Source organism: Solwaraspora sp. WMMB762, from assembly GCF_049179115.1.
Lineage (GTDB): Bacteria > Actinomycetota > Actinomycetes > Mycobacteriales > Micromonosporaceae > Micromonospora_E.
Genome location: NZ_JBMHMD010000001.1, coordinates 6,032,454 through 6,145,406, shown reverse-complemented (window position 1 = coordinate 6,145,406; position 112,953 = coordinate 6,032,454). Strand labels below are relative to the sequence as shown.

Annotated in this window: 110 protein-coding genes, 3 pseudogenes and 1 riboswitch (2 of these 114 running past the window's edge); of the genes and pseudogenes, 61 read left to right on the top strand and 52 right to left on the bottom strand. The window is 70.5% G+C overall.

The window, feature by feature from the left end; translation table 11 throughout:
* On the bottom strand, window positions 1-651 hold the beginning of the coding sequence (locus ACN27J_RS27655) for a glycosyltransferase (RefSeq protein WP_421370698.1). It extends 651 nt beyond the left edge of the window; only the first 651 of its 1,302 coding nucleotides appear in the window; its start codon is at window positions 649-651; its stop codon lies off the left edge, out of view.
* Between the two features lie 142 nt (window positions 652-793).
* On the opposite strand from ACN27J_RS27655, the gene deoC reads away from it, so the two are divergent.
* The 4 genes from deoC (at window position 794) to ACN27J_RS27635 (ending at window position 4,539) form a co-directional block, all read left to right on the top strand.
* On the top strand, window positions 794-1,759 hold the full coding sequence (deoC, locus tag ACN27J_RS27650; RefSeq protein ID WP_421370696.1) for a deoxyribose-phosphate aldolase: 966 nt from the start codon (window positions 794-796) through the stop codon (window positions 1,757-1,759).
* A 5-nt stretch (window positions 1,760-1,764) separates the two neighbouring features.
* Window positions 1,765-3,195 (top strand): aldehyde dehydrogenase family protein, encoded by a 1,431-nt coding sequence (locus ACN27J_RS27645; protein WP_421370694.1) that lies wholly within the window; start codon window positions 1,765-1,767, stop codon window positions 3,193-3,195.
* The gene (locus ACN27J_RS27640; RefSeq protein WP_421370692.1) at window positions 3,188-4,030 is read left to right on the top strand and encodes an aldehyde dehydrogenase family protein; all 843 of its coding nucleotides are present in this window, start codon (window positions 3,188-3,190) and stop codon (window positions 4,028-4,030) included. Before ACN27J_RS27645 ends, ACN27J_RS27640 begins: the two co-directional genes overlap by 8 nt.
* Before the next feature lie 299 nt (window positions 4,031-4,329).
* On the top strand, window positions 4,330-4,539 hold the full coding sequence (locus ACN27J_RS27635; protein WP_421370690.1) for a hypothetical protein: 210 nt from the start codon (window positions 4,330-4,332) through the stop codon (window positions 4,537-4,539).
* An 87-nt stretch (window positions 4,540-4,626) separates the two neighbouring features.
* Here ACN27J_RS27635 and ACN27J_RS27630 read toward each other — a convergent pair whose 3' ends face one another.
* Window positions 4,627-5,607, bottom strand: coding sequence for a serine hydrolase domain-containing protein (locus ACN27J_RS27630; RefSeq protein ID WP_421370688.1), 981 nt, complete (start codon window positions 5,605-5,607; stop codon window positions 4,627-4,629).
* A 75-nt stretch (window positions 5,608-5,682) separates the two neighbouring features.
* Window positions 5,683-6,681 carry an NAD(P)-dependent alcohol dehydrogenase gene (locus ACN27J_RS27625; protein WP_421370686.1) on the bottom strand — a complete coding sequence of 333 codons (999 nt, stop codon included), beginning with the start codon at window positions 6,679-6,681 and terminating at the stop codon, window positions 5,683-5,685.
* 193 nt (window positions 6,682-6,874) lie between these two features.
* Between ACN27J_RS27625 and ACN27J_RS27620 the strand changes: the two genes are divergently transcribed.
* Both ACN27J_RS27620 and ACN27J_RS27615 read left to right on the top strand, forming a co-directional pair.
* Window positions 6,875-8,110: a sensor histidine kinase gene (locus tag ACN27J_RS27620; RefSeq protein WP_421370684.1), complete on the top strand. Its 1,236-nt coding sequence runs from the start codon at window positions 6,875-6,877 to the stop codon at window positions 8,108-8,110.
* Window positions 8,107-8,772 (top strand): response regulator transcription factor, encoded by a 666-nt coding sequence (locus ACN27J_RS27615; RefSeq protein WP_421370682.1) that lies wholly within the window; start codon window positions 8,107-8,109, stop codon window positions 8,770-8,772. The genes ACN27J_RS27620 and ACN27J_RS27615 overlap by 4 nt, the downstream gene beginning before the upstream one ends.
* 46 nt (window positions 8,773-8,818) lie before the next feature.
* On the opposite strand, the gene ACN27J_RS27610 is transcribed toward ACN27J_RS27615, so the two are convergent.
* The 4 genes from ACN27J_RS27610 to ACN27J_RS27595 form a co-directional block, all read right to left on the bottom strand.
* Window positions 8,819-9,103, bottom strand: coding sequence for a type II toxin-antitoxin system PemK/MazF family toxin (locus tag ACN27J_RS27610; RefSeq protein ID WP_278174353.1), 285 nt, complete (start codon window positions 9,101-9,103; stop codon window positions 8,819-8,821).
* Between the two features lie 29 nt (window positions 9,104-9,132).
* A complete protein-coding gene (locus ACN27J_RS27605) occupies window positions 9,133-9,339 on the bottom strand; it encodes a ribbon-helix-helix domain-containing protein (protein ID WP_123605452.1) in 207 nt (68 codons plus the stop codon).
* Window positions 9,340-9,475: 136 nt separating this feature from the next.
* The gene (locus ACN27J_RS27600; RefSeq protein WP_421370679.1) at window positions 9,476-9,691 is read right to left on the bottom strand and encodes a hypothetical protein; all 216 of its coding nucleotides are present in this window, start codon (window positions 9,689-9,691) and stop codon (window positions 9,476-9,478) included.
* A complete protein-coding gene (locus tag ACN27J_RS27595) occupies window positions 9,688-10,290 on the bottom strand; it encodes a hypothetical protein (RefSeq protein WP_421370678.1) in 603 nt (200 codons plus the stop codon). Before ACN27J_RS27595 ends, ACN27J_RS27600 begins: the two co-directional genes overlap by 4 nt.
* 166 nt (window positions 10,291-10,456) lie before the next feature.
* On the opposite strand from ACN27J_RS27595, the gene ACN27J_RS27590 reads away from it, so the two are divergent.
* From ACN27J_RS27590 to ACN27J_RS27560, 7 genes and pseudogenes are all read left to right on the top strand, one after another.
* Window positions 10,457-11,311, top strand: coding sequence for a helix-turn-helix domain-containing protein (locus tag ACN27J_RS27590; RefSeq protein WP_416568214.1), 855 nt, complete (start codon window positions 10,457-10,459; stop codon window positions 11,309-11,311).
* A gap of 26 nt (window positions 11,312-11,337) precedes the next feature.
* Window positions 11,338-11,535 (top strand): DUF397 domain-containing protein, encoded by a 198-nt coding sequence (locus tag ACN27J_RS27585; RefSeq protein WP_421370677.1) that lies wholly within the window; start codon window positions 11,338-11,340, stop codon window positions 11,533-11,535.
* Window positions 11,536-11,566: 31 nt separating this feature from the next.
* Entirely contained in the window at window positions 11,567-12,097 is a 531-nt protein-coding gene (locus ACN27J_RS27580) for an HAD domain-containing protein (protein WP_421370675.1), read from the top strand.
* A 264-nt stretch (window positions 12,098-12,361) separates the two neighbouring features.
* Window positions 12,362-12,607, top strand: a complete 246-nt coding sequence (locus ACN27J_RS27575; protein WP_421370673.1) for a hypothetical protein — start codon at window positions 12,362-12,364, stop codon at window positions 12,605-12,607.
* Between the two features lie 71 nt (window positions 12,608-12,678).
* Window positions 12,679-13,206 carry an ATP-grasp domain-containing protein gene (locus ACN27J_RS27570; RefSeq protein WP_421370670.1) on the top strand — a complete coding sequence of 176 codons (528 nt, stop codon included), beginning with the start codon at window positions 12,679-12,681 and terminating at the stop codon, window positions 13,204-13,206.
* A gap of 147 nt (window positions 13,207-13,353) precedes the next feature.
* The gene (locus ACN27J_RS27565) at window positions 13,354-13,566 is read left to right on the top strand and encodes a DNA-binding protein (protein WP_421370668.1); all 213 of its coding nucleotides are present in this window, start codon (window positions 13,354-13,356) and stop codon (window positions 13,564-13,566) included.
* Window positions 13,567-13,688: 122 nt separating this feature from the next.
* Window positions 13,689-13,976 (top strand): annotated as a pseudogene (locus ACN27J_RS27560) (GNAT family N-acetyltransferase); the annotation flags it as partial.
* Here ACN27J_RS27560 and ACN27J_RS27555 read toward each other — a convergent pair.
* Window positions 13,961-14,386, bottom strand: coding sequence for a hypothetical protein (locus ACN27J_RS27555; RefSeq protein WP_421370667.1), 426 nt, complete (start codon window positions 14,384-14,386; stop codon window positions 13,961-13,963). The pseudogene ACN27J_RS27560 and the gene ACN27J_RS27555 overlap by 16 nt on opposite strands.
* Before the next feature lie 72 nt (window positions 14,387-14,458).
* On the opposite strand from ACN27J_RS27555, the gene ACN27J_RS27550 reads away from it, so the two are divergent.
* The 4 genes from ACN27J_RS27550 to ACN27J_RS27535 all read left to right on the top strand — a co-directional run bounded on the left by ACN27J_RS27550 (window position 14,459) and on the right by ACN27J_RS27535 (window position 17,777).
* Window positions 14,459-15,133: a DNA polymerase beta superfamily protein gene (locus ACN27J_RS27550; RefSeq protein WP_421370665.1), complete on the top strand. Its 675-nt coding sequence runs from the start codon at window positions 14,459-14,461 to the stop codon at window positions 15,131-15,133.
* Between the two features lie 128 nt (window positions 15,134-15,261).
* Window positions 15,262-15,669, top strand: a complete 408-nt coding sequence (locus ACN27J_RS27545) for a YciI family protein (RefSeq protein WP_421370664.1) — start codon at window positions 15,262-15,264, stop codon at window positions 15,667-15,669.
* Window positions 15,666-16,811, top strand: coding sequence for an RNA polymerase sigma factor (locus ACN27J_RS27540; protein WP_421370662.1), 1,146 nt, complete (start codon window positions 15,666-15,668; stop codon window positions 16,809-16,811). The genes ACN27J_RS27545 and ACN27J_RS27540 overlap by 4 nt, the downstream gene beginning before the upstream one ends.
* Window positions 16,812-16,874: 63 nt before the next feature.
* Entirely contained in the window at window positions 16,875-17,777 is a 903-nt protein-coding gene (locus ACN27J_RS27535; protein ID WP_421370660.1) for an ADP-ribosylglycohydrolase family protein, read from the top strand.
* Between the two features lie 57 nt (window positions 17,778-17,834).
* Here the strand turns inward: ACN27J_RS27535 and ACN27J_RS27530 are convergent, their stop codons facing one another.
* Window positions 17,835-18,698 (bottom strand): bifunctional 5,10-methylenetetrahydrofolate dehydrogenase/5,10-methenyltetrahydrofolate cyclohydrolase, encoded by an 864-nt coding sequence (locus ACN27J_RS27530; protein WP_421370658.1) that lies wholly within the window; start codon window positions 18,696-18,698, stop codon window positions 17,835-17,837.
* Window positions 18,699-18,711: 13 nt separating this feature from the next.
* A riboswitch (ZMP/ZTP riboswitch) is annotated at window positions 18,712-18,791 on the bottom strand.
* A 501-nt stretch (window positions 18,792-19,292) separates the two neighbouring features.
* Between ACN27J_RS27530 and ACN27J_RS27525 the strand changes: the two are divergent.
* From ACN27J_RS27525 to katG, 3 genes and pseudogenes are all read left to right on the top strand, one after another.
* Window positions 19,293-20,399 (top strand): annotated as a pseudogene (locus ACN27J_RS27525) (endo-1,4-beta-xylanase); the annotation flags it as partial.
* 1,384 nt (window positions 20,400-21,783) lie between these two features.
* A complete protein-coding gene (locus tag ACN27J_RS27520; RefSeq protein ID WP_278174335.1) occupies window positions 21,784-22,236 on the top strand; it encodes a Fur family transcriptional regulator in 453 nt (150 codons plus the stop codon).
* Window positions 22,236-24,512, top strand: coding sequence for a catalase/peroxidase HPI (gene katG / locus ACN27J_RS27515; RefSeq protein WP_421370656.1), 2,277 nt, complete (start codon window positions 22,236-22,238; stop codon window positions 24,510-24,512). The genes ACN27J_RS27520 and katG overlap by 1 nt, the downstream gene beginning before the upstream one ends.
* Window positions 24,513-24,574: 62 nt before the next feature.
* On the opposite strand, the gene ACN27J_RS27510 is transcribed toward katG, so the two are convergent.
* The 7 genes from ACN27J_RS27510 to ACN27J_RS27480 all read right to left on the bottom strand — a co-directional run bounded on the left by ACN27J_RS27510 (window position 24,575) and on the right by ACN27J_RS27480 (window position 34,567).
* A complete protein-coding gene (locus tag ACN27J_RS27510) occupies window positions 24,575-26,287 on the bottom strand; it encodes an FAD-binding oxidoreductase (protein ID WP_421370654.1) in 1,713 nt (570 codons plus the stop codon).
* A 325-nt stretch (window positions 26,288-26,612) separates the two neighbouring features.
* Window positions 26,613-28,649: a beta-galactosidase gene (locus ACN27J_RS27505; protein ID WP_421370651.1), complete on the bottom strand. Its 2,037-nt coding sequence runs from the start codon at window positions 28,647-28,649 to the stop codon at window positions 26,613-26,615.
* A complete protein-coding gene (locus ACN27J_RS27500; RefSeq protein WP_421370649.1) occupies window positions 28,646-29,335 on the bottom strand; it encodes a hypothetical protein in 690 nt (229 codons plus the stop codon). Before ACN27J_RS27500 ends, ACN27J_RS27505 begins: the two co-directional genes overlap by 4 nt.
* Window positions 29,328-30,875, bottom strand: a complete 1,548-nt coding sequence (locus ACN27J_RS27495; RefSeq protein ID WP_421370647.1) for a GH39 family glycosyl hydrolase — start codon at window positions 30,873-30,875, stop codon at window positions 29,328-29,330. Before ACN27J_RS27495 ends, ACN27J_RS27500 begins: the two co-directional genes overlap by 8 nt.
* A 61-nt stretch (window positions 30,876-30,936) precedes the next feature.
* Window positions 30,937-32,586, bottom strand: a complete 1,650-nt coding sequence (locus ACN27J_RS27490; RefSeq protein WP_421370645.1) for an extracellular solute-binding protein — start codon at window positions 32,584-32,586, stop codon at window positions 30,937-30,939.
* A 59-nt stretch (window positions 32,587-32,645) separates the two neighbouring features.
* Window positions 32,646-33,572, bottom strand: coding sequence for a carbohydrate ABC transporter permease (locus ACN27J_RS27485; protein WP_421370643.1), 927 nt, complete (start codon window positions 33,570-33,572; stop codon window positions 32,646-32,648).
* On the bottom strand, window positions 33,569-34,567 hold the full coding sequence (locus ACN27J_RS27480) for an ABC transporter permease (RefSeq protein ID WP_278174323.1): 999 nt from the start codon (window positions 34,565-34,567) through the stop codon (window positions 33,569-33,571). Before ACN27J_RS27480 ends, ACN27J_RS27485 begins: the two co-directional genes overlap by 4 nt.
* Window positions 34,568-34,864: 297 nt before the next feature.
* Between ACN27J_RS27480 and ACN27J_RS27475 the strand changes: the two genes are divergently transcribed.
* The 4 genes from ACN27J_RS27475 (at window position 34,865) to ACN27J_RS27460 (ending at window position 40,324) form a co-directional block, all read left to right on the top strand.
* Complete coding sequence (locus tag ACN27J_RS27475; RefSeq protein ID WP_421370640.1) at window positions 34,865-35,950, top strand: LacI family DNA-binding transcriptional regulator; 1,086 nt, start codon at window positions 34,865-34,867, stop codon at window positions 35,948-35,950.
* A 39-nt stretch (window positions 35,951-35,989) separates the two neighbouring features.
* Window positions 35,990-36,982, top strand: coding sequence for an acetylxylan esterase (locus ACN27J_RS27470; RefSeq protein ID WP_421370638.1), 993 nt, complete (start codon window positions 35,990-35,992; stop codon window positions 36,980-36,982).
* Window positions 36,983-37,157: 175 nt separating this feature from the next.
* Window positions 37,158-38,735 carry a S8 family peptidase gene (locus ACN27J_RS27465; RefSeq protein ID WP_421370637.1) on the top strand — a complete coding sequence of 526 codons (1,578 nt, stop codon included), beginning with the start codon at window positions 37,158-37,160 and terminating at the stop codon, window positions 38,733-38,735.
* 185 nt (window positions 38,736-38,920) lie between these two features.
* Window positions 38,921-40,324: a glycoside hydrolase family 6 protein gene (locus ACN27J_RS27460; RefSeq protein WP_421370636.1), complete on the top strand. Its 1,404-nt coding sequence runs from the start codon at window positions 38,921-38,923 to the stop codon at window positions 40,322-40,324.
* Window positions 40,325-40,401: 77 nt separating this feature from the next.
* Here the strand turns inward: ACN27J_RS27460 and ACN27J_RS27455 are convergent, their stop codons facing one another.
* From ACN27J_RS27455 to ACN27J_RS27440, 4 genes and pseudogenes are all read right to left on the bottom strand, one after another.
* Window positions 40,402-41,499, bottom strand: a complete 1,098-nt coding sequence (locus tag ACN27J_RS27455; protein WP_421370634.1) for a GDSL-type esterase/lipase family protein — start codon at window positions 41,497-41,499, stop codon at window positions 40,402-40,404.
* Between the two features lie 144 nt (window positions 41,500-41,643).
* Complete coding sequence (locus ACN27J_RS27450; protein WP_421372530.1) at window positions 41,644-42,753, bottom strand: ATP-binding protein; 1,110 nt, start codon at window positions 42,751-42,753, stop codon at window positions 41,644-41,646.
* A 219-nt stretch (window positions 42,754-42,972) separates the two neighbouring features.
* Window positions 42,973-43,350: pseudogene (locus tag ACN27J_RS27445) on the bottom strand (helix-turn-helix domain-containing protein); the annotation flags it as partial.
* Between the two features lie 133 nt (window positions 43,351-43,483).
* Entirely contained in the window at window positions 43,484-44,176 is a 693-nt protein-coding gene (locus ACN27J_RS27440) for a SanA/YdcF family protein (RefSeq protein ID WP_278174316.1), read from the bottom strand.
* A 75-nt stretch (window positions 44,177-44,251) separates the two neighbouring features.
* Here ACN27J_RS27440 and ACN27J_RS27435 point away from each other — a divergent pair, with 75 nt between their 5' ends.
* Window positions 44,252-45,634 (top strand): PQQ-binding-like beta-propeller repeat protein, encoded by a 1,383-nt coding sequence (locus ACN27J_RS27435; protein ID WP_421372527.1) that lies wholly within the window; start codon window positions 44,252-44,254, stop codon window positions 45,632-45,634.
* Between the two features lie 81 nt (window positions 45,635-45,715).
* Here ACN27J_RS27435 and ACN27J_RS27430 read toward each other — a convergent pair whose 3' ends face one another.
* The 4 genes from ACN27J_RS27430 to ACN27J_RS27415 form a co-directional block, all read right to left on the bottom strand.
* Window positions 45,716-46,750, bottom strand: coding sequence for an iron-siderophore ABC transporter substrate-binding protein (locus ACN27J_RS27430; protein ID WP_421370631.1), 1,035 nt, complete (start codon window positions 46,748-46,750; stop codon window positions 45,716-45,718).
* A 73-nt stretch (window positions 46,751-46,823) separates the two neighbouring features.
* Window positions 46,824-47,879, bottom strand: a complete 1,056-nt coding sequence (locus ACN27J_RS27425) for a FecCD family ABC transporter permease (protein WP_421370629.1) — start codon at window positions 47,877-47,879, stop codon at window positions 46,824-46,826.
* Complete coding sequence (locus ACN27J_RS27420; protein ID WP_421370627.1) at window positions 47,876-48,877, bottom strand: FecCD family ABC transporter permease; 1,002 nt, start codon at window positions 48,875-48,877, stop codon at window positions 47,876-47,878. Before ACN27J_RS27420 ends, ACN27J_RS27425 begins: the two co-directional genes overlap by 4 nt.
* A gap of 72 nt (window positions 48,878-48,949) precedes the next feature.
* A complete protein-coding gene (locus tag ACN27J_RS27415) occupies window positions 48,950-51,169 on the bottom strand; it encodes a glycosyl hydrolase family 95 catalytic domain-containing protein (protein WP_421370624.1) in 2,220 nt (739 codons plus the stop codon).
* Window positions 51,170-51,333: 164 nt separating this feature from the next.
* Here ACN27J_RS27415 and ACN27J_RS27410 point away from each other — a divergent pair, with 164 nt between their 5' ends.
* On the top strand, window positions 51,334-52,233 hold the full coding sequence (locus ACN27J_RS27410) for a DUF3152 domain-containing protein (protein ID WP_421370622.1): 900 nt from the start codon (window positions 51,334-51,336) through the stop codon (window positions 52,231-52,233).
* Window positions 52,234-52,270: 37 nt separating this feature from the next.
* Here ACN27J_RS27410 and ACN27J_RS27405 read toward each other — a convergent pair whose 3' ends face one another.
* Window positions 52,271-53,251 carry a sulfite exporter TauE/SafE family protein gene (locus ACN27J_RS27405; RefSeq protein WP_421370620.1) on the bottom strand — a complete coding sequence of 327 codons (981 nt, stop codon included), beginning with the start codon at window positions 53,249-53,251 and terminating at the stop codon, window positions 52,271-52,273.
* 148 nt (window positions 53,252-53,399) lie between these two features.
* Complete coding sequence (locus tag ACN27J_RS27400) at window positions 53,400-54,818, bottom strand: GH1 family beta-glucosidase (RefSeq protein ID WP_278174305.1); 1,419 nt, start codon at window positions 54,816-54,818, stop codon at window positions 53,400-53,402.
* Between the two features lie 289 nt (window positions 54,819-55,107).
* Here ACN27J_RS27400 and ACN27J_RS27395 point away from each other — a divergent pair, with 289 nt between their 5' ends.
* From ACN27J_RS27395 to ACN27J_RS27385, 3 genes are all read left to right on the top strand, one after another.
* Window positions 55,108-55,476, top strand: a complete 369-nt coding sequence (locus tag ACN27J_RS27395; RefSeq protein WP_278174303.1) for an ArsR/SmtB family transcription factor — start codon at window positions 55,108-55,110, stop codon at window positions 55,474-55,476.
* A 30-nt stretch (window positions 55,477-55,506) separates the two neighbouring features.
* Window positions 55,507-56,193 carry a phosphodiesterase gene (locus ACN27J_RS27390; protein WP_421370617.1) on the top strand — a complete coding sequence of 229 codons (687 nt, stop codon included), beginning with the start codon at window positions 55,507-55,509 and terminating at the stop codon, window positions 56,191-56,193.
* A gap of 204 nt (window positions 56,194-56,397) precedes the next feature.
* Window positions 56,398-57,597 (top strand): RtcB family protein, encoded by a 1,200-nt coding sequence (locus ACN27J_RS27385; protein WP_421370615.1) that lies wholly within the window; start codon window positions 56,398-56,400, stop codon window positions 57,595-57,597.
* A gap of 112 nt (window positions 57,598-57,709) precedes the next feature.
* Here ACN27J_RS27385 and ACN27J_RS27380 read toward each other — a convergent pair whose 3' ends face one another.
* The gene (locus ACN27J_RS27380) at window positions 57,710-58,750 is read right to left on the bottom strand and encodes a glycoside hydrolase family 11 protein (protein ID WP_421370613.1); all 1,041 of its coding nucleotides are present in this window, start codon (window positions 58,748-58,750) and stop codon (window positions 57,710-57,712) included.
* A 458-nt stretch (window positions 58,751-59,208) separates the two neighbouring features.
* Between ACN27J_RS27380 and ACN27J_RS27375 the strand changes: the two genes are divergently transcribed.
* Both ACN27J_RS27375 and ACN27J_RS27370 read left to right on the top strand, forming a co-directional pair.
* On the top strand, window positions 59,209-59,334 hold the full coding sequence (locus ACN27J_RS27375) for a hypothetical protein (protein WP_421370611.1): 126 nt from the start codon (window positions 59,209-59,211) through the stop codon (window positions 59,332-59,334).
* 45 nt (window positions 59,335-59,379) lie between these two features.
* Window positions 59,380-60,405 carry an ADP-ribosylglycohydrolase family protein gene (locus tag ACN27J_RS27370; RefSeq protein ID WP_421370609.1) on the top strand — a complete coding sequence of 342 codons (1,026 nt, stop codon included), beginning with the start codon at window positions 59,380-59,382 and terminating at the stop codon, window positions 60,403-60,405.
* A gap of 36 nt (window positions 60,406-60,441) precedes the next feature.
* Here the strand turns inward: ACN27J_RS27370 and ACN27J_RS27365 are convergent, their stop codons facing one another.
* Complete coding sequence (locus tag ACN27J_RS27365) at window positions 60,442-60,984, bottom strand: hypothetical protein (protein WP_421370607.1); 543 nt, start codon at window positions 60,982-60,984, stop codon at window positions 60,442-60,444.
* A gap of 260 nt (window positions 60,985-61,244) precedes the next feature.
* On the opposite strand from ACN27J_RS27365, the gene ACN27J_RS27360 reads away from it, so the two are divergent.
* Window positions 61,245-62,132 (top strand): helix-turn-helix domain-containing protein, encoded by an 888-nt coding sequence (locus ACN27J_RS27360; RefSeq protein WP_421370605.1) that lies wholly within the window; start codon window positions 61,245-61,247, stop codon window positions 62,130-62,132.
* A 374-nt stretch (window positions 62,133-62,506) separates the two neighbouring features.
* Here ACN27J_RS27360 and ACN27J_RS27355 read toward each other — a convergent pair whose 3' ends face one another.
* A complete protein-coding gene (locus ACN27J_RS27355) occupies window positions 62,507-62,815 on the bottom strand; it encodes a hypothetical protein (RefSeq protein WP_421370602.1) in 309 nt (102 codons plus the stop codon).
* 278 nt (window positions 62,816-63,093) lie between these two features.
* Between ACN27J_RS27355 and ACN27J_RS27350 the strand changes: the two genes are divergently transcribed.
* Together ACN27J_RS27350 and ACN27J_RS27345 are read left to right on the top strand one after the other, a co-directional pair.
* A complete protein-coding gene (locus ACN27J_RS27350) occupies window positions 63,094-63,267 on the top strand; it encodes a DUF397 domain-containing protein (protein ID WP_421370601.1) in 174 nt (57 codons plus the stop codon).
* A 616-nt stretch (window positions 63,268-63,883) separates the two neighbouring features.
* Entirely contained in the window at window positions 63,884-65,596 is a 1,713-nt protein-coding gene (locus ACN27J_RS27345) for a family 43 glycosylhydrolase (protein WP_421372525.1), read from the top strand.
* Here the strand turns inward: ACN27J_RS27345 and ACN27J_RS27340 are convergent.
* From ACN27J_RS27340 to ACN27J_RS27330, 3 genes are all read right to left on the bottom strand, one after another.
* Entirely contained in the window at window positions 65,577-66,086 is a 510-nt protein-coding gene (locus ACN27J_RS27340; RefSeq protein WP_421370599.1) for a hypothetical protein, read from the bottom strand. The two genes, ACN27J_RS27345 and ACN27J_RS27340, sit on opposite strands and share 20 nt — an antisense overlap.
* 146 nt (window positions 66,087-66,232) lie before the next feature.
* Window positions 66,233-67,039, bottom strand: a complete 807-nt coding sequence (locus ACN27J_RS27335; RefSeq protein WP_421370597.1) for a ThuA domain-containing protein — start codon at window positions 67,037-67,039, stop codon at window positions 66,233-66,235.
* Entirely contained in the window at window positions 67,036-67,794 is a 759-nt protein-coding gene (locus ACN27J_RS27330; protein ID WP_421370595.1) for a helix-turn-helix domain-containing protein, read from the bottom strand. Before ACN27J_RS27330 ends, ACN27J_RS27335 begins: the two co-directional genes overlap by 4 nt.
* A gap of 171 nt (window positions 67,795-67,965) precedes the next feature.
* On the opposite strand from ACN27J_RS27330, the gene ACN27J_RS27325 reads away from it, so the two are divergent.
* Together ACN27J_RS27325 and ACN27J_RS27320 are read left to right on the top strand one after the other, a co-directional pair.
* The gene (locus tag ACN27J_RS27325; protein ID WP_421370593.1) at window positions 67,966-68,922 is read left to right on the top strand and encodes an ATP-binding cassette domain-containing protein; all 957 of its coding nucleotides are present in this window, start codon (window positions 67,966-67,968) and stop codon (window positions 68,920-68,922) included.
* A complete protein-coding gene (locus ACN27J_RS27320; RefSeq protein WP_421370592.1) occupies window positions 68,919-70,526 on the top strand; it encodes an ABC transporter permease in 1,608 nt (535 codons plus the stop codon). The genes ACN27J_RS27325 and ACN27J_RS27320 overlap by 4 nt, the downstream gene beginning before the upstream one ends.
* Window positions 70,527-70,539: 13 nt before the next feature.
* Here ACN27J_RS27320 and ACN27J_RS27315 read toward each other — a convergent pair whose 3' ends face one another.
* The 4 genes from ACN27J_RS27315 to ACN27J_RS27300 all read right to left on the bottom strand — a co-directional run bounded on the left by ACN27J_RS27315 (window position 70,540) and on the right by ACN27J_RS27300 (window position 73,439).
* Complete coding sequence (locus ACN27J_RS27315; RefSeq protein WP_421370590.1) at window positions 70,540-71,646, bottom strand: sensor histidine kinase; 1,107 nt, start codon at window positions 71,644-71,646, stop codon at window positions 70,540-70,542.
* Window positions 71,639-72,370 carry a response regulator transcription factor gene (locus ACN27J_RS27310; RefSeq protein WP_421370588.1) on the bottom strand — a complete coding sequence of 244 codons (732 nt, stop codon included), beginning with the start codon at window positions 72,368-72,370 and terminating at the stop codon, window positions 71,639-71,641. Before ACN27J_RS27310 ends, ACN27J_RS27315 begins: the two co-directional genes overlap by 8 nt.
* A gap of 5 nt (window positions 72,371-72,375) precedes the next feature.
* On the bottom strand, window positions 72,376-72,960 hold the full coding sequence (locus ACN27J_RS27305) for a DM13 domain-containing protein (RefSeq protein WP_421370585.1): 585 nt from the start codon (window positions 72,958-72,960) through the stop codon (window positions 72,376-72,378).
* A gap of 80 nt (window positions 72,961-73,040) precedes the next feature.
* Window positions 73,041-73,439 (bottom strand): hypothetical protein, encoded by a 399-nt coding sequence (locus ACN27J_RS27300; RefSeq protein WP_421370583.1) that lies wholly within the window; start codon window positions 73,437-73,439, stop codon window positions 73,041-73,043.
* A 106-nt stretch (window positions 73,440-73,545) separates the two neighbouring features.
* On the opposite strand from ACN27J_RS27300, the gene ACN27J_RS27295 reads away from it, so the two are divergent.
* The 7 genes from ACN27J_RS27295 to ACN27J_RS27265 all read left to right on the top strand — a co-directional run bounded on the left by ACN27J_RS27295 (window position 73,546) and on the right by ACN27J_RS27265 (window position 81,044).
* Entirely contained in the window at window positions 73,546-74,118 is a 573-nt protein-coding gene (locus ACN27J_RS27295; protein ID WP_421370580.1) for a TetR/AcrR family transcriptional regulator, read from the top strand.
* A gap of 68 nt (window positions 74,119-74,186) precedes the next feature.
* A complete protein-coding gene (locus tag ACN27J_RS27290) occupies window positions 74,187-75,131 on the top strand; it encodes an oxidoreductase (protein WP_421370578.1) in 945 nt (314 codons plus the stop codon).
* Window positions 75,128-75,715 carry a TetR/AcrR family transcriptional regulator gene (locus tag ACN27J_RS27285; RefSeq protein WP_421370576.1) on the top strand — a complete coding sequence of 196 codons (588 nt, stop codon included), beginning with the start codon at window positions 75,128-75,130 and terminating at the stop codon, window positions 75,713-75,715. The genes ACN27J_RS27290 and ACN27J_RS27285 overlap by 4 nt, the downstream gene beginning before the upstream one ends.
* 2 nt (window positions 75,716-75,717) lie before the next feature.
* The gene (locus ACN27J_RS27280; RefSeq protein ID WP_421370574.1) at window positions 75,718-76,629 is read left to right on the top strand and encodes an oxidoreductase; all 912 of its coding nucleotides are present in this window, start codon (window positions 75,718-75,720) and stop codon (window positions 76,627-76,629) included.
* An 89-nt stretch (window positions 76,630-76,718) separates the two neighbouring features.
* The gene (locus tag ACN27J_RS27275) at window positions 76,719-79,421 is read left to right on the top strand and encodes a LuxR C-terminal-related transcriptional regulator (RefSeq protein ID WP_421370572.1); all 2,703 of its coding nucleotides are present in this window, start codon (window positions 76,719-76,721) and stop codon (window positions 79,419-79,421) included.
* Between the two features lie 178 nt (window positions 79,422-79,599).
* Complete coding sequence (locus ACN27J_RS27270; RefSeq protein WP_421370570.1) at window positions 79,600-80,445, top strand: LPXTG cell wall anchor domain-containing protein; 846 nt, start codon at window positions 79,600-79,602, stop codon at window positions 80,443-80,445.
* Window positions 80,442-81,044, top strand: a complete 603-nt coding sequence (locus tag ACN27J_RS27265; protein WP_421370567.1) for a hypothetical protein — start codon at window positions 80,442-80,444, stop codon at window positions 81,042-81,044. The genes ACN27J_RS27270 and ACN27J_RS27265 overlap by 4 nt, the downstream gene beginning before the upstream one ends.
* Here ACN27J_RS27265 and ACN27J_RS27260 read toward each other — a convergent pair.
* Entirely contained in the window at window positions 81,009-81,938 is a 930-nt protein-coding gene (locus ACN27J_RS27260; protein ID WP_421370565.1) for an SDR family NAD(P)-dependent oxidoreductase, read from the bottom strand. The genes ACN27J_RS27265 and ACN27J_RS27260 overlap by 36 nt on opposite strands.
* 62 nt (window positions 81,939-82,000) lie before the next feature.
* Between ACN27J_RS27260 and ACN27J_RS27255 the strand changes: the two genes are divergently transcribed.
* Window positions 82,001-82,636 carry a winged helix-turn-helix transcriptional regulator gene (locus tag ACN27J_RS27255; protein ID WP_421370563.1) on the top strand — a complete coding sequence of 212 codons (636 nt, stop codon included), beginning with the start codon at window positions 82,001-82,003 and terminating at the stop codon, window positions 82,634-82,636.
* On the opposite strand, the gene ACN27J_RS27250 is transcribed toward ACN27J_RS27255, so the two are convergent.
* The 3 genes from ACN27J_RS27250 to ACN27J_RS27240 all read right to left on the bottom strand — a co-directional run bounded on the left by ACN27J_RS27250 (window position 82,626) and on the right by ACN27J_RS27240 (window position 85,779).
* Window positions 82,626-83,474 (bottom strand): carbohydrate ABC transporter permease, encoded by an 849-nt coding sequence (locus ACN27J_RS27250; RefSeq protein ID WP_421370561.1) that lies wholly within the window; start codon window positions 83,472-83,474, stop codon window positions 82,626-82,628. The two genes, ACN27J_RS27255 and ACN27J_RS27250, sit on opposite strands and share 11 nt — an antisense overlap.
* A complete protein-coding gene (locus tag ACN27J_RS27245) occupies window positions 83,471-84,424 on the bottom strand; it encodes a carbohydrate ABC transporter permease (RefSeq protein WP_421372523.1) in 954 nt (317 codons plus the stop codon). The genes ACN27J_RS27250 and ACN27J_RS27245 overlap by 4 nt, the downstream gene beginning before the upstream one ends.
* A gap of 80 nt (window positions 84,425-84,504) precedes the next feature.
* Window positions 84,505-85,779: an ABC transporter substrate-binding protein gene (locus ACN27J_RS27240; RefSeq protein ID WP_421370559.1), complete on the bottom strand. Its 1,275-nt coding sequence runs from the start codon at window positions 85,777-85,779 to the stop codon at window positions 84,505-84,507.
* A 196-nt stretch (window positions 85,780-85,975) separates the two neighbouring features.
* Between ACN27J_RS27240 and ACN27J_RS27235 the strand changes: the two genes are divergently transcribed.
* Window positions 85,976-86,620 carry a LysE family transporter gene (locus ACN27J_RS27235; protein ID WP_421370557.1) on the top strand — a complete coding sequence of 215 codons (645 nt, stop codon included), beginning with the start codon at window positions 85,976-85,978 and terminating at the stop codon, window positions 86,618-86,620.
* Between the two features lie 25 nt (window positions 86,621-86,645).
* Here the strand turns inward: ACN27J_RS27235 and ACN27J_RS27230 are convergent, their stop codons facing one another.
* From ACN27J_RS27230 to ACN27J_RS27215, 4 genes are all read right to left on the bottom strand, one after another.
* Window positions 86,646-87,578, bottom strand: coding sequence for a methylenetetrahydrofolate reductase (locus ACN27J_RS27230; RefSeq protein ID WP_289209782.1), 933 nt, complete (start codon window positions 87,576-87,578; stop codon window positions 86,646-86,648).
* Between the two features lie 396 nt (window positions 87,579-87,974).
* Entirely contained in the window at window positions 87,975-90,185 is a 2,211-nt protein-coding gene (locus ACN27J_RS27225; protein ID WP_421370555.1) for a hypothetical protein, read from the bottom strand.
* Window positions 90,182-90,460: a DivIVA domain-containing protein gene (locus ACN27J_RS27220; protein ID WP_421372521.1), complete on the bottom strand. Its 279-nt coding sequence runs from the start codon at window positions 90,458-90,460 to the stop codon at window positions 90,182-90,184. Before ACN27J_RS27220 ends, ACN27J_RS27225 begins: the two co-directional genes overlap by 4 nt.
* Window positions 90,461-90,763: 303 nt before the next feature.
* Complete coding sequence (locus ACN27J_RS27215) at window positions 90,764-90,973, bottom strand: hypothetical protein (protein ID WP_421370552.1); 210 nt, start codon at window positions 90,971-90,973, stop codon at window positions 90,764-90,766.
* A gap of 116 nt (window positions 90,974-91,089) precedes the next feature.
* Here ACN27J_RS27215 and ACN27J_RS27210 point away from each other — a divergent pair, with 116 nt between their 5' ends.
* Complete coding sequence (locus tag ACN27J_RS27210; RefSeq protein WP_281551496.1) at window positions 91,090-91,278, top strand: hypothetical protein; 189 nt, start codon at window positions 91,090-91,092, stop codon at window positions 91,276-91,278.
* Window positions 91,279-91,427: 149 nt separating this feature from the next.
* Window positions 91,428-92,789 carry a hypothetical protein gene (locus tag ACN27J_RS27205; protein WP_421370550.1) on the top strand — a complete coding sequence of 454 codons (1,362 nt, stop codon included), beginning with the start codon at window positions 91,428-91,430 and terminating at the stop codon, window positions 92,787-92,789.
* A 29-nt stretch (window positions 92,790-92,818) separates the two neighbouring features.
* Here ACN27J_RS27205 and ACN27J_RS27200 read toward each other — a convergent pair whose 3' ends face one another.
* Entirely contained in the window at window positions 92,819-93,487 is a 669-nt protein-coding gene (locus tag ACN27J_RS27200; protein ID WP_421370548.1) for an NUDIX hydrolase, read from the bottom strand.
* 211 nt (window positions 93,488-93,698) lie between these two features.
* On the opposite strand from ACN27J_RS27200, the gene ACN27J_RS27195 reads away from it, so the two are divergent.
* Entirely contained in the window at window positions 93,699-94,565 is an 867-nt protein-coding gene (locus tag ACN27J_RS27195) for a transposase family protein (protein ID WP_421362034.1), read from the top strand.
* A 175-nt stretch (window positions 94,566-94,740) separates the two neighbouring features.
* Here the strand turns inward: ACN27J_RS27195 and ACN27J_RS27190 are convergent, their stop codons facing one another.
* The gene (locus tag ACN27J_RS27190) at window positions 94,741-95,610 is read right to left on the bottom strand and encodes a hypothetical protein (RefSeq protein WP_421370545.1); all 870 of its coding nucleotides are present in this window, start codon (window positions 95,608-95,610) and stop codon (window positions 94,741-94,743) included.
* A 438-nt stretch (window positions 95,611-96,048) separates the two neighbouring features.
* Between ACN27J_RS27190 and ACN27J_RS27185 the strand changes: the two genes are divergently transcribed.
* The 6 genes from ACN27J_RS27185 to ACN27J_RS27160 all read left to right on the top strand — a co-directional run bounded on the left by ACN27J_RS27185 (window position 96,049) and on the right by ACN27J_RS27160 (window position 98,921).
* Window positions 96,049-96,684, top strand: a complete 636-nt coding sequence (locus ACN27J_RS27185) for a hypothetical protein (protein WP_421370543.1) — start codon at window positions 96,049-96,051, stop codon at window positions 96,682-96,684.
* A gap of 125 nt (window positions 96,685-96,809) precedes the next feature.
* Window positions 96,810-97,073, top strand: a complete 264-nt coding sequence (locus tag ACN27J_RS27180) for a hypothetical protein (protein WP_123603526.1) — start codon at window positions 96,810-96,812, stop codon at window positions 97,071-97,073.
* A gap of 5 nt (window positions 97,074-97,078) precedes the next feature.
* Window positions 97,079-97,339: a hypothetical protein gene (locus ACN27J_RS27175; RefSeq protein ID WP_421370541.1), complete on the top strand. Its 261-nt coding sequence runs from the start codon at window positions 97,079-97,081 to the stop codon at window positions 97,337-97,339.
* On the top strand, window positions 97,336-97,980 hold the full coding sequence (locus ACN27J_RS27170) for a hypothetical protein (protein ID WP_421370539.1): 645 nt from the start codon (window positions 97,336-97,338) through the stop codon (window positions 97,978-97,980). The genes ACN27J_RS27175 and ACN27J_RS27170 overlap by 4 nt, the downstream gene beginning before the upstream one ends.
* Before the next feature lie 2 nt (window positions 97,981-97,982).
* Window positions 97,983-98,423 (top strand): hypothetical protein, encoded by a 441-nt coding sequence (locus ACN27J_RS27165; RefSeq protein ID WP_421370537.1) that lies wholly within the window; start codon window positions 97,983-97,985, stop codon window positions 98,421-98,423.
* A 48-nt stretch (window positions 98,424-98,471) separates the two neighbouring features.
* Window positions 98,472-98,921 (top strand): hypothetical protein, encoded by a 450-nt coding sequence (locus ACN27J_RS27160; RefSeq protein WP_421370535.1) that lies wholly within the window; start codon window positions 98,472-98,474, stop codon window positions 98,919-98,921.
* 20 nt (window positions 98,922-98,941) lie between these two features.
* Here the strand turns inward: ACN27J_RS27160 and ACN27J_RS27155 are convergent, their stop codons facing one another.
* The 3 genes from ACN27J_RS27155 to ACN27J_RS27145 form a co-directional block, all read right to left on the bottom strand.
* Window positions 98,942-99,532, bottom strand: a complete 591-nt coding sequence (locus ACN27J_RS27155; protein ID WP_421370534.1) for a DUF4276 family protein — start codon at window positions 99,530-99,532, stop codon at window positions 98,942-98,944.
* A gap of 16 nt (window positions 99,533-99,548) precedes the next feature.
* Complete coding sequence (locus ACN27J_RS27150; RefSeq protein WP_421370531.1) at window positions 99,549-100,742, bottom strand: AAA family ATPase; 1,194 nt, start codon at window positions 100,740-100,742, stop codon at window positions 99,549-99,551.
* A 363-nt stretch (window positions 100,743-101,105) separates the two neighbouring features.
* Complete coding sequence (locus ACN27J_RS27145; protein ID WP_421370529.1) at window positions 101,106-102,122, bottom strand: SDR family oxidoreductase; 1,017 nt, start codon at window positions 102,120-102,122, stop codon at window positions 101,106-101,108.
* Between the two features lie 638 nt (window positions 102,123-102,760).
* Here ACN27J_RS27145 and ACN27J_RS27140 point away from each other — a divergent pair.
* Together ACN27J_RS27140 and ACN27J_RS27135 are read left to right on the top strand one after the other, a co-directional pair.
* Entirely contained in the window at window positions 102,761-104,521 is a 1,761-nt protein-coding gene (locus tag ACN27J_RS27140) for a S8 family serine peptidase (RefSeq protein ID WP_421370528.1), read from the top strand.
* A 110-nt stretch (window positions 104,522-104,631) separates the two neighbouring features.
* Window positions 104,632-105,375 carry a ZIP family metal transporter gene (locus tag ACN27J_RS27135; protein ID WP_421370526.1) on the top strand — a complete coding sequence of 248 codons (744 nt, stop codon included), beginning with the start codon at window positions 104,632-104,634 and terminating at the stop codon, window positions 105,373-105,375.
* Between the two features lie 42 nt (window positions 105,376-105,417).
* Here ACN27J_RS27135 and ACN27J_RS27130 read toward each other — a convergent pair whose 3' ends face one another.
* Window positions 105,418-106,413: a TerC family protein gene (locus ACN27J_RS27130; RefSeq protein ID WP_421370524.1), complete on the bottom strand. Its 996-nt coding sequence runs from the start codon at window positions 106,411-106,413 to the stop codon at window positions 105,418-105,420.
* A gap of 354 nt (window positions 106,414-106,767) precedes the next feature.
* Between ACN27J_RS27130 and ACN27J_RS27125 the strand changes: the two genes are divergently transcribed.
* The 4 genes from ACN27J_RS27125 to ACN27J_RS27110 all read left to right on the top strand — a co-directional run bounded on the left by ACN27J_RS27125 (window position 106,768) and on the right by ACN27J_RS27110 (window position 111,305).
* Entirely contained in the window at window positions 106,768-107,100 is a 333-nt protein-coding gene (locus tag ACN27J_RS27125; protein ID WP_421370521.1) for a helix-turn-helix transcriptional regulator, read from the top strand.
* 82 nt (window positions 107,101-107,182) lie between these two features.
* Window positions 107,183-109,288, top strand: coding sequence for a serine hydrolase domain-containing protein (locus ACN27J_RS27120; RefSeq protein ID WP_421370519.1), 2,106 nt, complete (start codon window positions 107,183-107,185; stop codon window positions 109,286-109,288).
* Window positions 109,289-109,368: 80 nt separating this feature from the next.
* Window positions 109,369-110,613: a sensor histidine kinase gene (locus tag ACN27J_RS27115; RefSeq protein ID WP_421370517.1), complete on the top strand. Its 1,245-nt coding sequence runs from the start codon at window positions 109,369-109,371 to the stop codon at window positions 110,611-110,613.
* A gap of 47 nt (window positions 110,614-110,660) precedes the next feature.
* The gene (locus tag ACN27J_RS27110; RefSeq protein ID WP_421372519.1) at window positions 110,661-111,305 is read left to right on the top strand and encodes a response regulator; all 645 of its coding nucleotides are present in this window, start codon (window positions 110,661-110,663) and stop codon (window positions 111,303-111,305) included.
* 43 nt (window positions 111,306-111,348) lie between these two features.
* On the opposite strand, the gene ACN27J_RS27105 is transcribed toward ACN27J_RS27110, so the two are convergent.
* The gene (locus tag ACN27J_RS27105; protein ID WP_421370515.1) at window positions 111,349-111,762 is read right to left on the bottom strand and encodes a RidA family protein; all 414 of its coding nucleotides are present in this window, start codon (window positions 111,760-111,762) and stop codon (window positions 111,349-111,351) included.
* Window positions 111,763-111,843: 81 nt separating this feature from the next.
* Between ACN27J_RS27105 and ACN27J_RS27100 the strand changes: the two genes are divergently transcribed.
* Complete coding sequence (locus ACN27J_RS27100) at window positions 111,844-112,227, top strand: winged helix-turn-helix transcriptional regulator (protein ID WP_278174238.1); 384 nt, start codon at window positions 111,844-111,846, stop codon at window positions 112,225-112,227.
* Between the two features lie 43 nt (window positions 112,228-112,270).
* Here the strand turns inward: ACN27J_RS27100 and ACN27J_RS27095 are convergent, their stop codons facing one another.
* Window positions 112,271-112,953, bottom strand: the 3' portion of a protein-coding gene (locus ACN27J_RS27095; RefSeq protein WP_421370513.1) for a hypothetical protein. 271 nt of this gene lie beyond the right edge of the window; only the last 683 of its 954 coding nucleotides appear in the window; its start codon lies beyond the right edge, outside the window — the gene reads right to left on this strand; the stop codon is at window positions 112,271-112,273.

Here is a 112,953-nt window from a genome sequence, read left to right as displayed (position 1 = left end):
GGTCGGCACCAGGTGCACCCGGTCGGCGGACACCGGCAGGTGGATCCGGTCCAGCACCGCCCGGGTCGGCACCACCACCGCGTCGGCGCCGCCGAGCAGCAGGGTGTTGGTGGCGTCCATGGCGGCCCGGCGGCGGGCGACCGCGCCGCTGGCCATCGGCCGGTGGTCACGGGCGTGGCCGGCCGGTGCCGCCGCCGGGCGGGGTACGCCGAGCCGGCGGGCGTACAGCCGGACGCCGGCGCTGAGCGCACGGGCCGGCACCCGGTACGCGTCGGCGTACGCGTGCAGGTCGGTGTGGTAGGTCTGGACCAGCGGCAGACCGAGCCGGCGGGCGGTGAGGACGCCGAGCAGCCCGACCGGTCCGGGGGTGTGCACGTGCACCACGTCCGGGGCGTGGGCGGCGATCTCGGCGATGGTGCCGGTGGCGGCGGCGCCGCGCAGCAGCCACGGCGACAACCGCAGGTCGGCGACTCCGCAGGGCAGCGCACGTAGCCGCAGCACGTCCGCCTCGGCCGGCTGGTCCGGATGCCGGGGCACCACGATCAGGCCGGGATGCCCGGCGGCGGCCGACGCCGCCGCGAGAGTCCGCAGCGAGGTGACCACCCCGTCGCGGCGGGGCAGGTACGTGTCGGTGAAGTGCACTGCTCGCACGTCAGGCACGGTGGGTCACCGGGGCCAACATGATGTAACGGTAGGCCAACAGCGCCGTTAAGTCTGCTCGTCCGATCAGCCGACGGCCAAGATCGTGAACTCGATGGCGACGTAGACTCGCGGGCATGACAGGACTCGCGGCATGACAGCGGTGAGCACCCCGGCACCCGCGCGCCACGATCTGGCCGAGGTGGGGCGGAACGCGGCAACCCTGCGTAGCTTCCTACACGGGCTGCCCGGCGTCGACGAGGTCGGCGCGCGGCAGCGGGCCGCGGCGCTCGGCACCCGGTCGATCAAGACGACGGCCAAGGCGTGGGCGATCGACCTGGCCGTCCGGATGGTCGATCTGACGACTCTGGAGGGCGCCGACACCCCCGGCAAGGTACGCGCGTTGTGCGCCAAGGCCCGCCGTCCCGACCCGACCGACCCCGGTTGCCCGCCGGTCGCCGCCGTCTGCGTCTACCCGTCGATGGTGCCGACCGCCGCCGAGGCGCTCACCGGTTCCGGCGTGCACCTGGCCAGCGTGGCGACCGCGTTCCCGTCCGGGCAGGCGCCGCTGGAGGTGAAGCTGGCCGACACCCGGGCGGCGGTCGCGGCCGGCGCCGACGAGATCGACATGGTGATCAACCGGGGGGCGTTCCTCGCCGGCCGCTACGAGCAGGTGTACGACGAGATCGTCGCGGTCAAGCAGGCCTGCGGCGACGCCCACCTCAAGGTCATCCTGGAGACCGGGGAGCTGGCCACCTACGACAACGTGCGCCGTGCCTCCTGGCTGGCGATGCTGGCCGGCGGTGACTTCATCAAGACCTCCACCGGCAAGGTGCCGGTCGCGGCGACGCTGCCCGTCACCCTGATCATGCTGGAGGCGGTCCGGGACTTCCACGCCGCCACCGGGCGGCGGATCGGCGTCAAACCGGCCGGCGGCATCCGCACCACCAAGGACGCGATCAAGTACCTGGTGCTGGTCAACGAGACCGCCGGCGACGAGTGGCTCACCCCCGACCTGTTCCGGTTCGGCGCTTCCACCCTGCTCAACGACCTGCTGATGCAGCGGTCGAAGCTGCACACCGGGGTCTACTCCGGTCCCGACTACGTCACCCTGGACTGATCAGCGTGTTCGACTACGCACCGGCACCCGAGTCCCGCTCGGTCGTCACCATCCGCGACTCGTACGGCCTGTTCATCGACGGCGAGTTCGTCGATCCGACGGACGGCGGGGCCCGCAAGACCGTCAACCCGGCCACCGAGGAGGTCCTCGCCGAGGTCGCCGAGGCCGGCCCTGGCGACGTGGACCGGGCGGTGGCCGCCGCGCGGGCCGCGTACCAGCGGGTCTGGGGTCCGATGCCGGGCCGCGACCGGGCCAAGTACCTGTTCCGGATCGCCCGGGCGCTCGCCGAACGCAGCCGCGAGCTGGCCGTGCTCGAATCGCTGGACAACGGCAAACCGATCCGCGAGTCCCGTGACGTCGACCTGCCGCTGGCGTCGGCGCACTTCTTCTACTACGCCGGCTGGGCCGACAAGCTGCCGTACGCCGGTTTCGGCCCGGACCCGCGCCCGCTCGGCGTCGCCGGCCAGGTCATCCCGTGGAACTTCCCGCTGCTGATGCTGGCCTGGAAGATCGCCCCGGCGCTGGCCGCCGGCAACACGGTGGTGCTCAAACCGGCCGAGACGACCCCGCTGACCGCACTGCTGTTCGCCGAGATCTGCCAGCAGGCCGACCTGCCGCCCGGTGTGGTCAACATCGTCACCGGCGCCGGCGCCACCGGGCAGGCCGTCGTCGGCCACCCGGATGTCGACAAAATCGCCTTCACCGGCTCCACCGAGGTCGGCCGGCAGATCGCCCGCGCGGTCGCCGGCAGCCGCAAGAAGCTCACCCTGGAGCTGGGCGGCAAGGCCGCCAACATCGTCTTCGACGACGCCCCGATCGATCAGGCCGTCGAAGGCATCGTCAACGGAATCTTCTTCAACCAGGGCCACGTCTGCTGCGCCGGTTCCCGGCTGCTGGTCCAGGAGTCGATCGCCGAGCCGCTACTGGAGTCGTTGAAGCGGCGGATGGCCCGGCTGCGCGTCGGCGACCCGCTGGACAAGAACACCGACGTCGGGGCGATCAACTCGGCCGCCCAGCTGGACCGGATCCGTACCCTGGCCGCAGCCGGCACCGACGAGGGCGCGCAGGCCTGGTCGCCGCCGTGTGACCTGCCCGAGCAGGGCTTCTGGTTCGCGCCGACCCTGTTCACCGGGGTCAGCCAGGCGCACCGGATCGCCCGCGAGGAGATCTTCGGCCCGGTGCTGTCCGTGCTGACCTTCCGCACCCCGGACGAGGCCATCGCCAAGGCCAACAACACACCGTACGGGCTGTCCGCCGGCATCTGGTCGGAGAAGGGTTCCCGGATCCTGTGGGCCGCCGACCGGCTGCGCGCCGGGGTGGTGTGGGCGAACACGTTCAACAAGTTCGACCCGACGTCGCCGTTCGGCGGCTACCAGGAGTCGGGCTACGGCCGCGAGGGCGGCCGGCACGGGCTGGAGGCGTACCTCGATGTCTGACAGTGGCGGCGTCGCCACCCGGGTGGCCATACGCAAGACGTACAAGCTGTTCATCGGCGGGAAGTTCCCGCGCAGCGAGTCGGGACGGACGTACCAGGTGCAGGACTCCAACGTGGCGCTCGCCTCCCGCAAGGACCTCCGCGACGCCGTCGTCGCCGCCCGGGCGGCGGTGAGAGGCTGGTCGGGCGCGACCGCGTACAACCGGGGTCAGATCCTCTACCGGGTCGCCGAGATGCTGGAGGGCCGACGCGAGCAGTTCGTCGCGCTCGGCGAGCCGGCCGGCGAGGTCGACGCGGCGATCGACCGCTGGGTCTGGTACGCCGGCTGGTCCGACAAGCTCCCCCAGGTGTACGGCGGCGTCAACCCGGTCGCCGGCCCGTACTTCAACCTGTCGACGCCGGAGCCGACCGGAGTGGTCGGGGTCGTCGCGCCGGCCGAGCCGTCGCTGCTCGGCCTGGTCAGCGTCGTCGCCCCGGTGATCGTCAGCGGCAACACGGCGGTGGTGCTGGCCTCGCCGACCCGGCCGTTGGCGGCGGTCACCTTGGCCGAGGTGCTGGCCACCAGTGACCTGCCCGGCGGGGTGGTCAACATCCTCACCGGGCACGCGGCCGAGACGGCGCCGTGGCTGGCGTCGCATCTGGACGTCGACGCGCTGGACCTGACCGGGGTGGCCGATCCGCAGTTGGCCGTAGAGTTGGAGCAGGCCGCCGCCGGCAACCTCAAGCGGGTGCTGCGGCCGGCTGTCACACCGGTCGACTGGTCCGCCGACCCGGGCACTCGGCGGATGACCACCTTCCTGGAGACCAAGACCGTCTGGCACCCGAAGGGGACGTGAACTGGTCCCCGCACGAGGCGCTCCGGGTGGTCCGGGCAGATTTGCGGACGAAACGTGTCGGATGAGTGACCGTCCGGCCGGCCAGGCCAGCGGCGGTGGTCGCCCGCCGGGCAGGCTATGCCGGTGTCCCGCGCCGCCGGTGTCCCGAACCAGCTGAGCTTCCTCCCCTTTTCCGGTAGCCGCGCCGTCGCCGCCGGTCTGCTCAGCTCGCCCGCTACCTTGACAGCCATCCGCGCTGGCCCGGCGCCCGGCAACTGCGTGAGCTGGTCGGTCTGGTCGAGCCGCTGGCCGAGTCGCCGATGGAGAGTCGACCGCGGCTGCTGCACGATGCCGGCCTGCCCCGACCGGTGCCGCAGCACAATGTCGCGGGCCCGCGGGGGCGCTTCATCGGCCGCGTCGACCTCGCCTACCCGCAGTGGCGGATCGCCCTCGAGTATGAGGGTGACCATCATCGGGGTAGGGCCACTTTCCGCCGGGATGTCCACCGCTACAACCGCGCCCAGCCCTGACGAGCCGCGCCCAGCCGCGACGAGCCGAACACCAGATACCTCATCTTCCCGCCGAAAGGTACCTGGTGTTCGGCTCGTGCCGGGTGGCTAGGTGACATCGAGCGCGGGCAGGACGACCTGCTCCAGCACGGCGACCGGGGTACGCCACTGCTCGGGGTCGTCGTAGTTGCCGGCGGTCACCACGACGACCGTGTCCAGATCGGGCAGTACGGTCAGGCGCTGGCCGCCGTTGCCCATCGCCGCCGCCGTCCGGTGACCGGCGACGGACTGCAAATACCAGTGGTAGCCGAACTCGGCGTCCCACCCGGTCGGCAGACGCGGCTCGAGCATCTCGCTGATCCAGCTGGCCGGCACCAGTCGACGGCCGGCCCAGACCCCGCCGGCCAGCACCAGCTCGCCGATCCGGGCCAGGTCGCGCGGGGTGAGCCGCAGCCCGGACGCGGGCGAGGCCACCCCGTCGTCGCCGGCCATCCAGTGAAACTGCTCGACGCCGAGCGGCGCGAACAGCTTCGCCTGGCCGTACGCCTCCAACGCCTGCCCGGTGCCGCCGGCGATCAGCTTGCCGAGCAGCGCAGTCGCACCGCCACAGTAGGACCACTGCTCGCCGGGTGGCTCCGCCACCGGCCGCTCCAGGACGTACCGGTAGCGGTCCGGGGCCAATTCCATGGCGATCTCGGCGTTGTCCAGGCTGTCGTACGGGACGTCCTCGCGCCAGTCCAAACCCAGTGACATGGTCAGCGCGTGCCCGACGGTCAGCCCGGCCCGGTCCGGGTCGGCCACCAGGTCGGGGTACTTGGGAAACTGCCGTAGCAGCGGCTGCGCCGGGTCTGGGACGAGGCGCTCGCCGAGGGCGATGCCGTACAGCAGGGCCGTCACGCTCTTGGTGACCGAGCGCAGGTCGTGCAGCGTCGCCGGGCCGAACTCGACGACCCCCAGGGAGTGCTCCCAGGAAAAGTCCTCGCCGGTGCCGTAGTGCTCCCACAGCAACTGGCCACGACGCACCACCACGACCGCGTGCAGCCCGTCGACCTGCCCGGACCGATCGGCCCCGGCCAGCAGCTCGCTCATCCGGCTCGTCATCATCGCCACCCCCGCCCGCACCAAAGATATGTCGAACCGTCGATCACCGCTGTCCGCTCCCCGTCAAATCGTGACGACTACCTTGGCGCGGGCGTGCTCGGTCTCGACGTACCGGATCGCGTCCGGCACCTCGCTCAACCGGAACGTCCGGTCGACGACCGGGGTCAACTTGCCCGCCTCGACCAGCTCCCGCAGCGCCGCCAGGTGCCCACGGCCCGCCGTCGCCGACGGCGCGACGATGCGCTGCCGGACGAACCGCCCCACCAGCGGCCCGCGCAGCAGCAGACCCAGCGGCCCGAACACGCTGCCGCCGGTGGACACGCCGCCACCGGACAGCAGCAGCGTCCCGTCCCGAGTCAGGACCCGCCGGAAGTCGGCCAACGACCGGTTGCCGACCAGGTCGAGCAGCACGTCGTAGCGACGGCCGACCCGCACCGCATCGGTACGGGTGAAGTCCTCCCGGGTGTAGTCGACGACGTGGTCCGCGCCGAGTGACCGGACCAGAGCGACGTTGCGGGTCCGGCACACCGCGGTCACCTGCGCGCCGTACTCCTTGGCCAGCTGCACCGCGAAGGTGCCGACCCCGCCGGACGCCCCGTTGATCAGGACGTGCTGCCCGGCCCGCAGAGCGGCGGCATCGCGCAGGCAGACCAGGGCGGTGGTGGCGGCCAGCGGGATCGCCGCCGCCTGCGCGAAACTCAGGTTCGCCGGTTTCGCCTCGACCAGGTTCTCGGCCACGCACAGGTACTCGGCGAACGCGCCACCGTCAGGGCCGGCCTCGCCGTACACCTCGTCACCGGGACCGAACCGGGTCACCGCCGCGCCCACCGCCTCGACCCGGCCGGCGAAGTCCTGACCGCGCACGGCCGCGCGGGGCCGCCGCAGCCCGAACGACAACCGGGCCAGGTACGGGTCGCCGCGCATCGCGTGCCAGTCGTAGGCGTTGACCGAGCTGGCATGCACCCGGACCAGCACCTCGTCGTCGCCGGGGGTCGGGGTGTCGACGTCGCGCAACCGCAGGACGTCGGGTGCGCCGTACCGGTCCTGAACCATCGCCTTCATCGTTGATTCTCCTCACTGGATCCGCTGGTGCACACAGCTTGTCGGGGCAGGCCGGGGTGCCGCGTCGGCGCGGCGGCGGCACCCCGACTGCGCCCGGCGCGGTAGCCAGGCGACGGTCTACTCCCCCGGGCGTACGCCGGACTGCCGCCGTCGGGGCTGCCGCAGTCGCCGCCGGCCGGCTTACAGTGCGGGCATGAGCCGGTCGCACCCCGACACCGACGCTGGCCCGGCCGCGCCGGACAGGCGACCAGCAGCGCCGGGCGACGAGCCGACGGGGTCGCGACGCGGGCCCGGTCTGGCGGTGCTGACTGCGATCGGGCAGCCGGTCGGCACCGCGATCGCCGCGAGCTGGCAGTCGGGCAGCGTCTCGATCATCGGGTACGCGCTGCTGGTGTTCAGCGGGCTGGCGCTGGCCGACCGGCACCGGTCCCCCCGGCGCAACTTCCTGATCGTGGTCGCCGCGACCCTGGCGTACCACCTGCTGGACCAGCCGGCCGGGGTGACCCTGCTGGCGCCGATGATCGCCGCGTCTGCGACCCGGGCCGCCGGGCACCGCTGGCTGGTCGGGGCGGCGACGATGACCGCGTACGGCATCTGGGCGCTGGTCACCGGGGCGACGCTGCGGCAGGCGGTGCTGGCGTTGGGGCTGATCGTCGTCGCCGGGCTGGTCACCGAGATCGGCACCCTGGTCGCCGACCGGGTCCGCGAGGGCGTCGCGGAGCAGCGCCGGCTCTCCGAGGAGCGGCAGCGCCGCCGGGCCACCGAGCAACGGCTCCTGATCGCCGCCGAACTGCACGACGTACTCGGTCACCACCTGTCGCTGATCAACGTACGGGCCGGGGTCGGTCTGCACCTGATGGACCGCGACCCGGAACAGGCCCGCGCGGCGCTGGAGGCGATCGCACAGTCCAGCGCGGAGGCGTTGCGTGAGGTCCGGACCGTGCTCGACACGCTCTACCCGAGCGGCGAGGCCGCGCCGCGCGCCCCGGCGCCGGGGTTGGACCGGCTCGGCGAGCTGACCGAGGACGCGGCGGTGGCGACCCGGACCGTGATCGACGGTACGGCCCGACCGCTGCCCGCCGCCGTGGACCGGGCGGCGTACCGGATCGTGCAGGAGGCGTTGACCAACGTGCGGCGGCACGCCGGTCCGGGTGCCGCCGCCACCGTCACCATCGGCTACCGGCAGGATGCAGTCGTGCTCCAGATCGACGACGACGGCGCTGGTGCGCCGGGTCCGGCTGCGCCGGGTCCGGCTGCGCCGGTGGCGCCTGCTCCGGCCGGCAACGGCATCACCGGGATGCGGGAGCGCGCCGCCGCGCTGGGCGGCGAGTTGACCGCCGGTCCGGCACCGGACGGTGGCGGCGGTTGGCGGGTACGGGCCCGCCTGCCGCTGCCCACCGACTCGCAGCCTGAGGAGACGTCGACGTGATCCGGGTGCTGCTGGTCGACGATCAGGTGCTGGTCCGGGCCGGGTTCCGGGCGCTGCTGGCTGCCGAGCCGGACATCGAGGTCGTCGGTGAGGCCGGCGACGGCGCGCAGGCGGTCCGGCTGACCGGGCAGACCCGGCCGGACGTGGTCCTGATGGACATCCGGATGCCCGGGGTGGACGGGCTGACCGCGACCCGGCAGATCGCCGCCGACCCGCGACTGTCCGAGGTACGGATCATCGTGCTGACCACGTTCGAGCTGGACGAGTACGTCGGCGAGGCGCTGCGCGCCGGGGCGGCCGGGTTCCTGGTGAAGAACACGCAGCCGGCCGAGCTGATCCAGGGGGTACGGGTGGTGGCCGCCGGGGACGGTCTGCTGTCGCCGAGCGTGACCCGGCGGGTGATCGAGCAGTTCGCCGCCCGGACGGCCACTCCGGCCGCACCCCGACGGTTGGCCGAGCTGACCGAGCGGGAACGGGAGGTGGTGGCGTTGGTCGGCACCGGGCTGTCCAACGACGAGATCGCCGCCCGGCTGGTGGTCAGCCCGGCGACGGCGAAGACGCATGTGTCGCGGGCGATGGTGAAGCTCGGTGCCCGGGACCGCGCCCAGCTGGTCGTGTTCGCGTACGAGGCCGGTCTGGTCCGCCCCGGCTGGCTACCCTGACCCGCCGCGCTGCTGACCCGCCGCGCTGCTGACCAGAGCGCGCCCGTTACAAGCCAAGAAGGCGACGAAGCCCTTGATCGACCTTGGCAGCGAGCGCGGGAGTGATCCGGCCATGCCGGTGACCGATCGCTTCGGGGTCGGCGAATCGGACCCGGGACAGATCGATCGTGCCGCCACCGGCCAGGTCGTTGGGCAGCGGCAGGAGGATGCCGGGCACGTCTCCGTCAGCGCGATCGTGGATCAACACGATCACTGGGTACCTACGGGTATAGACGTCGGCGCTCACCACCAGCACTCGGATCCGTCGGCTACCAAGGGTGTAGTCGACCACGTCACCCCGTACGGGCACGCCTGCTGTGGCTACCACGCGGCGTTGAATTCCGCGAACGCCGCAGCATCCTCGCCGGTGAGGGAGGCGTGCCAGGCAGCAGCGGCGTCGACGGCACGACGATCGAGGTATTCGCGGATCGCCTGAGCGACCAGAGCCGACCTGTTGCCACCAGCGACGGCGGCGACAAGCTCCTCGCCGAGATCGTCGTCAAGGGTGATCGAGATGCTCATGGTCATGCCGCCGACACTACCAACAATCGTGCCCGGAGCAGGATCACCGATCGCATCGGCGTGTTGGGAGTCTGCTCGATCCAAGGCTGCCGCCAGTTGATCCTGGTCGCGTACGTAGCCGGCCTGGTCCGCCCCGGGCTGGCTACTCTGACCGCCGCACGGTCCCGTGCTGTTCGGTGTACCAGGCGGGCGGTTCGGGTGCGGCGGTGGTGGCGGTGATCCCGCCCCAGAGGTCGCGGCAGACGTACGACAGGTCGGCGTGAATCCAGACGCCGTCGTTGTCGCGCAACACCGGCCGGCAGCAGTGCCGGCACGGCGTGACCCTCGGGTACGGCGGCGTGACCGGGGTGCCGGTCATGTCAGTGTGCCGTCAGCGTCGCCGGCGCCGTTGGCGTCGGCGTCGCCGTCGCCCCAGCACAACCCGCCCAGCCCGGCCGCCCGGTGGAACCCCGGGTGGTAGCGGACCTCCGCACACACCTCACCGTCCGGGCCGCGTACGCCGCAGAACAGCGGCTCGTTGACGTTCCACGCTTCAGCCCGCGACAGCAGCGGCGCGTGCTCCCCCAGCTCCGGGCACAGAATCGTCAGCCCTTCGGCGTACGCGACGGCCTGCTCGCGGGCGGTGTCGAAGTCGACGGCGGCGAACGTCAGGTGCAGCGTGTACCGGCCACGCCGGTCGTACCGCAGCCAGTCCGGCAGGTTGCCGATCCCACCCGGACCGTCGCCGCTGCCGTTGACCTGCGCCGCTGGGCGGCGACGCTCGCGCTCGTTGAGGTAGCGGTTGACCAGCGCTTCGGCGTGCCCGGCCGGACCGGCGGCGGGTCCGAGGGCATGCGCGACAGCGGCCCGCGCCGGTTCGGACAGGTCAGCCCGATCGAGTACGGCGAACAGGTCCCGGTTGCGCTGCGTCGGATCGAGGGTCGGGTCGGTCCAGCATGCTGAACGGTTGTCGGTCACGGACACCTCCAGGGCAGTGGCGACGTCGTCATCCTGCCCTCAGCATGCATCCACGTACACAAAAATACAACGTCGCAACGAACTTCCGTTAGAGAGATCTGTAGTACATACTTCGATCGAGCTCACATCGCCGCTGCCAGACCCGGATGCACCCGGAGGTGTTCTCGTGGCACAGGTTCCGAGCCCGACGATCCGCGCTCGCCGGTTACGCCGGGAGCTACGTCGGCTCCGTGACTCGGCCGGTCTGACGGCCGAGGAGGTCGCCCGCCGCTTGGGCTGGCACCGCACCAAGGTCATCCGGCTCGAACACGGCCACTCACGGATAACGCTCAAGGACACCGAGCAAATGCTGGGCCTTTACGAGGCGTCCGACGAGGACCGCGAGTCGTTGACCGCGCTCGCCAAGCAGGCCCGGCAGAAGGGCTGGTGGAGCGCGTACGGCGACGTGCTGCCCGACGACTACGTCGGCTTCGAGGCGGAGGCCACCGCGATCAGCAGCTTCCAGAGCCTGTACGTGCCAGGACTGTTGCAGACCGAGGAGTACGCCCGCGCCATCATCCACGCCGGCCGCAGCACCGCCGACGCGGACGAGATCGACCGGCGGGTCGCCGCCCGGCTCGCCCGCAAGTCGCTGCTCTCGCGGGACGTGCCGCCGAGACTCTGGATCGTCCTCGACGAGGCGGCGATCCGCCGGGTCGTCGGTGGCCCGAAGGTGATGCGCACCCAGCTCACCCGGCTCATCGATGCCTGCGCCCAGCCGTCGATCGAGCTGCAGATCGTGCCGTTCGGGGCAGGCGCGCACGCCGCCATGGCCGGCCCGTTCACCATCCTCGGCTACGCCGACCCGATCCTCGACCCGCCCATCGTCTACATCGAGAACGATGCGAACACCCTGCTGCTGGAGGAGGACACCCACGTGGCGCGATATAAACTCATGTTCGATCATCTGTGCGCCAAGGCCATGGACCCGGACGAGTCCGGCAGGTTCCTGGCTCGGGCGGCAGAGGAGCTTCCCGACTGACCCAGACCGGCCAGAGGAGACGCGGGATGACCGCATCAGACATGTCCCGCGTTCACTGGCGCAAGAGCAGCCGCAGCAGCGCCAGCGGGTCAGACTGCGTCGAGGTGGCCACGCTCGCCGGCGGCACGATCGGCGTACGCGACTCCAAGGACCCGCACGGCCCGGCGCTGCTCTTTCCCACCGGAGCTTGGACGGCGTTCCTCACCACGGTGTCCAGCCGCTGACCCGGCCGGTCCGCCTTCCACTACGACGCCCATGCCCGCCGACCGCCCGTACGTCTTCCTCGACGTCGACGGCGTACTGATCCCCTTCGCCGCTCGTGCGACCGGCCGGTCACCTTCGCCCCACGTTGCAGCTGACGGTGAGGCCATCGGGAACCCGCTGCTGGAGCGACTCGATCCGGAGGACGGACGCCGGCTGCTGGCGCTCGATTGTCAGCTGGTCTGGGCGACCACGTGGATGGCCGAGGCGAACGACGTCGTCGCGCCGCTACTCGGCCTGCCGGAGCTGCCGGTCGTCACGTGGCCGGACTCCGACGACGAGCCCCTGCGCGGCGTGCACTGGAAGACGGCGTTCCTCATCAGGTGGGCGGCCGGGCGCACCTTCGTCTGGCTCGACGACGAGATCTCCGACCGGGACCGGCACTGGGTGTCCGCGCACCACCCGGGCGAGGCCCTGCTGCACCGCGTCGACCCACATCTCGGCCTCACCGATGCCGACTTCTCCACCGTCCGCCAGTGGCTCGCAGTCAACGCCAGCAAGGCCGCCTCTCCCCCAGCACCATGATCAGTTGATGTCCTGCCAGTAGATCGCCGGCGTGTCGCCCGGCAGGACATCAACTGATCATGGTGAGTCGCTGCCGGTAGCCGCCCTGCCTGATCCCGCGAGTGCCACGCCGATGTGAGGCTCAGATACCCTACGAGCGCCTCGTAAGGTATCTGTGCCTCACATCGATGAAGCACTCCAGCCGCCCGAGACGCTCATGCCGACGGCACGCGATGGCCGATAACCGCTGGAGGCGACACCGTCGAGTCGGGCAGCATCGGACGCATGATCTTCCTCGTGCCCGGCGACCCGCTGCGGCCGACCCGCCCGGACGAGCACTTCGCGCCGGAGGCCCGAGCCGCCCGGGAAGCCGGCTACGCCGTCGCGGTGGTTGACCACGACAAGCTGGCCAGAGGCGATGACGCGGTACGGGCGGTGGCGTCGGTGGCCGGCGACGGCATGGCCATCTACCGAGGCTGGATGCTGACCGGTACGCGCGGTTCGTCGACGCACTCGCCGCGCGAGGCGTGACGCTACGTACCACCGCCGAGCAGTACCGACAGGCCCACGAGTTCCCTGGTTGGTACCCCACGCTGGCGACGGTGACTCCGCGCTCGGGCTGGACTGTCGGCGCATCCCGAACAGACTTCGACCAGGCCCGACTCGCTCTCGGCAACGGCCCTGCCGTCATCCGCGACTACGTGAAGTCGATGAAGCACTACTGGAGCGAGGCCGCCTTCATCGCGAGCGTCGAGGACGGCGACGCCGCGTGGCAGGTCGCAAGCCGCTTCCGGCAACTACGGGACGACGACTTCGTCGGTGGATTCGTGCTGCGCGAGTTCGAGCAGTTCACGGCTGCGGAGGTACGGACCTGGTGGGTGCACGGTCGATGTGTCCTGGTCGGGCCGCATCCGGACACCCCACACGATCACCCGTCGGAAGGGATCGACCTCGGCTGGCTCGCCCCACTGATCGATGCTCTGGGTCTGCCGTTCGTGACGGCCGATCTGGCGCTGCGCGCCGACGGCGTGTGGCGGGTCATCGAGGTAGGCGACGGGCAGGTCAGCGACCGACCCGTCAGCATCGATCCAGCCATGCTCATCGCGGCAGCATTCGACGAGGCTCGGTGAGCTTGAGGCAGCCGCCCAGGAGCGCTACCGCCGAGCGACAGTCACATCGAGGTGAGGGCTATCCACCTCACAAGGCACAGATGACGTGGATAGCCTCACCTCGATGCAGCGCGGCACCGGCGACGCAGGACGGACTACGGTGGGTCGATGAGCACTCGCCATCTGCCCGCCCAGGTCGGTGACCTGCCGCCGATCGGGCGGCCCGCCAACAGTGCCCTGCTCGCAGCCGGCGTCACCACGCTCGCCCAAGTCGCCACCTACCGCCGCGCCGACCTGCTGGCCATGCACGGGATCGGCCCGAAGGCCGTCGGCATCCTGGCCACCGCGCTGGCCGAACGCGGCCTCACCTTCGCCGACTGACCAGAGGGGACACCGGATGACTTCGCCTGACGGTGTCCGCCTCCCACACAGCCAGCCCGCACCGGCCCACGTACGCAAGGCCACGCTCGCCGACGTCGACCAGCTGACGGGTCGTCGGCTGCGCCGCGATGGGACCTGCCCTCGCCGGTCATGTCGACCCGGCCCACGTCGGTCAGCTGTACCAGATCCACGTGCTCCCCGACTGCTGGGGCCGAGGAATCGGTGGGCTGCTGCACGACGCCTTCATCGCGTACCTGCGCCGGACCGGTCGGACCGGCGGGGTGCTGGAGGCGTGGGAACACAACGATCGGGGCCAGCGCTTCTACGCCGCTCGGGGCTGGCGGCCCGACGGCCACAGCCGCCCCGGCCCGGGCGACACCCGCTACCGCTATTTTCAGCTCACGCTGTGACGGTCGACGATGAACTCGGCCCAGTACTCCGGCGTCTCGTGGTAGACGATGTCGGAGCCGACGATCCACACCCGTGGTGAACGCTCCCCGGGTTCGGCCTCGGACCACTGCCGGTTGACCACTGCCACCGCCGCGTCCCGCGTCGACCCGTACCGGGAGACGATCAGGTCCGCGATCTCCTCGCAGAAGGCAAGAGCCTCCGCGTCACCGGCGCACGGGAACTCGCCGTGCGGATGCAACACCGAATCGTGCACCAGATATTCGTCGTCGAAGGTCTCGCCGTCGATCCAGGACCGCGCCGGACGGGCGCGGAGCCGATCGCCCAGGCCTGCCTCGGTCAGCCCGTACTCGCACAGGAAACGGTCCAGATACGGCCGAAGGCCGACCGCCGCCCAGGACGAATCCACCATCGCCCCATCCTCGCCCGGTCGAGCAACAGTGTCCGCCCGGGGCACCACCTGGCCAGGAGTAACGTGCCGGGCGTGAGCGAGCTTGTCGAGCGGCACACCGTACTCGCCGTCGTCGTCGGATCCCGGGCGTACGGGCTGCACGGGCCGGACTCCGACTACGACCGGCGCGGCGTGTACGTGGCCCCGACCCGAGCGTTCTGGCGGCTGGACAAGCCGCCCACCCACCTCGACGGGCCTGCGCCGGAGCAGTTCTCCTGGGAGTTCGAACGCTTCTGCACCCTGGCGCTGCAGGGCAACCCGACCGTCCTGGAGGTGCTCTGGTCCCCGCTGATCGAGACGCTGCGCGAAGACGGCGAGCAGCTGGTGGCGGTCCGGCAGGCGTTCCTGTCGACCCGGCTCGCCCAGACGTACGGCGGCTACGCCCGGGACCAGCTCGACCGGGTGGCTGCCCGCCGCGAACGCACCGGCGAGACCAACCACAAGCAGGCGATGCACATGATCCGGCTGCTGACCGCCGGTACGCACGTGCTGCGGACCGGCGAGGTCCTGGTCGACGTGGGACCGTTGCGGGACCGGCTGCTCGCGGTCCGGCGCGGCGAGCTGCCGTGGCCGGCGGTCACCCGCTGGGCGGCGGACCTGCTGGCCGAGCTCGAAGACGCGGCGGCGCGCACCGTACTGCCGGACCGACCTGACCGGTCCGCCGTCGACCGGCTGCTCATCGCCGTACGGGAGAGGAACCTGGGGTGACCGGCACTCGGAGGTCGTCGATGTTGAATCTGAGAAATCTCGCGCCGGCATGTCGAGAACCTAGGAGCGGCTCCGTCCCAGGTGCGAACACGGCCACAATGGGGCCGTACCTCACCAAGGAGACCAAGATGGCCAAGTACCTGTTGCTCAAGCACTACCGGGGCGCGCCGGCGGCGGTCAACGACGCACCGATGGATCAATGGACGCCGGAGGAGGTCACGGCCCACATCCAGTACATGCGTGACTTCGCCACCCGGCTGCAGAGCACCGGCGAGTACGTCGGCGAGCAGGCGCTCTCCCCGGAGGGTACGTTCGTCCGGTACGACGGTGAGGGGCGGCCACCTGTCACCGACGGCCCGTTCGCCGAGACCAAGGACCTGGTCGCTGGATGGATGGTGATTGACGTCGAGACCTACGAGCGCGCGATCGAGCTCGCCGGTGAACTGTCCGCGGCTCCCGGCGCGGGTGGCAAGCCGATCCACGAATGGCTCGAGGTGCGACCGGCCTACGGCGAGCAGACCACGGCCACCGAGTGAACGAGTCCCAGCTGCGGGAGCTGGTCCCTGCGGTGATCGGTGTCCTCGTCCGTCGCGGAGCCGACTTCGCGACGGCCGAGGACGCCGTGCAGGACGCCCTGGTCGAGGCGGTACGCAGGTGGCCCGACGACCCACCCCTCGACCCCAAGGGCTGGCTGGTCACGGTGGCCTGGCGCAAGTTCCTCGACGCGCTACGCGCCGACACCTCCCGGCGGCGGCGGGAGGAGCTGGTCGAAGCCGAACCGATGCCCGGGCAGGGCACCGCAGTGGACGACACGCTGGCGCTGTACTTCCTGTGCGCACACCCGGCCCTGACCTCGGCCTCGGCGGTCGCGCTCACGCTGCGGGCGGTCGGCGGCCTGACCACGCGGCAGATCGCGCAGGCATACCTGGTGCCGGAGACGACCATGGCCCAGCGGATCAGCAGGGCTAAACGGACCGTCGGCGACGTCCGGTTCGATCAGCCCGGTGATGTCGCCACCGTGCTGCGCGTGCTCTACCTGGTCTTCAACGAGGGCTACTCCGGCGACGTCGACCTCGCCGCCGAGGCGATCCGGCTCACCCGCCAGCTGGCGACCATGATCGATCACGAGGAGGTCGCCGGCCTGCTGGCGCTCATGCTGCTGCACCACGCCCGGCGTCCGGCACGGACCGGCCCCGACGGCCGGCTCGTGCCGCTCGCCGAGCAGGACCGCAGCCGGTGGGACACCGCTCTGATCGCCGAGGGCATCGACGTGCTCCAGGCCGCGCTCACCCGCGACCGGCTGGGCGAGTTCCAGGCACAGGCGGCCATCGCCGCGCTGCACGCCGACGCCCGGACCGTCGAGGAGACCGACTGGGTGCAGATCGTCGAGTGGTACGACGAACTGGTGCGCCGCACCGACAGCCCGGTGGCGCGACTCAACCGGGCTGTCGCGGTCGGCGAGGCCGACGGTGCGCGAGCTGGTCTGGCTGCCCTGGCAGAACTCGATCCGTCCCTGCCCCGGCACACCGCCGTCGCGGCACATCTGCACGAGCGCGACGGTGATTTGGTGACCGCAGCGCGGCTCTACGCCAAGGCCGCCCGGTCAGCGCCCAGCCTGCCCGAGCGCGACCATCTCACCCGGCAGGCCGCCCGGCTCAACACGCAGCTGCGAAGTTGACGGTGACCCGCGGTGGCTCCGGCCTTCCGAACCACCGACGTAACTGGCAGAGTCTGCTGCAACATGACGTCGCTCGACCTCTGCTACGACAGTCTTGACGGGCTTTCCGTCGGTGATGCCCTCGGCGCCCAGTTCTTCGTCCCCGGCAGCAGCCTTGCCGCGTTGCTCGACGGGGGCCCGCCGGCCGGGCCGTGGCCGTGGACCGACGACACCGAGATGGCCTGCTCGATCGTCGCCGAGTTGCGGGAGCATGACGGCATCGACCAGGACAGCCTGGCTGCCCGGTTCGCCGAACATTTCGAGCCGTACCGTGGCTACGGAGCCGGCGCGGTGGTCCTGCTGCGCCAGGTCCGCCAGGGCGTCGGGTGGCGGGACGCGGCCGCAGCGGCGTTCGACGGCCAGGGATCGATGGGCAACGGCGCGGCGATGCGGGTGGCCCCGCTCGGCGCGTTCCACGCTGGCGACAACCGTACCGCCGCTCGGCAGGCCTGGCGGTCGGCGGAGGTCACCCACGCCCACCCGGAAGCCATCCTGGGCGCGGTCGCCGTCGCCATCGCGGCGGCGGAAGCCGGCTGGTGCCGGCTGACCCGGTCGCGGCCCGAGCCTGCCGAACTACTCGACGTGGTGCTGGCCCATCTGATCGACGGCCGACTGATGTCCGGCATCGTCCGGGCCAGGCGGTTGCTGGGGGTCGGCGTCGCCGAAGCGGCGTACGAGTTGGGCAACGGCGCGCAGGTGCTGGCCTTCGACACCGTCCCGTTCGCGCTGTGGGTCGCCGCGACCCGGCTCCACGACTACCCGGCGGCGATCCGCGCATGTGTCGAGGCCGGCGGTGACGTCGATACGACCGCGGCGATCGTCGGGGGGATCGTGGCCGCGTACACCGGCTCCGGACCGGGCGGGATACCCACAGAGTGGCTGACCCGCCGCGAGCCGCTCCCCGACGAGGTACGCCCGACCCGGTAGCACACCGCGAAGGGTCGACGACCACGGTGGAAGCTGCTCGGGGCCGGGCCGCGGCTCCTACCTGGTCGCCCGTTCGGCGCTGTGTACGGCGTTGCGGAACAGCATGGCGACGGTGGTCGGTCCGACGCCGCCGACGCGCGGGGTGATCGCGGAGGCGACCTCGGCGCAGGCCTCGTCGACGTCGGGCAGGAGGCGGCGGCCGGCGTAGCGGACACCGGCGCCGATCACCACCGCTCCGGGCCGGACGTGCTCGGGCCGGATGATGCCGGGTACGCCGGCCGCCGCGATCAGGATCTCGGCGCGCCGGGTGTAGCGGGGCCAGTCGGCGACTCCGGTGTGGACCACGGTGACGGCAGCGTTGGCGGTCGGGCGTTTCTGGGCCAGCAGCATGGCCAACGGTCGGCCGAGGGTGGCGCCCCGGCCGAGGATGACCACCTCCCGGCCGGCGATTGGGACCCGGTGGTGGGCCAGCAGCGTCTCGATCCCGGCCGGGGTGCACGGCACGGGCCCCGGCATCCCGACGGCGAGGCGACCCATGTTGAGCGGGTGCATCCCGTCGACGTCCTTGTCCGGGTCGAGGCTCTGCAGGGCGGCGTCGTAGTCGAGGTGGCCCGGGACCGGGTACTGGATCAGGACGGCGTGCACCCGACGGTCGGCGTTGAACCCGGCGATCACCTCGAGCAGGTCGTCCTGGGTGGCGTCGGCGGGCAGATGCCGGTGCGGTGAGTCGAAGCCCAACTCGGCGGCCTGGCGCTGTTTGAGGCGGATGTAACCGGCGCTGGCGTCGTCGTCGCCGACCAGAATGGTGGCCAGGCTGGGTCTGACACCGCGTTCGCGCAGGACGGCCACCCGCCGGGTGACATCGGCGAGTACGGCTTCGGCCACCGGCGCGCCGGGCAGCAGTCGAGCGGTCGTGGGCATGGGAGTCCTTTCGGACGGGAGCCCAGGCGGTCGACTCCCGTGGCCGGCTCCCCGATGGTCCACCATCCCGTGCCGCCAGTCGCACTGACTGCCGAGAATACCGCGCCGGGGGCACCCGGCTCCCTCTCTGGACCTGGTACCGAAACTCTTCCGGAAATGAACTCGCTGTCTACATCGGTCGACTAGGTTCATGGTCGTCGCCCGCCCAGGAAGCGGCAACCTTGTCAGCTCGGACAACTCAGCCATGCTGCGCTACAGCTCGTGGATGACATCGAGGTACGGCACTGAACTTTTTCCGGAAGTTTGCCGGAACTTGTTGACGCCAGAGGTGTTATCGCTCACAGTCTATGGATGCAGGGAGGGCAGGCGCCCCTGCAACCTGGTCGTCCACCAGGAGCCGGGCACCCACCGCCACGCCACCCACGCGCGCGCTAACGCTCACACGCGTGGCGTTCGACGCAGCCTCCGTCCATCCCGGGCCGCGGCTCGGTTTGACGCTGCCTGTCCAACGACGACCGGACCACGTGCACGGCCCCGAACCACGCCTCGACAGGCGTGGCCTAACTTCTGTCAGAAGGGAAGGTCATGTATCCCATGGCAAGACCCGTCGGACGCCGTCTGGCGTTCGGACTGTCGGCCGCCGCGGCCACGCTCGTCGCGGCCGTGGCCGCATTGACTGCGACCACGCCGGCACACGCCGACGAGGCCACCCTGGGGGCGGCCGCCGCCCAGTCCGGCCGCTACTTCGGCACCGCCGTCGCCGCCAACAAACTCGGCGACTCGACCTACGTGAACATCCTCAACCGGGAGTTCAACAGCGTCACCGCCGAAAACGAGATGAAACTCGACGCCACCGAACCACAACAGAACCAGTTCAACTTCACCAACGGCGACCGGATCGTCAACCACGCCATCTCCCGCGGCATGGCCGTCCGCGGCCACACCCTCGCCTGGCACTCCCAGCAACCCGGCTGGATGCAACAGATGGAAGGCAACGCCCTCCGCCAGGCCATGCTCAACCACGTCACCCGCGTCGCCTCCTACTACCGAGGCAAAATCCACACCTGGGACGTCGTCAACGAAGCCTTCGAAGACGGCAACTCCGGCGCCCGCCGCAACTCCAACCTCCAACGCACCGGCAACGACTGGATCGAAGCCGCCTTCCGCGCCGCCCGCGCCGCCGACCCCGACGCCAAACTCTGCTACAACGACTACAACATCGACAACTGGTCCTGGGCCAAGACCCAGGCCGCCTACAACCTCGTCCGCGACTTCAAACAACGCGGCGTACCCATCGACTGCGTCGGCCTGCAGTCACACTTCAACTCCCAGTCCCCCTACCCCTCGAACTACCGCACCACCCTGTCCAGCTTCGCCGCCCTCGGCGTCGACGTACAGATCACCGAACTCGACATCGAAGGCTCCGGCAGCAGCCAGGCCAACGCCTTCCGCGGCGTCGTCAACGACTGCCTCGCCATCGCCCGCTGCACCGGCATCACCGTCTGGGGCATCCGCGACAGCGACTCCTGGCGCAGCTACGGCACCCCACTACTGTTCGACAACAACGGCAACAAGAAGCAGGCGTACGACGCCACCCTCGCCGCACTCAACGCCGGCGGCACCCCGGTCAGCCCGTCGCCGTCGGTCTCGCCCACCGCCGGCCCGTCGCCCAGCACCAGCCCGTCACCCAGCCCACCGCCGGGCGACAACCCGTACCAGCGCGGCCCGGACCCCACCCGCGACAGCGTGGCCGCCAACAGAGGCACCTTCGCCACCGCCGAGATGAGCGTGTCCCCCGGCAACGGATTCAACGGCGGATCGATCTACTACCCCACCGACACCAGCCAGGGCACCTTCGGTGCGGTGGCGATCGTGCCCGGCTACACCGCACGGTTCGCCGACGAGGAAGCCTGGATGGGGCACTGGTTGGCGTCCTTCGGCTTCGTCGTCATCGGCGTCGAGACCAACAGCACCAACGACTTCGACACCGCCCGGGGCACCCAGTTGCTCGCCGCGCTGGACTGGCTCACCCAGAGCAGTCCGGTCCGCGACCGGATCGACGCCAGCCGGCAATCGGTGATCGGTCACTCGATGGGCGGCGGTGGGGCACTCCACGCGGCCGGTAACCGGTCCTCCCTCAAGGCCGCTGTCGGGCTCACCCCGTTCATGCCGTCGGGAACCCCGGCCAACAACCAGGTGCCGACGTTGATGATCGCCGGCACCAACGACACGGTGGTCGCCCCGTCGTACGTCACCGACCTGTACAACGCTCTGCCGTCCACGACGGAGCGCGCCTACATGGAGTTCGTCGGTGCCGACCATCTCTTCCCGACCCGGCCCAACAACCTCGAAATGCGGATCCTGATCCCCTGGCTGAAGACCTTCGTCGACAGCGACTCGCGGTACACCCAGTTCCTGTGCCCGTTGATGGACTCCAGCGGCATCGCCGGATACCGCAACAGCTGTCCCCTGCTGCCGGATCAGCCGACGCCACCTCCCACGCCGACGCCCAGCCCGACGACGCCCAGCCCGACGACGCCTACCCCCGACCCGACGACGCCGGGCCCGGGAACCTGCACCGCGACGATGTCGACCGGTCAGGTCTGGGGCGACCGCTACAACACCTCCGTGACGGTCACCGGGACCAGCAACTGGACCGTCGTGGTGGCGATCACCCCGCCGCAGCGCATCTCGGCCACCTGGAACGGCAACCCCACCTGGGACTCCAGTGGGAACGTGATGACCATCCGCGCCAACGGCAACGGCAACGTCTTCGGCTTCACCACCATGTTCAACGGCAACTCCTGGGCCCGGCCCCAGATCAGATCCTGTACGGCCGGATAGCAGGCAAGCTCTGAACGCGGCGGACCGCGGATCGTCATCGAGCGATCCACGGTCCGCCGCGTCGCTGCACCGCACGCGTCGCTGCACCGCCCCGTGCCGATAGCGCCGGCTGGGCCGTCATCCCCGGCCTGACAGATCCGCCACCCCCGGCCTGACCTGCAGGTTTCCGCCCATCGTGACACCCGCACGGCCCACCGCGCGGAAACTTGAATGATTCCAGAAAACGGCCTATCGTGGCCCGGTGACATCCGACCTCGAGGCGCAGTTGAGGGCGGCCTCGTTGCGGGTGACCCGGCCGAGGCTGGCAGTCCTCGCGGCGCTACGCGACCGCCCGCACGTCGACACCGACACGGTGCTCGACCTGGTGCGCGCCGACCACCCGACGGTGTCCCACCAGGCGGTCTACGATGTGCTGCGGGTCCTCACCGACGCCGGGCTGGTACGGCGCATCCAGCCGGCCGGCGCGACCGCCCGCTACGAGCGGCGGGTCGGGGACAACCACCACCACGTCGTCTGCCGCTCCTGCGGCGTGATCGCCGACGTCGACTGCGCCACCGGATCCGCCCCCTGTCTCACCGCCTCCGACGACCACGGTTTCACGGTCGACGAGGCGGAGGTCGTCTACTGGGGCACCTGCCCCGGCTGTGCGACCGACAACGCCACTTCGTTATCGGCCAATCCGGAAGGGAACTGATGAGCGACATCCAGAACAACGGTCCCACCAGCGCACAGGGTGTGGACAAGATGGCGGCGTCCGGCTGCCCGGTCGCCCACGACTCGGTGACCGCGCACGGCAGCGAGAGCGAGAACCCGGCGATCGACTCGCCAACTCCCAAAACGGGCGGGCGGCCGCGTACCAACCGGGACTGGTGGCCCAACCAGCTCGACCTGTCGGTGCTGCACGCCCACTCGCCCAAGGGCAACCCGCTGGGCGCGGACTTCAGCTACGCCACGGAGTTCGCCAAGCTCGACGTCGAGGCCCTCAAGCAGGACATCACCAAGGTTCTCACCACCTCGCAGGACTGGTGGCCGGCCGACTTCGGCCACTACGGCGGGCTGATGATCCGGCTGAGCTGGCACGCCGCCGGCACGTACCGGATCGAGGACGGCCGGGGCGGCGCCGGCGACGGCGGGCAGCGCTTCGCCCCGCTGAACAGCTGGCCGGACAACGCCAACCTGGACAAGGCCCGCCGGCTGCTCTGGCCGGTCAAGGCCAAGTACGGCCAGAAGATCTCCTGGGCCGACCTGCTGGTGCTGGCCGGCAACGTCGCCCTGGAGTCGATGGGCTTCAAGACCTTCGGCTTCGCCTTCGGCCGGGAGGACGTCTGGGAGCCGGAGGAGATCTTCTGGGGCCCGGAGGACACCTGGCTGGGTGACGCCCGCTACCTCTCCGAGAAGGAGATGGCGACCGGGGTAGGCGCCACCGAGATGGGCCTGATCTACGTCAACCCGGAGGGCCCGCGCGGCAACGCGGACCCGCTCGCGGCGGCCCACTTCATCCGGGAGACGTTCGCCCGGATGGCGATGAACGACGAGGAGACCGTCGCGCTGATCGCCGGCGGCCACACCTTCGGCAAGACCCACGGTGCCGCCGACGCCGACGCCCACGTCGGCCCGGAACCGGAGGGCGCGCCGATCGAGGCGCAGGGCCTGGGCTGGCTGAGCACGTACGGCAGCGGTAAGGGCGGCGACGCCATCACCAGCGGCCTGGAGGTCACCTGGACCGACAAGCCGACGCAGTGGAGCAACCGCTTCTTCGAGATCCTCTTCGGGTACGAGTGGGAGCTGACCACCAGCCCGGCCGGTGCCAAGCAGTGGGTGGCCAAGGACGCCGAGGCGATCATTCCGGACGCGCACGACCCGGCGAAGAAGCACAAGCCGACGATGCTCACCACCGACCTGTCGCTGCGGGTCGACCCGGCGTACGAGAAGATCTCCCGCCGGTTCCTGGCCAACCCGGACGAGTTCGCGCTGGCCTTCGCCAAGGCCTGGTACAAGCTGCTGCACCGCGACATGGGCCCGGTCAGCCGGTTCCTCGGGCCGTGGGTTCCCGAGGCCCAGCTGTGGCAGGACCCGGTGCCGGCCGTCGACCACGAACTGGTCAGCGACGCCGACGTGGCCGCGCTCAAGGCGAAGGTCCTCGACTCCGGGCTGAGCACCGCGCAGCTGGTCAGCACCGCCTGGGCGTCGGCGGCGAGCTTCCGCTCCACCGACAAGCGTGGCGGCGCCAACGGTGCCCGGGTGCGGCTCGAACCGCAGCGCAGCTGGGAGGTCAACCAGCCGGAGCAGCTGGCCACGGTGCTGAGCGCCCTGGAGAGCATCCAGCAGGAATTCAACGCGGCCGGCGGCGCGAAGATCTCGCTCGCCGACCTGATCGTGCTGGCCGGCTCGGCCGCCGTCGAGAAGGCGGCGCACGATGCCGGGGTCAAGGTGACCGTGCCGTTCCACCCGGGCCGCACCGACGCCAGCCAGGAGCAGACCGACGTCGAGTCGTTCGCGGTGATGGAGCCGCGCGCCGACGGGTTCCGTAACTACCTGCGGCCGGGCGAAAAGACTCAGCCGGAGGTCCTCCTGGTCGACCGGGCCTACATGCTCGACCTGTCCGCCCCGGAGATGACCGTGCTCGTCGGCGGTCTGCGGGCGCTCGGGGCGAACGTCGGCGGTACGCCGCACGGCGTGCTCACCGACCGGCCCGGCGTGCTCACCAACGACTTCTTCGCCAACCTGCTCTCCCCCGGCACCCGGTGGAAGGCGGCGGAGTCCGGCGAGCACGTGTACGAGATCCGTGACCTGGCCACCGACGAGGTCAAGTGGACCGCGACCGCGGTCGACCTGATCTTCGGCTCGAACTCGCAGCTGCGTGCCCTCTCCGAGGTGTACGCCAGCAGCGACGCCGGCGAGAAGTTCGTCGCCGACTTCGTCGCGGCCTGGGTCAAGGTCATGGAGCTGGACCGGTTCGACCTGTCCTGATCAAAGGTTCGAGGCTTCCGACAGGTTCGACGGCCGTTGCCCCGCTGACCCGGGTACCCGGGTCAGCGGGGACACCACTGGTTGGCGTAGCCGTCGACGGAGCCGCAGGAACCGATGCCCTGCGGGTAGGTGAAGAAGTCGGTCGGGTCGTACTTGCGTTTCACCTCGACCAGCCGCTGGTAATTGTCGCCGTAGTAGGCCCGCCGCCAGTCGGCCAGGTGCGGGTCCGGGAAGTTCTGGTACGCCCCGACCGGCGGCCGTCCGCTGAGGAGTTCGTCGTACAGGCCGGTCAACCAGGTGCCGTTCGCCAGGCCCACCTCGGGTGGGTCGTCGTCGGCCCAGCTCGCCTCGGCGGCCAGCACGAACAGGGCGTCGCGGTGCACGAAGGCGGTGGCGTCCGGCGGTACGTCGTTGATCTGCCCGCCCATGCAGAACAGTGCCACCCCGGCACCGTCCGGGTTACGGCTGCCCGGCCACCGCCGCAGGCCGGCGGCCACCGTCTGCAGCTGCGCCTCGTCCAGCGGGGACCGCAGCACCGCCGACTTGACCGCGAACTGCTGCGCCGGGGTGGTCGCGGACAGCAGCTCCGCCGCCTCAGCCGGGGGCACCTGCCGGATGCTGTCCCGGTTGGCCTGCCGCTCGGTGCGGGTGCCGACCGCCAGCGCAGGCCCGAGGATGCCGACGAGTTCGTCTGCGTACCCGTAGAATTGGCCGAGCGCGTCGGCGTACACCTGATGCTGTCCGCCGTCACCGACGGTGGTGCCGGCGCCGATCCGGCAGTCGAAGCGTCGGTCGGCCTGCTGCGCGGCGGCGATCTGCTGCATCGCGGACAGCGCCGGCACCACGCTGTCGGCACCCCAGCGCAGCTGGAAGCAGGTCACCTCGCCGCGCAGCCGCGCGTACCGGAAGGTGAACGAGGTGTTGACGCCGAAGTTGTTGCCGGCCCCGCCCCGGCAGGCCCAGAACAGGTCCGGGTCGGTGGTCTCGTCGCAGCCGGTCGTCGTGCCGTCGGCCAGCACCACCTCGGTCGCGGTCAGCCGGTCGCAGGTGAGCCCGAACATCTTGTCGTTGAACCCGATGCCGCCGCCGAGGACCAGCCCGGCCACCCCGACCGTCGGGCAACGGCCGGCCGGCACCAGGATTCCCTGCTGCCGCAGCAGTGGCCGCAGGTCGGCGTTGACCACGCCGGCTGCCACGGTGAGCAGGCCGGCGTCCGGAGTGACCTCGACCGGGCCGTACCGCTGCGGCGGCCGGGACACCGGGGCCGGTGCGACGACGCTGCCGCGCAGCCGGCTCATCACCACCAACAGTCCGTGGGTGGTCGAGTAGCCGGCGTAGTTGTGGCCGAGGCTCGACCGGGGCACCAGCGGCATGCCGACGTCCCGCGCCCAGCTGACCGCCGCCGCGACGTCCTCGGATGTCCCGGCGGCCAGGATCGCCGCCGGTTGTACGTTGGCGTACCGGTGGTTGAACGGGATGCTGAGTGCCTCGTAGCTCGCCCCGCCGCGCCGGTAGAGGGTGGCCTGCGCAGACAGCCGCCGTTGCAGCTCCGCCCACTGCCGGTCCGGCAGGTCCCGCCACGGGTTGGCGTCCCGGCCGGTGTCCGGTCCGATGTCCGGGTTCTGCGGCCTGACCTGGGCCGGCTGCTCGGCCGGGGTTCGGGTCGGCTCATCGGCCGGCGACGGTACGGCCGTGGCTGGTCGCCCGATCAGTCCGACCGCCGGGACCAGCCCGGCGACCGCGCCTGCCCGCAACGCCGTACGTCTGCTCACCATCGTCCGTGCTCCCCCGCTGGCACCGTCCGGATCAGCCGGTCGGTTCCGCCCCGGCCACCGCACCGACCCTGCCACCGGTCAGGGGCCACTCCTGCCCCTCGAAGACACATCACCCGTCCGGCGTACCCGGACCACAGCCGCTCTCATGATCCGCAGCGCTTCAGCTGACCGGGCCTCGGCGTGTCGGTTCGACAGAGCGCTGTGGATCATCGAGTCGCGGTGTCGGCGCGGCGGGCGGAGGGTGGTGCACCCTAGCTGGCGCGATAGGGTGCACCACCTTCGACCCGCCGCGTGACACGACGTCCCGACGGACGGCGGCGCGGCGTCAGGCGTCCTCGCGGAGCACGAGTACGCCGTACCGGTCCAGGCGCAGCGGCGCACCGGCGGTGACCCGTTCCCCGGTCAGCAGGTCGACCCCGGCGGCGCAGGCCGGCAGCTCGACCGGCTCCTCACCGTGGTTGAGCAGGAACCGGATCCGGGTGCCGTCCGGCGCGACCCGCACCGCCGACTCCAGGTCCGGCACGTGCGCGTACGGGCCGAGCAGTCCGTGCCGGTCCAGAATCCGGCGTACCACCCAGTTCACGCCCGCCTGGTCGAGCCCGGCGGCGACGTACCACCCTTCACCGGCGCCGAACCGGTTTCGGGTCACCGCCGGGGTGCCGGCGTAGAAGTCGGCCTGGTAGGTGCCGATCACCTCGGCGCCCTGCGGGATGACCAGCTCGAACAGCAGCGTGGCGGCGGAGACGACCGACCGGGCACCGTCGGCCGCCAGGGTGACCGGGTTGACCACGTCGGCTTCCCGGGCGTCCCATTCGTCGATCCGAATCCCCATCAGCGGGGCCAGCGGGCCCGGCACATCGGCCAGGAACGCCTGATCGTTCTCGTCGACCCGCCCGGACAGGTAGGTTCCCAGCACGGTGCCACCCTGCTGGGCCACCTCCGCCAGGCGGGCCGCGAGGTCGTCCTTGACCATGTGCAGAGCCGGCGCGAGCACCACGTCGTAGCCGGTCAGGTCGGCGGTGACCGGGACGACGTCGACGTCGATCCCGGCGTCCCACAGTGCCCGGTGATAGGCGAGTATCACCTGCTGGTAACGGACCAGCCGGGACGGGCCGTCGGAGATCTCCAGCGCCCACCAGCTGTCCCAGTCGAACAGGACCGCCACCCGGGCCGGGGTGCGGGCACCGAGCGTGACGCCGCCGAGCCGCGCCAGCTCCGCGCCCAGCTCGGCGACCTCGGTGAAGACCCGAGTGTCGGAGCGGCCGGCGTGGCCGATGACCGCCCCGTGGTACTTCTCGCTGGCTCCCCGACCGGCGCGCATCTGGAAGAACAGCACCGCGTCGGCGCCGTGCGCCACCGCCTGCCAGCTCCACAGCCGCAGGACGCCGGGCCGTTTCAGCGGGTTGACGTCGCGGCAGGCGGTAACGCTCGGGGTCTGCTCCATCAGCCAGAACGGCTGGCCGCCTTTCAACCCGCGGATCAGGTCGTGGGTGAGCGCCATCCGGGCCGCCGACCGGTCGTCGGGTGGGTAGTTGTCCCAGGAGGCGAAGTCGAGGTGCTCGGCCCAGCGGTGGTAGTCGATCGGCCGGTACATGCCCATGAAGTTGGTGGTCACCGGGGTGTCCGGGCTGGACTCGCGGATCGCCGCCTTCTCGTCGACGAAGTTGGCCAGCATCGCGTCCGACATGAACCGCAGGTAGTCGAGGGTGATGCCCTGGAACGCGGTGTGGTCGGGCCCGCGCCAGTGTTCGGTCAACGCCGACGGCGGCTCGATCTGCCCCCACTCGGTGAAGGTGTGCGACCAGAAGGTGGTGTACCAGGCGGCGTTGAGCGCGTCGAGGCTGCCGTACCGCTCGCGCAGCCAGAGCCGGAAGTTGGCGGCGCACAGCTCGCAGTAGCAGGCGCCGCCGTACTCGTTGTTGACGTGCCAGGCGACCAGGCCGGGGGTGCGCGCGTAGCGTTGCGCGACGCGCCGGGCCAGCTCCGTGGCGAGTCGGCGGTACGTCGGCGAGTTGGGGCAGGAGTTGTGCCGTTGGCCGAACCGGTGCCGGCGGCCGGAGAAGTCGACGCGGGTCACGTCGGGGTGGGCGCGGGCCATCCAGGCCGGATGCGCGCCGGTACCGGTGGCCAGGCAGATCTGCCGGCCCTCGACAACTGCCCGCTCGACGATGCGGTCCAGTGTGGAGAAGTCGTAGACGCCGGGACCGGGCTGGGTCAGGCCCCAGGTGAAGACGCCGACGGTGACGGTGTCGATCCGCGCCGCGTCGAACAGCCGGTAGTCGTCCTTCCAGACGTCCTCGGGCCACTGCTCCGGGTTGTAGTCCCCGCCGTACGGGATCTTCGCGACGTCGGGCAGCGTCACCTGGTGAACTCCTTCTCGATCGCCGTGATCATCGGTCGGCTGGTGCGCAGCAGCAGCAACGCCAGCACCGAGCCGGCCAGCGCCAGCACCGCCTCCGAGGTGTACGCGGTGATCCCGGCCGACACGACCCCGAGCGCCAGCACACCGAGGGAGGTGCCGGGCGTACGGGTCAGGAAGTGCGCGGCGAGCCGGGCCACGTCGCGGGCGCGGAACGCGAACAGCGAGGTGATCACCAGCGCGATGCCGCCCCAGACAGTCGCCGCGACCGCGACGAGGACCAGCAGCGCCGCCCACCAGCGCGGCACCCCGGCCGCGTCGAAGTAGGCCAGGTTGACCGCGACGACGGTCAGCCCGGCCAGCAGCGGCAGCCAGATCCGCAGCACCCCGCCGAGGTTGGCCCGGTAGCCGCGCCGAAAGTCGACGGACGGGGTCAGGTCGGTGATGTCGGGGCGGTGCCGGGCGATGGCGTACAGGGCGGCGGACAGCGCCGGGCCGACCGGGATGGCGCAGGCGGCGTAGATCGGGATGTTGCTGGGGTCGCGGGCCAGCAGCAGCGCCGGCACCAGGCCGGGCAGTACGCCGGCGAGCAGCAGCAGCTCGACGACGGTCAGCCGGTAGACGATCGCCGCGACCCTCGACAGCGGGCCGGTGCCGAACTGCCGCTGCGCGGCGGCCAGCTCACTCATCACGGCCGCCCTGTCCGAGCAGCCGCCGGTCGTCGCACCACGGCGGGGTCTCGTCGACCACCGGGGTGATCTCGACCAGGGTGACCTCGTGCCGGGTCAGGGTCAGGTCGACGTCGGCCCGGCCGTCGACGACCGGCAGCGCACGGTGGCTGCGGGCCGGTTCGGCGGCGGTACGCAGCGCGTCGAGCTGCGCCGGCCGGGGTGACCGGGGGCGGCCGAGCTCGCACCAGGCCCGCCAGGCGTTGCCGGCGTCGTCGCTGACCGACGAGCGCAGCAGGAACGCCGAGCCGGCCGGGGCGGTGACCGGGACCGACAGCGAGACGACGTGCCGGTCCGGGGAGGCCGTGACGTCGGTGACGTCGACCGGCGCCCAGGCCAGCACGGTGACCCGGCCGGTGTCGTCGTCGCGGGTGACCAGGTGGTCGGTACCCCGGGCGAGCACCTGACGGCCCATCCGGGCCATGAACGCGTACAGATGGTAGGTGGGTTTTCTGATCTGCCGGTGGGTGAGCAGACCGAAGCCGCCGTGGAAGATCGCGGCCGGGATGCCGACCTCCTCGAAGACGTCGCTGAACGTCCAGTAGGAGAACGAGTCGACCAGGTCGCCGCCGGCCGCGACGACCGGGGCCAGGTACGCGGCGTGGAACGCGGTGTCGTGGACCGGGTTGTCCGGCCGGTAGGAGGAGTTGAACTCGGTGATGTGCACCGGCAGGTCGGCCAGGGCGGTGCCGGCCAGGTGCTTGCGCGGGCTGGCGAACTGTTCCAGCAGGTGGTCGGCGGGCATCAGGGTCTGGTGGGTGCCGAACGGCACGTGCTGGGCCGGCCCCGAGGTGTACGCGTGGCGGCTGACGAAGTCGACCGGCACGCCGCGGTCGGTGACGTACTCGGCGAACGGCACCAGCCACTCGTCTGCGCCGGGGGATATGGCCGGCCCGCCGACCTGCAGGTCGGCGTCGACCTCCTTGACGGCGTGCGCGGTCACCTCGTACAGCCGGTGGTAGGCGGCCTGGTCGGCGCCTTGCCAGAAGATGTCCAGGTTGGGCTCGTTCCACACCTCGATCGGCCAGCTACGGACCTGCGCTAGGCCGTACCGGTCGACGAGGTTGCCGATGGTGGCGCGGACCAGGTCGGCCCACTCGGTTTCAGAGCGGGGCGGGGTGACGTTGCCGCGCCACCAGAAGACGGTCTGGTCGCCTGCGGCGAGTGCTTCGGGCATGAAGCCGAGCTCGATGAAGGGGGCGATGCCGAGGTCGAGGTAGGCGTCGACGATCTGGTCGGCGTAGGTGAACGAGTGGTGCACGCCGCGTCGGCCGGCGTGTTCGTACGGCCGGTGGATACCGACGCCGTCGCTGAGCAGCCCGTGCCCCCGGATGTAGCGGAAGCCGATCTCCTGCTGGACCAGGGCGAGGGACTCCTGGTAGTCGCTGCGCAGCGCGAGGTCGAACCGGCCGGTGCCGACGCAGGCCCGCCAGGCGTCCGGCAGGGCGCCGACGCCCTGCTGCGGTACGACGATCCGGGTCAACTCTGCTCCGCTCCTCATGATGGTGCCGGCTGTGCCGGTCGCGTCCCTGCCACGGACGCGACCGGCACCCCCCAGGTGGTCAGCCGTGCTCTTCCTGGTAGCGCTGGTACGCCCCGTTGACCAGGTCGATGTACTGTTGGGCGTTCTTGCCCTCGACCTCGGCGACGTAGGCGTCCCATTCGGACAGGTCACGCTGGCCGAGGATGAACTGCAGGGTCTGCTGCTGGACGTAGTCCTTCAGCGGGGTCTCCCAGAGCGTGGCCTGCTCGCGCTCCTCCTCGGTGAACGGCCTCGGCGGCGAGACCGGCAGGGTCTCCTTCTGCCCCATCGCCTCCTGGAACTTCAGCTCCTCTTCGGAGAAGGTCGACTGCAGCAGTTCGGTGGTGCCGCCGTAGGCGAACACCCCGTTGCTGAAGCCGAAGTCCTTCTGCAGGTGCTTGCTGGCGTCGGGGTTGATTCCGATGAAGTCGATGTCGGAGTCGAGGATCCACTTGCCGTCGGCGTCCTTGGTGTAGGTGACGCCTTCGACTCCCCACTTGGCGAACTCCTGGCCTTCGTCGGAGTACCAGAGCCAGTCGATGAACTGCATCATCGCGACGAAGTTCTCGCTCTCCCGCGCCTTGCTGGAGATCATGATGCCGTTCTCCAGGCGGGAGCCGGCCTTGACCGAGCCGACCGGGCTGTCCGGCCGGGTGATCTTGGCGATGGTGGCGTTCGGGTTGTTCTGCGCCAGCGCCGGCCGGTAGTCGTTGACCAGGGTCTGCGCGTTGGTGCTGATGACGAACGACTTGCCGGTGGCGAGCTTCTGGATCGCGGTGTCGTCGTCCTGGGTCACGCTTTCCGGGTCGAAGAGACCTTCGGCGACCAGCGAGTGCAGGAACTCCACCATCTCCTTGTACTCCGGCATGGTGCCGGTGAACACGAACTCCTGGGCCTCCCGGTTGAACGAGGCGTTCTGGTAGCCCCAGCCGCCCATCGTGTCGTAGCCGTACGACGGGCCGATGATGTTCTGCAGCGCGCCCAGCGGGGTGGGGATGCTCCACCGGTCCGACATCGGGTAGACGTCCGGGTACGCGGCCTTCATCGCCCGCAGCATCTCCCGGAACTCGTCCCAGGTGGCCGGCTCCTCGAGGCCGAGCTCGGCGAGGATGTCGGTACGTACGGCGATGGTGTAGTCGGTCCAGACGTCCTCGTGCAGACCGGGCAGCAGGTAGTACTTGCCGTCCTGCTGGCGCAGCGAGTCGATGTCACCCTGCAGGTTCCACTTGGCGACCTTGTCCTGGAAGTGCGGCATCAGGTCGACGTAGTCGCTGATCGGCAGGATCGCGCCGCTGGACACGTACGCCGCTTCCTGCCCGGGGTAGGTCTTCGGGATGATGAACGGCGCGTCGCCGGCGCCGATCAGCAGACCACGCTTCTGCTCGTAGTCGCTCAACGGCACCTCGACCGTTTCGAGCGACACGTTCGTGCGCTCGGTCAGCTCGTCCCAGAACATCCACTCCTTGTCGATCTGATAGTTGGGATGGTTGTTGTAGAGCAGGGAGAAGCTCAGCGCCTCGGTGGCGGTGAACTGGTCACCGACGCCGTAGCTCTCCATGGCACCGACCCTGTTGCCGTCCAGGTCCTCCGCCTCGGTTTCGCCGTCGCTGCCACAGGCGGCGATACCGAGTGTGAGGGCAAGGACACCAGCGGCGACCGCTGCGTGGCGGTGCCGGGATCGTTGGAACATCGGGCTTCCTTTCGTGTGCGGAAGGCATTCGATTGAATGGGGCGGACCTGTCCGCAGCGCTACCCCTTGACCGCGCCGAGCATGATGCCCGACACGAAGTAGCGCTGAATGAATGGATAGACCATGATGATCGGCAGTACGGTCAGGATAATCGTGACGGCCTGAATGTTCGCGGCCGCCTGGGCGAGGCTGTCGCTGCTACTTCCGGTGGAGGTCGCGGTGGTCGCCCCGGCGATCAGGTTGCGCAGGTAGACGGTCACCGGGAAGAGTTCGGAGCGGTCCATGTAGAGGAACGCGGTGAACCACGAGTTCCAGAACGAGACCGCGTAGAAGAGCACCATCGTGGCGATGATCGCCTTCGACAGCGGGATGACGATGCGCCAGAGGATGCCGTACGTGTTGAGCCCGTCGACGGCGGCGGCTTCCTCCAGCTCGGTCGGCAGGCTTTCGAAGAAGGCCTTCATGACCAGCAGGTTGAACACGTTGATCGCGTTCGGCAGCACGATCGCCCAGATGCTGTTCTTCAGCCCGAGGCTGGTGATCAGCACGTAGTTGGGGATCAGGCCACCGGAGAAGAACATGGTGAAGACGGCGATACCGACCAGCGCGCTCCGACCCTTGAGATCCTTCTTCGACAGGACGTAGGCGTAGCAGGTGGTGAGCACGATCGAGATGACGGTGGCGGTCACCGTGTAGACGATGGTGTTGCGGTAGTTGGTCCAGAACATCGAGTCGGACATCACCAGCCGGTAGGTGTCCAGGTTGAACCCGCGCGGGATGATGTTGACCTGGCCGGACCGGATGTAGCCCTCGTCGCTGAGCGAGCGGGCGACGATGTTGGCGAACGGGTAGAGCGTGATGATCACGACGCCGGTCAGGATGATCCCGTTGACCGCCCGGAAGATCCGGTAGCCGCGGGTGTCGTCGGGCCGGCGGGGCCGGCGTCGGGTCGGCTGGAACAGCTTGCGGGAGGCATCGACGGTCACCACAGGCTCGTCCCCACCGTGCGACGGGCGATCAGGTTGGCGGACAACACCAGGGTCAGCCCGATCAGCGCCTCGAACAGGCCGATGGCGGCGGCGTAGCTGAAGTTGCTGGAGACGACACCCATCCGGTAGAGGTACGTCGATATCACGTCGGCGGTGGGGTAGGTCAGCGGGTTGTACAGCAGCAGGATCTTCTCGAAGCCGACCGCCATGAAGGTGCCGATGTTGAGGATCAGCAGGGTGATCATGGTGGGCCGGATGCCCGGCAGCGTCACGTGCCAGGTCTGCCGCCACCGGTTCGCCCCGTCGATCCGGGCCGCCTCGTAGAGGTCCTCGTCGATCGTCGTGAGGGCCGCGAGGTAGAGGATCGTCCCCCAGCCGACGGTCTGCCACACCTCGGAGGAGACGTAGATGGTGCGGAACCAGCCCGGCTGCTGCAGGAACGGAATCGCATCACCGCCGAGCGCCCGGATGATCGAGTTGACCGTGCCGTCGACGGAGAGGATCTGCATCACCATCGCCGCGACGATCACGATCGACAGGAAGTGCGGCAGGTAGGACACCGATTGGACGAACCGCTTCATCCGGCGGGCGCGGACCTCGTTGAGCAGTAGGGCGAGCACGATCGGCAGCGGGAACACCACGACCAGAGTGAGCGTGCCGAGGATCAGGGTGTTGGTGAAGACCTGCCAGAACGTCGGGTCGGCGAGGAACATCCGGACGTAGCGCAGGCCAACCCAGTATTCACCGAAGACGCTGCCACCGGGCTGGAACCGACGGAACGCGATGACGTTTCCCAGCATCGGCAGGTAGCGGAAGATCAGGAAGAACACCAGCGGCAGGATGACCAGCGAGTAGAGCTGCCAGTCGCGGCGCAGCGCCCGCCGCCAGGTACGTGAGCGGGGCCGGCTCCGGCCGCGTCGAGGTAGCTCGTCGACCGGTGGCAAGGGCACCTGCGCCTGCGGCGACGCATCGACCGTGCTGGGGGTACTCATCCCAGTTGCCGCCCCTCACGTCCGGCCCGCCACCGGCCCCCTGCCGGCAGCAGGGAACGCCTCGCGGGACACATCCCTCGAAACTTTCGGAAATATGTGCGTTACCTTGCGGGGAACCTAAACTCCCCGGCATGGTGTGTCAAGGGTCACCGAACCGGACCTTCAACTGCATAGAGTGCGCTTGAGGTCGCTCCCATGTCACCGAGTCCCCACTCACCGCCACCACTGACACCCGCCGACCCGGGCTTACCAGCAGGTTTAGCTCCGGAAGTTTCGGTTACCTTACGTGAGGTACGCATGACAGAAGCGCCGCCACTGCCCCCAGCACGTCCCGCCGCACCGCCGACTCCCACATCCGCCCCGAGCACCGACCCACCGTCTCCGACGACCATCGCCACCATCGCCGACGAGGTCGGCGTCTCGATCACCACTGTATCCAAGGTCCTCAATGGTAAGGCAGACGTGGCGCCGCAGACCCGGGCCCGGGTGGAGGCCAGCCTGGCCCGGCACCAGTACCGCCGGCGGGCCCGGCGCCCGCCGATCCGGCACGACCAGATCGATCTGGTCTTCCACGAGTTCGACTCACTCTGGGCGATGGAGATCATCCACGGGGTGGAGACCATCGCCAGCGCCGCCGGTATCGGTCTCAACCTGACCCAGCTCGGCGGCCGGCACAGCCCGCCGGAGGACTGGCTCGACGGCACGGTGGCCCGCCGCCCGCTCGGCGTGCTCTTCGTCCTGTGTCACCTCACCGAACGGCAACAGGAACTACTCGCCCGCCAGCTCATCCCGTTCGTGGTGATCGACACCGACAGCGCCACGTCGGCGTCGGTGCCGACCGTCGGATCCAACAACTGGAACGGCGGGCTGATCGCCACCCGGCATCTGCTGCAACTCGGGCATCGGCGGATCGCCATCATCTCCGGGCCACGGGACGTGCTGTGCGCTCAGGCCCGTACCGCCGGATTCCGGTCGGCACACGACGAGGCCGGCCTGTCGGTCGCGGCCGACCTCGTCCGGCACGGGGATTTCTACGTCGATGCCGGCTTCGCGCACGGGATGGCGCTGCTGGACCGCCCGGACCGGCCGACCGCGATCTTCGCCGGATCCGACATGCAGGCACTGGGCGTACTCCGGGCCGCCCGCCAACTCGGCCTGGACGTCCCGCACGACCTGTCGGTGATCGGGTACGACAATGTGCCGGTCGCCGCCTGGACGGTGCCCGCGCTGACCACCGTCAACCAACCGCTGCGCGACATGGCCGGCACCGCCGCGCAGATGTTGCTGGACCTGGCCCGCGGTGCCGAGTTGTCGACCAGCCGCATCGACCTGGTCACCGAGTTGGTGATCCGGGAGAGCACCGCCCCGCCACCGCCCGCCTGAGCGACTGTCCACCGTGTACTTGTATTCCTGGGAGATTCAGTGCCCTCGTTTGATCTGCCGTTGCCGCAACTTACGACGTACAGCCCATCTGTGGCCGAACCAGCTGACTTTACGACATTTTGGAAGTCGACCCTGGACGATGCCGCCAGCCGTGAGGTGCTGATCGACGTCCGTCCGGAGCCAACGGACCTGCGCCTACTGGACACCTGGCAGGTGACGTTGCGCGGGTTCGGCGGCGACCCGGTCAACGCCTGGTACACCCGCCCGGCCGGGGTCGACACGCCGCTGCCGGCGGTCGTCGAGTACCTCGGCTACGGGCGGGGCCGGGGCCTGCCACACGAGCGGCTGACCTGGCCGGTCGCCGGCTACGCGCACCTGCTGATGGACGCCCGCGGCCAGGGCGACCAGTACGGCAACGGCGGGGACACCCCCGACCCGCACCCCACCACCGCCGGTGGCCCCGGGCCGGTGACCCGCGGGATCCTCGACCCGGCCGACTACTACTACCGCCGGCTGATCACCGACGCGGTCCGCGCGGTGGCCGCGGTGCGCGCGCTGCCCGGCGTCGACCCGGCCCGGGTGGTCGCGGCCGGCAACAGCCAGGGCGGCGGGCTCGCCCTGGCGGTCGCCGGCCTGGTCGACGACCTGGCCGCGCTGATCTGCACCGCGCCGTTCGGCTGCCACTGGCAGCGGGCGATCGAGATCACCGACAACGAGCCGTACGGCGACGTCGCCCGGTACCTCGCCGTGCACCGCGACGCCGAGCCGGCGGTACGCCGTACCCTGTCCTACTTCGACGGGGTGTCGTTCGCCCGCATGGCGGTGGCGCCGGCGCATTTCGGTATCGGGCTACGCGACACCACCTGCCCACCGAGCACGGTATTCGCCGCGTACAACCAGTACGGTGCCGGAAATGGGCGCCCGGATCCACCGGACCGGGAAATTCACCCGTATCCGTTCAACGGCCACGAAGGTGGCGAGGCGGAGCAGGTCCGCCGGCAGCTGCGCTGGCTACGCGAACTAATCCCCTGAAACGCCACTGGCCCGAACCAACAACTCATCTTCGGACCTCTGCCGCCATGTCGACACTGGACAGCAATCATTAACGTAGGTTAATGTCCTGCTGTCCAGTGCACTAAGCCGAGCAGCGGTAGCTGCCGCCTGCCCGCGTTTTCTCCGCAGGCAGGTGACCCAGAAGGGATCGAAGATGAGTGGACCCGGATCGTCCTGGTTCCGCAGGACGGCCACCAGCGGCGTAATGGCCGCGGCAGCGGCCCTGCTGCTGTCGGCAACCGCCTCCCCCGCCTCCGCCGCCCCCGGCGAGATCCTCGGGGCCGACAGCCCGGACGCCATCGCCGGCAGCTACATCGTCGTCTTCTCCGACGGCGCGACCGCGAGCAGCCAGGCGCGCACCACGGACCTGGCGGCACGGTACGGCGCGAAGGTACGGCACGTCTACTCGCACGCACTGCGCGGCTTCGCCGCGACGATGAGCGAGTCGGCGGCCCGGCGAATCGCCGCCCGACCCGACGTGGCCTACGTCGAGCAGGACGGCGTGGTCCGCACCGTCGCCACCCAGACCAACCCGCCGTCGTGGGGACTCGACCGGATCGACCAGCGCGACCTGCCGCTGGACAACCGTTACACCTACCCGACCACGGCGCCCACCGTCCGCGCGTACGTCATCGACACCGGGATCCGCACCAGCCACAGCACGTTCGGCGGCCGCGCCAGCTGGGGCACCAACACCACCGGGGACGGCAACAACACCGACTGCAACGGCCACGGTACGCACGTCGCCGGCACCATCGGCGGATCGCAGTACGGGGTCGCCAAGGGCGTCGCGCTGGTCGCCGTCAAGGTACTCAACTGCGCCGGATCGGGTTCGTTCTCCGGGGTCGCCGCCGGAGTGGACTGGGTCACCGCCCACCACGCTCCCGGGGTGCCCGCCGTGGCGAACATGAGCCTCGGCGGTCCCGGGAGCAACACCACCGTCGAGAACGCGGTCCGTAACTCGATCGCCGACGGGGTGGTCTACGCGATCGCCTCCGGCAACAGCAACGCCAACGCCTGCAACTACACGCCGGCCCGGGTCGCCGAGGCGATCACCGTCAACGCCAGCACCCGCACGGACGCCCGGGCGTCGTTCTCCAACTACGGCAGTTGCACCGACATCTTCGCCCCCGGCGAAGGCATCACCTCGGCCTGGCACACCAGCGACACCGCCACCAACACGATCAGCGGCACTTCGATGGCCGCACCGCACGTGGCCGGCGCGGCGGCACTGATCCTCGCCACCACCCCCAACATGTCCCCGGCGCAGGTGGCCAGCACGATGTTCGCCAACTCGACGCCGAACAGGATCACCAACCCGGGCAGCGGCTCACCGAACCGGCTGCTGTTCGTCGCCCAGGGCGCGCCATCGCCGACCGCGGTCCTCTACCGCTTCTGGAACGGCCGTGACCACGTCAGCTCCACCGACACGTCGCTCTCCGGCTACCAGCGGGAGCACGCGCTGGGCACGGTACGGAACAGCCAGGTCTCCGGCACCCGGGCGCTCTACCAGTGCCGGGTCGGCGGCTGGGACTACATGACGTCGCTCGACGCCAACTGCGAAGGGCAGCAGGTGATCGGGCGGATCGGCTACGCCTACACGTCACCGCCGACCGGGTCGTACCGGACGCTCTACCGGTGCCGGATGTCCAGCGGCGACCATTTCGACTCCGTCTCCAGCAACTGCGAGGGGCAGATCGTCGAAGGCCGCCTCGGGTACCTGGCCAGCTGATCCCTCGGCCGCCGAGTCTGGTGCGGTGGTACCCCGAGGGCCACCGCACCAGGTTCCGGCCGACACGCCATGCGCCGGCCACCGCTTCGGTCGCCTCTGCGAACAGGGCAGAGCGGCGACCGACCACCGGGCTCCGGCGCCGGCACTGGCCAAGCGCCATGCGATCATTGACACTTGTCGATATGATGACTCGGCAACGATTCCCGTGGGCCACCCGCTTCGGCGCGGCACTGGCCACCTCCGCCTCAGTCACCACCGCCGTGGTCCTGGCCGGGGCCGTCGCGGCTGCCGCCGGACCCGGTCACCCGGTCGGCGTCCATCACCTGGTAAAGATGGACAATCCGTACGCTGGCGCTCAGGTCTATGTCAACCCCGAGTGGTCGGCACTGGCCGCCGGCGAGCCGGGCGGCCACCTGGTCGCCGACCAACCGACCGCCGTACGGCTGGACCGCATCGCCGCCATCGACCGCGCCGGTGACCGGATGGGCCTGCGGGACCACCTCGACGAGGCGCTACGCCAGGGTGCCGATCTGATCCAGCTCGTCCTGCACGACCTGCCGGGCCGCGACTGCGAACGGCTGGCCTCCACCGGCGAGCTGGCCTACGACGAGCTACCCCGCTACCGGGCGGAGTTCGTCGACCCGATCACGCAGATCCTCGCCGACCCGGCGTACGCGCGGCTACGGATCGTCGCCATCATCGAGCCGAACTCACTGGCCAATCTGGTCACCCACACCTCGCCCCGGCCGGATGCCACCTTCGGCTGCGACCAGGTGTTGGCGTACGGCAGCTACCCGCTCGGCATCGGCTACGCCCTGGCGCGGCTCGGTCCGCTGCCCAACGTCTATCCGTACCTGGACGTGAGCCACCCGGGGCAGCTCGGCCGGGCATCGGACGCCGCCGACCTGGTGTCGCTGCTCCAGTTGACGGCCGGCCAGTCGGGTGCCACCCCCGACCTGGTGCACGGCTTCATCGCCAACGTCGGCAACTATTCGGTACTGCGGGAGCGGTACTTCCGGACCCGCGACGTGATCAACGGCGAGCCGGTGCGGACCCACAGCAGTTGGGTGGCCGGACGCGATGTCGTCGATGTGCTGCCGTACCTGGCCGCGATGCGGCACCGGCTGACCGCCGCCGGGTTCCCCCGGGCAGCTGGCATCCTGGTGGACACCTCACGCAACGGCTGGGGCGGTCCCGAGCGCCCGAGCGGGCCGGGTCCGCGGACCAGTGCCGAGGAGTACGTCGAGGCCGGCCGGCTGGATCGGCGGGCCCGGGTGACGAACTGGTGCAACCTGGCCGACGCGGGCATCGGCGTACGACCGGTGGCCGCGCCGGCACCCGGCGTCGACGCGTACGTCTGGGCCACCGCGCCGGGCGTCTCGGACGGCTTCGGCACCTGGGGCAACGCGTTTCACCCGTACGAGCCGAGGTGCGACTCGGACTACGCCGCTGGCACGTACGACACCGGCGCGCTGCCCGGTGCACCACCGGCTGGCGAGTGGTTCCCGGCGTACTTTCAGCGGTTGCTGGCCAACGCCTGGCCCCCGCTTGCCACCGCCGACGTCGTGCGTGGGCCGCTGCCCACCTGATCCGCGTCGGTGCGCGACCACCACCGGGGTGGGCGGTGCCGGACGGCGCCACCGCCCACCCCGGTACGGACGTCGCCTCAGCTGGCGGCGCAGGACGGGGTCATGCCGGAGCCGCTGCCGGTGCCCTGGAAGCCGAACTCGGTCGACTGTCCGGCACCGACCCGGCCGTTGTAGCTGACGTTGCGGAACTGCACCGGGCCGCTGTTGCCGCTGCGGTCGGCGTTCCAGGCGTTGGTCACGCTGGCACCGCCGGGCAGAGTCATCCCGACGGTCCAGCCGGTGAGTCCGGCCGCGCCGGCGGTGACCCGGACGGTCGCCACGAACCCGCCGGGCCACTGGTTGAGCGAGACGGTGGCGGTGCAGCCACCACCCGGTGGCGGGGTGGTCGCGGGCGGTGGGGTGGTTGCCGGTGGCGGCGTGGTCGGCGTCGGTGACGTGTCCGGCGTGGTGGTCGGGCTCGGGCTCGGTCCGCCGCCGGGGTTCAGACTTCCGGGTACGGACAGCAGCGCGTCGTACCACTTGGTGGCCATCTTGCTGTACCCGGTGGCGTTCGGATGCACGCCGTCGGCCAGGTCGGCGGTGGTGAGCGCCGAGTACATGTCGACGAGGTGCACCCGGCGGCCGGCGTTCGCCCGGCTCTGCACGATCTGCGGGATCGCCGAGTTGTACGCGCGGAACTGAGCGTCGCTGAAGCTGGCCGGGATGATCGTGGCGACGAACAGGTGGGCGTCCGGCGCGGTGTTGGTGATCTTGTCGATCAGCGCGGCGAGCCGGTTCGGCGCGTTCGGCAGGTCCCGGTTCTGGGTGATGTCGTTGGTGCCGATGTGCAGCAGGATCGTCTGCGGGTCGGAGGCGTTCAGCCAGTTGACGATGTTGGCGTCGATCTGGTCGATCCGCCAGCCCGAGTGGCCCTGGTGGTTCCGGTCGGGCAGGCTGGCCGGCCCGTTGGACTGGGATCCGACGAAGTCTACAGTGTACCCACCGGCCTGGAACTTCTGCCACAGGTCGATGCGGTAGCCGCCGGGCACGTTGAAGCCGTCGGTGATCGAGTCGCCGAGCGGCATGATCCGCACGGCGGACGCCTGGGCGTTGGCGCCGTTGCCGATCGCGAGCGCGACGGCGACCAGCAGCGCGGCCGCCAGCGCCGCCGTACATCGACGGACGGTCGAGGTCATGGAAAAACTCCCTTCGATGAACATCTACGTACATCAATCTAGATGTTCATCGGAGTGCCGGTCCGACGCGCGCCGTGGCCCCAGCGACGAACGGCCAGCACGCTGCGCCGAGCGGCAGGCATGACCACAGGGAGTCAAGACGGGTCAGCCGTCCGGCCGAACGTAACTGGCCCACCGCCTTTCCCCCTGCTGCAGGAGCTTGCCTTCCCTCGCAAGCCTCCGCAGCAAACGACTTGCCTGATCGGGTGCGAGAGAGCAGAGATCTGCTGCTTGTGCCCGGGTAATCCGGCCATGAGCCGACACGTACTGCAAAACCATCTGCTCCTGCTGAAGCGACTCGAATCCTTTCATTCGAACGTAACCTGACGGAACACCCAAAACGCGATATACTACGGCAGATAGGTGCCAGGTACGTCCCTTTCCACTGCCACGCGCCTCGACCCAGCCTCGCTCGACCATCCGAGCCAGCAGATTCCGTGCCTCGCTCTCCGTACGCTGGACGAGATCGGCGAGGTCATGTGTTGAAGCCTGTCGCTCCCGCACCAACTCGGTAAGCACCTGAAGTTCGCCGAGCCCAAGCGGCGCACCTAGCCGCCGCTCCTGCTCCAACACCCACCTCGTCATCGAAATATTCGCCGGCCCACCAGGCAGGATTGCCACAACGTGTGTATCGGTCGTCCTTCCGTAATCCGGTGCCGGCTTCCCGAGACGCAGCTGCTCGGCATACATCCGATTGATGCCTCGACCGGTTCGCTCTACCAGTCCGGTCCGCTTGAAAGCGTCCGCAAGGAGTGGACTACGAGGGTGCGGCGGTGCGACGAGGAGATTGTCGATCCTCACGCCAGTCGGCAGCCCTCCAGGACTAGAAATCTCGAGCTGATCCTCCGCCCACTGAACATGCACCGCCCCTCGACGAGTGTAGTCGCGATGAATCAACGCGTTCGCCAGCGCCTCTCGGAACGCAACCTCCGAGTATGAAGCTACGGCTACCCGAAGCAACCCGAATTCGAGCTCGTCTTCTCGGACACGAGCGCGAAACCGCAGCGAGAATTCCTCGGCCAGCCGGAGAAGCGGATAGGCGAAGAACTCGTTGACCTCAACTTGCATCCCGTTAACCACCTGAAATGCTGCTTCATGAGTCGGAAGATACCTACGCAGCGCAGGAACCTTACCGAACAGCAGCAGAGCCCCCGTCGAGATATCGCCGCTACGCCCGGCGAGCCCAAGAGCGTTCACTATTTCTCGATCGGACAAGGATGCCAGTATCCGATCAGACCCATTGCCAGCAGCCGCTGTCAATCGCCGCATCCGCTCGAACTCTAGCGGATCCAGGTCTTCCCACCCGGCACCACCGACTCGGAGGCCAGCCCAGTCAACGGCGCCACGGTCCACCTCGTGAGCGAGCATCTCGTGAGCATGATACGGGACACATGTCGGACTACCGTCACCAGCAATCGCCCGCCGAACATAGGTCCCTCGGGTCGTCCCAACCACTCGGGGACTGTCCGGAACCTCGACAACAAGCACGTCACGCCCCCGGATACAGACAACGCGCACTACAGCCGAGAGTGGAGGCTGCGTCATGTTCGCGATCAGAGCCTGAACCCGCAGCGGATCCGTGCCGCCAGCCTCGTGCCGAGCACGCGCTCCGCTGACCACCCCGTCGCCCTCGACGCCGACGAGCAACACCCCGCCACTTCCGTTGGCGAGGCACACGACAGCCTCCACCAGGTCACGGTCATTGAGTCGCTCCCGCCGTTCACCCTTGAACTCGACCTCGTACGTCTCGCCGTCTTCGATCAACCGGGCGATCCAATCAGCCAGATCCGGCGCTGCCCCTACTTCCGACATCCAACTCCCTATGCGACGTCTCTACACGCTCGGCGGTCAGTATATGCGCATCGCGCATAGCTGATGCGCGGCGCGCATAGCCAGCCGCGACAACCAAGGTTTTACCGGACAAAATGCCCCTGATGCCGCAGACTCACTCGCGCAGGGCGTCGTCAAGGCTGGTCTCGGGTGGGCCGGGTAGCGCCGGGTCCCGGCCCACCAGCACGTCGTACGCGGCCTTGACCGCAGCGAACCGCTCCCGGAACGCGCCCCAGCGCCAGGCCCGCTCGAAGCGGCGTACCGAGTCGTCGCCGACGCCGACCGCGTCCACGCCGACCCGCCGGCAGACCGTGACCGCCCGCTCGATGTGGAAGCTCTGGGTCACCACGATCGCCTGGTCCACGCCGAAGACGCGGCGCGCCCGCAGGCACGAGTCGTAGGTGTCCAGACCGGCGTGGTCCTGCACGATCCGGTCCGCCGGCACGCCCCGGTCGATGAGCCAGCGCCGCATCGCGCCCGGCTCGTCGTAGTCCCACTCCCGGTGGTCGCCGGAGACCAGCACCGCCCGGACCAGGTCGGCTTCGACCAGCCGCCGGGCCACCTCCAGCCGACCGGCCAGGAACTCCGACGGCGTACCGTCCGGCCGGACCTGCGCCCCGAGGACCAGGGCGACCGGCGCGGCGGGCACGCTGGCCAGCTCGTAGACGTGCTCGGCCGCCGAGGCCCGCACCCAGTAGCCGCTGCCGGTGACCAGCAGCGCGACCGCGACCGCCGCAGCGGCGCAGACGGCCAGCTTGCGGCGCAGCCACCGGGTTCGACGGGACGGATGAGCCAGGGCGTCGTCCATGCCGTAATTATGGTCGACGGGCACCTCGCGCCCGGCCGCTGGACACCGGCCGCGACAGGAAAGAGTGTGGAGCACATGGTCATCGAGCTGGGTCTGGCCAGCCACCCCGAGGTGCCGCCGCCGCCACCGGCTGGGCGGTGGTGGCGGTCACCGCAGCGGGTACGGCTGGCCGCCAACCGGATCCGCCCGCTCGCCGCCGTCGTCGGCCTGGCGCTGCTCGCCGGCCTGACCGGCGCGGCCCCGCCCAGCGGTCCGCTGCTCGTCCAGGTCGCCAGCCATCAGGTGAAGGCCCGGGACATCGTGCTCGCCGGGGACCGGCTGCTGGTCACCTCGGCCGCCGCGCAGGGCGCGGCGACCACCTGGCAACTGTCCGCGTACGACGTGCTGGACGGCGAGCTGCGGTGGACGGTGCCGTTCGACGCGGCGAGTTGGCGGCTGCGGCAGGTACGCCAGACCGGTGACGTGGTGCTGGTCGGCCCGAGGTCCGGTCCGGGCACCGGCTCGACGGTGATCCTGGACGCGCAGACCGGGCAGACCCGGTGGGTGGCACCCGACGGGCTGGTGCTGACCGACGACGGGCGTACCGCGCTGATCGACGAGCCGGACGGCGCCGGCGCCACCTCGTCGACGCTGCGCGCCGTCGACCTGGCGACCGGCGACGAGCTGTGGCGGGCCGATCTGGCCGTGCCGACCGAGGTGCTGGCCGGGTCCGCCGGGCAGGCGCTGTTGGTCGGCACCGACGGCCGGGCGGAGGTACGCGACGGGCGCGACGGCACGGTGCTGCGTACCGCCGATCTGGGTGAGGTGTCCCGGCCGGACAGCATGGCCGGCACGCTGCTGGTGCGTCAGTGGCGCGGCGGTGAGCTGGGAGTCACCGGCTACGACCCGGCGACGTTGCGGCAGCTGTGGCACCGGCCGGTGCGGTACGGACCCGGCCGGATCACCGGGTGCGGCGAGCTGATCTGCTTTCCGGACGACTCCCGGATCGAGGCGGTCGACCCGGTGACCGGCCGGACGGTCTGGCGGGTGCCGGCCGACCTGGTGGTCGACTTCGACAGCTATCTGGTGGCGTACAGCGTGTCGCCCGACGGCGGGTCCGGCGCCGCGGCAGACGGCGACGGTCGTGGATATCCCGCGTCGGCGACGGTGGCGGACGCCAGCGCCGACGCGGGTTCGGGCAGCGGGCGGATCATCGACCCGGGGACCGGACGGACCCTGCTGCCGTTGAGCGCATGGGAGACCGAGTTGGAGGGGCGCGGCGACGCCACGTTCGTCGGCTACCGGCAGCCGACCGAGACCGGACCGGCCTGGCTCGCGGTACTGGCGCCGGCCGGTCCGGAGACGGTACGCATGGTCGGTAGCGTTCCCGGACCGGTCGGCGGCTGTGTCGGCGACCGCAGCACGATCGTCTGCCGGCTGGGTGCCGACGCGATCAGCATCTGGCACTACGAGCTCTGACCCGGCCCGCCCGACCCGGCTCGGTCGGGTCGAGCCGGGCCGGATCGGGTCGGGTCGGATCGGATCGAGCCGGATGGTCGTTCAGGAAGCGGCGTCGACCTTGTCGGCGGCTTCGGCGAGTGCGGCGACGTACTCGTCGAGGCCCCAGGTGACCGACAACGCGGTGGGCGGCGACACCGAGGCGATGAACTCGGCACCGACCAGCGAGGCGACCGCCCCGGACTGGATCTGCGGCATGGTCTGCGCGGCCTGCGAGGACAGGAACGCGTCCTGTTCCTCCTGAGTGGTGGCGAACGACACCAGCACATCCGAGGTGAGCTGGTCGAGCTGCTCGTAACTCATGGTGAAGTAGAACGTCGACTCGTCGGTGCCGAGTTCGTTGACGCTGGGCGCGCCGGTCATCCCGAGGTCGAGGGCGAACTCGACCCGCGGGTCGGCCTCCTTGTAGACGTAGAAGGTGCCGGCGGAGTCCCAGACCATGGCGACGCTCTTGCCGGCCAGCTGCGGATTCTCCTCGGCCTTGGTGGCGATCTGCGCGTCGATGTCGTCCAGCAGCGTCTGCGCCTCGCCGCTCTTGCCGAGCGCGGTGCCGACGGTGGTGATCAGGTCACGCCACGGGGTGGCCCACGCCTCACCCGGGTAGGCGACCGTCGGCGCGATCTGGCTGAGCAGGTCGTACTGTTCCTGGTCGATACCGGAGTAGACGGCGAGGATCAGGTCCGGGTCGGCGGCGGCGATCTCGTCGAACGGCGGTTCCTGGGCGTCCGGCAGTACGGTGGGCACCTCGGCGCCGGTCTCGTCGAGCTTCTCGGCGATCCACGGCAGTACGCCGTTGGCGTCACCGCCGTAGCTCTGGAACGGGATGGCCACCGGCACCACGTCGAGCGCGATAGCGGCGTCGGCGCTGCCCCAGCCCCAGGCGACCACCCGGGTCGGAGTGTCCTCGATAGTGGTCTCACCGAGGGCGTGCTCGATGGTCACCGGGAACCCGGCCGAGCTGCCACCGGTCGCGGCGTCATCGGTGCTGGAGTCGTCACCGGAGCCGCACGCGGTCAGGCCGATGGTGAGGGCGAGCGGGGCGGCGAAAAGGACGCGGCTGAGTTTTCTGCTGATCACTGTCTCTCCTACGAGCGCGGGTCGTCCGCGAAGGTCAGCACATGCAACCACGGGCAAGTTAGGTTTGGCTAGCCTATGTAATTCTGGTTACCGAGCCGTGATTCCGGCCAGCGGTAGCGAGCAACCACAGCAGATACGGCCCGCCGATCACCGCGGTGACGATGCCGACCGGGGTCTTGACGTTGCCGGGCAGCAGGTGCTGGGCGACCAGGTCCGCCCCGGTCACCACGAGTACGCCGACCAGCGCTGCCGGTAGCAGCACCGGGGCTCCGGAGCGCATCATCCGCCGGGCGATCGGCATGGCGACGAACGCCACGAACGCGATCGGTCCGGTCACCGCGGTCGCCACTGCCGCGAGGGCCACCGCGATCGCCAGCAGACTGATCCGGCTGCGTTCCAGCCGCACCCCCAGGCCGGTCGCGGTGTCGTCGCCGAACTGCAGCAGCCCGAGCGCCGGACGCAACGCCAGCAGCACCGGGGTCAACACGCCGAGCAGCGTCGCCAGGACGGCGATCTCCGGCCAGCGGGCGCTGCCCAGGCTGCCGACCATCCACGACAACGCCGTCTGCGCCTCGCGTACCTCTCCCCGGGTCAGCAGGTAACCGAGGACACCGTGCGCCATGAACGCGGCGGCGATGCCGACCAGCACGAACCGGTACCCGGTCAGCCCGCCCCGCCAGGAGAGCAGGTACACGGCGGTCGCCGTACCGGCCGCGCCGACGAACGCGGCGACCGACACGCCGAGGCTGCCGGCACCGAGCGTGACCAGTGCGAACACCGCGGCGGCGCTGGCCCCGCCGGTGACGCCGATGATGTCCGGGCTGGCCAGCGGGTTGCGCAACAGGGTCTGGAAGATGCCGCCGGCCAGGCCGAACGCGGCACCGGCCAGAATCCCGGCGACCAGTCGGGGCAGCCGCAGACTGAGGATGATGAAGTCGTCGCGGCCGCTGCCCTGCCCGATCAGGGTGCGGAGCACCCCGTCCAACGAGATCTGGTAGGCGCCGAGACTGAGGCTGAGCAGGGCGAAGATCGCAACGACCCCGGCCAACCCGGCCAGCACCACGGTGGCCCGGCGGCGTCGGCGACGCCGCAACCGGCCCAGCGCGGGAAGCTCGAGACCAGCGGTCACACGCTGGCCAATCGGGAGCGGCGGACCAGGGCGATCAGCACCGGTGCGCCGAGGAACGCCACGACCAGGCCGGCCTCGACCTCGCCGGGCGGCGCGATCAGCCGGCCGAGCACGTCGGCCGCGACCAGCAGGGCGGCACCGAGCACCGCGCTGTACGCGAGAATCCACCGGTAGTCCGGCCCGGTCACCCAACGGGCGGCGTGCGGCACGACCAGCCCGACGAAGACGATCGGTCCGGTAAGCGCCGTCGCCGAGCCGCAGAGCAGCACGGTCGCGGTCATGATGACCGCCCGGTCCCGAACCACGTGCTGGCCGAGCCCGTGGGCGACGTCGTCGCCGAGGCTGAGCGCGTTGAGCACCCGGCCGGAGACCAGCGCCAGCAGGGTGCCGACGGCGATGAACAGCAGCACCGTACGGGCGGTGTCGAGGTCCCGCCCGACCAGCGAGCCGACCTGCCAGAACCGGTAGCGTTCCAGGGTCTGCAGGTTGGTCAGCAGCACCAGGGTGATCAGCGAGGTGAGCACGGCGGTGAGCGCCGAGCCGGCGATGGCGAGTTTCACCGGGGTCGCGCCGTCGCCGCCCATCGACCCGATGCCGTAGACGAGCAGCGCGGCGAGGGTCGCCCCGCCGAACGCGAACCAGATGTAGCCGGCGGTGGTGCCGATGCCGAGCCAGGTGATCGCGACGACGACGGCAAGTGACGCGCCAGCGTTGATGCCGAGCAGGCCGGGGTCGGCGATCGGGTTTCGGGTCAGTCCCTGCATGAGCCCGCCGGACAGGCCGAGCGCGAGACCGGCGAGCAGCCCGATCACGGTCCGGGGCAGCCGCAGGTCCCAGATGACGACGTGGTCGTTGACCGCCGGGTCGCGGTCGACCAGCGCCTCGACCACCACCGGCAGGGCGATGTCACGGGATCCGAGGGCGAGGCTGGCGAAGACGGTCAGGGCGAGCAGCAGTACGGCGACCAGCAGCCCGCCAAGCCGCCGACCAACGGTCACCCCTCCACCACTTTGGGTCACGCCTTGTCCGACGCGCTCACCCCGACCGGCGCGGAGTGAGGTAAGCATCGCCTAAGTATGCAGGGAAAGCTCCACCGGCTCATCGGCGGGCAGGTCCACCGCCCTCGCACCGTACGGGCTGCGTACCGTCACCTGTTGGGTGAGCGCCGAGCGGAGCCGGACCCGCAGCGTCGTGGCGTCCCAGGTCAGCTCCTCGACGGTGATCCGGCCCCGGCAGGTCACCCCGCGCAGGGTGCCGCCGGGCAGCTCGACCGGCCAGGCCGGCAGCAGGTGCAGCGACCCGGGGCGCGAATCGACCAGCATCTCGATCAGTACGCCGGGCAGCGCGTGCACGGCGTCGGCGTTGTAGGTCTGCAGACCCGGATTGTGGGCGCTCATCAACGACCGGAAGAACATGTCCGCGCAGAGGATCTTCCGCAGGTTGGCGGCGGCCAGGTCGGCGTCGCGCAGCCGGGCGGCGACCAGCGCCCGGTGCAGGCTGCCGTGCGCGGACAGGTTCTCGTCGCCGCGTACCGCCAGGGCCCGGTGGGCCGCGCGGGCCAGCTCCGGGGTGCCGTCCGGGGTGATCTCGTGCAGCGGCCAGACCGGGTAGAGGTGGCTGACGTGCCGGTGGTCGTCGTCGGCGCGGTAGCCGGGCCAGGCCCACTCGGCCAGCGCGCCCCGCTCGTCCACCAGGTACCCGGGCAGCCGCGCGGCCAGGTCGGCCCACCGGGACGCACCGGTCAACCCGCCCGCGACCCGCATCGCGTGCCGGGCGGCGGCGATGTCCATGGTGGCGTTCACCGCCGGGTAGACCGGCACGTCGTGCTCGTCGGGCGGCCCGGTCTCGGCGGAGAACGACGGCACGATCACGTACCGGCCGTCGTCGCCGACCCGGGTGAGGAAGTCCTCGAAGAACTCGGCCGCCTCGACCAGCCAACCGGCTGCCTCCCCCAACGGCTCCCCGGTGACCAGGTGGTGCTCCCACAGCGGGTACAGCAGCCAGTGGGCGCCGGGCAGCCAGGCCGGCCAGGGCCACTCGTCGCAGAAGTGGAACAGGTGCCCGTGCTCGCCGTCGGTGCGCCCCGGCGCGAGCAGGCCACGGCCGCCGTACACCGCCCGCGCGTTGCGCCGCCAGTCGTCGACCTGGCCGGCGATCAACCGTCGGTGCGCCGCCGTCACCTCCGGCAACGCGCCGATGTTCGCCCCGGCCAGCTGCAGGTTCAGATTGGCGTCGGTGGTGAAGTCGCCGGCCCAGGCGGCGTCCCAGGAGCCGAGCCAGAGCCCGGTCAGCCGGGGCGGCAGCACCCCGCTGGAGCTGATCAGCAGGTACCGGCCGGCGTGGAACAGCCGTTCCAGCAGCGTGGGGAGCAGCCGCTCACCGTCGGCGCGCTGGGCGTCGAGCAGCTCACCGACCGGACGGCGCCGGTCGGCCTCGTCGACCCGCAACCGCAGCTCGACCCGCTGGTACATCGGCCGGTGCAGGGCGACGTGCCGGGCCAGCAGCCGCTGGTAGTCGGCGTCGGCCAGCCCGGCGAGTCGGGCGTGCAACGCCTCGGTGCCCCAGCCCGGTGCGTCGTAGCGGTCGAGCACGGTCAGCGCCGACGCGTCCCCGCCGATCAGGATCCGGTCGCCGACGATCTCGGTGTCGCCGGTCACCAGGGTCAGCCCTTCGAAGCCGTACGCCCCGAGGCCGGCCGGATAGCTGCCCCGGACCCGCAGGAACGCATATCCGTCCCGCCGGTAGGCGGTGATGTCGTAGCTGACGTCGGGCGGCCGGCCGGGCAGGTCGCCGGTGGCACCGAGCAGGCATTCGCCGGCGGCGAGTCGGACCACGGCGACCCGGTCCGCGCGGGAGACGAAGGCTCGCCGGGTGCGGTCGCCGGCCCACCGCACGGTGATCTCGCCGGTGATGAAATCCGTGGTACGCAGGTAGTCGGCGGGCAGTGGCGCCGGGTCGACATGCCGGCCGGCGATGGTCGGTTCGTCGACGGTCAGCGCGTAGCCGGGGTGGAACGACTGGGTCCACTCCAGCTGCCGGCCCCCGGCCAGCAGCCGGCCGGCCTCGGCCCGTCGGCCGGCCAGAATCAGGTCCCGGACCTGCTCGATGACCCCGGCCAGCTCCGGTGGCCGCAGGTCGCGGGTGCCGTTGGGCAGCACGAACCGGTGGTGGTCGACCACGATCCGTTCGGCGGTCGGATCGCCGTACACCATCAGCCCGTACTCGCCGTTGCCAGTGAGGAAGGCGTCTTCCCAGCGCGCCGCGGGCGCCGTGTCGTCGATCCGGTGCATCGGATCGACCTTAGCCAACGTCCTCGGCGGACGGCAGTCACGCGGTGACCGCGTGGCGGTTGTCCGGCCGCGTGCGATCCGGGTCACCACAGGTCACCTGGGGTGGGGCGGACGCCGTCGCTGTGGTTGGGTGGCTTGACGTCGCCGAGGGGGGTTGACTGAAGGTGCGTATCGGGCGATATCCGGTCCCGGCGGCGCTGCTGACAGCGGTGCTGGCTGCCGGCGTACTGGTCGGTTGTGGCACCGCCCCGGCGCAACCACAGTGGCTGCCGGCACCGGGTGCGGCCGGCGGGCGGCCGGCGACGGCCGATCCGACCGGCCCGAGCGCGACGGCGGACGCCGCCGGGTCCAGCCCGACGCCGAGCGCCAGCCCGAGCCCGAGCCCGAGCCCCACGCCGAGCCCGACACCGACCGTGCCGCCGGATTCGGCGATCCCCGGCTCGGCCAGTGGCAGCTTCGCCGCCGCCGACGGGGCGGCGGGCCGGATCGGCATCGGTGCCCGGATCGTCACCTACCGCGTCGAGGTCGAACAGGGCATCGACTGGGGCGGCCTGGAGCCGTGGACGGTACGGCGGTTCGCCGACCGGGTGGACGGCATCCTGGCCGCCTCCCGTGGCTGGACCGAGTCGGGGTTCCACCCGGTGACCGACCGCAGCGTCGGGTTGAACCGGGCGTCGTGGTCATTCCGGCGGGTCGGCGGAAACAGCTACGACGTACGGATTCGGCTGGCCACCCCGCAGACCGTCGACCGGCTGTGCGGTCAGGTCGGGCTGACCACGGCCGGCGTCTTCTCCTGCCGGTTCGGCACCACCATCATGATCAACCTGCGCCGCTGGCTGCAGGGCGCGGACGGCTACCCGGTGACCATCGACGAGTACCAGACCAGTGTGATCAACCACGAGATCGGCCACTACCTGGGCTTCGACCACATGGGCTGCGCCGGGCAGGGCCGGTTGGCCCCGGTGATGGGCCTGCAGACCACCGATCTGGGCGGCTGCCGGCCGAACCCGTACCCGTTCGACGAGGACGGCCGGTTCGTCAGCGGCCCGTGGCAGCCGTCCTGACCGTCACGGGGTCCCGACCGTCACGGGATCCCGACCGTCACCGGCCGCCGACCCGCAGCGGTTCGGCCCGGTCGGCCGGCCGGTCCGGCTCGCGCAGCTCGGTACGGGCCAGCGCGGGCAGGCCGTGCCGGCGGCGGGCCGCCATCCAGCCGAATGACCCGGCGACCACGACGGCGGCGAGCGCCACCAGCAGCGGGATGTCCGGCACGCCCAGCAGTTTCATGGCACTGGCCAGCAGTACCAGGGTCAACGCCCGACGGACCAGGCCGCCGGGTGCCCGCGACGACAGCTGTGCGCCGAGCCATGCCCCGGGCACCGCCCCGAGCAGCAGCGAGGTGGTCAGGTCGAGGCGGAAGTCGCCGAACAGCAGGTGCCCGACGGCGGCGGCGATCACCAGCGGCACCGCCTGCACCAGGTCGGTGCCGACCAGGAAGGCGGGCCGCAGCAGCGGGTAGAGCATCAGCAACGCGATGATGATCAGCGAACCGGAGCCGACGCTGGTCATCCCGACGATCAGACCGCCGACGGCGCCGATCAGCACGGTCGGTGCCGGCCGGGCCCGCAGCGGCGGCTCGGCCGGCGCGGTGTCGCTGCCGGGCAGGCCGGCGGTGCCGGTCCGGCGGCGGGCGGCGTGCTCGGCCATCCGGGTGTAGGTGCGGAAGACCAGGCCGGCGGCGGCCAGCACCAGCGCCACCCCGAGCGCCACCTTGATGCCCTGCTGCAGTCGCTCGCCGTCGCCGAGTGAGCGCAGTAGCAGGACGCCGGCGAACGCGCTCGGCACGCTGCCCAGGCAGAGCCAACCGACCAGCGACCAGTGCACGGTCCGCCGCCGGATGTGCACCAGCCCGCCGACCGGTTTCATCACCGCGCTGACCACCAGGTCGCTGGAGACGGCGGCGAGCGGCGGTACGCCGAAGAAGATCACCAGCATCGGGGTCATCAGCGCCCCGCCGCCCATGCCGGTCAGCCCGACGATGATCCCGATGCCGCAACCGGCCAGCACCAATACCCAGTCCACCCTGTCGAGGGTGCCGGACCGGACCGGCAATGTCTAGCATGTCGATCGGAATTATCAGGTCGATAGGTGAACCGAATCCGGGCAGTTCGCGGTCAGCGGCCGGCCGGCAGCGCCGGGGCGACCGGCACCGCCGGGCCGACCGGCCCGGTCAGCGGGCGGCCGGCAGCGCGTTCGCGGCCACCACCCGCCGGTACCAGTGCGCGCTCTCCTTCCAGGTACGCCGCATCGTCTGCCGGTCGACGTGCACGATGCCGAACGTCTTGCCGTACCCGTGCGCCCACTCGAAGTTGTCCATCAGCGACCACACGAAGTACCCGCGCACGTCGGCGCCGCCGTCGATCGCCTCGGCCACCGCGGTCAGGTGCCGGTGCAGGTAGTCGACCCGTCGCGGGTCACGGACCCGGCCGTCGTCGTCGAGCACGTCGTCGAACGCCGCCCCGTTCTCGGTGATCATCATCGGCAGCCCCGGGTAGTCGCGGTGCAGCCGCAGCAGCAGCTCGGTCAGCCCGGTCTCGTCGATGTTCCAGCCCATCTGGGTGTACGGGCCGGGCTGGGTGACGAACTCGACGTCGGTGACACCGATCCACGGCGAGGCCGCCCCGTCGGCGTGCCCGTCGGCGGTCGACCGCGGCGACACCCCGTCCCACTGGCGGACCAGCACCGGGTTGTAGTAGTTCACCCCGAGCAGGTCCAGCGGGGCGTGCGCGGCCGCCTCGTCGCCGTCGCGTACGAACGACCAGTCGGTCACCGCGGCGGTGTCGTCGATCAGGTCCCGTGGGTACGCCCCGTCCAGCATTGGCCCGAGGAAAGCCCGGTTGGCCAGCGCGTCGATCCGGCGGACCGCCTCGGCGTCGCCGGGCGACTCGCCCCGCACGTGGTGCAGGTTCAACGTCACGCTCACCCGGGCCGCCGGGTCGATGCTCGCCCGCAGCGCGCGTACCGCCAGACCGTGCCCGAGGTTGAGGTGGTGCACGGCGGCCAGCGCGGCGGCCGGCTCGGTACGCGCCGGGGCGTGCACCCCGGAGCCGTAGCCCAGGTACGCCGAGCACCACGGCTCGTTGAGGGTGATCCAGGTGTGCACCCGGTCGCCGAACACCTCGCCCATCCGGCCGGCATACTCGGCGAACCGCTCGGCGGTGTCCCGGTGCGGCCAGCCGCCAGCGTCCTCCAGCTCCTGCGGCAGGTCCCAGTGGTAGAGGGTGGCGACCGGTGCGATCCCCCGGGCCCGCAGCCCGTCGACCAGCGCCGAGTAGAAGTCCACGCCCCGCTGGTTGAGCTGGCTGCCGCCGCCCGGCAGCACCCGGGACCAGGAGATCGAGAACCGGTACGCGCCGACGCCGAGCTCGGCGAGGATGTCCAGGTCCTCCTCCAGCCGGTGGTAGTGGTCGCAGGCCACGTCACCGGTGTCGCCGTTGGTGACCAGACCGGGGGTGTGCGCGAAGGTGTCCCAGATGGAGGGCGTCCGGCCGTCCACCGCGGCGGCCCCCTCGACCTGGTACGACGCGGTCGCCGTACCCCAGAGGAAGTTGCCGGGGAAGACCGGGCCGGACGGTGATGATACGGGCATGTCGGGATTCTCCTTACGCGCTGAGCACGATCTCGATCTGGCTGGTGCCCGGGTCGGCGGTGACCCGGACGCCCGCCTCGGTGGCCTCCGGGCAGGGCCCGTACCGGACACCCACGTCGGCTACGCCGCACGATCAACAGGCTCCAGCATGCCTGCTGGTCGCCGATCCGACGCGGCCGGACCCGGCGATGGACCCGGCCGGCCGGTGAGCGCGGCAGCTAGCGGCCACCGGTGGCCTGGGCTGACCGGCACCTTTGCTTATATAAGTCACCACGGATAGATTCGACCGGTGCACGCGTTCGACGTCCTCGGCGACCCGGTCCGACGCCGGATCCTGGAGCTGCTCGCCGACGGCGAGCGCTCCGCCGGTGACCTCGGCGCGGTCGTCCAGGCCGAGTTCGGCATCTCCCAGCCGGCGGTGTCGCAGCATCTGCGGGTGCTGCGGGACAACGGATTCACCACCGTACGCGCCGCCGGCACCCGACGGCTGTATGCCGTGGATGTCGCACCGCTGCGGGAGGTCGACGAATGGATCGGCCGCTACCGGCACTTCTGGGCCCAGCGGCTCGACGCCCTCGCCACCGAGCTGGTCCGGGGCCGCCGGGAACAGCGCCCGGAACCACAGCAGAACGGCACCGACGCCGACCATCGGCGGTAGATCACCCCGAACCTGGGTACGCCTTGCGCCGTGACCTTCGGAGCCTGGCTGGCGCACGTGCGAGGCGGTCGGCTGCTGCACCCGCGCGGCTGCTCGTTCACCGGCGCGGTCCAGCTCTGGGGACCGCTCGCCGAATGGTTCCTGCCGGCGGGGCGCTGGCCGGCCGTCATCCGCTTCTCCCGGGGCACCCCGACCCCGCCCGGCTGGCCGGACATCCTCGGCCTTGCGGTCCGCGTCCACGCCCCGGACCGCCCGGTCGATCTGCTGGTGTCCAGTGCCGGCCGAGCACCGGTACTGCGTCACCTGCCACTGCTCCGGCGCGACTTCGCCACCACGTACGGCAGCATCCTGTCGTTGCGGCACGGTCGGCACCGGATCTACCTGGCCGTGTCGCCGGCCACCCCGGGCCGCCTCGGCGGCGCGGTCGAGCAGCTAGCCGATGTCGCCGCCCGTCGCCCGATCGTGCTGCGGCTGGCGGCGGCCACCGGCACCGGCCACTGGCGGACGTTCGGTCGGATCGACGTCGGCGAGCCACTGCCGTCCGCTGTCGACGCCGCGCTCGCCTTCGATCCGACCGGTCACCCTCCGCTGCGGCTGCGCACCGGCGGGCTGATCCAACGGCTCCGTACGGTCACCTACGCCGCCTCCCGGCGCGCCCGGGGCGCCCGCACCGATGACAATCCGATTGCCGCCACCGGCCAGCGGCCTTTAGCGTGAACGGCACCGTGACGACCGAGGAGCCACCGATGCGAGCGCTGGCGAAACCCACCACCACCCGACGCGGCTGAGCCGCGCCCGCCAGCAGCCCCGCTGATCCTCGCCGCTGTCCCGCTGATCCACGCCGATCCACGCCGGCCTTTCCCGGTACCGCAGCCGGCACCGGGTCACCGTCGCGCTCCCCGTACCGAACCAGGAGTTTCCATGAGTCATACGCTGCTGCCCGGCACCCGGGCCCCGGTCAAGGTCTGGACCGATCCGGCGACCATCGAGCCGCAGGCCAGCCAGCAGTTGCGCAACATCGGCACGCTGCCGTGGGTGCACGGCGTCGCGGTGATGCCCGACGTGCACTACGGCAAGGGCGCCACCGTCGGCTCGGTGATCGCGATGCGCCAGGCGCTGGCCCCGGCGGTGGTCGGCGTCGACATCGGCTGTGGCATGTCCGCGGTGCGGACCAGCCTGACCGACGCGCAGCTGCCGGACGACCTGGGCGCGCTGCGTACCGCGATCGAGGCCGCGGTCCCGGTCGGCTTCCAGGCCCGCGACACCCCCGTCGACCCGCGCCGGGTGCACGGCCTGCCCACCGCCGGCTGGGACCGGTTCTGGTCCGGCTTCGCCGACCTGCACCCCGGGGTCGCCGCGCTGGAGTCCCGGGCGCAGCGTCAGCTCGGCACGCTCGGCGGCGGCAACCACTTCATCGAGGTCTGCGTCGAGCAGGGCGGTCCGGACGCCGGCCGGGTCTGGCTCATGCTGCACTCCGGCTCCCGCAACATCGGCAAGGAGCTGGCCGAGCGGCACATCGCGGCGGCCCGGAAGCTGCCGCACAACGCCGACCTGCCCGACCGTGACCTGGCGGTCTTCCTCGCCGACACGGCGGAGATGGCGGCGTACCGGCGGGACCTGGCCTGGGCGCAGGAGTACGCGGCCCGCAACCGCTCGGTCATGCTGGCGCTGCTCTGCCGGGTGCTGCGCGCGGCGGTGCCGGCGGTCCGCTTCGACGAGCCGATCTCCTGCCACCACAACTACGTGGCCGAGGAGGTCTACGACGGGGTGCCGCTGCTGGTGACCCGCAAGGGGGCGATCCGGGCCGGGCGGGGCGAGCTGGGCATCATTCCCGGGTCGATGGGGACCGGCTCCTACATCGTGCGGGGTCGGGGCAGCGAGGCGGCGTACTGCTCGGCGTCGCACGGCGCGGGTCGACGGATGTCGCGGTCGAAGGCGAAGAAGACCTACACCGTCGACGACCTGGCCGAGCAGACCGCCGGGGTGGAGTGCCGCAAGGACGCCGGTGTGGTTGACGAGATCCCGGCGGCGTACAAGGACCTGGACCAGGTGCTCGCCGAGCAGGCCGACCTGGTCGAGGTGGTGGCGCACCTGCGGCAGGTGGTCTGCGTCAAGGGTTGACCACCGGACCGGCGACCGGGGCGCGCACCGGGGCGGGCCGACCCTCCCAGCAGGGTCGACCCGCCCACGACGTGCCCTGTCGACAGTGGTTGCTATCGACGGTCGGTCAGGGTCATGTTCGACAGGTGACGGTCGGCCAGGTCCAGTTGCCCCCGTGCATGATCGTCACTCCGAAGTTGTTGCCGCTACCGTTCGGCCTGGCGGTGATGTTCCCGGTCGTGCCGCTGACCGAGGCGTTCCAGCTGTTCTGCAGGCTCTGTCCGCCGTGCAGGCTGAGGGTCACCGTCCAGTTGCTGACGTTCTGCACCGAGACGTTGAGGTTGAACCGGTCGCCGAACTGCTGGCCGGCCGACAGTACGGCGGTGCAGTTGCTCTGGCCCGGGTCACCCGGGTTGCCGGGGTTACCGGGGTTACCGGTCGGGGACGGTCCGGGGTTGCCGCTGCCGCCCTCCCAGACGTTGATGTCGGAGCTCCCCTGGCTCTGGTAGCCCTCGGTCGCCATCACCTGGTAGCTGTGGTTGGAGCCGAGCTGCATCCCGGCGCGCGCCCAGGCGTCGAAGTGGTTGGCGGTGGTGATGGTGCCGCCGGTGCGCTTCTGCTGGCGGACGCTCCAGTACTGCCAGAACGTCTGGGTGCCGTCGATCGACGGCGCGTTGACCCGCTGGCTGCGCAGGATGTCGTAGACACCGCCGTCGGTGGTGACCGAGCCCATCCGCTGCGCGCCGCTGCTCGGGTTGTAGCTGCCGAAGTTCTCGACCACGTAGTACTCGATGAGCTGGTTGCGCGTCCAGCCGTACAGGGCGAGGTAGGTGTTGTTGTTGCCCGGGTTGTAGCTGCCCGAGTAGCTGACCGTCCGGCGGGTACCGGTGGCCCAGCCCTTGCCACCGACCCAGTTGTTGGTGCTGCGGTCCCACGAACTGGAGTACCGGCCGTTCTCGCGCAACGTCATGCTGGCGTTGCCGCTGTCCTTCCAGAACGAGAAGAAGTATCCGTTGTGCGTACCGGTCTGGTTCGAACTGAGGTACCGGTCGGCCTCGGCGTGCGCGCTGGGGGCGATCACCATGCCGCTGACGACCAGCGCAGCTGCGCACGCGGTGCCGATCAGCAGCCGCATGCGGCCGCGCCTTCTCGGCTTGACGACAGTGTCCTTCATGTAGGTGTTTCCTCCTCTTGAAGGCTGGCGGGAGCCAGCGGTGCGGTACGACCCGACAGCCTGTCGTGGACGGTGACCGCCGCCGGGGATCGGCGCCGTACCGCGCGGTGGTGGGGATCGACGATCATAGAGATAAGTCGATGGGACGACGGTATGAGGCAGTCGGCTACTTGTCAACAACTTTCGGAAACGTTACGGAAACACGGTGCCGGCCGTCCCACCTGCGGCTTGGTAGGCGTTCAAGCAGGCCAACGGTCCTGCCTTGCCGATCAGCAGGTCGACACGGTCGTCGCCTACTCCCGCCGCACGACGCCTCTGGCCGCCCGCCGGCCACCCCGAGATTCCGGAAGTATTTCGGAGCGCGGCCGGACCGGCTCGACCGGCTGACGGCCCACCGATTCGAAGGTCCGGGGTGGACGGCGGCCGAGGCCGCAGCCGACGCACCGGACGCGGACGTCGTGCTCGACCACGCGCTCGGAATCGCCCGGGTCTACGGCCGGGAGCCGGCGCTGCTCGCCGCGAGCGCGCATCTGCTGGCGGCCGGTGTCGTGCCGGATGCCGAGGGTGGGACGCGCGCCGGTTGACCGGCCCGACTAGCCTGCCGACCGGGACGAGACGGGGAGGTCGCGGTGGATGGTACGGCGGTGGGTGGTGACCGGGCGGTGGATGACCGGGCGTCCGGGTGCCTGTTCGGGCTGGCGTACGGTGACGCCCTCGGCAAGCCGACCGAGTTCCTGACGGTCGCCGAGATCCACCACCGGTACGGCCTGGCCGGGCCACGTGAGCTGGTCGGCGATCCGGCGCTGGTCACCGACGACACCCAGATGACCCTCGCGGTCGGCTGGGCGCTGCACGACGCCCCGGCCGCCACCCCGGACGAGCTGGAGCCGCTGCTCCGGGCCCGGTTCCTGGCCTGGGCGGCCAGCCCGGACAACAACCGGGCCCCGGGGATGACCTGCCTGCGGGCCTGCGGCGAACTGGCCACCGGGGTGGCCTGGCAGCAGGCCACCGTCGCCGGGTCGAAGGGCTGCGGGGCTAACATGCGGGTCGCCCCGGTCGGCCTGGTCGACGCCTATGACGACGACACCGTGGCCGGCGTCGCGCAACTGCAGGCCGGGCTGACCCATGGACACCCGACCGCGCTGGCCGCGAGCGAGTTGACCGCCGTCGCGGTCCGGCTGCTGCGCGCGGGTACGCCACTGCCGGCGCTGCCGGGCCTGCTGCGTGAGCACTGTCGCGGGCAGCGGGAGGTGTACCGCGACGACTGGCTCGGCCCGCTGTGGCAGCGGCCGGGAATGGACAGTCCGGCGGGGTTCATCTCGCGGGGCTGGGACGAGTGTCTCGACGTACTGGACCGGCTCGACGCGGCGTTGGCCGCCGGGGACGACGGCGGCGACGCCTGCCGGGTCACCGGGGAGGGCTGGATCGCGGAGGAGGCCCTGGCCACCGGGCTGCTCTGCGCGCTGTGGCACGCCGACGACCCGGTGGGCGGGTTGGCCCGCGGGGCGGCCACCTCCGGTGACTCGGACTCGATCGCCTGTCTGGCCGGGGCCTTCCTCGGCGCGGTGTACGGAACGGCGGCCTGGCCGACGACGTGGCCGGACCGCATCGAGTACGCCGACCAACTGCACGCCCTCGGCCGGGCCTGGGACTGACCGGGCCGTCGGCCCTGAACCGCCCGAGCCCGCCGGTCAGCCCAGCGTGACCTGGGTGACCAGGCCGACCAGCGCGCCGAGGAAGAACGTCGCCCACGCGGTGCGGTTGGCGCTCGCCAGCTTCGACTCGACACTGGTCACGTTGCGCATGAGCGATTCGAACTCGGTGTTGAGGGCGTCGAGTTTGTCGCTCAACGCATCGGCCTGGGCCCGGGCCGTCGGCGAGTCGGTAACAGCCCGCGACGCCTCTGCGTGCCGCAGCGCGGTGTCCAGTTCGGTCGACACCGCTTCGAGGCGGGCGGCGGCAAGCTGGTTGACCTGGCCGGGCCCGGCGATGGTGCGATGGGCCAGCGCCCCCACGCCAGCGGCCAACGCGACGGCGGCCAGCAGTAACAGCGTCCGCCCCCAGGACTGGACGGTGAACGGTGCGTCACCGCCGAGCGCAGCCGTGATCGCCAGGCCGACCAGCGCCCCGCCGACGGCCAGAAGGACCAGTTTCCGGGTGAATCCCGCTTCGGGTGCCGGCGCAAGCGGCTCGGCGGAGTCGACCACGGTCGTCACGACATCCTCCTGGTTCATACACACACGGTAGACATCGCGGGCGACCACTTCAACCTGCACCATCGCCAGGTCAGATTCTGCTACCTGTCAATCCGGAGCACGCACGAGCGATGCTCTCAATGTGAGGGAGGGCGGGGGCGATTTGCCCCGGTTTAGCAGGGCAATGCTGACCAAGAGCGGACACGAAGCCCACAGAATTCGAGACGGCACTCTGGAATAATCGATGCAGTCACGTAGCATGGTGCTACATCGCAGATCGACTGATCTTAGGAGTGCCGATGAGCACGAACAACGATCCAGAGGTGCAACGGCGGCGCCTGCGGATCACCCTGCGCGACTTCCGGCAGACCCGGCAGCTCACTCAGAAGGATGTGGCCCGCGAACTGGACTGGTCGACGTCCAAGCTGATCCGCATCGAGACAGGCGAGTCCAGCATCTCGGTCAGCGACCTACGCGCACTACTGGCGCACTACGAGATCAACGACGTCGCGCAGATCAACGAGCTCATCGAGATGGCAAAGATCGCCAAGCGGCAGACCTGGGCGTCGTACCGGGACGTGATGAGCCCGGCGCTGCTGCAGTACCTGGGCTACGAGAGCTCGGCCTCCCGCATCCGGGGGTTCCAGCCGCTGCTCGTGCCCGGATTGCTGCAGACCGAGGAGTACGCCCGGGCGATCATTCGTAGCTACGCCTCGGCGGCGTTCTCCGACGACGACGTCGAGCGCCTGGTGCGCGCCCGGATGGAGCGTCAGGAACTACTCTCCCGAGACGAGCCGCCGGCCCTGTCGTTCATCATGGACGAAGCCGCCGTCCGTCGCGCGGTCGGGCGACCAGGGGTGATGGTTCGGCAGCTCGAGTGGCTCAAGGTGCTGAACGAACGACCGAACATCCACGTCCAGGTGATCAGGTTCGACGCGGGCGAGTACCGCGGAATGATCAAGCCTTTCACCATCCTGGACTTTCCCAATCCGGCCGACGACGATCTGGTGCACACCGAAGGCGGCCGGGACGAGACGATCAGCGCCCAGGACGAGGTCGCCAACTACATCGATCTGTTCTTCCAACTTGAGGACCTCGCCACTCCGAAGGCCCGCCTGAACGGCGTCATAGACGAGCTGATCGCACATCTCGGTGGGCCCTCGAGGTCCAAAGTGACAACAGGCTAGCTGAGCGGCGCCTGTGCTGTGGTTCGCGAAGGGGACGTGGCATGACATCCTCGCAGACATCAGACGGGCAGCTGGACCGCCAGTTGCTCTCCGACGCCACCGGACTTGTCGGGACCGGGCACCACGCCGACCCGCCAGCGCGCCGCTGGGGTTCAGTCACGGCTGCTCCCTGGCGGCGCGTTGCCGTCGTTTCGGTGCCGACGGTGAGTCTGCTGACCGTGGTGGGATACCTGCGTCTCGACCCGCTGCGCTGGCTCGCAGCCTGCGCTGCCACGGTCGCCGTCCTGCTGATCGCATGGGCGCAACGACGGCTCGCGACACGACTACGGCTGCTTGACACGCTGGTACGCAAGGGCTGGGCCGCCCGGCGCGGATCAGCGCGTCGCGCCCGCCGAGGCCAGCCAGGCGATCACCCGACTGGCCGCCAGTCCGGCGATGGCGACCAGCACGAGGAAGGCGAACAGTCTCGCCGGCCAGATCAACGCATCGTCGATCGCCCCGGCGGCTGCGCCGACGACCGCTGACAGGCCCACGACGATCGGCCCGGCCACGACCGCGTACAGCAGCGTCTGCACCGGACGCGCCGACGATGCCTTCTGGCCTGGACCTGGGGCCTGCGACACCATGACCTGCGAGCCCTTCCCCATCATCGAGCCGCCCCCTCCATTGGATGCGCCGCTCACCGATGAACCGGATGCCCCCTGGCTGATTGGGGAGTCCGGCGGAGCCATCTGCCGATGCCCTGAGTCTAGCACTTCGGCGACGGCAAATCGGACATGCCGTGCAGATCCGCCAGCTGTCCGCCCAGGGCGCGCGCCACGCGTGGGTTTGATACGCATATGCGTCCGCCTATACTTTGGATGCTCGATGTCGAGCGGTTTTCAGATCGGCGAGCCGACTCCCGCTGACCAACGGATCCGCACGGCGGCGGGCGTGTCTTCGCAGAACGAGGGGAGGACCCGTGCCGCAGTCACCACCACCGCCCAGTTGGCGCAAGAGCAGTCGCAGCGGTAGCGGAGAGTGTGTCGAGGTAGCCCGAACCGAAACCCGCGTTCACGTCCGGGACTCGAAGACCCGTGATCACAGTCTCCAATTCGATCACGAACGGTGGAGAGCCTTCCTGTCGTCATTGTGATCATTTCGCACCAGCGCGGTTCGGGGGCCGCGTTGGCGATGCTGATATGTCGGCGACAGGACAGTCAGCGAGCAACAAACACTATCGACGGTCCGTACGCCCGCCGCGGCCCACGCACGGTCCGGCTGCCAGTCAGGTGAGGCCGGTGGCCAGCGCCCGCCCGTCCCCGTGGTAGGCATCTTCGGGCGCGCCCGAACCGCAGTTCGCGGCGACCGACAGGGTCCTGTTAGCGAAAACATCTGCCTCACCCAGGTCAGCCCGCCCACCGCCCGGCCACCCCTGTGGATGTCGGCGAGCACCCGCGCCGCTCGGCGACCATCGATGGATTGCTGATGTTATCGATAACAGCTATCCTCGGTCGCGGGAGCGAAGGGCACGCTTCGACGCACCGTACCGCACCGTATGCGCGGCAGGTGGCACGGACGCGTCGACAGCATCGCTCCATGGCGTCCGGGCACCCTCGCATCATGACCAGGTGATTGTCCCGACTGCCGGCATCGTCCGCCGGCAGTCGGCCTGGTCGATCTCCACGCACCTGTCAGAGCTCCAGCGAGGAGTCACCTTGACAAGAACTAGACGCAACCGCGCCATCGGTTTCGTCGCGAGCCTGCTGTGCGTGGCGACGTTCCTCATCGCCACCCCCGCCCGGGCCGACAATCCGATCGTGCAACACATCTACACCGCCGACCCGGCACCGATGGTCCACGACGGACGGGTGTACCTGTACACGAGCCACGACGAGGACGGCTCGACGTACTTCACCATGAACGACTGGCACCTGTTCTCCTCCGCCGACATGGTCAACTGGACACACCACGGCTCACCGTTGAGCCTGACCACGTTCAGCTGGGCCAGTGCCGACGCCTGGGCCGGCCACGTCATCGAACGCAACGGCAGGTTCTACTGGTACGTACCGGTGAAGGCCCGGGCGACCAACTCGATGGCGATCGGAGTCGCGGTGGCGGACAGCCCGACCGGCCCGTTCCGCGACGCGCTCGGCCACCCGCTGGTGGCCAACGGCGAGATCGACCCGCACGCGTTCATCGACGACGACGGGCAGGCGTACCTGTACTGGGGTAACCCCAACCTGTGGTATGTCCGGCTCAACCCCGACATGATCTCGTACTCGGGGAGCCCGACCCGGATCCCGCTGACCACCGCCGGGTTCGGCACCCGCACCGGCGATCCGGACCGGCCCACGCTGTACGAAGAGGGGCCCTGGGTCTACAAGCGCAACGGGATCTACTACAACGTCTTCGCCGCCGAATGCTGCTCCGAGTTCATCGGTTACTCGACGGCTCCCGGACCGACCGGCCCGTGGACCTACCGGGGTACGGTGATGCCGCGACAGGGTGGCAGCTTCACCAACCACCCCGGCGTCATCGACTTCGCCGGTGGCTCGTACTTCTTCTACCACAACGGCGCGCTGCCCGGCGGCGGTGGATTCACCCGTTCCGTCGCGGTGGAGAAGTTCAACTACCGCGCCGACGGCACGATCCCGACGATGGACATGACCACGGCGGGCGCGCCGCAGATCGGCACCCTGAACCCGTACATCCGTCAGGAGGCCGAGACGGTCGCCTGGTCGGCCGGGATCGAAACAGAGCCGTCCAGCGAGGGCACCATGAACGTCGGCTGGATCGAGAACGGCGACTACATCAAGGTGAAGGGCGTTGCCTTCGGCGCAGGGGCGGCCTCGTTCACGGCGCGGGTGGCCGCTGACTCCAGCGGCGGGAGCATCGAGCTGCGACTCGGCGGCCCGACCGGCACCCGGGTCGGCACCTGCGACGTGCCCGGCACCGGCGGCTGGCAGAGCTGGACCGGTGTCTCCTGCCCGGTCACCGGAGCCTCCGGCACCCACGATCTGTACCTACGGTTCACCGGTGGCAGCGGCTACCTGCTCAACGTCGACTGGTGGCAGTTCAACACCGGCACCGCCCCGCCGCCGACCAGCCCGCCACCCACGACGCCACCGCCCACGACGGTGCCGCCGACAACGACGCCACCGCCGACCACACCCGGGTCGTCCTGCACGGCCACCGTTTCGGCACCGGCGTCCTGGCCGGGCGGCTACGAGGGGCGGCTGACGGTTACCAACAGCACCTCCACCGCCATCGACGGCTGGCGGGTGACCTTCACCCTGCCCGCCGGGCAGACCGTCGCCCAGGGCTGGAGCGGAACGTTCAGCCAGCAGGGCAGCCAGGTGACGGTGACCAACGCCAGCTACAACGGCCAGCTGTCCGCCGGATCGTCGACCACCGCCGGCTTCATCACATCGGCCAGCGGTGCGAGTCAGCTACCCGGCAACGTCACCTGCACGGCGGGCTGACCACGAACCAGCGGAGTCCCCGGGCCCGGGCAGTCGACGCCGACGGCTGCCCGGGCCCGGGGACTCCGCTCCTACCGTACCGGCACCGAACGCGGACCGGGCTGTCGTCGGGGTATCCATAACGGACGTAGGCCGACTTGCGGGCGGCCAGGCCGGTGACCCGCACCAGCCAGGTCGTCGCGGTCGACGCTTCGCCGAGAATCGCCGGGTCGGTGGCGACGACGACCGGCAGGCCGAGCCCGGCGTCGCGGACGGTGCCGGTGCCGGTGAAGCCGGTCAACGGGTCGCCGGCCGGGTCGGCACCGACCGGGGTCAGCCCGGTGCGGCTGTCGACGAACCGGCCGGCGAGGAGTTCTTCGCGTTCGTCACGGCGGTGCACCAGCCGGGCGTCGCGGGGCAGTTCGGCTGCGGAGCGCTGAGCGGCCGACGCGGCAAGACTGCCCAGGACGGTACGGACGACGGGGAGATCTCCACGGACTGGCTCTGACACGCGCTCCTCCTCGGAGGCTGCTGCAGCCGGACTCGGACCGGCCGACAGCGTGCGTCACGTCACACTCCGTGTTCAGTCAGATCTTGGATAGTTACCGACCTTCGGAGGTCAGCGCTGACCGTCCGGATGAGCCCGGGGCCCGGCCGTCACCCTGTGGCATCCCGGTCGGCGGCCCAGCGGATCGCGCCGAGCAGGTGGGTGCGGAACGCCGGTTCGGCGTACGCCTCGATGGTGTGGCCGCCGCCGGTGTAGAAGGTGCGGCCGCCGGCGTACGTCCGGCACCAGGCGTGCGGGTGCGGCTGCCCCATCTGCCCGCCGGTGTAGCTGGTCTCGTCGAGCACCGCCAGGATCCGGGCGTCGGTCGGTCGGGTCCGGTAGTCGTACCACTCGTCGGTGCGCGCCCAGCGGGTCGGCAGGTGTGCGGTGGCCGGGTGGGTCCGGTCCACGACCTCGACGGTGGCTGGCTGCACCGGCGGGTGCTGGGCGAAGTACGCACCGACAAGTTCGCCGTAGAACGGCCAGTTGTGCTCGGTGTCGGCGGCCGCGTGCACCCCGACGAATCCGCCGCCGCCGTTGATGTAGCCCTCGAACGCGGCCCGGCCGGCGACGTCGAGCACGTCGCCGGTGGTGTTGAGGAAGACGACGGCGGCGTACCGGCCCAGGTTGTCCGGGGTGAAGACGGCCGGGTCCTCGGTGGCGTCGACGGTGAAGCCGTGCTCCGCGCCGAGTTCGCCGACGGCCTCGACGCCGGCCGGGATGGAATCGTGCCGGTACCCGGTGGTGCGGCTGTAAACCAGCACCCGGTACCCGGTCTCGGTGCTCGACTCGACGCTCGACTCGACGCTCGAATCGGTGCAGCCGGTGGTCACCAGCGCCACGATACCGCCGAGCAGGCCGGTGCCGACCGCGCGTCGGGTGAGGCCGGCACCCGGCCGGACCGGCACGCCGGTCACCGGACCGGCTCCGCGACGGCGGTGGGCGCATCAGGCTGCGGCGGCAGACCACGGGTGGACAGGAACGCCTGCCACTCGGCGGTGATCCGCTCGACGTCCCGGCAGACCAGCCCGAAGAACTCGCCCATCAACTGCAGCCGGTCCCCGGCGGGGGTCTCCGGCCCAAGTACGGCGGCGCCGTGGGTCGCCGCGTCCGCCCAGGTCCGGAAGACGTGCACCCGCAGCGACCAGGCCCGGTACCACAGTCCGTCGTCGACGGCGTACCGGTCGCGCCGCTGCCCCGGCTCGCGTCGCCGGGTGACGAAGCCGATCCGCTCCAGGAAAGCGATCGACTTCGAGATCGACGCCGGGCTGACCCGCAGCCGGTCGACCAGTTCGGCGGCGGTGAGTGCACCGCCGTCGCTGACGAAGAGACTGACCAGCACCCGGGCGGTCATCCGAGGGAAACCGGACTGGATCATCAGGGCGGCGAACTGCTGTTCGAAGGCCTGCACGGCGGCCGCGTCCCGGCCGTACCCGGTGGCCTGGCCGGCCGGTGGCCGGGTGACCGGGCCGGTACGGCGGGCCCGGTGCGCGGTGGCCCGGTGCGCGGCGGTGGCCCGGTAGCCGCCCGGCCCGCCGTTGCGCCCGACCTCCCGGCTGATCGTGGAGGTCGGGCGGTCGAGTCGGCGGGCGATCTCGGCGTAGCCGGCGCCGTCGGCGAGTGCCTGCTCGATGCGCTGCCGGTCCTGATAGGTCAACCGTCCGCCGGGCATCCGCCCCCGCCCTCCGCTGCGTTCAGCCTCAATTCATTGCAACACATCCTGGCCGATCGTTGCGTTAACCGCAACTACCATTGCAACGCAAGACCCGATTCAACGCAGCAATGCCCGCTGGTGGCGGGCTTTTCATTGACCACCTTGCGAACGCAACGTAGCTTTCTAGATATGGAAACAACGATCCAGGTCCAGGGCCTGACCAAGCGGTACGGCCGCAGCACCGCGCTGGACGGGCTCGACCTGAGCGTGGCGGCCGGCGAGGTGCACGGCTTCCTCGGCCCCAACGGTGCCGGCAAGACCAGCACCATCCGGGTGCTGCTCGGCCTGCTGAGGCCCGACGGCGGGCAGGTGTCGCTGCTCGGTGGCGACCCGTGGCGGGACGGGGTCGCCCTGCACCGTCGCCTCGCGTACGTGCCGGGCGACGTCAGCCTCTGGCCGAACCTGACCGGCGGTGAGGTGATCGACCTGCTTGGTCGACTGCGCGGCGGCCTCGACCGGCGCCGCCGGGCCGACCTGCTGGAGCGCTTCGCGCTGGACCCGACGAAGAAGTGCCGCAGCTACTCCAAGGGCAACCGACAGAAGGTGGCGCTGATCGCCGCCCTCGCCGCCGACGTGGAGCTACTGCTGCTCGACGAGCCCACCTCCGGGCTGGACCCGCTGATGGAGGCGGTGTTCCGCGACCGGGTCGCCGACGCCGCCCGGCAGGGCCGGACCGTCCTGCTGTCCAGCCACATCCTCGCCGAGGTCGAGGCGCTGTGCGACCGGGTCACCATCGTCCGCGACGGACGGACCGTGGAAAGTGGCACCCTCGCCGAGCTGCGGCATCTGACCCGTACCACGATCGTCGCCGACCTGCCGGCTGCGGCCGACGTCGGCGCGGAGCCTGGCGCGGAGCCGGCCGGACCGGCGGGCCCCAGTCCAGCCATCGCCGACCTGGCCGACCTGGCCGGGGTGCACGGGCTCAGTGTCGACGGGACCCGGCTGCGCTGCGAGGTCGAGCCGGCCGCGCTGCCCGAGGTGCTGCGCCGGCTGGCCGAGGCCGGCGTACGCGGGCTGGTCAGCCAGCCGCCCACGCTGGAGGAACTGTTCCTGCGGCACTACCACGGCACCGGAGCACGGCGGTGAACCCGCTGGCCGGCACCGGGCACCTGATCCGGCTGATCCTGCGCCGCGACCGGCTGGTCATGCCGCTGTGGATCATCTGGCTGTCGGTGATGCCGGCGAACTTCGCCGCCGCCTTCCCCGCCCTCTACCCCACCGCCGCCGAACGGTCGGCGTTCGCGCAGACCAGCAACGCCAACGCCGCGCTGGTCGCGTTGTACGGCCCGGTGCACACCGCCGACCTCGGCGGGCTGGTCGCCTGGCGGATCAGCATCGTCACCGTCATCGTGGCGCTGATCAGCCTGCTCACCGTCGTACGGCACACCCGTACCGAGGAGGAGGCCGGCCGGCGGGAACTGCTCGGCGCCGCCCCGATCGGCCGGTACGCCGGCCCGGCCGCGGCCCTCGTCGTCGTCTTCGCCGCCAACCTGCTGCTCGCCGCGGCGGTCGCCGCCGGGCTGGCCGGCCAAGGGCTGCCGGTCGCCGGGTCGGCCGCGCTGGGCGCCCAGTTCGCCGCGGCCGGTTGGCTCTTCGCCGCTGTCGGGGCGGTCGCCGCCCAACTCGCCACCACCGCCGCAGCGGCCCGGGGGATCGCCGCCGTCGGGCTCGGCGCCGCCGTGGCCGGCCGGGTCGTCGGTGACCTCAGCGCCCACACCGGCGGGCCGCTGGGCTGGCTGAGCGCGGTGTCACCGCTCGGCTGGGTGATGCGGCTGCGCCCGTACGCCGACGACGCCTGGTGGGTGCTCGGCCCGCACGCCGCCGCGACCGCCGGGCTGGTCGCCGTCGCGGCCGGGCTGCACGGCCGCCGGGACCTGGGGTCCGGGCTGCTGGCGGCCGGCACCGGGCCGGCGACCGGCGGACCCCGGCTGGCCGGCCCGGTCGCGCTGGCCTGGCGGCTGCACCGGGGGCCGCTGGCAAGCTGGACGGCCGGGTTCGCCCTCACCGGGGCGCTGCTTGGTGCGGTGGCCGGCGGTGTCGGCGACATGCTGACCGACAATCCCACGCTGCGTGACCTGTTCGCCCGGCTCGGCGGGGCCGCCGGCCTGGTTGATCTGTTCCTGGCCGCGATGCTCGGCCTGTTCGCTGTCGGGGCGGCCGGGTACGCGATCGCCGCCGTGGGCCGGCTGCGGGTCGAGGAGACCAGTGGTCGGGCCGAGCCGGTGCTCGCCGCACCGGTGTCCCGGTCCCGCTGGGCGGCCAGTCATCTGCTGTTCGCCCTGATCGGACCGGTCCTGCTGATGGCCGGTGCCGGGTCGACGATGGGTGCGGCGTACGGGCTGTCCGGCGGTGACGTCGGCCCGACGACGGCCCGGGTGCTGGTCGGTGCGTTCGCGACGCTGCCGGCGGTGTGGCTGCTCGCGGCGGTTGCGCTCGCCCTGGTCGGGCTGGTGCCCCGGCTGGCGATGGCCGGGTGGGCGGTGCTGGCGGCGGCGGTGGGGCTCGACCTGTTCGGTGCGCTGCTGCAACTTCCGCAGCCGCTTCGCGATCTCTCCCCGTTCACGCATCTGCCGAGCCTGCCGGGCGGGCAGGTGTCGGCCGTACCGCTGGTCGTCCTGGCACTGCTGGCCGCCGGGTCCGCCGCCGCCGGCATGATCGGGCTGCGGCGGCGGGACCTGCCGGTCGGCTGACCGTGCGCGAGGGTCAACCGGCGGCGGGCAGGTGGACGAGAAACCGGCAGCCAGGGCCGGCGTTGGCCACCTCGACCCGACCGCCGTGCGCCTCGACCAGGCCGCGCACGATCGCCAGGCCGAGCCCGCCGCCGGCCGGCGGCGGCTCGGGACGGGGCGGTCCGGCCCAACCGGACAGGTACGCCGGCCCGACCCGCGACCCCGCCCGGGGCGGGCCGGCGGGGGCGGGGCTGCGCGCCGTCTCGCCCCGGAACGCAACGTCGAACACCCTAGGCAGGTCCGCCTCGGGAATGCCGCCGCAGGTGTCGTGCACCGCCAGCCAGGCGGCGCCGCCGTCGCGGCCCGCACTGACCTGCACCACCCCGTCGTACGGGGTGAACCGGATCGCGTTGCGTAGCAGGTTGCCGATGATCCGGGCCAGTTCCGGCTCGCTGGCGGTGACCGACGGCCAGCCGCGTTCGGCGGCGACCAGCCGGATGCCCCGTGCCCGGGCCAGCGGCTCGGCCGACGCGAGGGCGTCGGAGACCACCTCGGCGAGGGGCACCCGGCGCAGCGACAGCCGCAACGCGCCGGCGTTGATCCGGGACAGTTCGAACAGGTCGTCGACGAGTTGGGTCATCCGGTCGGTCTCGGCGCGGATCCGCCGGTGGTAGTCGGCGACGGTGGCCCGGTCGGCGACGACGCCGTCCTCCAGCGCCTCGGCCATGGCCCGCAGCCCCGCCAACGGCGTCCGCAGGTCGTGCGACACCCAGGCGACCAGTTCCCGCCGGTTCGCCTCGGCCTGGCGTTCCCGCTGACGCAGCTGGTCGGCCCAGACCGCCTGCCGGGCCAGCCGGGCACCCAGCCACCAGCCGACGGCCAGGCTGACCGCTCCGGACGCGGCGAGCACCAGCAGCACCACGTCCCGGTCGTGGACGGACAGGAACATCGCCTGGGCCGCGCCGACGACGCCGGCGAGGACCGCCAGTACGGTGACGGTGAGCAGGACGGTCAGGTGCACGACGATGCTGTGCCGGCGCAGCAGCCGCAGCGCGACCGCGCCCGGCACACCGATCAGCAACGACGCGCCCAGCCCGATGGCGAACACGGCGAGAACGTCGCCGGTGGGCAGGTCAGGCATTGCCGGCCGCCGGTTCGTAGCGGTAGCCGACGCCCCAGACGGTGACGATCCGTCGGGGCCGCGCCGGATCCCGTTCGACCTTCTCCCGCAGCCGTCGCACGTGGACGGTCACGGTGGACTGGTCACCGAAGTTCCAGCCCCACACCTGGGCGAGCAGTTCCTCCCGGCGGAACGCCTTCGCCGGGTGGCGGACGAGGTGCAGCAGCAGGTCGAACTCACGGGTGGTCAGCGCGAGCTCGATGTCGCCGAGCCGGGCCGACCGCCGGCCGGTGTCCAGCGCGAGCTCGCCGTCGCGGACCACCGGAGGTTCACCGCCGACCGGGCCGGGGGGCGGCCCGGAGCGGCGGAGCACCGACTGCACCCGCAGCACCAGCTCCCGGGGCGAGAACGGCTTGGTGACGTAGTCGTCGGCACCGAGCTGCAGGCCGATCACCCGGTCGGCCTCCTCCCCGAGTGCGGTCAGCATGATCACGGGTACGCCGCTGGCCTGCCGCTGCAGCCGCCGGCACACCTCCAGGCCGTCCAACCCGGGCAGCATCAGGTCCAGTACCACCAGGTCGGGCCGGCACTGGTCGACCGCGGCCAGCGCGGCGACCCCGTCGGCGGCGCGGGTGACCTGGTAGCCGGCTCGTTCCAGGTACCGGCGGACCACATCGGACACGGTAGGGTCGTCGTCGACGACGAGCACCCGTAGGGACGGTCCGCCGGTGGTGGGCGCGACCATGGCTGTCAGGCGGCCAACTCGGCTGCCCCGAACGACACCGAGAAGCGTTTGCACCAGATGGAGACGCTGGTCAGGCTGGTCAGGTCGACGTCGGCGGGGATCTCGTACACCTGGTCACCCCGGTTGCCCTTGAGCCGGTCCAGCTCGGCCCACTGCCCGTCGTCGAAGACGAACCAGCCGTCGCGGCCGTCCAGCACCGGCTGGTCGGAGAGCCAGACCCGCAGGTCCGGGCCGTTGGAGGTGGCGAAGTCGCGGAACACGAGCTGACGGCGGCCGTCGGCCAACTGGACAACCTCGGCGGTGCCGCTCGTCTCGTGCTCGTGGGTGACGAACTCGCCGGAGGCCAGCAGCTGGTTGCCGGCCGGTGACGGGCTGGCCGGTGCGGCGCTGGGCGATGCGGACCCGGACGCGGCGGGGTCCGGTGCCGGGGTGCCGGTCGCCGCGATCTGCACCTGCGGCAGCGCCTCGTCGACCACGTCGTCGGTGAACAGTTTCCACGGCTGGTACCAGTAGCCGCCGAACGCGAGTCCGGCGGCGACGACGACGGCGACCAGCCAGCTCAACGGGTTGGCAAGGAGTCGTTTCCACACGCGGATCAGCCTACGGCGGCAGCGCCCGGCCGACCGTAGTTGATCTCTTGCAAAAGTCTTACGGTCGGCGTACCGGCAGGTCAGCTGGTTGCGACGGCGTACGCGAGCAGCAGCAGCGCGACGGTGAGCTGCCCCGCGCCGAGCACGGTCAGGGTGTTGCCGAACGACCACTGTCCGGGGCGGCCGATCCCGGCGTGCAGGAAGAAGCCGCCGGACTGGCTGATCGTGCCGGCGGCCAGCAACGCGCCAACCACCCAGGTGTACGGGTCGGACAGTCCGGCGCGGGCGGCGATGCTCAGTGCGGTCAGGGTCAGCACCAGCAGCACGCCGGCGTGGGCGTGGCCGGCCCGGAACAGCGACAGCTGGAAGTCGGTCAGTCTTCGGGCGGCGGCCAGCCGCAGCAACGAGTAGCCGCCGAACATCACCGTCGGGACGCTGACCAGCGCAATCACGGTCAGCCATCGGTCCGCCGTACTCATCAGAGGTTCTCCTCGGGGTCAGCGCCGCACGCGCCCGCCATCTTGTCATCGACAAGATAGCCGCTCCGGGTAGCATCTTGTCAACGACAAGATGAGGGGAGGCGTGATGCGGCAACAGCCGTACCACCACGGCGACCTGCGGCGGGCCCTGCTGACCGCCGCCGCCGAGGCGATCGCCGAATCCGGGGTGGCGGCGCTGAGCCTGCGCGACCTGGCCCGACGGGTGGGGGTCTCGCACGCCGCCCCGACGCACCACTTCGGCGACAAGACCGGCCTGCTCACCGCGATCGCCACCGAGGGTCTCGACCTGCTGGCGACCCAGTTGGAGGCGGCCGGCGGCGACATTCTCGCCGCAGGCCAGGCGTACGTGCGGTTCGCCGCGACCCACCGGGCGCACTTCGAGGTGATGTTCCAACCGAGCCTGCTGCACTTCGACGCGCCGGAGCTGACCGCCGCCCGGCAGCGGGCCGGCCGGGCGCTGCGGGCCAGCCTGGACGACGCCCGGGTGCCGGCCGGCGACCGGGACAACGCCCGCCTGGCGGCCTGGTCGATCGTGCACGGCTTCGCGACCCTGTGGCTGTCCGGGGCACTGCCGCACGACGCGGACGACGACCCGGCGACGCTCGCCGGCCCGGTGATCCGACTGCTCTTCGAGCCAACGCCTGACCGGCGAGCTTGACAGATTGAGCACACCACGTAAAGTTTGTCGCGGATGTCAAGTAGGCAACGGAGAAGCGAGGCGTCAGCGTGGCTGCATGGTCATTCGATGACATTCCCGACCAGACCGGCCGGGTCGCGGTGGTGACCGGGGCGAACACCGGCATCGGCTTCGAGACCGCCCGGATACTCGCCGCCAAAGGCGCACACGTGGTGCTGACGTACCGGGACAAGGGCAAGGGCGAAGCGGCGCTGGACCGGATTCGGGCCGGTCAGCCGGCCGGCGCGGTGACCGGGGCCGAGCTGGACCTGGCCGACCTCGACTCGGTCACCGCGTTTGCCGACGCCTACCGCGCCGACCACGACCGGCTCGACCTGCTGATCAACAACGCCGGCGTGATGGCACCGCCGCTGGGCCGCACCCGGCAGGGCTTCGAGCTGCAGTTCGGCACCAACCATCTCGGCCACTTCGCGCTCACCGGCGAACTGCTGCCGCTGCTCGACGCGGCACCGGCGGCCCGGGTGGTGACCGTCTCCAGCCTGGCCCACTGGACCGGCGGCGTCGACGTCGACGACCTGAACTGGCGGCAACGCCGCTACAAGCCGTGGGCCGCGTACGGGCAGAGCAAGCTCGCCAACCTGCTGTTCACCCTTGAACTGCAGCGCCGGCTGACCGAGGCCGGGTCGACCGTGCGGGCCGTCGCCGCCCACCCCGGCCTGACCTCGACCGAGATCGGCCGCCACCAGGGCCGGTCCACCGACGAGAGCCGGTCGCGGATCGAGCGGATGATTCGGATGCGACCACCGGCCGGGGCGCTGCCCAGCCTGCGCGCCGCGACCGACCCGCAGGCCGCCGCGGGCAGCTACTGGGGTCCGGCCCGCCGGTTCGGCACCTCCGGGCCACCCGCGCCGGCCCGCAGCTCCGCACGGGCCAAGGACACCGTCATGGCCAGCCGACTGTGGTCCGAGAGCGAACAGCTGACCGGAGTGGCGTACCCGTTCTCAGCACTGGGACGTACGGAGCGCCCGGCGTGACATCGAGCGCCACCCGGCGGGACGCCATCGCCGACGCCGCGATCGACGTGTTCATCCGGTACGGGTTCCGCAAGACCTCGATGGACGACCTGGCCCGCGCGGCCGACATCTCCCGGCAAGGGCTCTACCTGCACTTCAAGACCAAGGACGAGCTGTTCGTCGCCGCCGTGGACCGGATGGTGACCGGCGTGTGCGCGGCGACCGGAGCCGCGTTCGCCCGCGACGACCTCGACCCGCCGGGGCGGATCCTCGCCGCGTTCGAAGCGTGCCAGGGCCCATCGGTCGGGGCCGCGGTGCACGGCAACTTCGAGGAGCTGCTGACCACCGCGTCCACACTGCGCTGCTCGCTGGCCGAGCGGATCGAGCGCGGGCTGGTCGACGGGGTTGAGCAGGTCCTCGCCGACAGCGGGGTCGCCGACCGGTGGCGGGCCGCCGGCCTGTCCGCCCGGGACCTGGCCGAGCATCTGCACGCCGCCTCGTTCGGGTTGAAACACAAACTCTCCTCGGTCGACGAGTACCGGAGCGGAATGCGGACGGCCGTGACGATCGTGTTCGCCGGCGGCGAGGCCCTGGCCCGGGAGTGACGATGACACCGTGGACCTTCGGCGACATGCCGGACCAGAGCGGCCGGACCGCCGTCGTCACCGGCGCGAACTCCGGCATCGGTTTCGAGACCGCCCGGATGCTCGCCGCCCGGGGCGCCCGCGTGGTGCTCGCCTGCCGGGATGCCGGACGAGCCGGCACCGCAGCCGACCGGATCCGCGCCGAGCGGCCGGTCGGCACGGTGAGCTGCGCCCGGCTCGACCTGGCCGACCTCGACTCGGTGGCCGAGTTCGCCGAGGCGTACCGCGCCGACCATGACCGGCTCGACCTGCTGATCAACAACGCCGGGGTGATGCTGACCCCGTTGCGGCGCACCCGGCAGGGCTTCGAGCTGCAGTTCGGCACCAACCATCTCGGCCACTTCGCGCTCACCGGCCGGCTGCTGCCGCTGCTGCTGTCCACCGGCGTCGGCGCCCGGGTGGTCACCGTCGCCAGCAACGCCCACCGCGCCGGCCGGATCGACTTCACCGACCTGAACTGGCAGCGGCGTCGCTACCGGCGGTGGGCCGCGTACGGGCAGAGCAAACTCGCCAACCTGCTGTTCACCCTGGAACTGCAACGCCGGCTGGCCGGAGCCGGGTCGCCGGTGCTGGCCACCGCCGCCCATCCCGGGTGGACCGCCACCGACCTGGCCCGGCACACCGGTGGCTTCGTCACCGCCGTCGGCCGGCTGATCGCGATGACGCCACACGACGGGGCGTTGCCGACTCTGCGCGCCGCCACCGACCCGGCAGTCGACGGTGGCAGCTACTGGGGGCCGGGCCGACGGTTCGAGACGGTCGGCCCGCCGGTCGCGGCCGGCCGCAGCCCGGTGGCCGGCGACGCCGCCACCGCCGGCCGGCTGTGGGTGGAGAGCGAGAAGCTGACCGGTGTCGAGTTCCCGGTCGCCGAATAGCCGCAGCCGCTTGCGGCCGGGCCGCCGGGTCGGGCAGCAGCCGGCTGGTCCGGCGACCAGCGGTGGACGCCACCTGCGAACCTGACCCCATGAGTCGCGAGGCGGTGGACCAGCCGCCGATGGTGGGCCGGCAGGCCGAGTTGCGGGCGGTACGGGCCGCGCTGAGCAGCCCGCCGACGCACCGGCGCGGCGTACTGATCGCCGGGTCGGCCGGCGTCGGCAAGACCCGGCTCGCGCAGGAGGTCGCAGCCGGTCTGGCCGTCGCCGGCTGGCGACTGTTGCGGGCCCACGCCTCGGGTTCGGGCACCGGCCTGCCGCTGGCCGCGCTCGCCGGCCTGATCCCACCGCTGACACCTGCCATACCGCTGACACCCACCACGCCGTCACCGGCCACGCCGGTGCAGAGCGCGCTGGCCGGGCTCCGGGCAGCGGTCGGCGGGACCCGCAGCGTCCTGGTCATCGACGACGCGCACCTGCTCGACGAGGTTTCCGCCGCTGTCGTTCATCAGCTGGTGGCCGACGGCACGGTGCCGGTGCTCGTCACGGTACGCACCGACGCGCCCGCACCGGAGGCGGTGACAGCACTGTGGAAGGACGCCGGCGTACGCAGGGTCGATCTCGCGCCGCTGAGCCCGCCGCAGACCGAGGCGCTGGTGGCGGCCGTGCTGGGCGGGCCGGTGGAGGGCCGGACGCTGCGCCGGCTCAGGGACGCGGCCGCCGGCAACCCGCTGCTGTTGCGTGAGTTGATCACCTCGGCTCGGGAGGCCGGGCTGATCGACCGACCGGCCGGCATCTGGCGGCTGGCCGGGCCACTGGATGCGGCACCACGCCTCACCGAGCTGTTGGGCAGCCGGCTGACGGCCGCCGACCCGGCCGAACGCGACGCCCTGGAACTACTCGCCCTCAGTCAGCACCTGCCGCTGCCGGCCGCAGTCGCCGTAGCCGGGTCGGCGACGCTGGAAGTGCTGGAGCGGCGCGGCCTGGTCACCGTCGTCACCGTGGATGGGCAACAGATTGTCCAGCTCAGCCACCCGCTGTACGCCGAGATGCTGCGGGCCGCCACGCCGGAGCTGGCCCGGCTGCGGCACAGCCGCCGACTCGCCGACACGCTCGAAGCTGCCGGCCAATTGCATGGCGCAAACGTTATGCGGGTCGCGTTGTGGCGGCTCGACGGCGGTGGTGACATCGACGTCGACCTGATGTTGTCCGCCGCACGGGAAGCGGCGTACCTGCGGGAGTACGAGCTGGCCGCGCGGCTCGCCCAGCGGGCGTACGAGGCCGGCGGTGCGGTGGCCGCCGGGCTGGCGGCGGTACGCGCGCTGTTTCAGCTGGGCCGGCTCGACGAGGCGGTACGCCGCTGCGCCGAACTGAGCAGGTCGGCGGCCGCCGGGCCGGGGCACGGTGACGCCGAACGGACCCAGATCGCCATTCAGCTGGCGGTGATCCTGGTCCACGGTGCCGACGACGTGGCGGCCGCTCGCGCCGCTCTCGACGCCGTCGCGGCCACGGATCCGGGCTGTCGGGGGCAGCTCGACGCGGTCCGGCTGTACCTGCGGGCGTACCAACTCGACTGCTCCGTCGTGGCGCCGGCGCTGGCGTTGTTTCACACCGCCGGGTCGGTCGACCTGCGGTTGGCCGCGGCCGGCGCGGCCAGCTGCGGACTGCTGCTCGCCGGGCGGTTCGCCGAGGCCGACAAGCTGCTGGCGGACGTGGTCCCGGTGGCGCACCGGCACATCGGGCCCGGCCAGGTGCAGTCGGACGGCTTCCCGGCGGCCGTCGCGTCGCTGTTGGTCGATCTGCCGGACGTGGCGGGCGCGCTGGCCGCCGCCGAGTCGACGTACCAGGCCAGCTTGCAACCGCCAGACCGGGTCGGCCAGGCGCTCGCCGCGTTCTTCCTCGCCAAGATCGCGCTGCTGCGGGGCCGGCCGGCGACCGCGCTCCGCTGGGCGAACGAGGCGTACCTGGTCGCCGACGACGTCCAGCTGCGCGGGGTGCGCCGGTGGGCGGCCGGGCTGCGGCTGCAGGCCGCCGCCCAACTCGGCGACCTGACCACCGCTGGGCAGGCAGCCGCCGACCTGGACCGGTATCCCGGCGGGCCGCACGCGGTGCGACTGTTCGACATCGAACTCGCCCGGGGCCGGGCCTGGCTGGCCACGCTGAGCGGCGGCGACACCGACCATGGGCTGCGCCTGCTGGAGCAGGAAGTGGTCCGGCACGGGACGACCGGGGCCGTCGGAGCCGGCACCCTGGGAGCACTCGACCTGGTCCGGCTGGGCGGTGCCACCGTCGCCGTCCGGCTCCTCACCGACCATCCACCACCGCACGGGTGGGCGCTCGGGCGGGTCGTGGTCGACTACGCCACTGCAGCCGCCGACCGGGACGCCGCAGGTCTGTTGCGGGTCGCGCGGGACTTTTCCGGGTACGGCATGCCACTGCACGCGGCGGAGGCGGCGACGCTCGCGACGGCAGCCGCCGCGTCCGGTTCCAGGGATCGGGCCGGGGCCGGGGACGGGCGGGCGGCGGCCACGGCCCGCCTGCTCGCCGACCGGGAGCTGGCCCGGTGTGAACGGCCGACGACGCCGGCCCTGCGATGGGGTCGTCGACCGACCGCCGGGCTGACCGGCCGGGAGCGGGAGGTGGCGCTCGCGGCCGCCGATGGCGAGTCCACCAGGGAGATCGCCGCCCGGCTGCACCTGTCGGCCAGGACCGTGGAGAACCACCTGCACCGTGCGTACACCAAGCTGGGCGTCGCCGGTCGGGCCGAGTTGCGGGCAGCGCTGGCCGCCCGGTGAGGCGGCGCGCCGGGCGGCCGTGCTGAGTGTCCCGCGCGCCGAAATTGAGTAGGCCACCGCTCACGCCGGATCGGTCCGCGCCGTGCTGGACTGTGCCCGCTCTGCTCGATCAACATCGCCGCTCGGCCGCCGTCGTGGCTGCGGCCCCGGCTGCTTTCCCGGAAGAGATGGTCCTGTCATGCGTGTACGCCAGCTGATCCGCCAGCTGCCCGGCGTCGCCGGCGCCATCTCGGTGGTCGCCGCCGGGCTCGTGCTCGGGGTCGGCGCTCCGGCAGCGGCCGCCCCGCCGATGCTGGCGGTGGAAATGGTGTGCGGTGCGCTGGACGTACGGTGGACATCCGACCCACTGGACGACAGCGTGGAGCCGGTCGACACCGTGGTGCTGCGCAACGACGTCGTGGTGGAGGAGTTCACCATGGTCGGCAGCGGATTCCGCCGGTACGGTGCGGCCGGCGGCGACCTGTTCGTGATCCGGCGTGCGGGCGAACGGGACACCCCGCCGGTGCCGTTCCGGGCTCCGGACGGCTGCACCGACGCTCCCGAGCTCCAGGTGAGCGCCGACAACGGCTGCACCGGGCTGGAGTTGACGCTGGCCAACCGGGGCACCGGGTCCGTCGACGGTCTGCTGCTGGTCACGGCCGACACGTTCCCGGCAGGAGAGACCCTGGCACCGGTCCCGCCCGGCACCACCGAGCTTGCCTTCGCGCTGCCGGACGGCACCGCGTACCAGTTGATCACCGGGCCGTTCGCCCTCGACGCCCCGACCTGGATAACCGGAACGTACGCCCCGCCGGCGGATTGTGAGGCGCCGAGCCCGACCCCGACGCCCGGGGCGACCATGCCGGGCATGCCGACCGTGGCTGCGACGCCGGGCGGCGGGAGCGCGGGCGGCGAACTGCCGGTGACCGGAGCGGCCGGCATCGCGTACGTGGTCGGCGGTGTCGCCCTGGTCGCCGCAGGCCTGGCCCTACTCGCCGGGGTACGTCGGCGGCGCATCCGGTTCGTCAGTGGAGGTGACCGATGACTCCGACGGCTTTGAACCGCGTGTCCGGTGCCGGTCTGCTCGTGGCCATGCTCGCGGCGTGCGGCGGCGACCCCGCCGGCCCGGCAGCAGGTGAGGCGGTCCGGCCGGCTGGTGGGGACGCGCCGTCGGCGTCGGCCGGTTCCGCAGCGGCCGCGACGCCTGCCGCAGGCACCACCGCCGACGGGCCGGACTTCAGCGAACCGTGTGCCCTGCTGACCCGGCCGGAGCTGGCCACCGTCTTCGACGAGGTCCCGGAGCCGACCGGCACCGTTTACGGGGCGGGCTTCGCCGAATGCGTGTGGCAGGACCCGGCCGGGCAGCTCGTCCGGTTGAGTGTGGTGCCGCCGGAGAACCTGCAGGCCGACTACATCGACCAGCTCACCGCCCGCGACGGCGTGACCGGGCTGGGTGCCGGCTCGGTGACCTTCCCGGGAACGGTCGGCATCGGCGTGGCCAAGCGTGGCGGCGTCACTGCCGCGTTCACCGCCGCCGACACCGGGCTGCTGCTCGCGGTGAAGACCGGCGACGGTACGGACGAGACCGCTGACCTGATCCAGGTGACCCTACTCGGGCAGCGCATCCTGTCCCGCAGCCGCTGACCGGCTGTCGGTGCGGGTGGCGACGCAGGTCGCCTGGCTGAGCGCGGTGACGGTCTGGATGACCGCCGGGTCGGTGGCCCGCGCCTCCGGGCGCACCGGGGTGCCCTTCGGGCCGAGCACCGTACCGCTGGGCAGGTCGGCGGTGGCGGCGGTGATCGAACTACGGGCGGCGTCGGTCGCGCTGGTCCGGAACAGGTTGAGGTAGATCAGCGGGAAGGCCAGCCGGGCCGGCATCGGGAACAGGTCCGCGCGCATCGACCGGCCCATCTCGGTGGCGCTGGCTCCTGGGTCGGCGGCGAGCACCGCGACGCCGGTGCCGGCGAGCCGGTCGGCCAGGCCCATTGTGTACGCCAGGTTGGCCAGCTTGGCCCGCCCGTACGCGGAGAACCCGTAGTAGCGCCCGGCCACCTCGACCCGGTCCAGCGGGGTGCGGTCGGCGAGCCGGATCGCGCCCGAGGTGAGGTTGACGATCCGGCCGTGCCCGGCGGCAATCATGTCGTCGACCAGCAGCTCGGTGAGCAGGTAGCCGGAGAGGTGGCTCATCGCGAAGGTCGCCTCGATGCCGTCGACGGTGTGCCAGTGCTGCCGGTAGACCCCGCCGACGTTGTTGACCAGCAGGTCGACCGGGCCGGTGGCGCGAATGTCGTCGGCGAGGGCACGGACGGCGGACAGTGCGGAGAGGTCGGCCCGGATGAACCGGGCGGGAGCCGGACCGGCTGCGGAGCGGGAGCCCGTGGCGGCGGCGTTCAGCTGGTCGCGGGCGGCGTCGCCCCGGCGCTGGTCACGCCCGACGATGGTGACGGCGTAGCCGTGGGCGGCCAGGGCGCGGGCGGTGGCCAGGCCGATCCCACCGGTGCCGCCGGTGACCAGGGCCTGCTTCGTTGACTCTGTCATGACTTAAAAAATAGTACTAGCTATCAAGTTTTAACAAGCATGCCGCTGGATACAGTGACGACGTGCAGGTGGAGCAGGGCGTACTGCTGGCCGCCGTGGGCCGGCTCCGGGGCCGCTGGACGCTGCACATCGTGCACGCGCTGCTCGACGGACCGGCCGGCTTCAACGACCTGCGCCGGGCGATCCCGGCCGTCGGGCCGAGCACCCTGGCCCGCCGGCTCGGCGAACTGGAGGCGGCCGGCATCGTCAGCCGTACGGTGATCGACGCGAATCCGCCGGGGACCCGCTACGCGCTGACGTCGGCCGGGGCCGGGCTGCGCCCGGTGCTCGCCGAAATGGCGGCCTGGGCCGGCGACAGCACCGACCCGGACACCCGCCACCACCAGCTCGACGACCTGCTGGCGTTGATGCAGGAACGCTGGATGCTGGAGCTGCACTGCGCACTGCTGGTCGGGCCGCGCCGCTTCACCGACCTGGCCCGCGACACCGGCGTCAACCAGGTCACCCTCACCCAGCGCCTCGCCGACCTGGAGCAGCGCGGGCTGATCCAGCGGCTCGCCGACGGCAGCTACGCGTTCAGCGCCGTCGGCGAGGGCTTCCACCGGGTCGGCGAAGCCCTCGCCCGCTGGGCGGCGGCCACCTCGGGCACCGCCGCCGACCGGCCGGTCAGGGCACCAGGCCCCCTGGTCAGCCCTTGAACGCACCTTCCATGATTCCCTGCACCAGGCGTCGGCCGACGAAGACGAACAACACCAGCACCGGCAACGTGGCCAGGAACGAGCCGGACATGGCCAGGCCCAGGTCGATGTCCCGGTTGTTCTGCAGTGCCTTGATGGCGATCTGGACGGTGTACCGCTCCGGGGACTTCAGCACGATGAACGGCCACAGGAAGTCGTTCCAGGCGTTGACGAAGCCGAACAGGCCCAGGATCAACGCCGCCGGGCGGACCACCGGGAAGGCGATGCGCCAGAAGATCTGCCAGGTCGTCGCGCCGTCCACCCGGGCGGCGTTCATCAGCTCGTCGTTGACCACGTTGCCGATGTGCTGCCGCATCCAGAAGATGCCGAACGCGCTCACGAGCCCGGGGACGATCAACGCCTGGAGGGTGTCCACCCAGTTGAAGCGCGACATGATCAGGTACTGCGGCACGACCGAGAGCTGGGTCGGCACCGTCATCGTCAGCACGACGATCAGGAACAACGTGTTGCGGCCCCGGAAGGACAGTTTGGCGAAGGCGAACCCGGCCAGCGCACAGAGAAACGCCTGACCGACGCCGATCGAGGTGGCGACGACCAGGCTGTTCATCAGCGCCTGCACGAACGGCACGATCTCGAAGACCAGGCTGGCCAGGTGGAAGAAGTTGCCACCGGGCAGCACGTGCGGCGGCAGGCTGTACGCGGTGGCCGAGTCCGTGGTGGCCACCACGAACATCCAGTAGAGCGGAAACACGCTGAAGAACACCATGCCGCCCAGCGCCACGTACACGGCCGGGTGGATCCGGTTGGCGCTGCGTCGCCGGTGCGGTGCGGGATTCATGGGCGCTCCGAGCGGATCCGGGTGACCAGGAGGTAGTTGATCGCGGAGATGATCACGACCAGCACGAAGAGCGCGACGCCGATGGCCGCGCCGTAGCCGAAGTGGAAGCGACCGAAGGCCTGCTCGTAGAGGAACAGGGTGAGGGTCTGACACTGCCGCGCCGCGCCGCAGGTGAGTCCACCCACCGGGTTGGCCAGCAGCGGCTCGGTGAAGATCTGCAGCCCGCCGATCGTCGAGGTGATGACGGTGAACACGATGATCGGCCGCAGCGAGGGAACGGTGATGTGCCGGAACTGCTTCCAGCCGTTGGCGCCGTCCACGGCGGCGGCCTCGTACAGGTCGCGGGGAACCGCCTGAAGTGAGGCGAGGTACAGCAGGGTGTTGTAGCCGGTCCACCGCCAGGCGACCATCACCGCGATCATGAAGTGGCTGCCCCACAGCGACGCGGTGAAGTCGATGTGCTCGAATCCCAGCAGCCCGAGGAGCCAGTTGAGCATGCCGTAGTCGCGGTCGAACAGCTGGGCGAAGACGATGGTCGTCGCGGCCACCGAGGTCACGTAGGGAACCAGCATCGACATCCGGAACATGGTGGCCGCCCGCAGCCGTGCGTGGTTGAGCACGTGCGCCATGCCGAGCGCGATCAGCAGCTGGGGAACGGTCGACAGCACCCAGATGCTGAACGTGTTGCGCAGCGCACCCCAGAACCGTGGGTCGTCGACGAGATCGGAGAAGTTCTTCAGCCCCACGTAGCTGCGTTCGCCGATCGGGTTCCAGTCAAACAGGGCGATGTAGAACGTGAACAGCAGCGGGAAGAGCCCGAAGATGAAGAAGAGCAGAAAGAACGGCGCGATGTACGCGTACGGCGCCAGTCGCTCCCGTACGCCCTGCTGGATCTGACGGGACCGGGTCGGCCGGCCGGTGTCCTTGCGGGCCGTGGCCGGGCTGAGCATCGTGGTCACAGCGCTCACCTTCCGCACGTGCGGCGGCCGGCTGGAGGCTCCCGGCCGGCCGCCGCAGGTCAGTCGTCTGCTCAGCCGCGGAGGGCGTTCCTGACGTTGGTCAACGCGGTGTCCCACGCTTCGTCGGGCTCGACCTGGCCCTGCTCCACGCTGGTGAGCGTGTTGAGCAGCTCGGTGCCGATGGTGGCGTCGTCGGGGCCGATGTAGAACGGCTCGATGTTCACCACGGATTCGGTGTAGATCTGGCCGATCGGCGCGTCGGAGAAGAACGGGTCGGTCTTCGCGAGCAGCTGCGGGTCGGTGTAGACCGACGGCGTGGTCGGCAGCGCCCCGTGCTCCAGGAAGTGCGCGAGCTGGCCCTCGGGCGACTGCATCGTGGCGATGTAGTCCCAGGCCGCTGCCGGGTTCTTCGCCCGCGCCGGGATGGCGAGGTAGCTACCGCCCCAGTTCCCGGAACCACCGGGGATGGTGGCGACGTCCCATTTTCCGGCGCTGTCCGGGGCGTTGGTCTTGATTGCGTTGAGCATCCAGGACGGTGCCGACATCACCGCGAAGTCGCCCTTGCTCATGCCGGCGGTCCACGCCGGCGTCCAGGAGGCGATCCGACCGGAGATGCCCGCCTCGTACATCCGCAACGTCAGGTCGAACGCCTCCTTGACCTGTGGATTCTTGTCGTACGACAGTTCGCGGTTCTCGTCGTAGTAGCGTTCCGCGCCCTGGTTGACCGCCTGGAAGAAGATGCTCGTCGGGGTGTTGTCCAGGAATGGCTTGCCGGTAGCCGCGACGTACTGCTCGCCGACCGCCAGGAACGCGTCCCAGGTCGGCCACAGCTCGGAGACCTCGTCCCGGTCGGTGGGCAGGCCGGCGGCGGCGAACAGGTCGGTCCGGTACGCGATCGCCATGCCGCCGACGTCCGTCGGTATTCCGATGACCTTGCCGTCCTCGGTGGTCGACTGGGAGATGACCCAGTCGAGGTAGTCACCGGTCATCTGGTCGGCGCCGAGCGTGGTCAGGTCGACGAAGTTCTCCGGGGCCTGCATGAACTTCGGCATGTTGTCGCCCTGGATCAGCACCAGGTCGGGCACCTTGCCACCGGCCAGTGCGGCGGTGAGCGCCTGGGCCGTTTCGCTGGTGTCGCCCACCTCGGTGAGCTTGACCTCGATGTCCGGATGGTCGCTGGTGTACGCATCGACGGATGCCTGCTGGTTGATCCCGGTGAACGACCAGAACTCGAAGGTGTTCGGGTCGGACGATCCGGAACTGCCTGACCCTGGCGTACAGCCGGCGGTCAGGATCATGGCCGTCGCCGCAGCGACGGCGGTGGCGGTGATGATGACGCGCTTCAAGCGGCCCTCCATACGGTGGTCGTCGACTGCCGCGGCTTCAGCGATTGTCAGGATCACCCCTACGCGCAAGACATTGACGAGCGTTAACATCTCCAGACCGGGAGTGACGGTAGTCAATGCAATGGGTGCCGTCAACCGGACGAGGGCGCAAAAAAACTGGTTGTCGCCGGATCCGGCGGGTCGGCATAGTCCTGCCGTGATCGACGCGCTGACCTCCGGACTACTCGCCGGCTACGGCATCGCGATCCCGGTCGGCGCGATCGGGGTCCTGATAGTCACCCTTGCCGCCCAGGTGTCGCTGCGCCACGGTGCGGCCGCCGGGCTCGGCACCGCCACCGCCGACGGGCTGTACGCCGTCGCCGCCGTGGTCAGTGGCGCGGCGATCGCCCGGCTGCTCCAACCGGCAATCGGCGTCCTGCGGGCCGCCGCCGCCGTGGTGCTCGTCGCGATCGCCGTACGGGGAATCCTCACCGCAGTGCGGGCCCGTCACGCGGCGGCCGACGCGACGCAGCCGGTGCCGACCGGGTCGGCCGCCCGGACGTACGCCGCCTTCGTCGGTTTGACGCTGCTGAACCCGATGACCATCGTCTACTTCGCTGCCCTCGTGGTCGGCTACCAAGGGCACACGGCGGATTCGGCCGATGGTCGAGTGCTCGTCGGCACGGTGTTCGTCGTGGCGGCGTTCGTCGCCTCGGCGAGTTGGCAACTGCTGCTGGCCACCGGTGGCGCGATCCTCGGCCGCACGCTCGCCAGCCAGCGCGGCCGGCTGATCACCGCCCTGGTCGGCAACGGCATCATCGCCCTGCTCGCCATCCGCCTCGCCTGGCAGGCGGTCAGCTAGGTCCGGTAATCGGTCAGTTGAGTCGTCAACGGTTCCGGTCGAGCATCGCCCGCAGTTCAGTCGCGAGGGAGACCGCGGCCTCGATCTCGACCTTGCGGATCGACACGCTCTCCACGTGGAAGCCGAACGGCAACCCGAGACGGCGGCAGAAGTCGAGCAGGTCACTCGCGTTGCGCAGGCACTGGGCGTACGACTCGGCGAGTGGGTCATCGGCGCGCCGCAGCGCGTTCTCCAGCCAGCGGGGAACGTCGACGCCGAGCCACTGGAGAAACGACAACGTCTTGAGCGACCCACACACCGACATGGTCAACACGACCGTACGCGGCGCCACACCTCGATCGAGGCACGCGTAGTAGTAATCCGACAACATGCTCTTGGTCGCATCGACGTCGTAGACGACCTGGGAGATGAAGAACGCGCAGCCCTGCTCCTGCTTGGCCAACATGCGCAGGTGCTCGTCGCGGCCACGGGTGTACCGCTCGGTGATGGTCACCGCGCCGGCGAATAGATCCGGCCGAGTCTCACGGCGTACCTCGTGCGCCCGGGTCAGGCTGGTGTGCACCGGCTTGTCGCGCGACGACGAGCCGACGAAGACCGCGCCGACCTGGTCGGTGTCCGCCGACGTCAACCACGACCGCAACTGCGACTCCTGGTACTTCCCGACGCAGCGGTAGATGATCACCGGACGTCGCCAGGCACCGAGGTGTTCGGCGTGGAACTCCGCCGGGTCGGCGGTCGGCAGGTACGGGAACGGCCGTTCGTCCGGGTTACGGTCCGCCTCGTCGTCGATGTCGTAGAGCACCAGGGCGTCGAGGTCGAGCGGCGCGAGCCGATCCAGGGTGACCTGGGCGATCTCGCGCATCCGCTCTGGTGCGGCGTCGCGACGCGGCGGGGTGATGCCGAACAGCAGCAGCCCGTCCGACCCTCCGCCGAACAGCGAGTGGGGTGTGTGGGCCATGTCGGCGAGAATATCGACCGGCGATCGGCCCTCAACGACGGAGAGCACCTGGATGACGTCTCGCACCCGGGCCGGGTAATCACGAAGCATCGACTTCCCCGGCTGGAGTGCTTCGAACTCCTCGCCGTCCACCACCTTGATCCATTGAACGCCGGTGTCCGACCGGTTCTGCGCCGTCCAACCCTGCGTGCGGAGGTAAAAGGCAAGCTCCGCTGGCGACCGTGCGGCCAGTGCAGCACGGTCGGGTACCTGTGCATCGATCACTTGGGCATTCTCCGTGCCTGGGAGGCTGCGCTCGGCTGAACCACCTCGTCGATGTGAGGCTGAGATACCGAATGATTGCGGCGTAGGGTATCTCAGCCTCACATCGGCGCAGACTCCCGGCGGTGTGGATCGTCAGGTGGTGGGTGGGCGCAGACGCAGGGCGGCGACGGCGGCGGGCAGGTCGGTGGCGGTGGCGACCCGGCGGGTGGTCTCGGGACCTTCACGTACGTGCACCTCGCAGCGGGACGCGGCGAGCGAGACGATCACCGTCTCGCCGGCGTAGTACCCCGCGAGCAACGACAGCAACGGCACCAGGTCGGCAGGCGCCGCCCAGTCGCCGGGGTCGCCGTCGGCTGCCGGCGTCGGCACATCCTGCGGTACGCATTGCGGCACGTTCTGCGGTACGGCGATCGCGGTCGACGGATCGGCCGGCACCGCCGAGCGGGTGGCGCCGCACACGTACTCGACGGCCTGGGCGAGCGCGTGCCCGAGGGTGGGCCGGTGCGGGTAGGCCCGCAAGCCGATCGCGGCACCGGGCGCGGCGAAGTACGCACCCCACGACACCCCCTGCATGCGGTACGGCGTACCGGCGTCGTTGCGGTGGTCGGCGACGGTTACGACCAGCGCGAGCCCCAGCCCGTACGCCAACGCGAGCACCCGCGCCAGCGGCGGCGCGTCGGGCTCGGCGGCGTGCAGCAGCACCCGGCCGCCGGGGTGCCCGTTGGCGACGTTCGCCAGGTACGCGGTCAGCGGGTCCTGCCCAGGGTGGTCGAGGGTGACGTAGCCGTACCACAGCTCCTGCACCAGCAGGATCTCGTACTCGTCGAGCGGCGCGAGCTGGTCCGGGCCGATCGGCTGGCCGCGTACCACCAGGTCGCCGACGTGGAACGGGAGCCGGAACTGCGGCGGCACCTGGTGGATGGGTTTGCCGCCCGGCTGGCTGCCGATCCGCGGCACCACGGCGGTGGCTTCGTCGGGCAGTGCCCAGTTGAGGTGGCGGGCCCAGTGCTGCCCGTCGGTGACGGTGACGACGGCACCGTGCCGGATGCGCAGCGTGTCGCCGCAGCTGAAGCAGCGGCTGAGGCCGGCGGCGTACCGGCCGCTGCGCCCGGCACCGCCGCAGTAGCGGCACTCCGGGTCGGCGGCGGGCGCGCCGACGGTGCAGACGCAGCGGCGCAACCCCTGCTCCGGTACGCAGTACGGGCAGGGTTCGGACGGGATCGCCGGCCCCTGCCAGCTGGGCGGCGGCGGCTGCCACGCTCGGGCGAGCTTGTCGACCGTACGCCGGGAAATCTGTCCGGTGGTGCGTTCGGTGAGTTCCTCGACGACGGCGACCACCCGCAGGCTGGTGTGCCACCAGCGGCCGTCGCGCCAGATGGCCTGCGCGCCGGGGGTGGCCTCGCCGGTGCCGAGTGCGGTGCAGTCGGCGATCATGCGGCGTTCGAGCTGGTCGAGGTCGAGTTTCGGCGGCCCGATCGGCGGGCCGGGTCGGCCGGGGCGCAGGTAGTGGTCGGGTACGTCGACACCACGGTCGCCGATGCCGGTGGCAAGGCGGGTGGCGTCGGCGGCGACGATCGCCGCGTCGAGGCTGTCGGAGCTGCCGACGCCGCTGGCGAACGCGTCGCCGACGCCGGTGTCGGGCAGTTCGAGGCGCAGCTGCCAGCCGTAGCGGTCGTCGCCGTACGGGTCGGGCCGGGTTTCGACGACCAGGTCGAGGCAGAGCAGTTCGGCGAGGGCGCAGAGTTGGCCGAGGTGGCGGGCCGGGTCGGGGCGGTCCGGCGGGGCGGTCCTGCCGAGCCAGAGCTGCCACGGGTGGTACGTGTAGTTGGCGATCGCCGCCGCTTCCAGGGCGTGCCGCCGTGCCTGCGGCAGGTCGGGTCGCCAGTCGCGGGGCAGCACCAGCCCGCCGACGAGGAGATTCCGCTCGGGAGTGTCCGGGTCGTACAGGTGGTCGGCGCCGACCCGGCCGGCCAGTTCGGTGACGACGGTGTCGAGGTCGAGCCACCAGCGGCCGGCGCGGTGCACCGGGTCGAGCGCGCCGGGCACGATGTTGACGGAGGCGACGGCGGCGGTGTCGGCGTTGGCGACGGTGTAGACGAGCTGGGCGCGGCGGCGGCCAAGCCCGGCGCAGCGGTCGCAGGTCACGCAGTTCGTGCCGGTACCGAGACAGACCTGACAGTCGCGGTACGCCGTACCGCCCGGGTTGCCGGCGGTCAACTGGTCGTCGTCGACGATGAGCTGGTCGCCGTACCAGGTGCAGCTGCACCGGTGGGAGGTGACGCCACCGCCGTCGCAGGTCGTGCAGTCGACGACGGTGACGCCGGAGTTGTCGGGCTCGGTCACCGGACGGCGGCCTGGTTCATTGCGGACTGGTTGATCGCGGCCTGGGTGATCGCGGCCTGGGTGGACTGCCAGCGGCGCAGCGCGTCCTTGATCCGGTTGTTCTGCTCCCAGGTGCGGTCGAGTTCGGCGTAGAGGACGCCGAGGTCGTAGGCGACGCGGTCGAGGAACGCGCCGACTTCGACCGGGTCGAGGCCGCGGGCCGTGACGCCGACCGGCCGGAACCGTTGGTTGCGCACCTGCCAGGGCCGGATCGGCCGGCCCGCCGCCGAGCGCATGTTGGTGCCGGGCACCCGGTGGACGCCGGGGTCGCCGCCGGCCGGCCAGCGGCTGGGCGGGGTGGACGCCATCCGCCGGCGTCCCCAGCGGACCCGCATCCGTTGCCACATCCTTCGCATGATCAGTGCTCCTCCCCTGTGTGGTGCGGTGATTGCTTTGGTGGTGTGTCTGGTGGATGGGGGTGGCCCTGCCCCTTGCCGACTCGGGCGGGGCCACCCCCGCCCCGATCACCGCAGCCCTCCTTGGCGGTACGGCGACCGGGGCAGACCTTGGTTCCGCCGCGTGAGCTGCGGAGATCCGGATCAGGCGCAGTCGCCGAGGTCGGGGTGCGCGCTGCCCGGCCCGGTCGCGCTTCGGGCAGCGGTACGGGTCCGGACGTCGGCGGCACCGCGCCGGGCGTCGGGCATGAGCACCGGCGGCGGTACGTCGACAGGCACCTGCCGGGGGCCGGTTCCCGGCTCGTCCCAGTCCGACCCACACGACCGCCACCGGTCGTCATCCATCTGCGTCACGGTCGACTCCCCTCCTCTGAAGATGTGCGCGACTGAGAATCACCCATCCCCCTTACGGGTGTCAAGTGCGTCAAGTTGACGGGGCTGCTAGTCGTAACCTCCGTACGTTCGTTGACATGCGGTTGGCCGGGATGTCCGAGATCCAGCAGATGCTCGGTGGCGTCTCCCGCCAGCGGGCATCCGAGATCGTCAACCGTCCGTCGTTCCCCGCACCGCTGGATGTTCTCGCCACCGGCCGCATCTGGTCCCGCGACGCGGTCGCCGAGTGGATTCGCATCCACCGACCAACGCAACGCGAGGACTGAGATCCCCTCGTCACGTCAGAGACAACTGGACGACCGCCCTCGCCGGCACCATGTGAACACCCGTGTGAAATTCGAGCCTTCGTGTGGCCATATGCAGTGTCGATGCCTGACCAGTACCGTCCAAGGTAGTCACTTGGGAGGGGTGCTCCGTGAACGGATCGAACGATGCACTGGCCGCGCTCATCACCGAGGCGGGCTTCTCGTGGGCCGGGCTGGCCCGGCGGGTCAACGATCTCGGTGCCGACGAAGGTCTCGCGCTCCGCTACGACTACACGGCGGTCCACCGGTGGGTGAAGCGTGGCGAACGTCCGCGACCACCGGTGCCGACGCTGCTGGCACGGGCGCTCAGTGAACGTCTGCGTCGCCGGATCACCCCGGCAGACTTCGGCATGACCGACGAGGAAACTCTTGCCGCTCGCGGCCTGCAGTACGCCGACCATCCGCGTACCACCGTCGACACGATCATCGACCTGGGCAAGGCCGACGTCGCCCGCCGCAACATCGTCAAGGCACCGTTCGTACTCGCCGCACTCGGCGCACCGAGCCGTGACTGGCTGCTCGCCACCCTCGACGAAACATCGACGGAGCGCGGCCCCCGGCAGATCGGGATGCGGCAGGTGGCCGGCATCCGGGAGATGTTCGCCCTCTTCCAGGAGCTGGACGTGATGCGCGGCGGCGGCCACGCCCGCACCGCCCTCGTCGAGTACATGCAGAGCTACGTACTGCCACTACTCAAGCGGGAGCACGAGCCGGACGTCCAGCAGGCGCTCTACGAGGCAGCCGCCGAGCAGTCGTACCTCGTCGGGTGGATGGCCTACGACGACGGCGAACACGGGCTCGCCCAGCGCTACCTCATCCAGGCGCTCCGGCTCGCCCAAGCCGCCAACCACTCCGCGCTCGGCGCGCACGTCCTCGCCGGCATGTCCGACCAGGCCAACCTGCTCGGTCACCCCCGCGAAGCACTCATGCTCGCCCGTGCCGGTCGCCGCGGACTCGCCGACGGCGACGCCCCCGCCTGCCTCGCCGACCTGCACATCCTCGAAGCCCGCGCCCTCGCGGCACTCGGCGAATCGGCACCGGCAGCAGCTGCCGTGGCCAAGGCCGAACAGACATTCGCCCGCGTCGACCACGACGACGAACCCGTCTGGGCCAGATTCATCGACACCCCATACCTGTACGGCGAAGCCGCCCACTGCTTCCGCGACCTCGGGCAGCCCGACGACACCGAACGCTTCGCCACCGAATCCGCCGAACGTGCCCATCAGCAGGGCCGCGCCCGCCGCGCCGCCCTAAGCCACGCTGCCCTGGCCACCGCCGACCTCGACCGCTCGGACGTCGAAGCCGCCGCCACCCGCGCCGCTCATGTCGTCGAACTGGCTGCCTCCGTCAACTCGTCCCGCACCATCGGAACTGTCCGAGACCTGCAACACCGTCTGAAGCCGTACGCCACCCTCCCCGAGGTACGCCACTTCACCACCCGCGCCACCGAACTCCTCGGCCTCGCCGCCTGACCAAAGCGGCTGAAGCTGTCCTCAGCGGTTCAGCCTCCTGGCAGGCCGAATGCCAACACGTGCAGCAAGCCGACGACCGAGCCGGAGCCCAGGATCTCGTTCCGGTCGAGGAGCCGCCGGACTCCGGCGAGCGGCACCCATGCGACCTCGCCGGCCTCGTCGGACGTGACGGGCCGGCTGATATACGTCGCACCTCGGGCGTAGTAGACGTCGTGCGGCGAGTCGATCATGCCGACCATCGGCTGGTACGAGACCAGACGCCGCATCCTGTACGGTCGCCAGCCGGTCTCCTCTTCGACCTCGCGTGCCACGGCCGTCTCCGGGCTCTCGCCCTCGTCGACGATCCCACCGGGAAGCTCCCAGCCCCACTGGTCCGACACGAAGCGGTGCCGCCACAGCATCAGCACCTGATCGTGATCATTGACGACGACGCCGATGGCGGCGCGGAACAGCCGTACGACATGGTGCTCGAACCGCTCGCCGCCGGGAGGCTGGACGTCGACCAGGTCGAGGCTAATCCAGGGCCGGCGCTCGTACACGGTCCGTCGTCCAAACACGTGCCAGCGATGGGCGTCGGCCTGCTCAGGGCTGCGGTCGCCGCCAGTCCGGCCCAGCAACGGCCGTTCGTCACCCGTCGCCTTGCCCATGCCGGCCAACCTATCCATACAGCCCGAGAGAAGTGCTGCCCTCTCAGCCACGCCGCCCGGGCTGCCGCCGAGTCGGCCGCCCGGCTCGGGTTCCTCCGAGGAATCCCATGGCGCTTCCGGAGACCTGATGCCACAGATGCATCTTGATGCACCTGTGGCATCAGACTCAACCGGAGGACTTCCCAATAGGCTTCGAGCCGATTGGCACCGAGGTTCGTCGATATTACGTGGGGTGACGGCCTGTGGTGTGACCAAGGTGGGCGTGTCGTTTGTGGAAACGGCGGCCGGCGACGTCTGGATCATCTGGGTTGTGTGGACTCAAACGATCGACGGCCGGCCGCCGCGCTGTGAGCGTATGACCGGACTGGACTCCGATCAACTGGACTGGCTGTACGAGCAGGTGGACGCGCTGGTCGACTGGGACCTGCCGGTGGGGCGCCCTCGGGCGTTGCCGCTGTACACGGCGTTGGTGCTGGTGTTGTTCGGGCTGCGGCACAATCTGGCGCCGGACGTGATCGGTGAGGTTTTCGGCTGCGGTTCGACGACCGTGGAGCGGTATCAGGAGGAGCTGGAGCCGCTGGTGGACGTGGTGTTGACCCCGCTGTACGAGCAGGTCCGTGACCAGGCCCGCCGGGACGCGGTCCTGGTCGATGGTCTGGTCGCGCCGGTCGGGGAACGCGACGACGTCGACGGGCTGTTCTCCGAGAAGAAGGGCTTCTGTGGGCAGAACGTGCAGGTGGTGGCCAATCTCGCCGGGCGGGTGGTCGATGTGGGTGACCCGTGTCCGGGTGGCATGCACGACCGGAAGGCGTTCGACGTGTCCGGGATCGCCGCCGGGTGGGCCGGCCACTACGCCCCCGGCGGGCCCGGGATGATCGGTGACAAGGGGTACCAGGGTGCCGGCATCGTGAGTCCGTACAAGAAGCCTCGGGGTCGGGAGTTGACCGGGGTCCGACGCGCGTGCAACACCGCACTCAACCGGCTCCGCGCCGCCGTCGAACGCGCGATCGCCCATCTGAAGTGTTGGAAGGTTCTCAAGACCGGGTTCCGCAGATCGTTGGAACACTTTCCTGCCACATTACGTACGGTAATGAAGTTGGAGATCTTTCGCGTTTACGGATTACGTTGAGAAAGCCCGGTAATAGTTTCGGGAAGTCCTCCCGGTACCCCAGCCCAGAGGGGCGGCATTGCGTACACAGGATAGAGGCGCACCGTCACCGGCCCGCCCCGGAGACTAATGACAGCCGCGTTCCGCGACACACCCTTGATGACGATCGATGCCGGCGCAGCAGCATCGTCGCCCTCTACTGCAGAGCCCTGACTTCGTCTCCATCACGCCACCGATTCTTGGAATTTGGAGTTTCTTTGGGATCCGACCCGTCGCGCGAATCATTGACAATCTCGCTGACCCGCTTGTCGAGAAGTCTGGTGACCGAGTATTGGGCGCCCCCGAAAGCGGCGCTCCAGCCAAGGATCTGTGCCCCTGTGTCGAGCTGCGTCAGCCCAGGAACAAACTCCCCCCGAACAAATATTATCCCGATAAGAGCGGATAGTGCACCAACCGGCAGCTTGAGAACAGTCGAGGCGAGCGACAAGTCGTAGGGCACTGCCGACTCGCGGATCTTGGCTAGCATTGCAATGCCCACAAGAACGGCACCCATGAAGCCGTACACCAGAACCAAAAGGACGTCGATACGGTCCGGCTCAGTCTGTGGATCGTCCGCTGGGACTTGACGCTCGGGGCCCTGTCCCGTCGTCGCCCTGTCATGCGGACAGACCAGATCGTCTGGATAGCCGAAGCAGAGACTGAGCGTTTCCGGGGCACAGGCACCCCAAATGGCAAGCGCGACAACGGTGGCCGTAGTCAACATTGTCGCGGACCACATCGCATTCCGCAGCCTCCGGATACGTGAGTAATACTTGTTCATCGCCAAATGAACGCCGACCAGGGCGGCCTTCATGGCGCACCGGAGCTCCTCCGGTTGGCTTCCCCCTACCAGCCGCCCACATCGAGAGGATTGCCGCCGTAGCTCGACGACACGACAGTCGTCCGCCTTCAGACGACCTTTGGCCAACTCCAGGACGGACGGCAGCCAGCCCTGTAGATCCTTTGTATCGAGCATCTCCAGAATCAACAACTCGGCGGCCTGGATACTGAGCCATGCACACTCCATCGTTCCGTTGAGAATTCCACGACGCCGGGCCGCACTCCGGGCCTTTCTGAGAGACTCGTATACGCTATGGAGTGACGCTCGCCTCATGTCGGCACAGTCCCTGACACGGATAAGTGCGGCCATGCTTTCGAGATAGTCAGCGCGCGCTAGAACGTTCTGACGCCATGTGGCACCAAAGAGGAATCCACGCAGCGGTGGCCCCTCCGCCACTCTCGGCGGTTGGGGACACTCCCGCCTTCTCGCCCTCGATATCATGATGCGACGGTATGCGCTCAGGAGGTATGTCCGGACGACGTTCTCCAAACCCTGTGACGCATGCGCCCGATGGTGTCCCTGGAATCTCTCTCCCGTAGCCCCTGGCTCTTCTGGGAGGCGGAAAACGGCTGCCAAGAGAACCGGTAGTGGCTTATGGTGCGGATGATGTGATTAGCTTCCACTGTGACACGACGGCGAATGCTGGCTCTCGGCACGATAGCCGTAGTCATCGTGGTCACCCTGACCGGGTGGCGGTGGTGGCACCATCGGTCGCCGTACGGGCCGGAGGTGTTGAAGGCGACCGCGACGCTGCGGCTGGTCGACCAGGCAACTGCGGACGCCGCCTTCGACGGTCAACAGCTGGTAGTTCCCTCCGACGGCGCCCAGGTCTTCCTCGGCCAGGTCAGGTGGACGCCGCCACCGCAGGCGAAACCCGGCGCGATGCTGATCATCGCGGTGCTCGACAAACGGACCCGCACCCTGCCCGGGATCATCTCCACCAGGTCGAATAGACCGGACCAGGTCGGATCAGGCTCCGACGGCGTCCTCGACGCTGTCGAACAGCACTACCCCTGGCTACAGGGTGTCGGTGCGCGTGAGGTCAACGGTGGCTTCCACTCCTCCGGCAACGTCGTCGTGGTCACGTCGGTCGACGCCACACCGGTCACGTACTCCTTCGTCCTGCACCCGGCGCACCCGGACACACCGCAGGAGTACGCGGTCGCGTCTGCTCCCGCCGCCGTCGACGATCTCATGGTTGCCCTGATCAGCGTCGGCCCCGACCGGCAGATCTACTGGGCCGAGCGGCTACTGAACTGACCAGCCGCCCGAGGTGCCATCACCTTCCGTAGCCTGACGTTGACGCACTCCGATAGGCTCCGACCATGTAGGAGAGTGACCGCCGTAGCCGGGCTCGTCGCAGGACCGACGTCGGGGAGGAACTGGTGGCCAGCATCCAGGAAGTCAAGGCCGGTCTCGCCCAGGCCGCAGAGCACGGCAACACGAGCCGGCAGCAGCTCATGGCGGCGGTGAGGACCCTGGACAACATGCTCAGCCAGCTCCACGCTGTTTCGGCCGGCACCGGGCACCACTTGGTGAGCGAGGCGATCGGCCGCTGCGAGCAGGCCAAGCGGCAGTTGGAGGAGTCCGCCGGCCTCATCCACCAAGCGGGCGAGTCGACCCGCCGGTACGCCGGTATCCTCGGGTAGCGGCGATGAGCGTCGACGAGGTCAAGAGCCGGCTACGCGAGGGGACCGAGGCGTTGCGGTCGGCAGCTGACACCATCCATTCCGTACGGGAGACCGTCCGGTCCTGTCATGTCGCCGCCATTGCCGTCCTCACTGACAGCCAGCACCCGCACGTCACCGCCGCGCTCAGCCGGCTACGCAGCGCCGACGACGAGGGTGAGCTGGTGCTCCGCCGGATCGACGGCGGCGCTGACAGCGCCGAGGAGTACGCGAAGGCTCTCGGGTGAGCAGCGGCAGCGTCGGCGACGTCATTGCGGTGCTGCGGCAGATCCTCGACGACCTTGATGGCGCGGCAGTCGCAGCAACGACCGCACAGAAGTCGGCCGCGGCCGGTACGCGGCACTACCAGACCGCGACCGAGGGCGCTGACAGCTCTCACGCCACCGCAGCGCGCACGCAGGCCAGCGAGGCCGCTGCGAAGTCCGGCAAGATCGCCCGGCTCATCGCCGAAGCAGCAGCCGAGATTTCCCACTACGCCAACCACATCGCCCCCGGCTCTGTCCCGTCCCGAAGCTCCGAAACCGGCGGCATGCCAACCGGCGAGAAACTTGCAGCGGACTCAACCGGTATGGGGCCTCGGTCCAGCAAGCTGATGGGGCGGGTGCACCAAGTCCGGAGCGTCGACGATGGCTTCCAACATGGCAAGAAGTTGGCGGAGTCGTTCCAGGATGCCGCCGGCGGTGCCGGTGGCGTCGTCGTCAATCGTCCTGCGGAACCTGTCCTCCGGCCTAGTCATCCGCCAAGTACGTCAGCCGGCGATGCCTTGATCGCCGCCATCGCGGTTGCGCTTGTCGGGATCAAGGGTGGCGAGGTGGCCGCCAGACTCTGGAAAACAGCACGAGCCGACAAGAAGCAGAGCAAAGGATAGCCATGGAAGACGAAAGCAAGTTCGTACGGGCGCTTCTCCGTCGGGACTGGGATGCATACAACTTGTATCTCGAAAAGCTGAAAGGACAGGGAAAAGGTACGCCGATAGCAACGATTGGCTACGCCTGCTACATCGCCGCACGGCAGCGGTTCGCCGAGCAGCGTAGCCCAGAAGAGATCATCCGGTTTGTCGCCGATGCTAGGGCCACCCTGTCGGAGGGCCGCGACCTGCCCGCCAGGGAAGCTGAGGCAGTCATGTACGCGATGCTCGACATGGAGATGCCTGATGTGGATGAGATCGTCGACGGGCTCGACGTCGGAATGATCGCCGAGATTCAGGGACAGCTGCTTTTCAAGCTGGTGTTGGATGCCGAACTGACCGATGAACAGCTCGACAACTTGCTCCTAGAAGCCGAGCGACTTATTCACCAGACCGACGCGTAAGTCAGGATTTCCATGGACCACGCTCGTTCACCGGATGAAATTCGACCGATGAAAGACGAGACCAAGTTCCTTCGCGCGTTGCTCCGCCAGGACTGGGAAACCTACGACTCGTTCACCGAGAAGTTCCAGAATGGGGGAAAGGGCACACCCGTCGCCATCATCGGATACAGTTTCTTCGTCGCAGTCCAGCGACGGTTCAGTGAGAGCAGGGACGCCGGCGAGGTCATCCGATTCGTAGCAGATGCCCGCGCCCGACTTCTGGAAGGACGCGAGCTTCCCGCCAAGGAGGGGGAGGCCCTGATCTACGCCATGCTGGACATGGACATGCCCGGCGTCGAGGAGATCGTCGACAGCCTCGACGTCGGCGTGATGGCCGAGATCCAGGGTCAGCTCCTGTTCAGGCTCGTCGAGGATGCGGAGATGGCGGACGAACAACTGGACGAACTCCTCCTCGAAGCCGAGCAGCTCCTCCGACAGGCACACCCCGTCGAATACTAGTGCCGAGTATTGCAACCGGGTCAGCCGAGCAGCCCGGTCAGGTCGCGCCAGAGTTTGTCGAACGACGGGGAGTGCTCGCGGGCCATCGCCAGGTCGAAGACGGCGGCCAGCGCCGCCTGGTCGCTCGCCGGCTTGTAGGCGCGGCCGTCGACCCGGTTGGCGCTCAGCCAGCCCTTGCAGTCCCGAGGCACCTCCGGGTCGGCCGGCCGGTGCAGCGGATCCGCCAGCCCACGCTGGCCGGCCAGCGACGGCGCTGCAGCCAGGAACCACGCCTCGAACTCCCGGTTGGCGATCACGGCGGCGGTGTTCACGTCCGACCTGCTCCGGCGTGCCCGCTCGACGAGCGCCGGGCCGAGCTTCGCGGGGCAGTCATCGTCAGCGTCGACCACCATCAGGATGCCGGCGGATGTTCCGACCTGCTCGACCAGGGTGGCGACCGCGGTCTCCACTCCCCCGGCGCGTAGGAGCGTCCCTCGGGGCACCCGATGCGGGCGCGGCGAGTCGACGTACAGCTGGGGGTCGATCTGTTGCGCCAACCGGCGCAGCAGCACCGGCATCGCAGCGACCTCACCCTGACCCTCGACCACGGTGGCGATGCGGACCAGGGTCATGCGCCTCGCTCCTTCGTCAATGTTCCGGCGCTGGATAACCCACCTGAGCGGGCAGCATTTGCCCGCTGCGGTGCAACTCGCTGAGGGTCATCAGCTCTTTGTCCACGATGGCGCGGCCAGCGGCGTCGATCTCTCCGACGTACGTTACGCCGTCCACGTTGGCGACCGCACGAACGTGTTCCAGCTTCACGTATTCGTTGTCCAGCAACTCAGAACTCTGGCTGGTGACGATCACCTGGGTGCGCTGCGCGGCGTCGTCCAACGCCTCGTACATCGCCCCCACCCCGGCCGGGTGCAACGCGGTCTCCGGCTCCTCGATGCCGATCAACGGGATCCGTCCGGCGAACGCCGCCGGCTGGAACAACGCCGTCAGCACCCCGGCTGCGAGCAGCGTCCCCTCGGACAGCGACTCCCGCAGGAACACCTCCTCGCCGTCACCGGCCGCCCCGGCCCGGAAGCGAACCTGCACCGTCGAGTAGCGCCCCTCGACCCGCTCGTCGACCCCGAGCGCGTTCGGCACCAGCGCCCCGAGGTAACTGTCCAGCCGTTCCTTACCGACTGGGTCCTCCCGACCCAGCTCACCCAGCACCGAACCGAGGAAGTGGCCGGTCGTGCTGAGCTGCCCACCGGGCAGCAGCTGTTTGTCCAACGCCCGCAACGCGGTCGAGTCCAGTTCGTAGAAGGCCATCGCCCGCAGCCTGGTCTCCAGCACCCCTTGCGGATCATCCTCGCGGATCACCGACGCCGGCAGCCGCAACCGCATGGTGCGGGCCGTACCCGGGTCCAGCGGCAACCGCAGCTCGCCGTCCGCAAGCCTGATCGTCGCTGCCTCACCCCGCACGAGCAGGGGCAGCTCACCCAACGGGTCCTGCGCGACCTCGAAGCCGTACGTCGCCGGGATCGGCGCCTGCCCGGCCTGCCGGGGCGGCAACGCCAGGTCGAGCCGAATCTCGAACGACTCCATGGTGCCGCCCGGTCCCCGGTGCAGCAGCGCGCCGAGCCCGCCCCGGTCGGCCACCGCCTGCGGCACCGAGCCAGTCAACGCATCCGCCACAAACCGCAGTACGTCGAGAAAGTTCGACTTTCCGGACGCGTTGAATCCCAGCAGTACGGTCAGCGGCCCGAGCGCCACGTCGCAGCCGGCGATCGACCGGAAGCCCCGCACCCGCACCCGACGGACGAACGGCACTGTCGGGTCAGGCCCGTTCATCAGCGTCCCCCTTCGTCACTCCGTCGCCAGCCAAACCGTAGGAGCGTGTCGTTGCCACCCGCCCCGCGCCTGACCCTACCAGCGCGCCGTTTGGCAACGGGAGAGCAATCACCCAGGCGGTCGCCTTTTCGATCCCGTGAACAGACCCTGGCCACGCCCCGTCTTTGACATAGTTCATTCAGGTTCCAAGCTGTCTGGGCATTGGCGAACAACGACACCCGTGCTCTCATTTCAGCAGACGGGGCCCGAGCGCTCTGTCCGGCCATTGTCGTTCTGCTAAATCAGCTCCGCGCTGTTTCGGCCGGCGCTACTCCACAAGAGCCATCCAGTGAAGAGTAGTCCTCGGTCGCCGGCAAGGGCTCCTCAGCGTCGGATCAGGCTGTTCGCCATGTCGATGACGGCCTCCTCAGCCGGCCGGGGCTGCCAGCCCAACATCCGACGAGCCTTCTCGCTTGACGCCTCGCGTACCGCCCCGAGCTCAGGCAACACGAACGCGATCCGTGGGCTGAACCTGGCGGCGAGACGCACCGCCCAGTCCGGCAGCACCCGCGTCGAGACCCGGTCAGCCTCGTCACCGAGCCGGGTACGCAGCAACACCGCGATGTCCCGCATCGACATGGTGCCGGCGCTGGCCAGGAACCGCTCCCCGGCCGCCGCCGGATCGGTCATCGCCCGTACGTGCAGGTCTGCGACGTCCCGTACGTCGACCACACCGATGTGGATCCGGGCCAGGACGGGCTGGCGCCCGGTCAGCATCCGGTCGATCTGGTCTGACCACAGGGACTTGTCCGGTCCGAGGGCCGGACCGAAGATGCCGACCGGGTTCACCACCGCCAACTCCATGCCTTGGCCGTCCTTACGCACGAAGTCCCAGGCGGCGCGTTCGGCGAGCAGCTTCGACTTCGCGTACGCGGAGATCTGGCCCTGTTCCGGATCGGTCCAGTCGTGTTCGGTGAACAGCCGCTTGTCTGCCGGGTGACCGTGCTTCACCGTCGCGATCGACGACGTCAGCACCGTACGTTTCACCCCGGCCGTACGTGCCGCGCCCAGCACCCGCAGCACCCCGTCGCGTGCCGGCACGATGAGTTCGTTCTCGTCGCGGGGCTCGGCCAGCGGCACCGGAGAGGCGACGTGGAGTACGTAGTCGCATCCGGCCACCGCCTCGGCCCAGCCGTCGTCGGAAGTGAGGTCGGCCACGGCGAAGCTGAGCGCGTCACCCGGTTCCGCTCCCCCCGTCTGCAGCATCGTGCGTACGTCGGCGGCACGACCCGCCGAACGCACCGTGGTACGCACCCGGTACCCCTGCAACAGCAGTCGTACGACGCAGTGCGCCCCGACGAAGCCGGAGCCTCCTGTCACCAGCACCTGCTCACCACTCATCGCCGACTCCCGACACCACTCGCACTGTGAACGGGCAACGCACCCCGCCCCGGACCGCGCCGAAAGTACCGGTGACACCTACGTCTGAGACCGGGCTGGGCCGATGTTCCCGGGCTTGCGACAGCACCGGTGGTCGCGGGATCGACGGATCGCCTATCCTGCTGAGCTGCTGGTGCCCGCAGCCGGCGACCCACCCCCGCTCTCGACGACAACCCCGGCGGCACCGTTGCCCGGCAGCCCCGAGAGTGCGCACGACCGGTGCAGATCGACCAGTGCGCCGTTTGGCAACGTGAGAGCAATCACGCGGGCGGTCGCTTTTTTCGATCCTGTGAACACTCCCTGGCCACACCGTGTCTTTAACATAGTTCATTCAGGTTTCAAACAGTCTGGGCATTGGCGAACGCCGACACCCGTGCTCTCATTGCAGCAGACGGGGCTCGAGCACTCTGTCCGGCCACAGCGCCCGGTGATCCCGGCAGCTGACGAGCCGGGCAAGCCGTCAATTCACCGGTAGTCCATGCGTCACCGCGCCCAGGAGGCCAGTTTCTCCTATGTCCAGATCGCATCGATACCGTCGCCAGGCAATCACGACAGCCGCGACGTCCGCACTTCTGGTAGTTTTCGGTGCCACTCCAGCGATGGCACAACCGACGACTTCTCTTGCTCCCCTGCTGCCTGCCGAGAATGGCACGCCTAATGGCGGCTACATTGTCGTTCTCAAGGACCGGCCGCTCACCGGCGGCGCGGCGAACGACCCTGTGGTGGTCGCCGAGCGGGTTGGTGGCCGGGAGGTCCACCCGTACGCGACGGTGCTGAACGGCTTCTCCGCGAAGCTCGACGCCAGCGCTCTCGAGGCGGTGCGGGCCAACCCGAACGTCGAGTACGTCCAGGCCGACGCCGTGGTCCAAGCCGTCGAGCCAACTGTGACCGGCGGTGGCGCGACCACCCAGCCCAATCCCCCGTCGTGGGGTCTGGACCGGGTCGACCAGCACAACCTCCCGCTTGACCAGGAGTTCAGCTACGACACCGACGGCACCGGGACCACCGTGTTCGTCCTGGACAGCGGGATCCGGACCACGCACGACGATTTCGGCACCCGGGCGCAGTGGGCCTACGACGCCGTCAACGACGGCAACAGCCCGGGCGACTGCCACGGCCACGGCACGCATGTCTCCGGCACCGTCGGTGGCGCCACGTACGGCGTCGCCAAGGACGTACAGATCCGCGACGTGCGGGTGCTGAACTGCAGCAACGGCGGCACCAACGCGGACCTCATCGAGGGCATGGACTGGGTGGCGACGAACGCACCGCCGCGCTCGGTGGCGAATCTCAGTCTGCAGAACTACGGCGTCGTGGTGAACACGGCCGCCCAGAACATGGTCGACGCCGGGGTGCTGGCGGTGTTCGCGGCGGGCAACAACAACAGCGACGCCTGCAACAACAACCCGCGGTCGCCGGACGGCATCGTGGTGGGCGCGACCACCATCACCGACAGCCGGTGGTCCAGCTCCAACTACGGCTCCTGCATCGACGTCTTCGCTCCGGGCAACAGCATCACCTCGGCCGGCAACAGCAGCGACAGCGCCGTCGCCTCCGGCTGGTCGGGCACCTCGATGGCCGCTCCGCACGTGACCGGCTGGGTGGCCCGCTATCTGGAGTCCAACCCGAGCGCGACGATGGCGCAGGCCAAGGCGGCGCTGCTGAGCGCCGCGACCAGCAACGTGCTGACCGGCATCGGCACCGGGTCGCCGAACCTGCTGCTGTACGCCGACCCGGGCGGCACGTCGACCGACACCGTCGCACCGTCGACCCCCGGCACCCCGGTGGCGTCGGGCGTGACCGCGACCTCGGCCACGCTCACCTGGACCGCGTCGACCGACAACGTCGGGGTGGCCGGCTACGAGATCGAGCGGGCCACCGGTGGCGGTACGTTCGCGCCGGCCGGCACGTCGGCGACGAACTCGTTCCCGGCGACCGGGCTGACCCCGGGGACCAGCTACCAGTTCCGGGTACGGGCTGAGGATGCGGCCGGCAACCTGTCGCCGTTCTCGTCGGCGGTCACCGTGAACACGCCGTCGGGGGCGGGCACCTGCCAGGTCTCCTACGCGATCAACAGCGGTGGCTCCACGTTCACCAGCAACATCGTCATCACGAACACCGGCACCAGCACGATCAACGGCTGGACCCTGGCCTTCACCCTGCCCAGTGGGCACTCGTTCGGCAGCGGGTGGTCCGCCACCTACGGCACGAGCGGCCAGGACGTCACCGCGACCTCGTTGACGTGGAACTCGACGCTGCTGCCGCAGGGCACGGCGAACATCGGGTTCAACGGCACCGGTTCCGGGACAGCGGAGCCGACCGCGTTCACCTTGAACGGAACGCCCTGCACCGTCGTCTGACCACAGGTCGGGCCGGGCACCGGCAATGGTGCCCGGCCCGTCGGAGCGGCCCCCTAGGCTGGGCTGACCAGCGAGGGCAGACCGTGGTCGTTCGACCGGAGGTAAGTTCAGTGCCGACACTGGCGTGGATCGTTTTGGCGGGCTCCGCGATGGCCCTGCTCGCCCTGTCCGGCAGCCTGACCTTCGTGCTCCCCGAGCAGATCTTCAACCGGATCGTCCTGCCGTTGGTGGCGCTGGCCGCCGGTTCCCTGCTCGGCGGCGCACTGTTCCACATGCTGCCGGAGTCGGTGGCCGCGCTGGGAAACGAGCTGAGCGTCTACGTCTGGCTCGCCGCCGGGTTGCTGACCTTCCTGATCCTGGAGCAGTACCTGCACTGGCACCACTGTCACCGCCCGGTGTCCGAGCACCGCCCGGTCGGCTACCTGATCCTGATCGCGGACGCGTTGCACAACCTGATCGGCGGACTGGCCATCGGTGCCGCCTTCCTCACCGACATCCGCCTGGGCATTGTCACCTGGCTGATCGCCGCCGCCCATGAGATTCCGCAGGAAATGGGCGACTTCGGCATCCTTGTCCATAGCGGCTGGTCCCGGCGGCGTGCCCTGTCCTGGAATCTCGTCTCCGCCTCCACGGTCCTGGTCGGCGCCCTCGCCGCGTACGGCCTGGCCGAGCACGTCGACATCGCCGTGCTGATCCCGTTCGCCGCCGGGAACTTCATTTACATCGCACTGGCCGACCTGGTCCCCGAATTGACCACCAAACCCGCTGCCCACGACAAGGCGATACACACCGTCGGTTTCGCCGCCGGTCTCGCGCTGCTGCTGGGTGTGGCGTTGGCGGTCCGACCCGGGTAGGACCGTTCGGTGTGGGCTCGCCCACGCACATCCCGGCCGGCGTCAGCTGGCGACCTTGTCTCCGTACGCCTTGGTAGCCCGGCCATCCGCGTCGCGGTCGGTGCCGGCGGTGTCCCCGCCGCCGGTTCCGCTGGTGCTGCGCAGGCTCCAGATGATCGACACCGCGATGGTGACGACGATGACCCCGAGGGTGAGCGGGATGGGCAGCTTGCCGATCGGGGTCTCGGAGAGGATCAGCTTGACGCCGGCGAAGGCGAGCAGCACCGCGAGGCCGTAGTGCAGGTGGACGAAGCGGCGCAGCAGCCCGGCGAGGCAGAAGTAGAGGCTGCGCAGCCCGAGGATGGCGAAGGCGTTCGCCGTCCAGACGATGAACGTACTGGTGCTGATGGCCAGGATCGCCGCGATCGAGTCGATGGCGAAGATCAGGTCGGTGGCCTCGACCGCGATGAGGACGACGAACAGCAGGGTCGCGACGCGCTTGCCGTTGACGCGGGTGAAGAACTTCTCACCGTGGTACGCCGGGTCGGTGGGGATGACGCGGCGGACCAGGCGGACCACCGGGTTGCGGTCCGGTGGGGTCTGCTCGTCGTGCCGGAAGGCCATCTTGTAGCCGGTGTAGATGAGGAACGCGCCGAACAGGTACGCGGTCCAGAAGAACGTCTCCAGCAGCTCGGCGCCGACGAAGATGAACACCAGCCGGAACACGAGGGCACCTATCACGCCCCAGAACAGCACCTTGTGCTGGTAGGCGGCGGGGACGGCAAAGTAGCTGAAGACCAGCGCGAAGACGAAGACGTTGTCGATCGACAGCGCCTTCTCGATCAGGTAGCCGGCGTAGTAGGTGCCGGCGACCTCGCCGCCCTGCCAGGCCCACAGCAGTACGCCGAACAGCAGGCCGGCGGCGATCCAGACGCCGGACCAGATGACTGCCTCACGGAAGCCGATGACGTGGTTGTCGCGGTGCAGGAACAGGTCGACGGCCAGCATCGCCGCGACCGCCAGCATCAGCGCGACCCAGACCCACCAGGAAACGGTCAACGGACAGACCTTTCGCCCGGCCGACCCGTGGTCAGGGCCGGCGCTACTGGACGAAGGTCTCCCCAAACCACCGGGTGGTGGCTGCGTCGCCGGGGCGCGGCAGATCCGGGCCCGTGTTGACGACGACGCGGCGGTACGCGGGTACTCCCCCTCGAACTACGTACCAGTATTCGCGAAGCATGGTTCGTGTGTCAAGCGTCGGGCAGCCATCCGGCACGCCGACGAACGGCCGGATCTACGATCCTGCTTTCACGTACCGTCCTACGTATATTGCGTCCGGAGGCGGTTGCGTCCGAAGACCGCGCGGAACGAGGTACGCGCGACGAACGAGGGGACGGCAGGTCGAGCATGTCGGTGCCAGCGTCAGCCGATCCCGGCGCGCAGCCGCCCGCCCGGGGCTGGACCTTCCTCACCAACCACGCACACGTGCTGCTGGCCATCGCCCGGGACCCGACGGTACGGCTGCGCGACGTCGCCATGTCCGTCGGGATCACCGAACGCGCGGCCCAGGGCATCGTCGCCGACCTGGAGGCCGCCGGGTACCTGCGCCGCACCCGGGTCGGCCGCCGTAACCAGTACACCGTCGACCCGACCGGGCACTTCCGACACCCCGCCGAAGCCAACCGGCAGATCGGCGACCTGCTCGACCTGTTCACCCGGCAACCCGATCCGCCTACCGAGGGCTGAACCGGCCTCCTACCAAGGTCGTAAGTCGAATGTGGCCCTGCGCCAGATGGCCTGACCGCGCCGCCACAGCAGGCTGTTGTGCATGATCCAGAGCAATCCATCAGAGCAGACCGGGTACCGGTCGTATCTGCCCCGGCCCACCGGCCGACTGCGGCGCGTCGGCGCCGCCCTGGCGATCGCGGTCGCCGTCGCCGTCGGCGCAGGCGCCGGCGCAGGCGTCGCCGGGCGCGACGCGGGCGCCGCCGCACCGGACCCGACCCCGACAGCCACCACCCCGGCCGACGGTGCCCCGGCCGACGGCACCCCGGCAGCCGCCGTCGAACCAGCCCCGCTGGACGGCGGTGACGTCGACGCCTGGCTCGACGACGTGCTCCCGGCGGCGCTGGAGCGTAACGACATCGCCGGGGCAACCGTCGCCGTCGTCCACGACGGCAAGATCGTCACCACCCGGGGGTACGGCCACGCCGATACCGGCACCGGCGACACAGCGGTGCCGGTCGATCCGGAGCAGCACCTGTTCCGGATCGGCTCGGTGTCGAAACTCGCCACCGCCACCGCCGTCATGCAACTCGTTCAGGACGGCCGTCTCGACCTCGACACCGACATCGACCGCTACCTCGACTTCGACCTCCCCCGCAGCTTCGACGAGCCGATCACCCTGCGGCACCTGCTGACCCACACCCCCGGCTTCGAGGAACGGATCGCCGGCCTGATCGGGCAGGAAGGCACCCGGGCCGATCTGCGCGAAGCGCTGGTCACCGACCCGCCGGAGCAAATCTTCTGGCCGGGCACCGTGCCGGCGTACTCCAACTACGGCAACTCGCTGGCCGGCTACATCGTCGAACGGGTCAGCGGCCTCCCGTTCGAGGAGTACGTCCAGCGCAACATCTTCGACCGGCTCGGCATGACGTCGTCCACTTTCGAGCAGCCGCTGCCCGCGCCGCTGGCCGGTCGCATGTCGCAGGGGTACACCACCGCGTCCGCCCCGGCCGGCGCGTTCGAGATCGTCGGCACCCCGCCGGCCGGGGCGATGAGCGCCTCCGCCCCGGACATGGCCCGGTTCATGCTCGCCCACCTGGGTGAACCGGTCGGTGACCAGCCGCTGCTGGACGCGGCGACGCTCGACCTGATGCACCAGCCGGCGCTGGACGCCTCGTCACTCGGCACGCTCGCCGCCGGCCCCCGGATGACCCTCGGGTTCTTCGACGAGAGCCGCAACGGCCGGCGGATCATCGGGCACGGCGGCGACACCCTGTACTTCCACAGCCACCTGCAGATCTACCCGGAGGAAGGCGCCGGCTTCTTCGTCTCGCTGAACAGCACCGGCACGTCGGCGCTGGCCAACCACGAGCTGCGGCTGGCCCTGACCGAACAGTTCGCCGACCGGTACTTCCCGGCGGCGACGCCGGCTGCGGGGGAAGAGGCAGCGGCGGTGTCCAACGCGCCGGCCGGCTCGGCCGAGCGGGCCGCGATGGCCGCCGGCACGTACGAAAGCTCCCGCACCGTCCGGAGCAACTTCCTGACCCTGATCGGCCTGACCGGGCGGACCACGGTGAGCGTCCGTGACGACGGCCGCCTGCTGTTCGAGCCACGTCCGCTGTCCGATGCCGCTGCCGTCTACGAGGAGATCGAGCCGTGGGTGTGGCGTGAGGTGGGCGGTCAGCACACCATCGCGATGCGGGCGGCCGGCGGCAAGGTGGAGGCGATCGCCTTCGACTCCGCGTTCGCGCTACTGCCGGTCGAACCGGCCCGTGGCACCGTCCTGGCCCTCGGCGTGATCGGGGCGTCGGCGGTGGTCCTGCTGCTCACCGTCCTCGCCTGGCCGGTCGGGGCGATCAGCCGGCGGGTCCTGCGCCGGGCACCCCGCGACCGGGCCGGACGCACCGCTCGGGTGCTGAGCCGGGTCGCCGTCGGCAGTGCACTGCTCGCGCTCACCAGCTGGGCGGTGGGTCTGGTGCTGATCATGAGGCTGGAGGACCTCTCCACCGTCTCGCTGCGCACCGTGCAGCTTTTCCAGCTGATCGGCCTGCTCGGGGTGATCCCGGCGGCGGTCCGGCTGGTCGACGACGTCCGCCGCCGGGTCGGCTGGTCGCGCACCGCCGGCAGCATCCTGGTTCTGCTGGCCCTCGCCGGTACGGGATGGTTCGCTATCGAGTTCATGCTGCTCGCGCCGGACATCTCCTACTGACAGCACGAACCGCCAACTCGACACCGGCCAGACCGCCCGTCGCGGCTTGTCACGACCTGGAACAGAGGATGCCGACGACCATGAACGACCACATCGAGGGCCGGCCATTCGTCCGTGACTGTCTACTCGCGGCCGGCCTCGCCGCGCTGACGTTCACGATGCTGGCGGCGCTGTTCTGGGTGGTGACGCCGCCGGACGCGTTCGCGCTCGCCCCGGCGCGGGAGTGGCTGCTGGTCTGCCTCGCCGTCGGGCAGGCCCTGCTGCTGTGTCTACGCCGGGTCCGCCCGCTGGTCTGCCTCGCCGCCGTGGTCGGCGTCCAGGTCGTGATGATCGCGTCGTCTCCACCGGACGCGACGATTCGGGGATTCGCGCCGTTCGTCGTGGCGTACACCATCGGGGGTCTGCTGCCGACCCGGCGGTCCTTCGCGCTGGTCGGGGCGGCGGTGGCGGTCGAGGCGGCGGCCGCGGTCGGCACCGCGGTGGCGGCATCGTCCGGCCTGCTGCCGGTGGTCGGCCCGGCCGGGTCGAGCGCGCTGTCCTATTTCGGCGGCGCGTTCGTCGGCAGCTATGTGGCCACCCACCGGCGCTATGTGCGGTTGCTCCGTCAGCAGGCCGCCGAGGCGGTCCGGACCCAGCAGGCGAAGGTACGGGCGGCGATCGGCGCGGAACGCACCCAGATGGCCCGGGAGCTGCACGACGTCGCCGCACACCACCTGTCCGGCATGGTGGTGCAGGCGGCGGCGGTGCAGCAGTTGATCGACCGGGATCCGGCCGCGGCAAAGGAGGGGGTGGCCTGGATCCGGGCGCAGGGCAAGGCGACGTTGGACAATCTGCGACTGGTCGTCGGAGTGCTGCGTGCCGGTCCGGCGGACCGGACCGACGGTGCCGGCCCGCACCTCGACGGCGAGGGCACCGTTCCGGTGCCCGGGCTGGCCGTGCTCGACGAACTGGTCCGGACCGCCCGGGACCTTGGTACGCCGGTCGACGTCACCGTCGACGGGACGCCCCGCCCGGTGTCGCCGATCGCCGACGTGGCGCTCTACCGGACGGTGCAGGAGGCGCTGTCCAACGCCCGGCAGCACGCGCCGGGCGCTCCGGTCCAGGTCACGCTGCGGTATCTGCCGCGTGAGGTTTCGCTGGCGGTGGTGAACGCGCCGCCGGCCCGACGCCCGGAGCCGGCGGCCCGGACCAGCAGCGGCGTCGGCCTGGTCGGCATGCGGGAACGGGCCCAGTTGATCGGTGCCCGGTTCGCGGACGGGCCGACCGCCGACGGCGGCTGGTCTGTCACTGTGACGCTGACGGACAACGGAGGTGAGCGGTCGTGACCACTGCGCAAGCCGGGGCTGACGCCGGTGCCGGGACGATCCGGGTGATGCTGGTGGACGACCAGGCGGTGGTCCGGGCCGGTTTCCGGGTGCTGCTGGAGCAGGCCGCCGACATCGAGGTGGTGGCGGAGGCGTCGAGCGGGTCGGCGGCGGTCAGCACCGCCCGCCGGCTGCGCCCCGACGTGATCTGCATGGACGTGCGGATGCCCGGCGGGGACGGGCTCACCGCGACCCGGCAGATCCTCGCCGACGCGATCGGGTCGCCGCCAGCGGTCTTGGTGGTGACCACGTTCGACCTCGACGAGTACGTCTTCGGCGCGCTCGAAGCCGGGGCCAGCGGATTCATCCTCAAGGACTGCGAGCCCGAGGACCTGATCGACGCGATCCGCCGGCTGGCGGCCGGCTACGGTCTGGTCGACCAGACGGTGACCCGCCGGGTGATCGCCGAATTCGCCCGACGACGTCCGGCGACGTCACCCGAGTCGGCGGCCGCGCAGCAGCTGACCCCCCGGGAGGCGGAGATCGTCCGGCTGCTCGCCAGGGGCCTGTCCAACAACGAGATCGCCGACGAACTGTTCATCGAGACCAGCACCGTCAAGTCGCATCTGGGACGGGCGATGGCGAAGATCGGCGTACGGGACCGGCTGCAGACCGTGGTGTGGGCGTACCAGAACGGACTGGTTCCGCGCTGACGCCACAGCCGCCCGGCCGCAGCCGCCCGCACGGCCGGGCCGCTCAGTCCAGGACCGCATCGGCCTCGATCTCGACGCGCACGTCGGGGGCGTACAGCACCTCGACGCCGATCAGCGACGACGGTGGGAACGGCTGCGGAATAGCGAGTTCGTCGGCCACCCGCGCGACGCCGGCCATCAGGTCGTCCATCTGCTCCGGGGTCCAGTCGGTGACATAGAACCGCAGCCGGACCACGTCCGCGAAGCTCGCGCCGGCACCGGCCAGACCGCGCGCGGTGTTGCGCAACGCCTGCGCCACCTGGTCGGCGAGCTCGTCGGTGTCGCCGACCGGCTTGCCGTCGGCGTTCCGCCCGACCTGGCCGGCGACGTGTACCTGGCGGCTGCCGGTGGCGATCGACACATGGTGGTACGGGACGGGCTGGGCCATCCCCTCCGGGGACAGCAGTTGCACGCTCACGGACGGATCCCTTTCTTCAACGGATGCTGGTATCAGATGTCTACCTGGTATCCGAAGGGAACTTCAACGATACTAGGTGTCATGCCGGAAACCACCCTCGCGGAAGCTGACTCCCCACTCAATGCCGAGCAGCGGGAGCTACTGGACCAGGTACTGGACAAATGGTCGTTACGGGTGCTGGAGACGCTGTGCGGGCGGCCGTTGCGGTTCAACGAGCTCCGCCGGGAGATCCCGGCGGTCACCCAGAAGTCGCTGACCGCCACGCTGCGCCGGCTCGAACGCAACGGCATGGTCGAACGGGTCGTCACCGGCACCCGCCCACTCGCCGTCGAGTACCGCATCGCGCCGCTGGGCAAGACCCTGCAGGACCTCGTCGACGCCCTCTTCGGCTGGACCGCCGCCAACTACGCCGAGGTGGAACGGGCCCGCCGCCGCTTCGACGACGAGACGACGCAGCGCGGCTGACCCGCTGTACCGCCACGGCACCCCCAAGCCGCCGGTGCGACCGTCACGGCTGAACCACGGTGGCGTACCAGTCGGGGGCGAAGCAGCACGCCACCTCAGCCCAGCGTCGCGTACCGCCGGGCAGTGGCCAGGCGCGGGTGACGCCGTGACCGGCCTCGATCGCCCGCAGCTCGGCGGCGTACCGCCGATTGACCGCGGCCACGGCGTCCGCCGCACCCGGCGTGCCGGCCTCGACCAGCCGCCGCATCCGGTCCGCTGTCCGACGGTAACGCCGCGTCGCGTCATCGGTGTCGTCGGCGGCCCGGCTGGCCGGCGCGGTCGACAGGGCGAGCAGCTCCGGCTGGCTGCCCTCGGCGTGCGCGGCGACCAGCCGGTCGTGGCCGTCGAGCAGCGCGTAGCCGTCCAGGCCGCTGATCCACCACAGCAGGACCGGCGCGAGGATGCCGTCACGGACCTGCTTACGGTACGCCTTGACCCGGCCGTCGTCCGGCGACGCGAGTCGCCGCAGCGGAAGCACCTGACCGGGGTCGCGGGCCGCGAACCAGTCGAGGACGCCGGGGTTGCCCGGCATCGGCGTCACCACCTGACCGGCCGGCAGCCGGCTGATCACCCAGCGCCCGTCGTGCAATGGGCCACTGGCGGCCGCGTCCAACCCGGTGGCGAACCAGTGCGCCCACCGGGCGTGCCAGGCCCCGTCGTCGGAACCCGGCCCGGTCGACCGGGCCA

What these genes read in the sequence shown, in the direction of transcription:
- deoC (WP_421370696.1), top strand. Translation starts at nt 794, where the DNA reads ATGACAGCGGTGAGCACCCCGGCACCCGCGCGCCACGATCTGGCCGAG.
- ACN27J_RS27640 (WP_421370692.1), top strand. Translation starts at nt 3,188, where the DNA reads ATGTCTGACAGTGGCGGCGTCGCCACCCGGGTGGCCATACGCAAGACG.
- ACN27J_RS27635 (WP_421370690.1), top strand. Translation starts at nt 4,330, where the DNA reads ATGGAGAGTCGACCGCGGCTGCTGCACGATGCCGGCCTGCCCCGACCG.
- ACN27J_RS27630 (WP_421370688.1), bottom strand. Translation starts at nt 5,607, where the DNA reads ATGAGCGAGCTGCTGGCCGGGGCCGATCGGTCCGGGCAGGTCGACGGG.
- ACN27J_RS27625 (WP_421370686.1), bottom strand. Translation starts at nt 6,681, where the DNA reads ATGAAGGCGATGGTTCAGGACCGGTACGGCGCACCCGACGTCCTGCGG.
- ACN27J_RS27620 (WP_421370684.1), top strand. Translation starts at nt 6,875, where the DNA reads ATGAGCCGGTCGCACCCCGACACCGACGCTGGCCCGGCCGCGCCGGAC.
- ACN27J_RS27605 (WP_123605452.1), bottom strand. Translation starts at nt 9,339, where the DNA reads ATGACCATGAGCATCTCGATCACCCTTGACGACGATCTCGGCGAGGAG.
- ACN27J_RS27600 (WP_421370679.1), bottom strand. Translation starts at nt 9,691, where the DNA reads ATGACCGGCACCCCGGTCACGCCGCCGTACCCGAGGGTCACGCCGTGC.
- ACN27J_RS27585 (WP_421370677.1), top strand. Translation starts at nt 11,338, where the DNA reads ATGACCGCATCAGACATGTCCCGCGTTCACTGGCGCAAGAGCAGCCGC.
- ACN27J_RS27580 (WP_421370675.1), top strand. Translation starts at nt 11,567, where the DNA reads ATGCCCGCCGACCGCCCGTACGTCTTCCTCGACGTCGACGGCGTACTG.
- ACN27J_RS27575 (WP_421370673.1), top strand. Translation starts at nt 12,362, where the DNA reads ATGATCTTCCTCGTGCCCGGCGACCCGCTGCGGCCGACCCGCCCGGAC.
- ACN27J_RS27565 (WP_421370668.1), top strand. Translation starts at nt 13,354, where the DNA reads ATGAGCACTCGCCATCTGCCCGCCCAGGTCGGTGACCTGCCGCCGATC.
- ACN27J_RS27555 (WP_421370667.1), bottom strand. Translation starts at nt 14,386, where the DNA reads ATGGTGGATTCGTCCTGGGCGGCGGTCGGCCTTCGGCCGTATCTGGAC.
- ACN27J_RS27545 (WP_421370664.1), top strand. Translation starts at nt 15,262, where the DNA reads ATGGCCAAGTACCTGTTGCTCAAGCACTACCGGGGCGCGCCGGCGGCG.
- ACN27J_RS27535 (WP_421370660.1), top strand. Translation starts at nt 16,875, where the DNA reads ATGACGTCGCTCGACCTCTGCTACGACAGTCTTGACGGGCTTTCCGTC.
- ACN27J_RS27530 (WP_421370658.1), bottom strand. Translation starts at nt 18,698, where the DNA reads ATGCCCACGACCGCTCGACTGCTGCCCGGCGCGCCGGTGGCCGAAGCC.
- katG (WP_421370656.1), top strand. Translation starts at nt 22,236, where the DNA reads ATGAGCGACATCCAGAACAACGGTCCCACCAGCGCACAGGGTGTGGAC.
- ACN27J_RS27510 (WP_421370654.1), bottom strand. Translation starts at nt 26,287, where the DNA reads ATGGTGAGCAGACGTACGGCGTTGCGGGCAGGCGCGGTCGCCGGGCTG.
- ACN27J_RS27500 (WP_421370649.1), bottom strand. Translation starts at nt 29,335, where the DNA reads ATGAGTGAGCTGGCCGCCGCGCAGCGGCAGTTCGGCACCGGCCCGCTG.
- ACN27J_RS27495 (WP_421370647.1), bottom strand. Translation starts at nt 30,875, where the DNA reads ATGAGGAGCGGAGCAGAGTTGACCCGGATCGTCGTACCGCAGCAGGGC.
- ACN27J_RS27490 (WP_421370645.1), bottom strand. Translation starts at nt 32,586, where the DNA reads ATGTTCCAACGATCCCGGCACCGCCACGCAGCGGTCGCCGCTGGTGTC.
- ACN27J_RS27480 (WP_278174323.1), bottom strand. Translation starts at nt 34,567, where the DNA reads ATGAGTACCCCCAGCACGGTCGATGCGTCGCCGCAGGCGCAGGTGCCC.
- ACN27J_RS27475 (WP_421370640.1), top strand. Translation starts at nt 34,865, where the DNA reads ATGACAGAAGCGCCGCCACTGCCCCCAGCACGTCCCGCCGCACCGCCG.
- ACN27J_RS27465 (WP_421370637.1), top strand. Translation starts at nt 37,158, where the DNA reads ATGAGTGGACCCGGATCGTCCTGGTTCCGCAGGACGGCCACCAGCGGC.
- ACN27J_RS27460 (WP_421370636.1), top strand. Translation starts at nt 38,921, where the DNA reads ATGACTCGGCAACGATTCCCGTGGGCCACCCGCTTCGGCGCGGCACTG.
- ACN27J_RS27455 (WP_421370634.1), bottom strand. Translation starts at nt 41,499, where the DNA reads ATGACCTCGACCGTCCGTCGATGTACGGCGGCGCTGGCGGCCGCGCTG.
- ACN27J_RS27440 (WP_278174316.1), bottom strand. Translation starts at nt 44,176, where the DNA reads ATGGACGACGCCCTGGCTCATCCGTCCCGTCGAACCCGGTGGCTGCGC.
- ACN27J_RS27435 (WP_421372527.1), top strand. Translation starts at nt 44,252, where the DNA reads ATGGTCATCGAGCTGGGTCTGGCCAGCCACCCCGAGGTGCCGCCGCCG.
- ACN27J_RS27415 (WP_421370624.1), bottom strand. Translation starts at nt 51,169, where the DNA reads ATGCACCGGATCGACGACACGGCGCCCGCGGCGCGCTGGGAAGACGCC.
- ACN27J_RS27400 (WP_278174305.1), bottom strand. Translation starts at nt 54,818, where the DNA reads ATGCCCGTATCATCACCGTCCGGCCCGGTCTTCCCCGGCAACTTCCTC.
- ACN27J_RS27385 (WP_421370615.1), top strand. Translation starts at nt 56,398, where the DNA reads ATGAGTCATACGCTGCTGCCCGGCACCCGGGCCCCGGTCAAGGTCTGG.
- ACN27J_RS27380 (WP_421370613.1), bottom strand. Translation starts at nt 58,750, where the DNA reads ATGAAGGACACTGTCGTCAAGCCGAGAAGGCGCGGCCGCATGCGGCTG.
- ACN27J_RS27365 (WP_421370607.1), bottom strand. Translation starts at nt 60,984, where the DNA reads ATGAACCAGGAGGATGTCGTGACGACCGTGGTCGACTCCGCCGAGCCG.
- ACN27J_RS27360 (WP_421370605.1), top strand. Translation starts at nt 61,245, where the DNA reads ATGAGCACGAACAACGATCCAGAGGTGCAACGGCGGCGCCTGCGGATC.
- ACN27J_RS27330 (WP_421370595.1), bottom strand. Translation starts at nt 67,794, where the DNA reads ATGCCCGGCGGACGGTTGACCTATCAGGACCGGCAGCGCATCGAGCAG.
- ACN27J_RS27325 (WP_421370593.1), top strand. Translation starts at nt 67,966, where the DNA reads ATGGAAACAACGATCCAGGTCCAGGGCCTGACCAAGCGGTACGGCCGC.
- ACN27J_RS27315 (WP_421370590.1), bottom strand. Translation starts at nt 71,646, where the DNA reads ATGCCTGACCTGCCCACCGGCGACGTTCTCGCCGTGTTCGCCATCGGG.
- ACN27J_RS27310 (WP_421370588.1), bottom strand. Translation starts at nt 72,370, where the DNA reads ATGGTCGCGCCCACCACCGGCGGACCGTCCCTACGGGTGCTCGTCGTC.
- ACN27J_RS27300 (WP_421370583.1), bottom strand. Translation starts at nt 73,439, where the DNA reads ATGAGTACGGCGGACCGATGGCTGACCGTGATTGCGCTGGTCAGCGTC.
- ACN27J_RS27295 (WP_421370580.1), top strand. Translation starts at nt 73,546, where the DNA reads ATGCGGCAACAGCCGTACCACCACGGCGACCTGCGGCGGGCCCTGCTG.
- ACN27J_RS27280 (WP_421370574.1), top strand. Translation starts at nt 75,718, where the DNA reads ATGACACCGTGGACCTTCGGCGACATGCCGGACCAGAGCGGCCGGACC.
- ACN27J_RS27275 (WP_421370572.1), top strand. Translation starts at nt 76,719, where the DNA reads ATGAGTCGCGAGGCGGTGGACCAGCCGCCGATGGTGGGCCGGCAGGCC.
- ACN27J_RS27270 (WP_421370570.1), top strand. Translation starts at nt 79,600, where the DNA reads ATGCGTGTACGCCAGCTGATCCGCCAGCTGCCCGGCGTCGCCGGCGCC.
- ACN27J_RS27265 (WP_421370567.1), top strand. Translation starts at nt 80,442, where the DNA reads ATGACTCCGACGGCTTTGAACCGCGTGTCCGGTGCCGGTCTGCTCGTG.
- ACN27J_RS27260 (WP_421370565.1), bottom strand. Translation starts at nt 81,938, where the DNA reads ATGACAGAGTCAACGAAGCAGGCCCTGGTCACCGGCGGCACCGGTGGG.
- ACN27J_RS27250 (WP_421370561.1), bottom strand. Translation starts at nt 83,474, where the DNA reads ATGAATCCCGCACCGCACCGGCGACGCAGCGCCAACCGGATCCACCCG.
- ACN27J_RS27245 (WP_421372523.1), bottom strand. Translation starts at nt 84,424, where the DNA reads ATGCTCAGCCCGGCCACGGCCCGCAAGGACACCGGCCGGCCGACCCGG.
- ACN27J_RS27230 (WP_289209782.1), bottom strand. Translation starts at nt 87,578, where the DNA reads ATGGCCCACACACCCCACTCGCTGTTCGGCGGAGGGTCGGACGGGCTG.
- ACN27J_RS27220 (WP_421372521.1), bottom strand. Translation starts at nt 90,460, where the DNA reads ATGCGCTCGGCGGCGGGCCGGCCGATCCGGCCCTGGCAGGTGCGCAAC.
- ACN27J_RS27210 (WP_281551496.1), top strand. Translation starts at nt 91,090, where the DNA reads ATGCGGTTGGCCGGGATGTCCGAGATCCAGCAGATGCTCGGTGGCGTC.
- ACN27J_RS27190 (WP_421370545.1), bottom strand. Translation starts at nt 95,610, where the DNA reads ATGGAGTGTGCATGGCTCAGTATCCAGGCCGCCGAGTTGTTGATTCTG.
- ACN27J_RS27175 (WP_421370541.1), top strand. Translation starts at nt 97,079, where the DNA reads ATGAGCGTCGACGAGGTCAAGAGCCGGCTACGCGAGGGGACCGAGGCG.
- ACN27J_RS27165 (WP_421370537.1), top strand. Translation starts at nt 97,983, where the DNA reads ATGGAAGACGAAAGCAAGTTCGTACGGGCGCTTCTCCGTCGGGACTGG.
- ACN27J_RS27160 (WP_421370535.1), top strand. Translation starts at nt 98,472, where the DNA reads ATGAAAGACGAGACCAAGTTCCTTCGCGCGTTGCTCCGCCAGGACTGG.
- ACN27J_RS27155 (WP_421370534.1), bottom strand. Translation starts at nt 99,532, where the DNA reads ATGACCCTGGTCCGCATCGCCACCGTGGTCGAGGGTCAGGGTGAGGTC.
- ACN27J_RS27150 (WP_421370531.1), bottom strand. Translation starts at nt 100,742, where the DNA reads ATGAACGGGCCTGACCCGACAGTGCCGTTCGTCCGTCGGGTGCGGGTG.
- ACN27J_RS27145 (WP_421370529.1), bottom strand. Translation starts at nt 102,122, where the DNA reads ATGAGTGGTGAGCAGGTGCTGGTGACAGGAGGCTCCGGCTTCGTCGGG.
- ACN27J_RS27140 (WP_421370528.1), top strand. Translation starts at nt 102,761, where the DNA reads ATGGCACAACCGACGACTTCTCTTGCTCCCCTGCTGCCTGCCGAGAAT.
- ACN27J_RS27120 (WP_421370519.1), top strand. Translation starts at nt 107,183, where the DNA reads ATGATCCAGAGCAATCCATCAGAGCAGACCGGGTACCGGTCGTATCTG.
- ACN27J_RS27115 (WP_421370517.1), top strand. Translation starts at nt 109,369, where the DNA reads ATGAACGACCACATCGAGGGCCGGCCATTCGTCCGTGACTGTCTACTC.
- ACN27J_RS27110 (WP_421372519.1), top strand. Translation starts at nt 110,661, where the DNA reads ATGCTGGTGGACGACCAGGCGGTGGTCCGGGCCGGTTTCCGGGTGCTG.
- ACN27J_RS27100 (WP_278174238.1), top strand. Translation starts at nt 111,844, where the DNA reads ATGCCGGAAACCACCCTCGCGGAAGCTGACTCCCCACTCAATGCCGAG.